Below are 115,343 nucleotides of genomic sequence, written 5' to 3'. Positions count from 1 at the left end.
CAGGCGCAGCGCGATTACTTCGGTGCGCATACGTTTGAACGGAAGGATGAGTTGCGCGGACAGTTCTTTCATGAGAATTGGACGGGACATGGAGGGGATACGAAGTCGGGGACTTATAATGTATAGTGTACTTTTCTTTTGCCTTGATGCAAAAGAAAGGTACCAAAAGAAAAAATCAAGGCTGCACCTGCGGAGCTACTCCGGCTGTATCTCCGGCTAAAGGGCAGGAACTCGCTCCGCTCAAACAGCCTGCCCTTCTTGACGCCGGAGATACAGCCTCCGCTTGACGCTCCTTCGGTGAGGCCGGGAGACCGTTCGGATGTTAGTAGTGGGTGATTGTGTGTTAGGCTGGTCGGTTGAGGTGATGGATAGATAAAGGTAAAAAGTTAAAAATACGACGATGGATAAATTTGCAATGATTATTTTTGGTGCTTCGGGCGACTTGACGAAACGCAAGCTAATGCCCGCATTGTACTCTCTGTATCGGGATAAACGGCTGACAGGGAGCTTTACTGTTCTGGGAATTGGGCGGACTGTCTATTCTGATGAAGATTACCGTTCATATATATCGGGAGAGCTGCAGCAGTTTGTAAAGGCTGAAGAGCAGGATTTGGAGATGATGTCTTCTTTTGTTTCTCATCTGCATTATTTGCCGATGGACCCGGCGAAGGTGGAGGGGTATTCTGAACTGCGGGAGCGGTTGGTGGAACTTACGAAGGAGGTTGATCCCGATAATTTGTTGTTCTATCTGGCTACTCCGCCTTCATTGTATGGGGTGGTACCTTTGCATTTGAAGGCTGCCGGGTTGAATACTCCGCATTCCCGTATTATTGTGGAGAAGCCGTTTGGATACGATCTTGAGTCGGCGCGTGAGTTGAATAAGATTTATTCTTCTGTGTTTGCCGAGCATCAGATTTATCGTATCGATCATTTTCTGGGGAAGGAGACGGCACAGAATGTGCTTGCTTTCCGTTTTGCCAATGGTATATTTGAGCCTTTATGGAATCGCAATTATATAGATTATGTGGAGATTACTGCTGTAGAGAATCTGGGCATTGAGCAGCGCGGAGGTTTTTACGAGACGGCGGGAGCCTTGCGGGATATGGTGCAGAATCATCTTATTCAGCTGGTGGCTCTTACAGCTATGGAACCGCCGGCAGTGTTCAACGCAGATAATTTCCGGAATGAGGTAGTGAAGGTTTATGAGTCATTGACTCCGCTTACGGAGACGGACTTGAATGAACATATCGTTCGCGGACAATATACGGCTTCGGGCAATAAGAAAGGTTATCGTGAAGAAAAGGGCGTAGCTCCCGATTCGCGCACGGAGACTTATATTGCGATGAAGCTAGGTATCAGCAACTGGCGTTGGAGTGGAGTACCGTTCTACATCCGCACCGGTAAGCAGATGCCGACGAAGGTGACGGAGATTGTCGTTCACTTCCGCGAGACGCCCCATCAGATGTTCCGCTGTTCCGGTGGCAACTGTCCGAGGGCCAATAAGTTGATCCTTCGTTTGCAACCCAACGAAGGTATTGTGCTGAAGATCGGAATGAAGGTTCCGGGTGCAGGTTTCGAAGTCCGTCAGGTGACGATGGATTTCAGTTACGCACAGTTGGGCGGTGTGCCGAGCGGCGACGCTTATGCCCGTCTGATTGACGACTGCATTCAGGGCGATCCGACCTTGTTTACTCGAAGTGACGCTGTAGAGGCTTCCTGGAATTTCTTTGATCCGGTCTTACGTTATTGGAAAGAGAATCCGGACGCGCCTTTGTACGGTTATCCGGCAGGTACGTGGGGGCCTCTCGAAAGTGAAGCTATGATGCACGAGCATGGGGCAGACTGGACCAACCCGTGTAAGAATTTAACAAATACAGATCAATATTGCGAACTATGAAACTATCTGTTTTCCCGTCGTCTATGGAAACGGCCCGTTCATTGATATTTCACCTGGTGGATATCATGAATGCTGAACCGGATAAAACGTTCAACATAGCGGTGAGTGGCGGCAGTACTCCCGCGCTGATGTTTGATTTATGGGCAAATGAATACGCTGATATCACTCCTTGGGGGCGTATGAAACTATATTGGGTGGATGAACGCTGTGTTCCTCCCGAAGATTCCGATAGTAATTATGGAATGATGCGTTCCCTGCTTTTGGGGATAGTGCCCATTCCTTACGAAAATGTATTCCGCATTCGCGGAGAAGAGAAGCCGGTAAAAGAGGCTGCCCGCTATTCCGAACTTGTCGACCGGCAGGTACCTAAAAAGAATGGCTGGCCCGAATTTGATATTGTGTTGTTGGGAGCCGGAGAGGACGGGCATACTTCCTCTATCTTCCCCGGACAAGAGGCTTTGCTTTCTTCCGACCAGATTTATGTGACCAGCATTCATCCCCGCAACGGACAGAAACGTATTGCAATGACCGGATTTCCGATTCTTACTGCCCGTCTGGTTATTTTTCTGATTACCGGAAAAGCCAAGGCAGAAGTGGTGGAAGAAATCTGTCACTCGGGAGATACGGGGCCGGCAGCTTATATAGCCCACCATGCGGAGAATGTGGAATTGTTTATGGATGCCGGAGCCGCGATGTATGTCCGGAATGGCTGAGAAGGGAAAAAACAACAGAAGAGAGACAATATAAAGACAAAGTAATAATATATAAGAAGAGAGAGTAACATTAGCGAAGAGAGAAGCTCACGGAGTCGAAACCGGGGGCTTCTTGCCTATGTAACCTATGCGGTCTCTTTTTCTTTCATCAAATAATAGAAGAGTATGAATCCATTTCAAAATTCGTTCGGCGGTCATATCCCACAGGATGTAGCCGGAAAACAGGGAGAGAATGTTATATTTATAGTGTATGGCTTGACTGATTCCCCCGATGCTGCTGATAAGGTAAAAGATGTATGTGCCAATTTCCCGGCGATGATCCGTAGTATGCGCAATCGTTTTCCCGACTTGCAATTCAGTTGCACGATGGGATTCGGAGCTGATGCGTGGACACGGCTTTTCCCCGACAAGGGCAAACCGAAAGAGCTGAGTACTTTCTCCGAAATAAAGGGGGAGAAGTATACCGCTGTTTCTACTCCCGGCGATCTGTTGTTCCATATCCGGGCGAAACAGATGGGGCTGTGTTTTGAGTTTGCTTCCATTCTTGACGAAAAGCTCAAAGGAGCCGTGGTGCCTATTGATGAGACTCACGGATTCCGCTATATGGATGGTAAGGCGATTATCGGCTTTGTGGATGGAACGGAGAATCCGGCTGTCGATGAGAACCCGTATCATTTTGCGGTGATTGGCGAGGAGGATGCGGATTTTGCAGGAGGCAGTTATGTGTTTGTGCAGAAGTATATTCATGATATGGTGGCGTGGAATGCGCTTCCGGTAGAACAACAGGAAAAGGTGATCGGTCGCCATAAGTTCAACGATGTGGAGCTGTCGGATGAAGAGAAGCCGGCGAATGCACATAATGCTGTGACTAATATTGGTGATGATTTGAAGATTGTACGTGCCAATATGCCGTTTGCCAATACCTCGAAAGGGGAGTATGGTACCTATTTTATAGGGTATGCAAGTACGTTCAGCACTACTCGCCGGATGCTGGAGAATATGTTTATCGGTAGTCCGGCAGGCAATACCGACCGTTTGCTCGATTTCAGTACAGCGATAACGGGGACGCTTTTCTTTGCGCCATCGTATGATTTGCTGGGTGAATTGGGAGAGTAAAAAGGGCCTGCGAACCGACTTAAAAGGCGGTGCGAGCGAAACAGATAAAAACATAGTGGGAAATTCGGAAAAGATAATGAGACTTTCCGAATTTCCCACTACGTTTTTTAAAGACAGAGTATTGTTTTTCTTCCTGTTTTATCCCGATCTTAATGAAATAAGGGGTAAAAAGTGAGAGGAGTGAGAGAGGAATTACAACATTCGTATTTTTTTTTGAGAGATATAGAGTAAAGAGTAGGAATGAAAAAAAATATAAAAGTTACGAATCCTCTCTCACTCCTCTCACTTTTACAAGACCAATTTATCTTTTTTACATTCTTTGTATGATTGTCGGGTCATTGGAGGACTTCTTTAAGAAATCATTTCTGATAACGTACGCATCCATCTTTTCTGTATCGAAAGGCTTTAGGAAAGAAGCTATTTCCGCTTTACTCAATGAAGCATCAAGCCATTTCTCTTCATCCTCTTTGGCGAGGATGGCAGGCATCCGGTGCTTGGTGTTATCGATGTAACCGGTGAGCGAATTGGTATCAGTGGTGATAATGGAGAAAGTTTCGTGTTCTTCTCCCGTATCCTTGTCCAGCCAGCGGTCGTAGATACCAGCCATAGAGAAGATGGGTTCATCTTTCAGATATATATAATAAGGTATCTTATTGGCTCCTTCATGCCTCCATTCAAAGTAGCCGGTACTGGGCACTATGCACCGTTTTTTCATGATCGGCTCTCGGAAAGACGGTTTCTCGAAGATGGTGTCTGCACGGGCATTAAGTGTCATCTTTCTTATTTCTGTCGCATCCTCTTCGGTTCTTACCCAAAAGGGGATTAGTCCCCAGTTGAAAACCTGTACTTCATCCGAAGAAGTAATGATGGGATATTTGGGGAAGGTGAACGCATTCACATGATACTGTTCGTCAAGAATACTCTGGTAAATCCCGACTACATCCGATTTGCGTCCGTAACGGGCGGCAACTTTGATGGCTTTGGCTGACATTGAGTTGTGGAAACACATATTATTTGCAATTAATGTTTGTAATGGATCAGTCTGAAAACCCTGTTTGAACTGCATACTGTACGGAAAAGAATATATTTAGGCACGGATTACACGGATTAACACGGTTTTAGTGCTATGATTACGTAAAACAACCGTGTTAATCCGTGTAATCCGTGCCTAATCCTCAATTTATAATTTAGTTCATTTCCGTACAGAAAGAAGCAAACTGAAAACAACCGGGGTTTCGGATTGATCCTTTTTAATTTGATTGTTTGTTTATTTATTACTGATGTATATTATCTATAAACAAACAGAGGCAGGTCTTTGATCGCAGAAAGGAGTATATTAAGAGATAATAGAATATAAAAGTACTTTATATGTAATCAATTTTTATATAATTTTTCTTTGATTTAGTGCTATAGTCCACTATGTTCTATAAATATAGAAATAAAAAAGTGCTTCCTTGTTCGTCCGCCGACGAGGAAGCACTCAACACAAAAACTAAACTAGACTTAACTAAACTATTCTATTCTTGGAATTTCACAATCCCTTTCTGTTCGTTGCAAAGTTACATATAAAACCGATTTCTGACAAACTATAATCGACAAAATTCACTTTTTTGTCGATAAATTTGGCATTCATCAACTTCTTTCGTCCAAAAAAGCCTGGAAAACCTGTTTGTAGCTATCACTAATGGGGATATACGTTTTGTCAAAGACAATACGGCCACGGTCGATCACCCGTATTTTGTCCTTCTGAACAATGAATGAGCGATGTACACGGATGAATCGGCTTGAAGGCAAAAGCTCTTCCATAGCCTTCATGCTCATAAGTGACAAGATAGGTTTGGCATCCTCTTCTGTATAGATTTTGATGTAGTCTTTCAATCCTTCGATATACATGATCTTTTTCAGTTCTACTTGCACCAGCTTGTAGTCACTTTTTACAAAGATACTGTCTATCTCTTCCGGTTTCTGCACCAGTTCAAACCATTGCAGGGCTTTATTTGCCGCTTGCAGGAAATCGACATACGAGATAGGTTTCAGCAGATAATCGAGTGCATTGACGCGATACCCGTCGATTGCATACTGACCGAATGCGGTCGTAAATACGATACGCGTGCGGGGATCTACCATCTTCGAGAACTCCAGTCCGTTAAGTTCCGGCATCTGAATGTCAAGGAAAAGAAGATCGACCTCTTCGCCCGGTAACTCCTTCATTGCCTGCACCGCACTGGAATACTTTCCTGTAAGTTGCAGAAACGGTGTCTTGTTTACATAACTTTCTAATAGGCCAAGAGCCAAGGGCTCATCATCTACAATGGCACAACGTAATATCATAATTCTCTCTATTTTATTGCTTAAATCTGATGTTTCTTATTCAGCATCCAATACTTAATATTTAATACCTGTCTCTCACACGGATACTCAATCTCGATTTGTACTCCTTGCCGTCTTCCGAAATTCCTTTCTGCCAAGTATATTGGCCGGGATAAAGAATCTCCAGTCGTCGGCTCACCTGTTCCAGTCCTATACCCGAACCGCTCTTGTCCGTTATGTTTTTGGGGTGATTGCTGTTACTTATTTCGCAGATCACTTCCGTGTCATTTTCTGCAAGATGGATATGGATGAAACTCCGTTCTGTAGGCGATATACCGTGTTTGAAAGCATTTTCGATCAAGGAGATAAAGATCAGCGGTGCGATAAGCGTCTGACTGTCCGGCTGGATGTCGATCTGCGTTGTCATCTGTACATTGGCGGACAGACGGATGCGCATCAGCTCGATATAGTTGCGGATAAAGTCAGTCTCCTTGCCCAGAGGGACATAAGTCTGCTGATTATCATACAGTACATAACGGAGCAGCTTACTTAGTTCCTGCACAGCCTGTTGTGCTTTGTCCGTATCGAAAGCAATCAATGCATAGATATTGTTCAATGTGTTGAGCAGAAAATGCGGATTCAGTTGGTTCCGCAGATTCTTCAGCTCTGCTTCCGAACGACTCCGTTCTGCCTCCTTGCGGGCTGCTTCCGCTTGCGTCCATCGGGCACTCATACGTATTGCGGCACTCAGTCCGATGGTGAAAACGAGGCTCAGCATATCTCTGACAAAGAACAGCCATCCCGGAGGAACTCCCGACCGGTGCTTGGGAACAAAGGAAGGGTCGAATGTCAGACTCCGCCAAAGATGCAGCATCAGACCGATGGCACACAACAGGAGAATATTGTAGGTAATATACCTCTTGTTCTGGCTCTGGAAAAGATACCGGGGAACCAGCAGGAAATAATTGACGTAGAACACGATCATAAAGGACAGCGGTACGGCAGAATGACGTACGTATGCCATCCAGTTGATGTTTCCGTTTTCGCGCTCTACGAAGAAGAACGGAAAACCGAACATAATCCCCCAGCCGATCACATGTATCAGTGCTTCCAGGGGACGACGTGCGGATGTAAGGGTTTGTTTCATAAAGACAAAGATAGTTTTTTATTCGTATCTGATAGCCTCTATCGGGTCTAAATCTGCAGCTTTCTTTGCAGGATACCATCCGAAGAAGACTCCGGTAACAGTACAGACGGCAAAAGAAAGGAAGACACTCCAAGGCTGGATGAAGATAGGCCAGTGTGCCACACTCTTGACTATCCAGCTGGCACCGCAGCCGATGACGACTCCGATAAGGCCTCCCGTGATGCTGATCAGGATCGCCTCGATGAGGAACTGACTCAGAATATCAACGCCACGTGCGCCGACGGACATACGCAGACCGATTTCGCGGGTACGTTCGGTGACGGATACGTACATGATATTCATGATACCGATACCACCTACCACCAGAGAAATTCCGGCAATGCAGGCGAGCAGGGTTGTCATCAGATCAGTGGTAGAGTTTAGCATCGTGCTCAACTCCTGTTGCGTACGGATGGTGAAATCGTCTTCGTCCGAGGCTTTCAGTTTATGGTTGCGCCGCAGGATTTCCGTGATTTCATCCGTAGCATACTCCGTCATGTCTTCGGTGAGGGCAGAAGCAAAGACACCCTGAAGATAGGTGACGGCAAGTAAGCGTTTCATAACGGTGGTATAAGGAGCCAGTACGATATTGTCCTGGTCCTGTCCCATAGAGTTGTATCCCTTTGCTTTGAGTACGCCTACTACCCGAAACGGTATTTTATTGAAACGGATAATTTTCCCTATCGGGTCGCCTCCATCCGGAAAAAGGTTGTCCACAATCGTCTTACCGATCACGCAGACCTTAGCCGAACTCTGTATGTCGGCTTCTGTAAACATGTCTCCGGTTTCTACGCTCAGCTGGCGGATTTCCAGATACTCCAGTCCGACACCGCTGACAGATGACGGGTAGTTGTTGTTACCCGCAATGAGCTGTCCCGATGAAGAAACGTTGGGGCTGATGGCAGACAGGAAATTGGTCTCATCACGCAAGGCTTCATAATCGGTCAGCTTCAACGTCTGCATGGCCGAAGGGTCTTGCCGGACACCACCCCGTCTGTCGGCTCCCGGATGGATCATGATCATGTTCGATCCCATCTCCGATATCTGTTGCTGGATGCTTCGTTTCGATCCCTGACCGATAGCGAGCATCGTGATGACGGAAGCGACACCGATAATGATACCAAGCATGGTGAGGAAAGCGCGTAGCTTGTTGTTTGCCAATGCCCGGAGAGCTATCTTAAATAAGTTGGTTCCATTCATAAACTATTGTTGCTTATTACTTAATACTTTTATTTTCAATCCTCGTCGCTCTTGGGCAATGCGGCCAGTGCTTCGGCTGCGGACAGAATATGTGAATTGACAGTATCTTCAATGACATGTCCGTCGCGCAGGCGGATATTCCGGCTGCTATATTGCGCGATTTCAGGATTGTGCGTTACGAATATAATGGTACGTCCTTCTGCATGAAGTTTCTGGAACAGGACAAGTATCTCGAAAGATGTACGTGTGTCAAGGTTTCCGGTTGCTTCGTCGGCAAGGATTACCGCAGGATTGTTGACCAGTGCACGGGCGATGGCTACACGCTGCATCTGTCCGCCGGACATCTGGTTGGATTTATGTTCCAGCCGGTCGCCCAGCCCCACAGCCTGCAACGCTTCGATGGCACGCCGGCGACGTTCGGCAGCGCTCACTGATGAATTATACATCAGCGGCAACTCAACGTTTTCTACAGCCGTCGTTTTTGGGAGCAGGTTGTAGCTCTGGAAGACGAAGCCGATTTTCCGGTTTCTCAGTACGGCACGTTGAGGCTTGCTCATCGTACGTACAGAGATGCCATCGAGCAGATATTCTCCGCTGGTAGGAGTGTCCAGGCAGCCCAATGTGTTGAGCAGCGTGGACTTTCCCGAGCCGGAAGTACCCATAATGGTCACATACTCGCCTTCGTTGATGGTGAATGAAACGCCCCGTAACGCATGGACGGTTTCTTCTCCCACCTGAAAGTCTCGTTTGATATTTTGAAGTTCAATTACTTTTTTCATACTCGGCTACTTGTTGCTTTTCTTTTTATTGTTTCCCGGAGGGCCCGGCATGAACGGACTTCTTTCTCCGCTTCCCTGATTTTGCTCAGCCTCTGCATTTTCGCCCGGCATGGCGCCTATGGTAGCTTCCGTTACAACTTTGGTTCCTTCGGCAACGCCGCTGATGATTTCTGTAGAAACACCGTTGCTGATTCCGATTTCTACCGGATGAGCCGTGAAGGTGGTTCCTTCGCGTGTCCATACCTTATGCTCACCTTCGCAGTCTTTCACAATGTCGTTTTTGCCGATCAACGGTTCTTCGGGAGTGAAACGTAATGCTCTGCTGGGAACAGACAATACATCTTTTTTATCGAGAATATAGATTGTGACGTTAGCTGTCAGACGCGGTTTCAGTTTCAAGTCCGGATTCGGAGCAGAGATCACCACTTCGTAAGTGACTACCGTGCTGGTGCTTGAACTTGTACTGCTGCTACTGCTTGCGTCTCCCAGACGAATCTGTGTCACGACTCCGCTGAACACATCGTTCGGATAAGCATCGACAGTAAAGCTGGCGCGTTGGCCTTCTTCGATACCGCCTATATCCGCTTCATCCACGTCTGCCACTACTTGCATTTGAGTCAGGTCGGCTGCAATGGTAAAGAGGGTAGGAGTTTCGAATCCGGAAGCTACCGTCTGTCCGGCTTCTACATCACGGCTGATGACTACCCCGTCAATCGGTGAAGTAATAGTAGCATAAGACAGGTTCCGTTCTGCTTTAGCCAAAGACGCTTTGCTGCTGTCGAAAGCACTCATGGCTTTCTGATAATTATAGAGAGCCTGTTCGTAGTCAGTATCGCTGATCAACGATTTATCGTGCAATCCTTTGCTGCGTTCGTAGTTCTTTTTCTGATACTCGTATTCGGCTTTGGCACCATCGTAAGTTGCCTGTTGAGAAGCCAGTTCACTCTGTAGAGTGATACGGTCCATTTCAGCAATCAGCTGTCCTTTGGTTACTACCGAATTATAATCTACATAAATCTGGTCAATGATACCGGATACCTGCGTACCGACTTCTACTTCTGTCACCGGTTCGATTGTTCCGGTTGCAGTCACCGAATTGGAGATATCGCCTTTACTGACAGTAGCGCTGGCATAAGTCACCTTGTGCTTTGCCGGAGAACCTGTAAAGAACCAGATTCCTCCGCCTGCTACTACGGCAACTGCCACAGCGATCAGGATAATCTTTTTCGTTTTCATTCTATATTTTGTTTTTACTTATTTATATTCTGCTTTTTATAAGGAAGAAGGCTTATAGTGCCAGTTTGTCCCCCTGATAGAATTTGAGCAACTGGGTATTCAGTATCGCCATATATTTAGCTTGGAGCTGCTCCTGTTGTGCTTGCAGCAGGTTGTTCTTTTCCGTTAACAGCTCTACTGTGTTCTTCATACCCAAGTCGAACTGTTCGCTGATCAGGTCGTAGCTGATCTGCGTACTTTTCAGTTTCTCATTCGCTGCCGCATAACGCTGTTGTGCGCTGTTTGCATCCAGCCAAAGTCCTTCGATCGTTTTATACAGCGTTTTCTGTTCGTCAAGTAGCGACAGCAGGCTCGTCTCACGCTGTAATTTAGCTTTCTGTACGGCGCTCTTAGTCTGCCGGTTGTTAAATATAGGAACGCTGACGGAGACACCGATGGAGTTGTTCCATCCGTTCTTTACCTGTTCTCCGAAGGTGAAGTCGCTGCCGCTGGTATGGTTGGTCCCGATTCCGGCACTAAGGCTGATGGTGGGAAGGTAGCCCGCTTTGGCGATGTCGATACCCAGTTCCGATGCTTCCACATTAATCTTGCTCGCTTCAATCTCGGGACGAAGAGTGAGCGCACTCATATATACATCTTTTTTAGCAGGCAACGGCAACAGTACATTCTCGTCGGACAGGACGGGGAGATAGATGTTCATTTCATTCTCCCCATCGAGTTCGAGCAATTGTTTTAGTTGTAATTTGTAGTCCTGAAGAGTGGCTTGCGCTGTTACTAATTGATAACGGTCGGTGCTGACCTGAGCTTCCAACTGTGCAAAATCACTTTTAGCAATGCTTCCGGCATTCAGAAGTTCCTGTCCGCGATCACGCTGCGCAATGGAAACTTGCAGCGTGTTTTCGTTGACCTTGACAGATTCCGCTGCATAAAGAATCTGTATATAAATCTGGGCAATAGATTCCTGAATACTATTCTCTGACGTTTCTACATCCAGATTTGCGACCTGATTGTTCAGCCTTTCCTGCTTGATGGTGTTCAGTCGCTTGCTGCCATTGTAAATGGTCCACGAAGCATTCAGACCGTAATTGCCATTGTAACTGGTCTTGCTGGTTGTCTCGATCACTTCACTGCCGCTGACTGTTTTGCTCGATTCCTGATACGGACGGTTCACCATATTCTGGCTTGTGGAGAATGACAGACTGGGGAACAAGGCAGCTTTTGCCGTCTTCACGTCAATCTGTGTACTTTCCGCATTGACCCGGTTTTTACGGATCGTAATGTTCTGTTGCAACGCATAGTCGATGCACGACTGTAAATCCCATTGAGCGGGGAGATTCACCTCACTCCGGACATTGTCCTGCACAGAAGATTCTTGGGCGGATATACCGGGCAGCAACCCCGCTCCAAGAAATGCTATCACTGTCAATCTTCTTACATTTATCATATTCATATATTTCTATTGATTTACTGGAACGAAGGTACGTACATCTTATATTAGCTGCAAAAGTGATAGACAGATGGCGCTTTTTCGCCGTTAAATGTTTTTTTTCTGTCGATAGGCAGGTTTTCTGAGAAAAAACATACAAATCGCGCAACATTTTGCCTTACTTGTTTGTTTTAATTATAAAAATTGTATATTTGTACTCATTACAAATTATAGAGTCCGCTTATGAAGAATACACTACTTACGATCTGGAACTTTTATCTGGAAGGTTTCCGTAGTATGACATTAGGTCGTACCTTGTGGCTTATTATCTTAGTGAAATTATTCATTATGTTCTTCATTCTCAAAATTTTCTTCTTTCCCGACTTTCTCGGTGACCATCCCACGGATGCCGACAAGGGAACGTATGTGGGAAATGAGCTGATACAGCGTGCCCTTCCGGAGAAAACTACTGATTTTTAACTCTTAAACTACATAAGATTATGATTGAAAGTATTGACACCTCGCTGATCGATTGGTCGAGAGCCCAATTTGCGATGACAGCCATGTACCACTGGATTTTCGTTCCGCTCACCCTCGGACTGGCTGTGGTGATGGGAATAATGGAGACGCTGTATTATAAAACAGGCAATGAATTCTGGAAGCGGACTGCCAAGTTTTGGATGAAACTTTTCGGTATTAACTTCGCCATCGGTGTGGCAACGGGGCTGATTCTGGAGTTTGAGTTTGGTACGAACTGGAGTAATTATTCTTGGTTTGTGGGGGATATTTTCGGTGCGCCGCTTGCTATCGAAGGTATTCTGGCGTTCTTTATGGAAGCTACGTTTATTGCGGTCATGTTCTTCGGATGGGATAAGGTAAGCAAACGCTTTCACCTTGCTTCTACTTGGCTGACAGGCTTGGGAGCTACCATTTCCGCTTGGTGGATTCTCGTTGCGAATGCATGGATGCAACATCCGGTAGGCATGGAGTTCAATCCTGATACGGTGCGTAATGAAATGGTAGATTTCTGGGCGGTGGCAACTTCGCCTGTGGCGGTCAATAAGTTTTTCCATACGGTGTTGTCCGGATGGGTGCTTGGCGGTGTGTTTGTTGTAGGTATCAGCTGTTGGTTCCTGTTGAAGAAACGTAACCGTGAGTTTGCACTTACCAGTATAAAGATCGGTGCTATTTTCGGACTGGTCGCTTCGTTGCTGGCAGTGTGGACGGGCGATGGTTCCGGCTATCAGATTGCACAGACACAACCGATGAAACTGGCGGCTGTAGAAGGACTTTATGAAGGAGGTACCAAGGTAGGTCTGGTGGGAATCGGAATGCTGAATCCCGAAAAAGAGACTTACAATGATGGTAAAGACCCTTTCCTGTTCCGGATTGAGATACCCGGCATGCTTTCGTTCCTTGCCGAACGGGATGTGGATGGTTACGTTCCGGGAATTACGAATATTATCGAAGGTGGCTATCAGCTGAAAGACGGCACGACTGCCCTGTCGGCAGCCGAAAAAATAGAGCGGGGCAAGACCGCTATCGGTGCATTGGCAGCTTATCGTGCGGCAAAGAGTGCAGGACACGAAGAAGATGCCGCGGTTGCCTATAAAGTGTTGCAGGAAAATATGCCATACTTCGGATACGGATATATTAAAGATGTGAATCAGTTGGTTCCGAATGTCCCTCTGAACTTTTACGCTTTCCGTGTAATGGTGATCTTGGGCGGATATTTTATCTTATTCTTTATCGTTGTGCTTTTCTTTGTATATAAGAAAGATCTGAGTAAGATGCGCTGGATGCATTGGATTGCTTTGCTGACTATTCCTTTGGCTTACATCGCCGGACAGGCAGGTTGGGTGGTTGCCGAATGCGGTCGCCAGCCTTGGGCTATCCGTGATATGCTTCCTACGACGGCGGCTATCTCTAAATTGGATGTAGGCTCCGTTCAGGCTACTTTCTTTATCTTCCTGATCTTGTTTACCGTGATGTTGATTGCGGAAATCGGGATTATGGTGAAGGCAATTAAGAAAGGACCGGAAGAAGAGATAAGTAATAGGTAACAGGTATTAAGTAATAAGTATTAATCGTAGCTGCTGGCTGATTTGTCATCGTGGTTGACGTTGTTACTTATTATCTATTACTTATTACTTGATACTATATATTGCTTATTACTTGAGCTAATACTTAATACTTAAAACTTAATACTTACATATTATGTATATATTTCTACAACAATATTGGTGGCTGGTCGTTTCCTTGCTGGGGGCCATACTTGTGTTTTTATTATTTGTGCAGGGAGGAAATTCTTTGTTGTTCTGTTTGGGTAAGACGGAGGAACATCGTAAGATGATGGTGAACTCTACCGGGCGTAAGTGGGAATTTACGTTTACTACGCTGGTAACGTTTGGAGGTGCTTTCTTTGCTTCGTTCCCGTTGTTTTACAGTACCAGTTTCGGTGGGGCTTACTGGCTTTGGATGATTATTCTTTTCAGTTTTGTGTTGCAGGCTGTGAGTTACGAGTTCCAGAGCAAGGCAGGGAATTTGCTGGGTAAAAAGACCTATCAGACTTTCTTGGTAATTAATGGGGTAGTGGGACCTCTGTTGCTGGGTGGAGCAGTCGCTACTTTCTTCACCGGTTCTGATTTCTATATCAATAAGGCGAATATGACGGATACGATTATGCCGGTTATCAGTCATTGGGGAAATGGATGGCACGGACTGGACGCGTTGACTAATATCTGGAATGTTATTCTCGGACTGGCTGTATTCTTTTTGGCACGTGTGTTGGGTTCGCTCTATTTCATTAATAGTATAGCGGATAAGGAACTGACCGATAAATGCCGTCGTGCAGTATTGAATAATACTATTTTCTTCCTTGTATTCTTTTTGGCATTTGTAATCCGTACATTGGTTTCTGACGGTTTTGCTGTCAATCCGGATACGCTGGAGGTTTATATGCAGCCTTATAAATACTTTATCAACTTTATAGAAATGCCGGTAGTTCTGATCATCTTCCTGACAGGTGTAGTATTGGTACTTTTGGGAATCGGTAAGACGGTTCTGAAAAAGACTTTCGACAAAGGAATTTGGTTTGCAGGGATAGGTACGGTGCTGACAGTCTTGGCTTTGTTACTCGTAGCCGGATATAATAACACTGCTTATTATCCTTCATATACGGACTTGCAAAGTTCGCTGACATTGGCTAACAGCTGTTCGAGTGAATTTACGCTGAAGACCATGGCTTATGTCTCTATTCTTGTTCCGTTCGTGATAGCTTACATATTCTATGCATGGCGTAGTATCGACCGTCATAAGATTACGGAGAAGGAGATGGATGAAGGAGGACATTCTTATTGAATATAACTTTTCCTAAATGGAATAACCGATTGAATATTTTATTGGGATTTACCGGAAATTCCCCTTATATAAGGCAATTTCTATGATATGGAGTTGACTTACATGAGGGGAGTTCTTTTAATTATAACATCCTCTGTAATAGCTTTTTTTTATGTAACTCATCTATCGTGTTTCAAGCAGAGATGTCTTTTGGGGTATTGTCAGTACTCTTGGCAAATAATAAATATACTAACAGGAAGATATTCGCTATTGGAACGACTAATACCAATAGCCACAGACCGGATAACGAAATATCACGCAATCTTTTCATACATTGTGCAAGAAAATACCATAATGTTATGAGAATCATAACTGTAGTTATAAACAGAATGATTCCTCCCCAAAAACTTAATGAAGGTGTGGTTCCCGGTTTGTAATCGCCTCCAAAGTGTATAAATAGATCGATCATGGATATTGCCAGACATACAATGAAATTTATAATTGACAGAATCATGGATAGCAGAAACTCTTTTCTATTAATTGTGCCTTTCAGGTTAAACTTTAATTCGAACATATTCGTGAGGTTTATTAGTATAAGATTTAATTTCTTTTTAAGGAATGGTAAGATGGGTTAGAGTATAAAGGCTGTTTCAAAATAAAAAAGAAACAGCCTTTTCCGTATTATTCAAATATATAGTCTTTTACTTATTCACTACATTTTCCGGTGTTCCGGAGATATAAGCCTGTAGATTGCTAATGGCAATATTCATCAGACGTTCACGAGCTTCTGTGCTTGCCCACGCGATATGCGGAGTAATGTAGCAGTTCTTTGCAGTCAGCAACGGATTGTCGGCACGAGGAGGTTCCGAAGAAAGTACATCTACTCCGGCAGCATAAATCTTGCCACTGTTCAGTGCATCTGCAAGGTCTTGTTCGTTAACCAATGGGCCACGACCTGTATTGATCAAGATAGCATTCGGCTTCATTAGAGCAAGGCGGCGTGCATTCACCAATTCATGAGTTTCCGGAGTGAGCGGGCAGTGCAGGCTAATGATATCACACTCGCTGAACAACTGATCCAAATCCATTTTCTTGATTTCCGGCGGCAACTGGAAGTGAGACTTTGAAGTCAAAGCATATACCTGCATGCCGAAGCCGATGGCAACGCGAGCAGTCGTATATCCTGTATTTCCCAATCCGACGAGACCGATTTTTTTGTCTCTCAGCTCTATCAGCGGAGTATCCCAGAAGCAGAAATCCTTGTTGTTTGCCCAGCGGCCTTTATGCACTTCTTCCGAGTGGTGCTGTACTTGCTGGCAGATATTGAGAATATGCGCAAATACCATTTGTGCAACAGAAGCTGTGCTGTATGCGGGGATGTTGGTGACAATGATGCCACGCTCTTTTGCTGCTGCCGTATCCACTACGTTATATCCCGTAGCGAGTACACCGATATATTTCAGCTCGGGCAGAGCAGCCATGTGATCGGCGTTGATGATTACTTTATTCGTCAGAATCACTTCAGCTCCGGCTGCGCGTTCCAATACTTCTTCGGGAGCAGTACGATCATAAATGGTACATTCTCCGAGAGCTTTCAAACCTTCCCATGATAAATCACCGGGATTGGCGGCAAAGCCGTCTAAAACTACTATTTTCATTTCAATTTAACTAGTTATTATAAGTTGCTTATTGTCTTATTTGCATTAGCTATTAGCATATCCTCTCATAAATTAATAGTTCATTCATGTGGTGTAACAGCTAATTTATGGCTTATTTTTTGAATCTTTCTCCCCATAGCTGCTGCATCCGTTCTGCATGCTTTTGTTCCGCAGCATTATTCTGTGGTTGCCAGATTCGTTTTTCTTTCAGTTCGTCCGGTAAGAATTGCTGTTTCACAAAATTACCTTCATAGCTGTGGGCGTACTTATATTCTTGTCCGTATCCCAGTTGCTTCATCAGTTTGGTGGGAGCATTACGCAAATGCAGGGGAACGGGTAAGTTTCCGGTAGAACGCACTAGCTCTAATGCATCGTTGATGGCACTGTATGCCGAGTTGCTTTTAGGACTTGTTGCCAGATAAATGGTTGTTTCTGCCAAAGGGATACGTCCTTCGGGCCAACCGATTTTCATTAGAGTCTCAAAACAGGCATTAGCCAGTAGCAGGGCATTCGGATTGGCCAGTCCTATATCTTCGGCAGCAGAGATTACGAGTCTTCGTGCAATGAAAGCAGGATCTTCACCACCTTCTACCATACGGGCGAGCCAGTAAATAGCGCCATCGGGATCACTGCCGCGAATGGACTTGATAAAAGCAGAAATGATGTCGTAGTGCATTTCTCCATCCTTATCATAAGCCAGCGGATTCTGTTGCAGACGTTCGGTTACCATGTCGTCAGTGATGACTACCGTTTCTTCCGTGTCCGATTCTACTACAAGTTCGAGTATATTGAGCAATTTGCGGGCGTCTCCACCGGAGAAGCGCAGCATTGCTGTCGTTTCTTTGAGTTCGATCTTCCGCTCTTTCAGTACCGTATCGGTAGCGATGGCGCGTTGCAGAAGCTCCAGTAAGTCTTCCTTTTCCAAAGACTTGAGCACATAAAGCTGGCAACGGGAGAGGAGAGGGCGGATTACTTCGAATGACGGGTTCTCGGTCGTTGCGCCGATCAGCGTCACAGTGCCATTTTCCACTGCTCCCAGCAAAGAATCCTGTTGAGACTTGCTGAACCGATGGATTTCATCAATAAACAAAATCGGGCTGGATTGCGAGAAGAAGCGGTTGCTCTTGGCACGTTCTATCACTTCACGTACGTCCTTGACTCCTGAAGTCACGGCACTCAGCGTATAAAACGGAGTTTCCAGCTTATTGGCGATAATCTGAGCCAACGTGGTTTTTCCTACCCCCGGAGGTCCCCAGAGGATAAACGAAGAAATGCGTCCCGCATCAATCATCTTGCGCAGGATAGCCCCCGGTCCAACTAAATGTTTCTGACCGATATAATCATCCAATGTCTTTGGTCGTAACCGTTCTGCTAGAGGTTGCATAGTTTTAGAATACCATTAATACCATGAAACGAATACCGTTCTTATTGATACCCGGGTTGTCACGGTAGGTGAAACGATGTACATATTCAACGTGCAGCAGCTTGAAAATGTTGTAGATACCTATGCTTCCCTCGATATACGGCACTTTGGGGTCCATCACGAAACTGGTGAACTTGCCGTCGCGTGTCGGGAAGCGGAAGAGATCGGGATTGCTGCTCTTGAATGGATTGTTCTTGTCGGTCAATGTTCCCCACAAGGCGCGGACACGGAACATCTCTCTCCATTTCAGATTCTTGATCAGCGGAATGCGGTTGAACAATTTTCCGTTCATGTCATAAGAAAGGGACATGGATGCATAACGGTCGTTCAGGAACTCCATATTGTTGATCAGGGAGAATGTTTCACGTTGAGTGATATATGACAAGTTGGCTTCCGGCAGAATCAATAACGGGAAAGGGACGACATTCCATTCTGCACCTGCTTTTACGCTGCAGTCTATCTTTCCCCACGAAGCGGGAAGCCAGAAGCGTTTCCAGATGCTTGCTTCCGTGCGGTTGAAGTTGTATTCTCCACCCAGTACGCCTTTGAAGCCCATGGCATGAGTCAGTGTAAAGATAGGAGCGTCCAGCGATACCGGAACACGGCGCTGCTTGGAGTTGACAAAAGACTCTCCCGGAGCATAACGCAGCGTCACACTTGCTTCGGAAGTCGTCACATCATGCACACGGGTTTGTGCAGCGTCATTCCGCAGGTATTCCAGTTTGCCGGCAGGCTCGTCGTTTCGATGACGGAGCATAGCTTTTACTCCGAATCCCGTAAGCGTTTCGAGTTCGTAGTTGATGGTGGCATCGCGCATATATGACATCTGGTCTACTGTCGTTGTTTTTATCGAAAGGAAGATGTTGTCTTTGTCCGTAAACAGGAACTTGTCCATCGGAGACATTACGTCATAACTGTATGTAGCAGATATGAAATGTTTGGGGAATTCCCACACCACATAATCCCGTTTGTTGAAAGAGTAAGTCAGCGTTCCGCTATATTTCCACTTCTCATCTTTCAGACCGTAGGCTCCGTATCCGCTCAGGAACCAGTGTTTGTCAAAGTGGGCAGTAGTCATACCACTCAGGCGGAAGCGGGTTCCGTCGATGTAGTTGCTCGAAATCATCGTGTTGATAGGACCGATATCCACTTTACTCTTATGGTCTTTACTACCGGTTTCCACGAAGTTCTCGATCAGTGCTTTCGCACCAAAGATGATATATTTGAATCCCGGGATTTGTTCCAGACGATTGACGAATACATCCATATTGCTTTCCTTCTTGGTCAACGGTACTTGGCGCACACTCGCCCAATATTCGTCACTCTTCGAAAGCATATCGGCTTCTTTGATCACAGGGCCTTTCAGGCGGAACAGCCGCTGCTCTATCGGGTCAAACTTATAATTGCTGTATTTAGTCGTTCGTTCTACCTGTAGTCCTCCCGCTGTTTTGTTGGAGCTCCATGAAAGGTCTACTGTCATGTCGTCATCTGCCAATACCCAGTTTCCGTTAGGAAGTTGCTCGTACTGTTGCACGATGTCCATGCGGTTGACGAAGTTGACGCCACTCTTTTTAGGCAGGTTCATCGTACACTTCTGAACAGCATAGGTCGAATCTTTCAGCACATAAAGATGTCCTGTAAATCCGAAATCCTGTGAGTTCTGCGGTACGAAAGTCAGATGTACGCATTCGCGCTTGTCTACCATCAGCGTATCCATCAGATAGTACTTATAAAAGGAAATGGCATTGTTGCCGATAGGACTTACGAAACGCTGTTGGAGCAGCCGGATGTCATCGTCGTAGATGTTGATATCTGCAAAAACGTCCTTCAGCACAGTCCCCAGCATGTCTCCCGTAGAGAAAAACTCTTCGATACCGTTGGAGTTCTTTCCTTTGATGATGGTCTTTTTGCTTTCAGGGTCTTTCCGGAAGATGGTCTGTGATGCCGTCTCCTGCACGGAGATCGGGAGAATCAGTTTGTTGGTAGTCTCCGATACTTCTACCTGATCTTTGAGGAATGAGTATTTCTTGTAGATACCTCTTTCCAGTTTCTCCGGTGTCAGGTCGTTGATGGACATCTTCATTTTCTCGTACTTGTCGTACTGGTAGTAATCGTTCACTTCGAGCACCTGTGCTTTTTTGTGTTCGATTACCTTCTTCATGAATTCAACTGCCGGATTATTCTTTCGGGAATATTTTTCTTTCTGGGGTTTTACGACTACTTCAGTGAGCATTACATCGTCCGGAGAGAGCTTGACATTGACGGTCTGATTTCCGGAGCCTACTTTGACAGTTTTGCTGACATATCCGATGGAAGAGAAAATAAGCGTTCCACCGTTTCTTCGTGCGTCGAGCTTATATTCTCCGTCAATATTGGTGACAGTACCCATATCTCTCTTGTCTTGATAGTAGACAGAGATATACATTAGTGGTTCATGAGTGACTGAATCAGTTACAACCCCCTTTATTTGCTGCGCAAAAGCATTTGAAACTGCAAATACGACTAAGAGCAGTATTATTATTTTATTATATCGTTGTATCATAACGTTCGTAGTAGGGCTGCAAAGTTAACAAATAACTCTGAGTAAAATAGAGTATATAACTTTTTTTACCCATCGTTTTTTGTTATTTAAGCGAATCAGCCGTTGATTTTTGTTCATTTCTGCGTCATCCTCATCTCGGTGGTGAGTAATTTTCACCTCGGTGGTGAGCTACTTTCACCTCGGTGGTGAGTAGCCTTCACCTCGGTGGTGAGTAGCCTTCATCTCGGTGGTGAGTAGCCTTCATCTCCGAGCTTACAGAATTCGGTCCGTATGTGGAGCCATCATAACTTGTATGTAGAATACTTTAATAGAAGTTTGATTCATCCTTGCATGGGAGATTCGTTCATATCTGTTTAAAAGGGGCAGTCTCCAAAAACTGTTTGAGCTCCATACGAATCAGAAAAGAATATATTTAGGCACGGATTACACGGATTTCACGGTTTTAGTGCTATGATTACGTGAAACAACCGTGTTAATCCGTGTAATCCGTGCCTAATCCTCAATTTATAATTTAGTTCATTTCTGTACGGAAAGAAATAATCTGAAAGCAACCGGTTTTTTCAGATTGGTCTGTTTAAAAAGTAAATTGGCGGCGGCGAAATTCTTTCTTTTCTTTCTTAATAATTCTATTTCTTTAGAATAGAATTATATACTCTTCTCTACTCTTCTCTTCTCTACTGGTTTTGATTGGGTTTTTGCGCCCTATCCATGGGGGTTTCAGAGCTTTTAGTTTTTCAAATCAAGTAATATTTCCCCCATTGTTTTTTACCGAATTTCCTCCCGTTTTTCATTCGCTTTCCGGTAGTATTAGGTATTAAGTATGAATGCGAATCAGCAGTTGAGTCCGGTTCAATAACAAATGAACCGGACTCATTGCCTTCGTTATTTATTTGTTAAAATCTGTACGATTCGTTCGGCTGTTCGACCATCCCAACGTTCGGGAAGTTCGCCTTTTTTCCATTCGCCTTTCATCAGCGTATCCATAGCCCGAGCGAGTGCGGACGGATCTTCACCGACCAGTTCATTCGTTCCTACGCGCCACGTTTCCGGATGTTCGGCATACGTATTGAGCGTAATGCAAGGGATGCCGAGGAACGTAGCTTCTTCGGCTACATTGCCGGAGTCCGTAATGATTCCTTTGGCTTTGTTGATCAGGTATCCGAAGAAAAGATAATTCTGCGGAGGCATGATGTGGAGATTCGGGGCTTCTATGCCGAGGTCTTTGACCGCATTGCGCACATAGGTGTGCATGGGAGCCACGATAGGCATACCGTCCGCTTTTTCGATCATAGTTTCCATCAATTGTCGCAGATTCTCTTTGTTGTTGAGTAGTACGCGTCGGTTGAGGGTGAGCAGGAGGTAATTGCCTTCCTGAAGTCCCAGAACAGAGAACCATACCGGCTTAAGCAGTCGGTTCCGGTTGAAGCGGACAGTGTCTACCAAAATGTTGCCGACGTAATAAACGTTTTCGCTTTCCGTACCCGTCTGATTCAGGTTTCGGTTGGCTACCATGCCGGCGGTAAACAGATAGTCGGATATTCCGTCGGTAATCATACGGTTCACTTCCTTCGGCATCTTCATGTCAAACGAACGTGTACCGGCTACCAGATGAGCTACTTTGATTCCTTGTTTCTTGGCTACGATGGCACAACTCATGGTTGCTGTCAGGTCGTCCACTACCAGAACGACATGTGCCGGATTCTCCGTCAGTTCCTGCTCGAAAGCGATCATGATTCCGGCTGCCAGACTGGTGGGGTTACTGCTCTCCACTCCGAGGTAAACGTCGGGAGCTTTCATGTCGAGATCCGAAAACAGGGAAGCATCCAGACTTGTATCGTCCCGTCTGCCTGTATATACCAAACGGTAGGAAATGCTTTTACCCAGCCCTCTTGCGGCTTCGATAGCGCGCGTGATAGGGGCTATTTTCATGAAATTGGGGCGTGCCCCGGCAACAATTGTTATTTTCATATTGTTTCTATCTAATTCGTGTAGCAAAAGTACATTTTCTTACGGAATTTATTCGTTACTTTGCATACAAAATAACAAATATATGCCCACATTCGTTCAGATTCTTGATTTTATAGGCACATTTGCCTTTGCTATTAGTGGTATCCGGCTAGCTTCGGCAAAGCGTTTCGACTGGTTCGGAGCTTATGTTGTAGGTCTTGCTACCGCTATCGGTGGCGGTACTATCCGTGATGTACTGCTGGATGTGACTCCCGGATGGATGACGAACCCTATCTATTTAATCTGTACAGGACTTGCCTTAATCTGGGTAATCTGCTTTGGCCGCTGGCTGATTCGTTTGAATAATACCTTTTTTATATTCGATACCATCGGACTCGCACTGTTTACGGTAGTCGGTGTGGGCAAAAGTATCGCTTTGGGCTATCCCTTCTGGGTGGCTATCATTATGGGTAGTATCACCGGTGCGGCGGGAGGTGTGATCCGTGATGTCTTCATTAATGAGATACCTCTGATTTTTCGAAAAGAGATTTATGCGATGGCATGTGTAGTAGGCGGCATCGCTTACTGGCTGTGCGATGCCGCAGGTATGGAATCTTATATCTGTCAGCTCGTTGGCGGATCAGCGGTGTTCATCACGCGTATCCTTGCTGTGAAATACCACATTTGCCTTCCTATATTAAAAGGTAGCGAAGAGACTGACAGTGATTCTTAAGGATTTTACTTCTTGTTCTCTGTATCCAGTTCTCCCCGATAACTGATGGACTGGCGATTCTGCATGATGACGTCAATGCTGGCAGTACCGTTCGAGAATACTTTGGCACTGAACTCAAAGAAATCTTCCGGACTTCGGGCGGAGAACTTGATAACTGCATTTCCCTTCTTATCCAAATCCATTGTATATTCTTTGAGGGGGGCATTGAAGATCAGCCCGCTTCCTCCGCCATAAGGAACGCTATAAGCACGTCCGTAGTAGGGCAGGTAAGAGAATACCGAATCATTTCTGATTTCCAGCGAGTATGGAGAACTCAAAGTGATATTACGTCCACGCATGGGCATAGCTGTGTTGACGTCTATCTTGTAGTTTTCTGATACGATCAGCTGTCTGACAGCTTCTTTCTTTTGTTCCTTCTTCTCTTTCTTGGTTTGTGCGGAAAGAGTTGGGATTCCTGCCAGCATAGCCAGCAGTAGCATAAGGATTTGTTTTTTTGTTTTCATATCAGTTATAGTTTAGTGTATATATGTATAACACTCAAATATACTAAAAATAAGGAGTCTCCCTGCTTTCTTTAATGAAAATTAAACAGAAATCCCTAGAACTGTTCCAGAATGGAGATTCGTTTCTCGATAGGGGGATGTGTGGCAAAGAGACCGCTAAAGCCGCTGAGAGCACTTTCTGACTGCTTGCCGGGATTCTGAATGAATAACTGCGCCACATCTCCGCGTTTTACAGCTTCTATATTCGGATCATCTGAAATCTTACGCAGGGCACTGGCCAGTGCCAACGGGTTCTTTGTCATTTCAGCCGACCCGGCATCTGCCATATATTCACGTTTCCGTGAAATGGCGAAACGCATCAGGCTGGCAAAGAAGAAGCCGACAGCAGCGATTACTAAAGCAATCAGCATAATGAGGATGACACCTCCGCCATTTTTCCCATTGCTGCGTATGCGCGTGTGCGTGATAGTATAGAAGGTGATTTGTGCCAGCATCGAGAAGATTCCGACAAATACAATGGAGACAATTAACAGGCGTACGTCCCGGTTGCGGATATGAGTCAGTTCATGGGCGATGACCGCTTCGAGTTCTTCATCGTTCAACTTCTGAATAATCCCCCTTGAGAGGGTGACGGTATAAGTACGGTCGTTGATGCCACTGGCAAAAGCGTTCAGCGAATTGTCGTCAATGATGTTGATTTTAGGAGCCTTCATTCCGTTCGCCATGCAGAGGTTCTCTACCAGATTGTAGACACGTTTGTTCTCCCTGCGGTCGAGCGGCTTTGCACCTGTGGCAGCTTTGATAATGCTTGTATTCATCCAGAAAGCAATCAGGAACCAGATCAGTACGATGCCCATTGTGTAGGGGAGGGCATTGATAAATAAAGGATTGATCATTTCCAGCATCCCTGTCTCCATGCTCTCGTCATGTCCTAGGGCAACCAGCAAGTAGCATGCCAGATAAAGCAGTGCTGCTACCAGGCAAGGAAATAGAAATAACAGAAAGACAGAGCGGCGGTTGTTCCGGCTCTGCTGTGTTTGAATTCCGACGTACTGCATGTTTGCTTCGTTTTTTAGAAACTGATCTTCGGCGCTTGTTCCAGGTTGGCACGTTCGTTGGTACCTAGATCGAACATAATTTCTCTGCGGAATCCTGCCATACCTGCTACGATATTGGACGGGAATGTCTGAACGGCGTTATTATATTCCTTCGTTGCCGAGTTAAAGTAACGGCGTACAGCGGCTAATTTATTCTCCACATCGGATACTTCTTCCTGCAATTGCAGGAAATTCTGGTTAGCTTTCAGGTCGGGATAAGCCTCCAGAGTGATTTTCAATCCCGATAAAGCGGAAGATAACTGATTCTCGGCTGCTATTTTTTCGTCGATCGTTTTAGCGCTGACTGCACCGTTACGTGCCTGAATCACCCGGTCGAGCGTTTCTTTTTCGTGTGAGGCATATCCTTTCACAGTCTCCACTAACTGCGGGATAAGATCGTGACGTTGTTTCAGTTGCACGTCGATGTCTGCAAACGCATTTTCACGGTTGTTTCTCAGTCTCACCAATGAGTTGTACATGGAAGCAAATATGATTCCTAATAATACGATAATTCCTACGATAATAAGTATAGCCATGTCTTTATCTTTTAGTTAATAATACTAGCCAAAAGTAAGTTATTTTGCATTGCCAAGCAAGTAGAAGAGAATAAAAATAGTTCTAAACCACCTAAAAACTATCAAAAAGCACCTGAAAACTATCATTTGACAGTTTCACCCCCTAAGAAATGACGAATTTCCCCCTGTTTGAGTCATAAAATACCTTTAAACTTGCAAATGTCAAGAAAGAAACGAAATATTAACCGTAAAACCCTTAAAGTATGAAAAGTTTAAGTTTCAGAAAAGATTTAATTGGAGTTCAGGAAGAGTTGCTTCGTTTTGCTTATAAATTAACTGCCAATCGTGAAGAAGCAAATGATTTATTGCAAGAAACATCATTAAAGGCCTTGGATAACGAGGAAAAATATGTTCCCGATACAAATTTCAAAGGATGGATGTATACGATCATGCGTAACATCTTTATTAATAACTACCGTAAAATAGTACGTGACCAGACATTCGTAGATCAGACCGACAATCTGTATCACTTGAATCTCCCTCAAGACTCAGGATTTGAAAGTACGGAAGGCGCTTATGACTTGAAAGAGATGCACCGCATCGTCAACGCGCTGCCGAAGGAATATAAAGTACCATTCTCGATGCACGTATCCGGTTTTAAATACCGTGAAATCGCAGAGAAACTGGACCTGCCCCTCGGAACGGTGAAGAGCCGCATATTCTTCACACGCCAACGTTTGCAACAAGAATTGAAAGATTTTGTATAAATTGGGATAACACATCAACCAGACAATTAATGCCGGTAAGGAGCAACGAGTGAAAAACTCGCTTGCTCCTTCGTTTTTGTGACAATATGATATTAAACATATCTTTATAGCCCAACTTATTCGCTGAATGTTTGTTATTATGTCAGAGAACTTTCTATATTTGTATCAACTAGTTAACCTAAGTAATATAAATCTCATCTATTTACGGCAATGAAAAAGGAAATCAAATTTAGTCTCGTTTATCGGGATATGTGGCAGTCGTCCGGCAAGTATCAACCACGTGCCGATCAGTTAGTAAGAATTGCTCCGTTAATTATCGAAATGGGTTGTTTCTCTCGTGTAGAAACCAACGGAGGTGCGTTCGAACAAGTCAATCTGCTGTATGGAGAGAACCCGAACAAAGCCGTCCGGGCTTTCACAAAACCTTTCCACGAAGCGGGCATACAAACTCACATGCTCGACCGTGGTCTGAATGGCCTCCGAATGTATCCCGTACCGGCAGATGTACGCCGGCTGATGTATAAAGTGAAGCATGCGCAAGGAGTGGACATCACCCGTATCTTTTGTGGGCTGAATGAAGTCAGGAATATTATTCCTTCCATCCGTTATGCCCTCGAAGCAGGGATGATTCCGCAGGCAACGTTGTGCATTACGTTCTCACCCGTGCATACCGTAGAATATTATACCGCTATCGCCGAGCGTCTGATAGAAGCCGGAGCACCGGAAATCTGCCTGAAAGACATGGCGGGTGTCGGTCGTCCCGAAATGCTGGGACGTCTGACGAAAGCAATCAAAGAACGGCATCCCGAAATCATCATCCAGTATCACGGACATAGCGGACCGGGGCTCTCCATGGCTTCTATTCTGGAAGTTTGTGAGAATGGCGCGGATATTATCGATGTGGCGATGGAACCTATTTCGTGGGGAAAGGTTCATCCGGATGTTATCTCCGTGCAAGCTATGCTGAAAGATGCAGGATTTCAGGTGCCGGAGATTAATATGAAGGCTTATATGAAAGCCCGTGCCATGACGCAGGAGTTTATCGACGATTTTCTGGGCTATTTTATGGACCCTACCAACAAGCATATGTCTTCTTTGCTCTTGAAATGCGGACTTCCCGGAGGTATGATGGGCTCTATGATGGCCGATCTGAAAGGAGTACATTCCGGCATTAATATGATATTGAGGGGTAAGAACGAACCGGAACTGAGCATTGACGATTTGCTCGTGATGCTGTTTGACGAAGTAGAGTATGTGTGGCCAAAACTTGGTTATCCTCCACTGGTAACTCCGTTCAGCCAATATGTGAAGAATGTGGCATTGATGAATGTGATGTCTCTTATCAAAGGAGAGGAGCGTTGGACGATGATCGACAATCATACCTGGGATATGATTCTGGGTAAAAGCGGGCGTTTGCCCGGTACGCTTGCTCCCGAAATTATCGCATTGGCAAATGAAAAAGGATATGAATTTACGGACGAAGACCCACAGAAGAATTATCCGGACCAGCTGGATGAGTATCGCAAAGAAATGACAGAAAACGGTTGGGACTTTGGAAAGGATGATGAAGAACTCTTTGAGCTGGCAATGCACGACCGTCAATACAGGGATTACAAATCGGGTGTTGCCAAGAAGCGTTTCGAGGACGACTTGCAGCGTGCCAAAGATGCTGCTTTGGCCAAACAGGGATTCTCGGAAGAAGAAGTGAAACGGATGAAGCGTGCGAAAGCCGAACCGGTGACTGCTATGGAAAAAGGCCGGATCATTTGGGAGATTGACGTGGAATCGCCTTCCATGCCACCCGAAGTGGGACATAAATATGAGCCGGATGATGTATTTTGTTATATCGCTACTCCTTGGAATACGTATGATAAGGTGTTGGCAAACTTTAGCGGTCGCGTGATCGAGGTATGTGCCAAGCAGGGGGCACTGGTCAATAAAGGTGAGCCGTTGGCGTATATTGAAAGATGTGAGGAGCCGGCATAGTGCATATATAAAATAACGGATAGAAACAATCCCTTTATTCTGGTTCTGTTTCCTGATGGAATACAGACTGGGATAAAGGGATTGCTTTATTTCTTTTTCTTCCTGGTATTCTTCTTCTCTATGGCTTTTTTCTCCACAGGAGGAAATTTAGGAACCAGGTCCATTAGTCTCAATATCTGTTTTTGTCGTCTCAAAATATATGCCGAAGGCTTTGCTGAGTTAAACCGTATCGGGTTGGGGAGCGTAGCGGCAATCAGTGCGCACTGTCCTTTGCTCAACTTGGCGGCTGTCGTATTGAATTTGTATTTGGCGGCAGCCTGTGCACCGTAAATACCTTTTCCCATTTCAATAGAGTTGAGATATACTTCCATTATTCGTTCTTTCGACCAGAACAACTCTATAAGAAAGGTGAAATAAACCTCGAATCCTTTGCGCACCCAAGATGATTGCGGCCATAGGAACACATTCTTGGCTGTCTGCTGACTGATGGTACTTGCTCCGCGCTTTCGTTTCCGTTTCTCGTTTTCTTTGATCGCTTTCTCGATCTCGATAAAATCAAATCCATTATGTTCGGCAAAACGGTTGTCTTCGGAGGCGATGACCGCCATCGGCAGTTGGGGAGATATCTTATCAAAAGAAACCCACGTGTGTTTCCACGTGGGTTTATCTCCTGACGCAAGCTGCTGTACACTTCGGATGACCATCAACGGGGTGACATACACCGGCATAAACCGATAGACAATCACAGCCAGAATGGTAGATGCAAAGAAGAAAATCAGCAGGTTGCGTGCATAACGCAATATTCTTTTAATGGGAAGCGGCTTGTGCATCTTTAATCATCTGCTCACTTGCGTACATGTAAACTTCTACACGACGATTCTGCTCTCTTCCGGCAGCTGTGTCGTTGCTGGCAACAGGATCACTTTCGCCCATTCCGTCCACACCTTTAATCTGGCTGGATGAAACGCCGCAGCTCAACAAATAACTGGCTACACTCTGTGCACGTTCCTGTGACAAGTTCAGATTCTTCTGACGACTTTGTTCGGCAGTACTGTTTCTCCAGCCCTGATTGTCGGTATATCCATAGATGGATACGTCCATGTCTCTGTTCTGGTTGAGTACGTTGTTGGCGAACTTGCTCAATGCAGACTTGGCAGCAGCACTTAGAGTCGCATTACCGGTAGTGAAAAGAATACCCGAATCGAATGTTACCTTTACTGCCTGCAATCCGTTGTTGTCAGTTATCTGCTCTACTTGTGCGCCTTCAATCTGTTTTGCTTCTGCTGCCGCTTTATCCATCTTCTTTCCGATAAGGGCACCTGTTCCTGCACCTACGGCAGTACCAATAGCCGCACCGATGGCAGCACCCTTGCCTTTACCGATAACACCGCCGAGGATAGCACCTAATGCAGCACCCGAACCACCGCCGATTGCGGCACCTTTGCCCGTATTGTTCATGCTTGCGCAGCCACTGAATATAATGGTTATACTCATGAAGAGAACCATCCATTTCATTTTGTTCATAATGCAATGTTTTTTTAATAGGTTTATAAAATAATACTTTAATAAATTAACAACGCAAAGATACATATTATTTGCCAAGGTCATACTTTTTAGGTTAAAATAACTCCGGATGATCTTTGTATATGTTAAATAACAAACGACATGGCTACCTTGTTGACACGGAAGGCAGATTTAAGCATTTTTTCCTGATCATGGTAAACCATCCCAAGAGAATCATTCCTTTAGCAATCGTTGTGACGCATACTGCCCACCAGATGCCTTCTACTCCCATGCCCATCCGTACAAACAGGATGGCAAGCGGAATACGCATATAATTGCATACGATGCTGACAATGGCAGGAGGTACGGTACGTCCGATGCCATAGAACACTCCCTGCATCGTGATTTCGAGCATCATGAATAGCTGCGAATATCCGTCGATACGCAGAAATACACCGCCGGCTTCATAAGCCGCCTGTTCGGGGACAAAAATTGAAAAGACTTCGTTTCCGTAAAAAATGAACAGCAGTGTGCAGAAAGTACCGAAGATTCCTGTCATCCACAAGGTAGTATGCCATGCTTTCAGCACGCGCTCTATTCGTCCGGCAGCGAAATTCTGTGCAATAAAGGCGCTAAGTGCGGTGGAGAAGCCTTGGGAGGTATTCCAGGTGATAGCTTCTATTTGTCCTCCGGTGGTGAAGGTCATCAGTCCGATGTGTCCGCCCTGTTCGGAGGCGGTGCGGCAGAGGAACATGTTGACAAACGCAAACAACGTGTTCAGGGTAGCTACGGGCAGACCTAATTTCAGAATACGCCGTGTGTACTTCTTCTTCAGGCGGGAGAAGAATGGGAAACCGCCGAGCAGGGCGTCCTTGCGGAAACGTAGTTGGTAGATGAAGATGGCGAAAACAGTAGCTTGCGAAAGCCATGTGGCATAGGCGGCACCGTTTGTACCCAGGCCGAATCCGAAGATAAACAGGGGATCGAGAATGATGTTCATAATCAGTCCTGTACCGCTGATATAAAACGGGATTTTGCTTCGTCCTGCTGCATTATAGATACCGGTAAAGGCGGCAGACAGGAATATGAACGGTAATGCGGTGGAGATAATCCGCAGGTATTCGATAGCATTGACCGTGATGTGCTCTTCGAGTTCGTAAATCCGGATAATGGGACTTGCGAATGTGAAAAGCAATCCGCCCCAGCAGAGCGAAATGATCAGTGCAATCGTGATATTGTGTGAAGCGAACTGACGGGCATCTTCTTGGTTTTGTGCACCGATGGATTGTCCTACGCTGACTTCGGACCCTACCTTATTTAATAAGGAGATAGAACCGGACATCCACGTCAGGATTCCTACAGAACCGATGGCTGCTACGGCTTCACTTCCCAACCGTCCCACCCATGCCATATCCGTAAGGCTGTATGCCATCTGTATAAACGATGTTGCCATGATGGGCATCGCCAGATTGAACAGTTGGCGGTTGATAGGACCATGTGTCAGATTCTTTATCCCTTGCATATTACTTTTTCTATTTAAAAGGAGGCGCAAAGATACATAAAATTACTATCTTCGCACATCAAAATATTCATTAATCAAAGTATACAGATACTATGAAACAAAAAATCTCTTCTTTTTGGGTATTGCTCGTCCTGTTGTTAGCAGGTCTGCAAGCCTCGGCACAAAGTGCGCCAAAACCATTTGATATTGAACAACCTTCTCTTCGTGTTTTTCTTCCGGCACCGGAATTGGCAACTGGGCGTGCGGTGGTAGCTTGCCCGGGTGGGGGATACTCCGGCTTGGCGGTCAATCATGAAGGGTATGACTGGGCACCATATTTCAACAAACAAGGAATTGCATTGATCGTTCTTAAATACCGGATGCCGAAAGGGGACCGCACTCTCCCGATCTCTGATGCCGAAGCCGCCATGAAAATGGTACGCGACAGTGCTGACGTATGGAATCTGAATCCGAATGATATTGGTATCATGGGATCTTCCGCCGGAGGTCATCTGGCTTCGACAATCGCTACACATGCGCCTAAAGAGCTTCGTCCTAATTTCCAGATTCTCTTCTATCCGGTGATTACGATGGATAAATCTTTTACCCACATGGGCTCTCATGACAATCTGTTGGGCAAAGATGCTTCTGAAGAACTGGAAAAAGAATTCTCTAACGAGAAGCAGGTGACAAAGGAAACTCCCCGTGCGTTCATTGTTTATAGTGATGATGATAAAGTCGTTCCTCCTGCCAATGGAGTCAACTATTATCTGGCTCTGAATAAGAAAGGCGTTCCCTCCGTTCTCCACATTTATCCCACAGGCGGACATGGTTGGGGAATCCGTGAAGACTTCCTCTACAAGAGTGAAATGCAGAACGAACTGACCTCTTGGTTGCGTAGCTTCAAAGCTCCCCGCAAAGATGCCGTACGTGTAGCTTGCATCGGCAACAGCATTACGTTCGGAGCAGGAATAAAGAATCGCAGCCGCGATAGTTATCCTTCCGTATTGTCTCGTATGCTGGGCGATGGTTACTGGGTGAAAAACTTCGGAGTAAGTGCCCGCACTATGTTGAACAAAGGAGATCATCCGTATATGAATGAACTTGCCTACAAGAATGCATTAGCTTTCAACCCTAATATTGTTGTTATCAAACTCGGGACAAACGACAGTAAATCATTCAACTGGAAATACAAAGCCGACTTTATGAAAGATGCGCAGACAATGATTGATGCCTTCAAAGCCCTTCCGGCACAACCGAAGATTTATCTCTGCTATCCTTCCAAAGCCTATCTGACAGGTGACGGTATCAACGATGATATTATCTCCAAAGAGATCATCCCGATGATAAGGAAACTTGCCAGGAAAAACAACCTGTCTGTCATAGACCTCCATACTGCTATGGACGGAATGCCCGAACTTTTTCCGGACCGCATTCATCCGAATGAAAAGGGAGCCAAAGTAATGGCAGAAACTGTCCGTCGATCTATCATCTCTTTAAAATAAAAAAGATGTTATTGACTATTGAGCTTTTGACCGGATAATTGTATTAATAATATAGCCTTGATATAGGAAAGGAGAATATAATGGTCAGAACAATTGTTGTTTTCGTTTTTGTAACTTCTGTATGTGTTACTGCTGCCTTTTCCCAAACTGTAGAAAAGGAGAATAAAGTAGACGTGCAAAAGAAAAATAGTTCTACGGAAGTAAGCGGACGTTTATTGCTTGAAACAAAAGACATAGAACCGAAGTTGCCGGATATGGAGGTCAAAAAGAAAGCAGCAGATGATAAGTCCACGCAGTCATACGGCTTGACACCCTCAAACCCTGCATCGGGCTTATCTCCTTATTTTTATGATTTTCCTGCATTGCTGGAAAGTAATCCGACATTGACGGATTTTTATAACTTCCGGCGGTATCCGATGAATGGGCGACTTTCTTTTATTGGGAGTGCGGAACAGAAAACTTATTTGGGATTAGGACAATATATGTCAGTCAATGTCGGAGTGCGCTGGATACCTTCCCAAAGATTTTTCGTTGAGGCAGGAGGTGTCTATAGCCGGCAATACTACTTGGCTTTGCCTATAGCGAGGCAAGATATAGCAGGAATGTATACGAGGATGCAATATACTTTGGCCAGAAATGTCCGTCTAAATGTCTGGGGACAGTACTTTATCTGGGGCAATACGCCTCCTCCGGTTTATAATCCGATATTTCCACATACGGGGATGGGAGCCTCCATATCGGTTGATGTGAAAAAGAATACGGAAGTAAGTGTCGGTGCTGAATATCAGTATGACAAGAATTCAAAGGAATGGAAGATGGAAACGTCAGGCCGCATATCCATTGGCTTTTAACACGGCTGGCTTTTGTCACAGCGTAATTATGTCGTTTCAGCAATTGTAGGCATGTCTCCTGTTTTTTATAGCAAAGGCATTTCAACTCTTGTGACATGTTCTTCTTCGGGCACATCCGGATTACTGTAATAATATTCTATTGATGTTCCGGAAGCCTTATATCCATTTGTCTTTATCCATTCGGCCATCTCGTTATACAGTTGTGCCAATTCATTGTAGTTTCCTCTGTGCAAGCATGAGACTATTCTTCTGGCGGGGATGATGACAGACTTTATGTTTCCGGTCCCTTGTAGAGTTCTCGACGATTTCAATCCGATAATCATTCTTACATGTTCTTCGGTCAGGCTTTCAAAGTCGGGGTACCCGACAAAGGGAATATTGGTGGTCACTTCCCCTTGCTCCTTGAATAAAGTGTCGATTCTTACAAAGTTCTCTCCGATAGCTTGTGGCATTCCTTTCATGTCGGTTTGCACTTCGATAGCCAGAGCAGGCTGCTCCGGTTGCTGTAAAAGCATGATTTCTGATATCTTTGCCATAGATTCTGTTTTTAATGATGATTACTTCCGTATGACCGGTATATATATGTCTGTTAGCAACTCCGATGTTTCTGTAGTAGACGGACGATTCATATATACCTCAAAGCTGGATGTACTTTGAGGATGGTATTTACTTTTCGGGAACCATTCCTCATAAATCATCCTGTACGCTTTGTATAAAGAAGAATAGCTTCCCTTATGCCTGAATATGGCATACCGTCCACCGGGTATCTGCATGATCCCCGGCATCGTTTTCACTTTTGAATCATCGCGAATGGTAATACCCAGATAGAATCTGCACTTATCTGTAGGTGTGATTGACGGATCGTCCATACTAAGGCTGATAAACTTGTCATACCGCTGATCGGCTTCATACTGTCTGGCGTAATGCCGTAGTTTATTCCATAGCAATTGGTATTTTATTTTGTTTTTATACGCTTCTCCTACTTCAATGCAGAATATCTTCATCGGGCTGATCACTTTTATTTCCGGCTCGATATCCGTTGCCGGATTTTTACTGTTCGGTTTATGCTTTTCTCTGTATTGGGAAGTTGATATACCAAAATGTTTCTTAAAAGCTTTAGCAATGCTGGATTTAGTCTGATAACTTGTCTGCTCTATTATTTGTTTCAGTGTATAGTCTGTTGAGATCAGCAAATGTGCAACATGTTCAATGCGCAAACGCTGTATATAGCTGCCGATATTTTCTCCGGTAGCGGCAAGGAACACTCTTCTGAAGTGGTATTTGGACAGCCCGCTCATTGAACTCAGTGTATCAGTATCCAATATCTCCGTCAGATGACAGTTGATGTACACTATTATGTTCTGAATCATCTTGTGATGCAGATAGCTTGTTTCCACCTTTTGCCGCCATCTGTTCAGTGTAGGAAGCCGTTTATTCAGTATATTCCTCAGTTCTTCCGGAGAATAGTCCGTATCTGCATATTCATTATATTTATCTGTATATTTTATCCAGATATCGATCATTTCCCACATGGATATGTCGACAATGTATTTTCCCTCCTTCAGGCAATAATAGCAAAACTCATCACTTCTCGAACCGTCAGAGTTAGTACCTAGATATTCTTCCACATCAAAGCGAAGCGGCATTCCGCAACTTTGGCAATATCTTTTATTTATTTCGGATTCAACCATTTGTCTATTCTTGCTTTGCTTGCAAAAATAAGCTATTTTTCCGGTAAGCAGTTGTCCGGAATAGGCATCTTTTTATTAACAAATGTTCATTTCTGCTATTTCCTAAAGTTGTATCTTTCCTTTGTATGGAAGTATCAGTCAGTTCCCTTCTGTCATCGGTCTGCTGCTAACCGGTTTTATTGCCGATAGGCTGGGGGTGGAGAATATTTTCATCATCGGAGGAGTAGCGATCAGCATTAATATCTCTTATCCGTATATACGAATAAAAGAAGAAAAGTCTCCAATAACCATTGATTATCAGAGACTTTTCTTCTTTTTTAGTGATCCGCCTGGGGCTCGAACCCAGGACCCCAACATTAAAAGTGTTGTGCTCTACCTGCTGAGCTAGCGAATCAATCCTTTGTGCTTTCTTTCGAATTGCGGGTGCAAAGGTAGAACATTTTTTTAGAACTCCAAAGCATTTCAAACATTTTTCTTATCTTTGTGCCATTATCAACAATATACAATCATTAATATATGGCTGACGATAAAAAAATCATCTTCTCAATGGTGGGAGTGAGCAAAGCTTTCCAACCAAATAAAAATGTACTGAAAGACATTTACCTGTCGTTCTTCTATGGAGCGAAGATTGGTATTATTGGTCTGAATGGTTCCGGTAAATCTACCTTATTGAAGATTATCGCAGGTTTGGAGAAATCCTATCAGGGGGAAGTAGTCTTCTCTCCGGGATATTCTGTGGGCTATCTGGCACAGGAACCTTATCTGGACAACACAAAGACCGTAAAAGAAGTAGTAATGGAAGGTGTGCAACCAATTGTTGACGCACTGGCAGAATACGAAGAAATCAATCAGAAATTCGGTTTGCCTGAATATTATGAAGATCAGGACAAGATGGATATTCTTTTCGCCCGTCAGGGAGAGCTGCAGGATATTATCGATGCAACCGATGCGTGGAATCTGGACAGCAAACTGGAACGTGCTATGGATGCACTCCGTTGTCCGCCCGAAGATCAGCCGGTGGAAAATCTTTCCGGAGGTGAACGCCGTCGTGTTGCCCTTTGCCGTTTGCTATTGCAGAAACCGGACATACTGTTGCTTGATGAGCCTACCAACCATTTGGATGCTGAATCTATCGACTGGCTGGAACAGCATCTCCAGCAATACGAAGGTACAGTAATCGCTGTAACCCACGACCGTTACTTCCTGGATCACGTTGCCGGATGGATTCTCGAACTTGACCGTGGTGAAGGTATTCCATGGAAAGGAAACTATTCGTCGTGGCTGGAACAGAAGACCAAGCGGATGGAGATGGAAGAAAAGACTGCCAGCAAGCGCCGCAAAACACTGGAACGTGAGTTGGAATGGGTGCGCATGGCTCCGAAAGCTCGTCAGGCTAAAGGAAAAGCCCGTCTTAATTCATACGACAAGTTGCTGAACGAAGACTTGAAGGAAAAAGAAGAGAAACTGGAAATCTTTATTCCGAACGGTCCCCGTCTGGGTAATAAGGTGATCGAGGCCAAACACGTAGCGAAGGCATACGGTGACAAACTGCTGTTTGACGATCTGAACTTTATGCTTCCTCCTAATGGTATTGTTGGCGTTATCGGTCCTAACGGTGCGGGAAAAACAACCCTTTTCCGTCTGATTATGGGATTGGAAACGGTGGATAAAGGCGAGTTTGAAGTAGGAGAGACCGTAAAGGTATCCTATGTAGACCAGCAACATAAAGACATTGACCCGAACAAGAGCGTCTATCAGGTAATCTCCGGTGGTAACGATTTGATCCGTATGGGCGGACGTGATATCAATGCACGTGCGTACCTGTCCCGTTTCAACTTTGCCGGTGCCGATCAGGAAAAACTTTGTGGTGTTCTTTCCGGTGGTGAAAGAAACCGCCTGCACTTGGCAATCGCTCTGAAAGAAGAAGGTAACGTGTTATTGCTCGATGAGCCGACCAATGACATTGACGTGAACACCCTTCGTGCTTTGGAGGAAGGTTTGGAAGACTTTGCCGGTTGTGCGGTAGTCATCTCTCACGACCGTTGGTTCCTCGACCGTATCTGTACGCATATTTTAGCTTTCGAAGGAGATTCAAATGTATTCTACTTTGAGGGTTCTTATTCAGAGTATGAAGAGAATAAACTGAAACGTCTGGGCAATGAAGAGCCGAAGCGTGTTCGTTACAGAAACTTAATGACTGACTAGTATTTGCTGACAGATTACAAGTTAAATCTCGCTTAATATACGAAAATGAAAGGCTCTGCAAGCATTGCAGGGCCTTTATTGTTTTCGAAAGCAATAAAATGTTTATCTCTCTTAAAAGAATGTAGCATAATTGTCATCTAAGTCTAAATAATATTAATTATCTTTGTGCACAGTTTCAATGAAACAAACAATTAGTATTAACTAATAAATTACATTATGTTGAAGAGAATGCGGTCTTTTTTAGTGGTCGTAATGTTACTGATTACTGCTACGATGAGTGCGCAGGTTACCACAGCAAGTATGAGTGGTAAAGTAACAGCACAAGATGAACCTATTATTGGAGCAACGATCGTTGCTATTCACGAGCCCTCCGGTACCCGCTATGGTACAGTGACCAATGTCAGTGGGCAATTCAATCTGCAAGGTATGCGTACGGGCGGCCCTTACAAAGTCGAAATCACCTATGTTGGCTATCAGTCAGCCATTTACAAGGGCATCCAGTTGTCATTAGGAGAAAACTACGTATTGAATGTTTCTTTGAAAGAAAGTTCAGAGTTGTTGGATGAAGTAGTAGTAACAGCACCAAAAACTATTGAAAAAATAGGTACCGTTACTAATGTAAGTGAACGTCAGATGAACACTTTACCTACTATTAACAGAAGTATAACAGATTTCACAAAGCTCTCTCCTTATGCAGGTGGAAGCAGTTCTTTTGCGGGGCGTGATGGACGTTATAACAATATAACGATTGATGGTGCTTCGTTTAATAATAGTTTCGGATTAAGTTCTAATAATTTACCTGGAGGAGATTCTCAACCCATATCTTTAGATGCAATCGATGAGATTACTGTAAATGTCTCTCCTTACGATGTTAAATATTCCAACTTCACAGGTGCTTCTATTAATGCTGTAACAAAAAGTGGAACAAACTCATTTTCGGGTACTGCATATACCTATCATAAACCAAGAGGATTTGCAGGGAGCTCTATTGACGGTGAGGATATTCTTAAAGCAAAAGAATACAACTCTCATTCATATGGTGTAACTTTTGGAGGTCCAATCATTAAGAATAAGCTTTTCTTCTTCTTGAATGCTGAAATTGAAAATAAGGAAACTCCGGGGGTAACTTGGCTTCCTAATCAAGATCAAAATGGAACAGGGGATAGCGGAAAACGTATCTCACGTACTTGGGTGGGTGATATGCGTACTATCAGTGACTTTGTTAAAACTAAATATGATTATGACCCCGGACAGTATGAGAACTTCAATAATTTCCAAAGTGATAATTGGAAGTTAATGGCTCGTATTGATTGGAATATACATCAGAACCATAAGTTGACAGTGCGTTTTAATTCTGTTTCCTCAGAAGATGACAGAGAAGTAAGCGCTAAGTCCACTATTATAACTAGTACTAATTCTAATCGTTATGGTTTGGATGCCTTTTCTTTTGGTAATTCAAACTATAAGATGAAAAACGTAGTAACATCGATAACAGGCGAGTTAAATAGTCGTTTCTCGAATAATGTTCAGAATAAACTGTTAGCCACATATACTCATATTAGTGATACACGCGAGCAGAAAGGCTCTGATTTTCCTTTTGTCGATATATATAAGGACGGAAAGCAATATATAACTTTAGGTACAGAAGTGTTTACTCCTAATAATCAGGTTATCAATAATGTATTTAGTCTTGTTGATAATGTGAGTATATCATTAGGAAAACATGAATTGCTTGCTGGCGTTTCTTTTGAACGCCAATATTTTAAAAATTCTTATTTGAGAGGCCCTTACGGATATTATCGTTATGATTCAATGGATGATTTTATGCAGGGAAAAGTACCTACCATTTATGGTATTACATATGGGTATAATGGTAATGATGCTCCAGGTTCTGAGTTGACATTCGGAATGGCTGGTGTATATGCCCAAGACGTATGGTCTCTTACTCCTAATTTTCGTTTGACATATGGCTTACGTCTGGATATGCCAATATATATGAATTCATTGGATTCTAACAAGTCAATAGAGGAATTAGCTTTTGTAAATAATACTCATGTCGATATTTCTAAGTGGCCGAAGACACAAGTCTTGTTTTCGCCAAGAGTCGGTTTTAATTGGGATGTAAAAGGTGATCGCTCCGTAATTGTATCAGGAGGTACAGGAATCTTTACTGGATTGTTACCTTTTGTATGGTTCACTAATCAACCAAGTAATTCGGGCTTATACCAAAATATGGTAGAGTATAATACACAAAAAAATCCGGGCTCTTTACCTGCTGACTTTGGTTTTAATCCTAATTATAGAGAAACTCTGCAGAAATATCCCAGTTTATTTCCTTCTACACCTTCAGAGCAAGCACCTGATGTTATAGCATATGTAGATCCTAAGTTTAAGATGCCGCAAGTTTGGCGTAGTAATTTGAATGTGGATATTCAACTGCCGTATGATTTTATGTTATCTGTTGGAGCAATGTATACAAGAGATATTTATAATGTTGCGCAGATCAATATGAATGAGGCTGAGCCTACGGGTGTGTATAATGAACAACCGGATCGTATTTATTGGGCTTCAAAAAAATACGAGTATAATGATTATACTAATGGTAAGAATGTAGTAGTAAAACTTTCTAATGGAGAAGATAAAGGATATCAATATTCTTTTAATGCTATTTTGACAAAGAAATACGATTTTGGTTTTACAGGGTCTATCGGCTATACTTATACAATGGCTAAAGATCTGACTGCAAATCCTGGGTCAGCACCTAATTCAGCATGGCAAAATAATGTGGCAGTAAATTCATTGAATGATCCTGGAGTATCTTATTCTTTATTTTCTACGCCTCATCGTATTATTGCTAATGCTTCTTATGAAATTAATTATGCTAAATGCTTAAAGACAACGTTCTCGTTATTTTATTCAGGATATCATACAGGACGTTATTCCTATACATATTATAATGATATGAATGGTGATGGCAATTATTCGGATTTAATATACGTGCCTAACTCTCAGGATGAAATGACCTTTGTTGATATTACAGATAAAAGTGGTGCTATTACTTATTCTGCTGTAGATCAAGCTAAAGATTTTTGGGATTTTGTGAACAATGATTCTTATCTTAAAGATCGTAAGGGAAAATATGTGGAACGTAATGGATCTTTAACACCTTGGATTAATCGCTTTGATTTTAAAATTGCTCAGGATTTTTATGCAACTTTAGGTGGGCGTAAATATGGAATACAGGTTAGCCTTGATATGCTGAATGTAGGAAATATGATTAATTCAAAATGGGGAGCATATCAATCTTGTGGTCTCAAGAGTTATGACAATGTACAGTTATTAAAAACTGCCAGCAAAGTTGGTGAACCCTTGACTTACCAGATAAATGCTAATTCACGTGAAGCTTTTAAAGAAAGATCATCATGGCAATATACCAATACCATTGGTAGTGCATGGTCTATGCAATTAGGAGTAAAAGTTACTTTCTAATACAAGTTTTAAAGTTAAAAAGAAGGATTTTATTTTAATGGGAGCCGGTTAATTCATAATGAGTTAACCGGCTTTTTTGTTGCCTTACTATATAGTGATATACAGCGTAAAGCTTATAACCTCATCCTCATCACCACCGGATTATGATCACTATACTCCAAATCCGGAGAGAAGTAATCCACCCCTTGAAACTCAGACGAATGGAGGATATAGTCGATTCTCAGCAGATGCTTGAAATATCGGAAAGTGTACATATACCCATGTCCGCAGGTCTGAAAACCATCATTCAGTTTTTCTCCTTTTACCGTTTGATATACATATGAAGAAGGGAGAGAGTTGAAGTCACCACATACCAGGGTGGGATAGGGAGAAGCGGAAATCAATTGATTGATATGTTCAGCTTGTGCGGCACGTTTCTTGAAGTTCTCGTGCAGACCATCGGCAAGGGTGAGAGCGGCACGTTCCGCACGGTCGGTATCGTCCGCACGAAGTTCTTTTTCCAGTTTGCGCTTGTTGCGGCTGACTTCCGTAGTCTGCAGATGATTGTTGAACAGACGGATCGTTTGGCCGTTAATGTCGATATCACACCACAGGCTGCAGTTGTTGGAATTTGGGTAGGTGACGAGCTGCTTCTCCTTGATAGGATAACGGCTGAACACAGCCAGTTGTAAAAGATTCTCCCCGGCAGGAGAAGAAGGAACATAGTAATACGGCCATCCGGAAAGAACGGTGCGAAGGCTGTCAATACCAAATTCATGATTGATCCCAAACTCTTGAAAACAGAAAATGTCTACCCCGAGCTCCTTCATGTAAGCAGCGATTTCCTTGCATGAGAAACCTGTGTGCTCGCGATTAAAGCTGTTAACGTTATAGGTGGCAATAGTCAGTGCTGATTCGGTGCCTCTTTCGTTTTTCTTCAGAGACAAAGATTCAGTATTCGGTTGGGAAGCTGAATCAAAAAGCGGAGACTGGAGAACACGAGTCAGGTATCCCCAGTTTCCCAATATGGCGATGAAAGGAATGAAAACCCAGCATCGCCAGCGGACCGTCCAATAGATCGCAGAGACGACATTAGCCAGCAAAAGTACCGGCAAAATCAATCCGATAAAAGGCATTAGCGTAAAGCTGTCCGGTGAAGCATCTCCGGCAAAGGCTCCGGCTAATGTGAAACCAGCCAAAATACTTGTCAGCAGGATAGACAGATAGTAGAGTAATCTATAGAAGGCTTTCATTTTACGGTAACCATTTATTAATCATATCCTTGAGCTTCGCTTGCGAGATCGGTTTGGCAATGAAGTCATTGCAGCCGACGTCCATAGCAGCTATCTGATCCTGCTGGTAGGCATAAGCACTTTGTGCGATGATGGGCACAGTGGTAGAGAGCTCACGAATAATCTTTGTGGCCTCCAGACCATCGAGATTGGGCATTTTGATGTCCATCAGGATAAGGTCCGGCTTCGCTTCGTCGTATGACATGACGGCTTCCATACCATCCCGGGCACGTATCAGCCTGTACTTCCTTCCAAGAATGGCCTTCAGCAAATCAAAGTTGCTGTCCTCATCTTCTGCTATCAGAATCGTTTGCTGGCTGGGAGAGGCATCAGCGGAACTACCTTCGGAACAGCCTTCCTCTGTATTTCCGGACACGCTGCCGGAAGCATCCTGGACAGACGTTTCAGCGAACGTTCCCATGGCTGCCGTATCACTCGGATTTCCGTTTGCATTCGTCGCATTCCGTTCCTGTTCTTCCCTATCTCCGGATGCTTGATCCGATTCGTAAGGCAGCGTGAAAGTGAAAGTCGTCCCTTTGCCTACCACCGAAGAAACAGAGATTTCGCCACCCAACCGTTCAACGATTGTTTTACAGATAGACAGTCCCAGTCCTGTGCCCTGCGCGTAGTTGTTCAGTTTGGCAAAGCGTTCGAACACACGTTCTATTTTCTCCGGTTCGATGCCCGTACCGGTGTCAGTCACGTGGAAAACAACCTGCTTGTTCACCAGCTTGTATCCGTAGCTGATGCTGCCCGCCTTTGTGAATTTGAACGCGTTGCCTATCAGGTTCGAGAACACCTGGAACACCCGGTTCTTGTCAGTCTCTATCACCAGACCATTTTCGGATGGCTCGTAGATTAGCTTCACCCCTTGTGGAGTACGGAAGACGTGGGCATCGTACACTTCCTTACACAGGCTGTGGATATTTACCGGTGCGCTGGTGAACTCAATAATGCCCGATTCGATTTTCGAAAGATCGAGAATCTCGTTGATCAGTTGCAGCAAACGTTCGTTGTTGGCCTCGACAATCTCGTAGAATGTATGCCGTTCTTCCGTATTTTCACTTTCGGCGATCAGATGCGAGAAGCCGACGATGGCATTCAGTGGAGTACGTATCTCATGACTCATATTGGCGAGGAAAGCAGATTTCAGTTTGTCGGACATTTCAGCTTTCTCCTTGGATGTCTGAAGTTCCCGTTTGATCTTTTCCAGTTCCGTGATGTCCCATTCGATGCTGACAATGATAGGAGAGGATAGTTCGTCCCCGTCCACCCGTATCTTCCGCTTGTCCAGAATGAGCTGGTTTCCGTTTTTGTCTTTTCCTTCCATCGTCCAGTGGAGTCCTTGTCCGGTAGTGGCAACCAGTACATCTTCCTCCCTTTTCTTTTCTGCCACTTCGGGCGGATAGTAGTCGAAGTCATTCTTGCCGATAGCTTCGCCGACGCACAGGTCCCGGTTGTACGATTCCCGGTTGCGGTAGATATATCTGAAATCATTGTTGACCTCCTTGACGACAATTCCGGCGGGAAGATTGTCGATGGTGGTATCCATGATCAGGTTGAGCCGTTTGATTTGCGCTTCATAGTGCAGCCGTTCGGAGATGTCGTGTGAGAACGACCAGTAACTTTCCTCTCCGGAGTCGTTGGTGACATTGTACATGATCCCTTCGTAAGCCAGTATGTTTTTGCTTATCCGCGAGGGGTGATGGGCGATGAAACTTCTGCTTCCTCCGTGAAGAATATCTTTGCAGCGTTCCTGCCAGTCATTCTCCGTTTTCATGTCCCCGGCTATTTCGTAGATTTTCAGTTTGCCGATCTCCTCACTTTCTGGAATGCCATGATTCTGGAGGAACTGGCGGTTGGCGAAGATCAGCGTGCCATCCTCTTTGGCGGCGAAGATACTCTCCTTTGCGTTGTTGATGGCATGTGTCAGCGTGTTGATATCGTTTCTGTGACGCTGTATGTAGGTGATGTTCTGGATGTACCCTTCGATGTTGCAGCTACCGTTCGGCAGCTCTTCGCGCAGATAGGCCTGCAGACGCATGTAGTAGATCTCTCCGGCAACGCGGACGCGGTAGCTGATGCTCTCCTCGTTGGGACCTTCCTCGTTTTTGCGGCACCAGTTGGTGAAGTTCAGGCGGTCTTCTTCGACAATAAGCTGCTGGTAGTTGTCAAGAGAGATACTTCGGGAGGACTCTTCGCACAACACTCCGGTGTAGCCCATATAATAGAATACATTGTCGTATGTGTTGTACATCCACTGTCCGATCTGGGCCACTTTCTGTATCTCCCGTAAGTTCCTGTTGACCTGCTCCAGCTGGCGTTTCACGTTGCTTCGCTGGGTGATGTCCCGATATTGGCAGAGCACGTTGTCATCGTAAGGATACATGATACACTTGAAGTAATAGGTATCATCTTTCAGTTCCAGCTTGTAGTTTTTGCTGATGCTGCGCTGTTCCCGGAGTACGGTTTCGAAGGTGCTGTAGACCTTCTCCCGGGTATGTTCGGGCATTAATTCGAATATATTTTTTCCTAAGAGCCTCTCTTCTTGCAAAAACCATAAATTGCTATGAATATCAATATCAATGCAAATGCCATTTCTATCGACTAATAGCATGGTGTCGGCAGTCAGTTTCAGTATCCTCTGCGCATTATCCGCCTCATGTAATGTTCTGTTCATGCTTGTCCGATTAGATTTATAAGATTCTGTTTCATGCAAAGATAATAAAAGATTTGTTTCTCTGTTCTTATTTTTCCGCGCGTTTTGCTTTTTCCCACGCTCCGCTTCCTTTTTTTCTTTTCAGGTAGCCGATTCCTTTGAGCACATTCACGTTCATGAATAAGAAATAATAGGGAATAAACAGTACTTTATTCTTTATTTGTCTGGTAGAGAGGTAATATCCCCAGTATCCCATTCCGTAGAAAAGAATCTGTAACCCCAGCAGGGTGCCATAAAACAGGGGAGATCCGCCCAGCAGTAAAACGACTATATTCAGCGGCAACAGCACAAACAGCAGGAATGGAGTGACAGACCAGCGCAATACCCGGTGCGACGTGTACTGAAAACTAAGGATTCCGTAACGGAAAGGGTTCAGCAACGGGCGCAGACGCCAGATCGACTGTAATCCTCCGGCAGCGATGCGCACTTTCCGTTTTTCCTCTTCACCCATATTTGCCGATCCGCTTTCGATGGCGTAGGCGTTGGTGCAGTAGGCGATGGTGTATCCTTTCATGGCGATGCGGAGAGAGAGGATGAAGTCGTCGAGCAGCGTATCCGGTTCCATCGGTTCGAAGAGTTCGCGGCGGACGGCAAACAGTTCTCCGGCAGCGCCTACAGCTGAGTAGAGACGGGAGTCGAGCGCTTTCAGTGTCGATTCGTATTTCCAGTAGATGCCTTCGCCTCCGGCGGCTGCTCCGTCCTTCGTCTGTACGGCTATACGCTTTTCTCCTGCCACGCAGCCCACTTTCGGGTTTTGAAAAGCCAGTACGATTTCACGGATTGCCTCGCTGTTGACCATCGTGTTGGCGTCCGTAAAGACGACAAGCGGGGTCCGGACGAGTGTCATTCCTCGTGTCATGGCGGCTGTCTTTCCCTGCCGTTTCGGCTGGAAGTAGACGGTTACTTTTCCGTTCCAGCGGGTTTGGAGACGGTCGTTTGTGCCGTCATCGCTTCCGTCCGTCACCCAGACGATGCGGAGTTTGTCCGCAGGGTAGTCCAGGGCGAGGCTGTTCTCCATCTTTTCGTCCACCACGTCTTCTTCGTTGAAGGCGGTGATGAAGAGGGTTACTTCCGGCAGGTCACTGTCCGGTGGCAGCACCCGTTTCACGGGTTTCACGAAAAGCTCTTTCAGCCTGACGAGCGCGTAGAGGACGATACCGTAGCCCAGATAGGTGTAGAACACCATGAACAGGGCGGACCAGAAGATGATTTCGAGGATGAGGGTTTCGTTCATAGCTATATTCTCGTTTAATAGATGTTTGTTGATTTACTTATTGAAGTCGTTTTTTCAGTGCCTCTTTTTTAGCCGATTCTTTCAGTATGTTTACAAAGTAGAGGGCGTCTGCTTTGTTGGAAGCATCGGAAGGATTGGCCTCATATCGTTTTACGAAATTCTCGGCGTGTTCAAACAGGTATTTCCGACAGTCGATATTGAGCATGATACCGTCTTTGTAGTCAGCATAAGATAGTCCGGTCAATGCATCATTTCCTTCGATGGAAACAATGTCATACATGCTAATTCCCGACAAATTGATAGTGGTAGAAGGATAGTAGAAGAACTTTTCTCCCGGTAAATTTACTGTTAATTTGAAAGAACTTGCGTCTATTTGTGCTATACTAATATGGCTGTTTAAACGATAATAGTTATATTCATAATATTCTTCCTGGCTTGGAAACCATAACGAATCATCCCCATCTTTACCATAATTACTATTTAACCATAATAAAAAGTCGATCCAATTGTTGTCCGTACCATGAACACCTATGCAGATTGCTTTACGTTCTTCTTTGGGTAATTTTAGCAGGTCAGTAATCTGTTGTTTAAAATATGCTGGTGAATCGTTAAACTCCCGTTCTATCAGAGATTTTTGTAAAGTTTCAGACACTTGATACGGATATAGGGTAATTGCTCCTGCTTGTGCGGTCATCGTTTGAATTTCCGGACATTGAAGAGCAGCAGTTACGTATGTCTTATTTCCATTGGGTTCAGCAAGAAATTTGCATCCCCTTCCTGTGAGTTTCTCTACAATAATGTTTTGGGCAATATCAAAATGTTCCAATATTTGTATTGGATCATTAGCATCCTTTGTCATTACATCATGGAGGGCAATGCCTGTTCCATAGTTCAACATCTCTCGTATGTTATCCCATATAAGTCCGGATTTCATATAAAAACGATAATAGTTTGCAGTAAACCCCGGCAGTACGTTTGTTTCAGCATCCATCCATTTTTCTTCAGGGGCAAGAGTGGTAGTAATAGCAAACCGAACTTCATTTCCTGCTCCGTCTGTACATCCCAAAGATTGGTTGGCGGAAATAATAGTAGGGGGAAGATCCCCTTTTTGCAAATGTTTGATGTCAAAATATAATTGGTGTTTCATATTCTGATCAGTGGGAGTTGGAGTAGGATAAGGTATTGAACTTGAGATCGGTTTACCGTTTATTGCAGCCCACGTACGGCAAAAAGCAGCCTGCATGCAGTCGTCTTGTGTTAGCATCAACATCCATGTCTTATTGTATTTTAAATGAGGGATTTCGACATTAATATCTTTGGTCTGTATTTCTTTTTTTGTGTGGATAATGATTTCTGCTGTAACGTTTGCTGTTTCTTTGTCGAAAGGATACATATAGACGGGAGTAGAATCTGTATCTTTTTCGTTATTGTCTTGTCCTGTATTTCTATTCTCATCGTATAGATTCATTTTTCTTATACAGGAAGTATAGGTGAAAAGACAAGCTGTTACTAAGATGATATTTACTATATATTTTGCCATATCCATAATGATTTTGATGAGACCTTATTTGATGAGATTAGAGTCTTTATCTTTGTATGCCGTCTTTTTGATAAAGAGTCCGGTGATTTCTTTCAGTGCTTTGATTACCCGTATCCATATATTATCAATCAGTGATCCTTCAGAATTTAGGGTTCCATTACTTGTAAGCACTCGTGCTTTGCTACTTGTAATAAATACGATTTTTCCATACGGTTTCATAGCTAATGCTAACGAACCGTCTTCTCCGCGGATAATATCTGTACGAAATCCAAACCGACGTCCTATTTCCGTATTAAAACTGAAAGCCATACCTCGCACACAGAGTTCAGGACGCTGGATGGCTTGTAAGCGGAGGTATATATCGCGCAGGCCTTCGTAGCACCATAGTCCGAATCGGGAATGTCTTTCGTCAACCATAAAACTCCATAAACTGAATGTACATGCAACCTTCGGATTCATTAGATATTTTACATGCGTTTCAATGTAATGCGGTGGATATAAAGTATCTGCATCAATACAAATATGATATTTTCCTTTTGCATGGTCCAATCCGCATTGGCGGGCGTATCCCGGACCTTTCTTCGTTTCGTTATAATAGGTAACTCCCAATGATTTTAATACTTCTTCCGTTTTATCCGTTGAATTGTTGTTAACGGCTATTATTTCAATGGGGAAATGGCAATGATTCTCGGAGAGTGACCAGATACAACTTACCAGATGACGTTCCTCATTGTATGCAATGAGTACAACCGATACCAGTGGAGAATCGTTTTGACGTTCTTTGAGTTGTCTTTTGACTTTGCGGATACTATCGTCAGAAATCTCATCAAAAGATTTCCCGTATACTTCCAGATAAGTTTTATACCACTTTACCATATGTTGTTCTGTTATTTAGAAGAATAAGTTAATGATTCGAATAAGTTTTTCCATTGTGGCATCACATTTTCCGGCAGAAAGCGTTTTACGTTTTCCCTGGCTTTGTGTCCCATCTTGATGCGTACATTTTCATTCTCAATCAGATAGCAGATTTTGTCTGCAAGTTCCTTGATATTTTCTTTCTCCACTAGTAGACCGTCTTCATGGTCTTTTATGATATCCGAAGGACCATGCGGACAGTCAAATGAGACACAGGGTATACCACATGACATTGCTTCTGCCAGAACGAGTCCAAAACCTTCGTATCGGGAACTCATGACATAAAAGTCGCTATCCATGTATTTTTGATAGATATCGGAAGTGGGAGGATGAAATAACACGGAATTTTCCAGTGCCAGATTTTTCCGTTTCTCCAATAACATGTTTTTGTCTTCACCCTCTCCATATATATCAAGAATCCACTCAGGGTGTTTCTGATGTACTTTACTCCAGGCATCCAGTAATAAGTCATATCCTTTCTGCTCTACCAGTCTTCCTGCGGTAATAATCCGTTTTTGAGTTTTCTTGTCTGGACTGATTTCTGCAGGATACCGGTGCAGCATATTGGGGATGATTCTTGCCTGCGGTGTTATGTCGGACCAGTCTTTCGCATCGTTGTGAGTCAGTGTTACAAAGGCGGACATATGTTTGATATACTGGTGAAGTTTCTTGTCTCTTCTTTCGAATGCCCGTCTCATCAATAGATTTCCGGCAGGTGGATTGTTTTTTTCAATACTTGTCCTCATGCTATGCGTTTCCAGTATGGTATGCGTTTTTCTTTGAAGTAAATCCATACCAGCCATAGTTGTGAATTCGCAACTAGCTCCGATGACTATGTCGGCTTGAGTTGTATGTACGAAGTTACTGAGTTTTTTAAAAAACTCTTTTTCCATTTTCCACTGCATGAACATGCGTTTGAAAAGCCCATATTGATACTGGCGATAGAATAGTATGCCCCAATCTACATGGGTCACTTTGGGTGATAAAGGGTAAACGATGGAATGTCCCCCTTGCTCCCAAGTAATAATGTATACGTGGTATCCGTAATGTTCTGCCAGATAATTAGCCTTGTCGATAAAGATTCTTTCTACGCCACCAAAAGCCGCTAGTGAGCGATATAAATAGATGATAGTCATTCTTTTCTTCTTTTATTGAGGTGCATATTCCATCAATTCTTCAAATAAACTTTTCCATTGTCGCGAGATTACTTCCATAGTAAAATCTTTGGCCCTGATTTTTGCCTGCCTACCCATTTCTATGCGGATATTCTCGTTCTCAATCAGATAGCAAATTTGCTTGGCCAATTGTTCAATGTTTCCGTTTTCTACCAAGAGCCCGTTTTTTCCATTCGTTATCATGTCCCGCGGACCGCATGGACAGGCAAAGGCAACCGGAGCAATTCCATAAGCCATTGCTTCGCCCAATACCAGAGGTAGCCCTTCGTATCGGCTTGATAAGACAAATATCGAACTCATACAGTATTTTTCGGCTATATTCGATACAGTGTGATGAAGCAGACAATTATTATTTAGTTGTAGTTCATCTATTAGTTTGGTGAACTTCTCTTTCAGGTCGCCTTCTCCATAAATATGTAGTTTCCAGTCCGGATGTCTTTGGGCGACAATGCTCCAGGCGGGGATTAGCATATCAAATCCTTTTTGGGGCGCATATCGCCCTACAGCAATAGCATTATGTGACAGAATATCTGTTTGTTTTCCTTCTACAGGAGTAGAAATAGGATTAGGGATGATGCTGATATTAGTCAGTTCCGGCCAGTCTTTAGCCCCTTCACTTGTAAGTATAATCACTCTGGACAGTTTAGACAGGTTTTTGACAAATCTGTTTGCCCATCTTTTCTTTATCATGTTGACAATCGGGCTTTTACGTTTCAGTGCTTCTGCGCCATAGGCGTAGCGGCTGACGTGAAACTCTCCGATTTTCAGGCTACCGTCTTTCAATTTAGTGATAAAGTTCAGTTCCCGGCGCATGGTTGAGATAGTAATGTCCGGTTTCAGTTCGTTCAATAGATTCGATAGTCGTTGTTTAAACCGATAGTAGCGGAACGGATACTTCAGCACTTTACTTACTATGGATTGAGAGTAGGGCAGGTCGAAAGATACTCCTAAGTCGATATGCTTTACTTTGGGGGATAATGGAAAGTGTGGTGCTTTACCCATTTGTTCGGATGTAATGATGGTGATGTCGTATCCTTCAAAATGTTCTGCAAAATAATTGGCTTTGAATGTAACTATCCGTTCTATTCCGCCAGGTGCCTGTAGTGAGGGCAGGTAATAGGCTATCTTCATGATTTAATAGATTTTAGCAATGATTTGTTTCCGATAAAATTCTCCGGCGTCGGACACTTGTTTTCCGTTGGCGGCTTCGTTTACATATTTTCGTTCCAGCTTTACTTTCCGTTTGGCTCCCATTCGCCACCATTCATATTCTACGTCCACGTGCCCTGCGTCAATTGCCTGATAACCGGACTTGAATAAATCGTAAGCCAGTACAGTAGCCGTAGGTCCTAAGGCAATGAGGAAGAGAGCGGTTTTCTCGAGTTTTTGCGCTTCATTCAGTATTTCTTCGTAGCGGTCAAATGCGTCACGGGGCGGACAAAGAATACGTCTGATGCTTTTTACATTGTCAAAGAGGTCGTTGCCTACCCCCAAACGGCTTTTTTCGCCTTCAATGAATACGACATCCCTGTCTTTCCAGATAGCTTTCATCTGGTGAAACCACCGTGGGCAGTCTTCTTTGGAAGCGAAGTCCATGTAGGGACGGGTGATGAATGTATTGTAGTATAGCCTGTCGGGCAACAGCAAGCGGTCCCACCAGCTGCCATACAGAAAGAAGTGAGTTCTCCAGAATCGGCGTGCTTTGCGGTTATAGCGATAGATGTTTTCGAAAGTATCGGAGATACAAACCAAATGTCCTTCTTCATGGCTTGTCAATACTTCCTTGAGACGCTGAGCCAAGAGTACATTTCCTTTTTGGAATCCTATTTCCTTGTCCGGGTTGGTAAGCAGCATCTCACCATCGCCGAAACGGCTCACGGAACATTGGTCTTCTACGATTATCCGGATGGTCTCATCAATGGAAGCTACCTGCGGAGTTATTTTCTGATGGCATCTGAGAGCCATGTACCAGAAATTGTACCATTCTACAGTAATGCCATAACGCAATTTATAGCGGACAGCATTGATCAGTGGCTGTATATTCATAGTGATATAGTTTCATTCAAAGGTTTCATTAATAACAATTTGCATCTGGGCTTTCCATGAAAGTGATTGCTCTATAGACATCCGTATTTGGAGCGGCGTTGTTTTCAATGATTGATAAAAGCGAATTACTTTTTCGATGTCAAGGGGCGAATCGTCCGGTGCTGCCTTAAGTATGTATGGTTGATGCTCAAAGTCATCATCCGTTTCTGAATAAACAAAAGGAATGCCTCTTGCTGCATATTCACGGTTTTTTAAGGTCTTGATTTTGTCAATACCGCTACGATGGCGAGCCAGACTGCCTATTCCCATGTCCGACTGCTCGAACACGGCATCCAGTTCTTTGCCGTATAAGGCACTATGAAAGATGATATATTTCTCTAACTGATGTTTGGCTACATCTTTTTTATAGCTGTCCACCAGTTCGGGAACCCCGAAGCCTACGATATTGAGATATACTTTATAATCATGAGTGTCCGTATGTGTACGATAGTAATTTGCCATGCCGGCTATAACTCTGTCGAAACCATGCCATGGGTGCATTGTCGCTACGGCAATCAGTTGTAGAGAATGTGCGGTATCATTCTTTGGACCTCTTAAAGGGATTTCGCTGAAATCAATTCCATTTGAGATGCGGATGGTGGGGCGATTCCAAATAATGTCATAGTCCGAAAAAGTGACGATCTTGTCAACATAGCGTGCCAGATGCTGTCGGAAACATTTGTCTATAAATAGGATTCGTTGGTATACGAATGGGAGTCCCTTATATTCTTGGTCGTATGGATATGTCGGGATTTCCATCACTATACGTGCTCCGGTCTTTTTTAGCAGTTTCATCAGCCGTATGCTGAAAGGGCTGGCATTATGGACATAGCGTACATAGATGAAGTCTATGTTTTCTTTCTGTACATAATGTACGATACTGTCAAATTCGATTCTTTTTAGGATTTTTCCTTTGATCCCGAAACCATAGTCGGCGATTATCGATTCATCTACCATACGGCGTTTATGGTTGTCCGTATCGTCTAGCCAACACGTATGCATTTCTAGTCCACATTCTTTGAGGGCTTTTACTTGATAACGTATCTTTTTACTGATTCCGTTGAATGCTTCGAAACCATGGAATATGAGGAATAATCCTTTCATTGTTTGTTCTTTTGTACCAACTTTCTATTTCTTGCAAGAGTCTTCACTTTGCCTGTGATATCATAGGTGTGTGTTACTTGCATATATGTCCCAAAGATAATAAAACTTACGAAACTTTTTGCAATAAGTGTTGCGAAAATATTCATATTTTCCATCATATAATATACAGGCGTGAGGAATGCCGTTATTAGTAGGCTGACAAGGAGTGGAGAAAGAAGTTGTCTGATAAATATCCATGCGTTTCTTTGAAAAGTTACTCGGTACATCATCCAATAGCATTGTACGAAATTGATAGTAAAAGTTATCACGATACATGTTGCTACAGCTGTCAGTGTGCCGAAATAGAATATCCCTGCCAGCATTCCGGTCACATTGAGTACGGACGAAAAGAGTCCGCAGACAAAGAGGCTCCTTGTATCACCTGCTGCCTGAAAAATAGAACCTGAAGAAGAGAGTATGATCTGAATACCGACCGAAAGTGACAGTATCCGGAATACAGGAACCGAAGGCAGCCATTGATCACCGAAAATAATCAGTGTCACTTCTTCCGCCGTAAAGAAAAGCAGTACGCTGAGCGGCAGACCGATGAATGACAGAAAACGGACAATGCGTTCGTAGGATGTTGCCAGCTTTTCCTTGTCATTCTGGAAATCGCTGAAGATGGGGTGCATTACCGGTGTGATGACTTGTGTAATATTCTGCAGAGGGAGCATCATCAAGCGGTAGGACTTTTCATAGTATCCTAGCGCTGACAGGCTCATATATTTACCGATCAGCAGTTTATCCAGATTGCGGCTGAAATAGTTGATCACGTTAAACAAGAACTGATAGGCCGAATAGGAGAATATCTTTCGGAGTACTTTCAGTCCTGACGTGAAACGCAGCCGTTGCGGATAGCGTTGATAGGAAATAACGAATATCAGTATGCTGGAAAGTATAGGATTGATGATCAGCGCATATAAGCCGGCTCCGCAAAGCGCGGCAGTTATTGCTCCGGCGCCTCCGGCTATCTGGATGATAAAGCTTCGGACAGCAATGAACTTGAACTCTTTGTTGCGGTAGAACAAGGCTCCCGGCACGATGTTGGCAGAGGCGAAGAACAGGTTGACGGACAGGAGCTGGCACAACGTCCGTAAGATCCCGCTTCCGTAGTAACCGGCGATCAGCCAGGAAGCGGCAAAAAAGAGTATGCTGATTCCGATGCCTGTCCATACGGTGAATGAGAAGATGTCCGACAGTTCTTCTTTAGTCAATGATTTATGTTGTACGATAGCAGGCGATATTCCCATATCCGTAAAGAGATTGAAAAATGCAATAATGACCGTAGCGATTGCCACTACTCCGAAGTCATCCGGAGAGAGCAACCGCGCAAGAATCCCTGCCACGACGAGTGATATAATGATTCCGCTGTATTTGGCTAGTGCCGTGTAGAATACTCCGGAAAATAACTGATGTTTAATATTGTTTGCCATTGCCTGAATGATCCTTTTCTGGTCTACTTGTGAATGATGGATTTGAATAACAAGACTCCGATGCTTCTTATAGATATGAGTTTTTTGTATCTAAACAGACACCGCCACGCCAGCCGAAGCCGGTACGGGTAAGGGAGCACATGGGCTTGCCAAATGACAGCATTCAGCATTTGCGACAGATATAAATCAATAGTATTCCTGATTTCGTATTCAGAGGTTTGTTGCTTGAATCTGACTATCTCTTGAGCAACAGTGAGATATCCTTTTAAATTTTGGAGTGAAAAATCGCATGTCATAATTGAATTTTTACGTATGCGCCGGTGAAAGAACGATCGTTGGATACAGCTTGTTCTTCGGGCTTGCAGATAAAGTAAGGTCGTGAATAGCTGATCTTCGTGTACAATGTCCGGATAAAAGAGGAGCTGCCGTTCTTCCAGAAAAGCTGTGCGGATAACGTTCAGGCAGGCGGATGGGGTGTACGTTTTGTGCTGCAATTGTATGTTGATAGCTTCGGGACCTGTATAAACCTTGTCTTCTAACTTATCGGTACGTTGGTAATTTAGTGCGGGAGCATTGCGAATATTCTCTTCAAAAAAGCTCTGGGCATCAAAGAAAACGAAATCCAGTTCTTTTTCTTCGCATTTGCTGTAGCACAACTCCATTGCATCTTTTTCCAACAGATCATCACTATCCATGAAATAGATGTATCTTCCGTGGGCATGCGTGATGCCGGCATTGCGTGCCATTGACAATCCCCGGTTGGTTTGCGAATACACCTGTATCCGACTGTCTGCCGCAGCCAGTTCTTCTGCAACTTGCAGACTGTTATCCGTGGAGCCGTCATTGATGATGATGATCTCCAATTCCCGCAGTGTCTGATTCATAATGCTTTCTACTGCCTCCCGAACATATTTTTCGGTGTTATAGACAGGTATGACGACACTGACTTTTATTTCTTTATTTTCCATAAATACTGTGTATGGCTACTCTATTGTTGTTTGTTTTTGAGATCGTTTAAAGAGAGAGGTTGGGCAGGTTTCTGTAAAGCTCCGCATATTCTTTTCCTATTTTTCCGCTGTTCATGTTTTCAATGGCATATGCATAGTTGTCTTCCCCCTTCCTTCGGGCGGACAGTTGACGGGCCGCTTCCAGTGCTCGTATGATATCAAATTTGTTGTCGGGGTGGAAGACGGGGTTGCCCGTATCCTGGAGGATTTCTCCTATATTCCCGATATTGGGACCTATGACCACTTTGTGAAAAAGGAAGGCGAGAGGTATACTGGCAGAGTTCAGAATATCTTTTCGTTGAATGAATATTACATCCGAAGCGGCCATGTAGTAAGGCAGGTCGCAGTTGTCTATAGGTTCGTCGCTGGCTCCGGCGTGCATTCTGGTTCCGGTGTGCATTCTGCGCAGGCGGTTGAGCAAGGGTATAAGCAGGTAATATCCTGTCCGGGATGTCCAGCGTTTGAAGAAGTTGCTGCCATACCTGTTGAATCTCGAAAACGGGTACAGTCGCGGAGCAAGCAGGAACTTCTTTGCTTCATCCCATTTTCGGAACGCTCCGGTCACCATCCGCCTCTCTTCACGATTCCGGAACTTTCCGAACGACGTGACGATAAACGCCTCCTGCGGCAGATTAAGATACTGGCGCGCACGTTCCATACTGATGTCCTCCTTGTACGTGTATTGATAAATAGGATGAGGAATGATGACATTCCGGCTGTCCGCATGTCTGGCTGCAAATTCGTCGCGACTGTAACGTCCCATGTGCACCACCACATCGCTTTGTTCTTCGATGATGTCATAAGCACGGCCGGTCACCTCGTCCGCATCATGCGGACGGACATTGTGGCGCGTATACACGAACCGGGCCCCACGGGACCGGAAAAAAGCGATACGCTCTTCCAGGCGGCAAATCCTGTCCGGATCGTCACAACTCCCTTCCGTCACCTCTTCGGGCCATTGGAAGTGGATGATGTCGTAAGGTGTATCCGAGTTCCAGAACTCATTTGTGGAACATCGTACGTCAATCCCCGTCGTCCTGATAGCATCGCATAAAATGGGGACAAAAAGATTGTCCGTATCTCCATTCTCTCTGAAAACGATTAATGCTTTTACCGGTGGATTGCCTATTTCATTGTCGTTCATGCTTGATTCTTTGTTTTTGGTGGGCTTTTGCCATATACAAAGGTAATAAAAGATATGATACTTTTCATCTTTTTTGCTTTTTTTCGGTGTTGTGCCTTCATTCTTTGTGTGTCCGTTTTATCTCTCTGTTTCTCTATTAGTTATCAAACGTATTCATATCTATGAGAAACAGACTCCTGTCGAAGGGGATATGCTGCTTATAGAGGTACTTCTGATAGTGGTAGCATATCGTTATGAAACTTTGTACGCTGCATTTGGTCACTTCGTTTTCGTACCGGCTCAGGGTGGAAATACTGAGATTGGTTACATCTGCCGCCTCTTCAAGGTTCAGATTACATAGATGGCGCAAATGGATGATTCGTTCTATTTGTGCATGACAGTTCTCTTCAATACGCAGCCGGTCGTTAATTTCTTCCTTGGTCGCTCTTTCGTATCCTTTCATAATTTCTTTCTTTTTACTAATTATGCCGCAAAGTTCATAGAAAAATGTCAAACATCGTTTGCAGTTCTGCAAGTAGTTTTTCAAAAAAGTATTCAGACCTTTGCAGAACGAATTCGGGACATCCTGAATCACAGTCAATTAATTATAAGATATGAAGAAAGATCAGTATTTTAATTTAGAGGTAAATTTTTTGAGTAATGACAATATTGTCAGGATGATGATGGAACTTGACGCTGCGCAATCGCTCGGAATCTATATGATGCTTCTTACGCATTTGCGTAAAGCGGACAATTATGAAGCATCCTGTTGTCCGCTTTGTATGGGGGCTTTTGCGCGGATGTATGACTTGGATGCCGATGTGTTGCAAAGGGTTCTCCGTGAGTTCGACCTTTTTGTGCTTGATGAAGAACGGCAGATGTTCCGTTCGCCTTATCTGGACAGGGTGATGGCAAAGCTCGAAGAAAGACGGATGATTAATGTGGCAAACGGCAAAAAAGGAGGTCGTCCGAAACGCATGGAAAGCACACCGGAAACACCGATGGATAAAGGCGGAAAACCGAATCAAAACCAGAAGAGTAGAGAAGAGGAGAGAAGAGTTACTACTGTTGTCAAAGACAACAACAGTAGTAACGAAGAAAAGACAGAGAAAGAGCACTCTGCCGCCGCCGCTTCTGACGGACTTCAGATTGTTACTCCACCGGAGGATAGGGGACAGTTGCCCCTGCAGCCGGTTCTTCCGTGGGAGATGCTGGTGGATCAGATGGCCGAATCGGAAAGTTACATGGAGTCGATGGCTATGCACTCCTGTATGGGCAAACTTTTCGTGGAACGGCAGGAGGAGGTGATCGCTGCCTTTAAAGAGCATATCCGACGCTTTGGCAGGGAAGATGGCTTGCTGTTTTTGAGGGATGTGAAACTGTATTTCGGCAATTACCTCTCTCCGGGCGGACGTCCGGCCCAGGAGCTGAAGAAAAGGCTGCTCGGCAGTTGCCGGCAATCGGCTGAGGAAGAACTGTATCGCTTTGAACAACTCATTGGCGGGCAACGGACGTATCTTGGGCATCCGATTCCGAAGGATGCGCCTCCAAGACCGGACAGGTCTGCCGTGTGGGATGAAGTGCATTGGAAGTGGGGAAATTAGCTCCGGATTTCTCCGACATCCGGCTACGTGAGCGTTGCCTTTCGGCTCGCTGCTCGTTCATGCTCGGCTCGCTGCTCGTTCATGCTCGGCTCGCTGCTCGTTCATGCTCGGCTCGCTGCTCGTTCATGTTCAGCTCGCTGCCCATTGATGCTCAGCTTTCCGCCTGCATTGGGAACTGATAGAAAAATTATTAATACAAACTTAAAATCTCCTTTTCGGAAGGGGAGAATAAAAACAAGAAATATGAGAAATTTTGCTAATTATCATGTCGATGTCCGCAGACATACCAGCGGTGTCGTTAAAACCATCTGCGAGCAATGCCTCCCGACGAGGCACAACAAGCGTGACCGTTCGCTGCGGGTCAATATCGACACAGGGCATTGCCATTGCTACCATTGCGGAGCCGACTTCTACGTCCCCGACGATGCCGAAGAGCGTGAGAAAGCCGAGCGACAGGCTGCCCGTAAACGTCGTGCGGCATCTGCCGTTCCCCAGCACTTCCGCCGTCCGGTGTTCGACGCTTCGAAGACGACGCTTTCCGAAGCTACGGAGCGTTGGCTGGTAGAGACGCGTTGTATTCCGCAGTCCGTCATCGCCGGTCTGCGCATCACGGAGCAGGAAGAGTTCATGTCGCAATCCGGAGCGAAAGAGCGGTGCGTCTGTTTCAACTATTTTGAGGACGGGAAACTCGTCAACACCAAATTCCGTAGCGGTGCCAAAAATTTCAAGATGGTGCAGGGAGCCGAACTGATTCCCTACAATATCGATTCCGTGCTGGGACAGGACACCTGTATCATCCACGAAGGCGAACTGGATGCCGCTTCCTCCCTTGCCGCCGGATTCAAAAGCGTGATCTCCGTACCTGCCGGAGCAAATGCGAACCTTTCGTGGCTCGACCGCTTCATGGAGTCGCACTTCGAGAATCTGAAAGACATCATCATAGCCGTTGACGCCGACTCTGCCGGGCTCAAACTGCGTGACGAACTGGTCAACCGTCTGGGTGCCGAACGCTGCCGTGTGGCCGTCTACGGACCGGGCTGCAAGGATGCCAATGAACATCTTGTCAAATATGGGATCGACAGCCTTCGTATCGCCATCGAGCAGGCGGAAGAAATCCCTCTTGAAGGCATCTTCACTGCCGCCGATCTGCACGAAGACCTGCGGGCATTGTTCGACAACGGCTTCGGTCCCGGTGCGGAGACGGGCTGGGAGGAGATGGATAAGATTTGTACGTACGAACGTAGGCGGCTGGTCATCGTTACGGGCATACCGGGGGCCGGAAAATCGGAATGGCTGGACGAACTGGTGTTGCGCCTCTGTATGCGCCATCAGTGGAAGATCGCGTTTTTCAGTCCGGAGAATAATCCTATCGTCTACCATCTCCGCAAGCTGGTCGAGAAACTGACCGGACGCCGTTTTCAAAATGGTTGCGGCATGACGGAAGGGCTTCTGCTCCGTTCGGAAGAGTTTCTTGCCGAAAACGTCTGTCACATCGCCCTCAAAGGCAGCGCCACTCCGGAACGGGTGCTTGCCAAAGCCCGTGAGCTTGTCCTACGTCGGGGATGCCGCATCTTCGTCTTCGACCCGGTCAACCGTTTCGAGCATACCCCCGCGCCGGGGCAATCGGAAACGCAGTATCTTTCCAATTTTCTGAATCTGTTTACGGAGTTTGCCACGCAATATAACTGTCTGGTGATTCTTGTGGCGCACCCCCGAAAGATGAACCGCAATCCGGTGACGAACCATACTCCGCGTCCGGAAATGTACGACGTAAACGGGTCTGCCGATTTCTTCAACAAGGCGGATTATGGCTTGGTAGTGGAGCGTGACAAGGAGGTCGGAGTGACACGTGTCTATGTCGAAAAAGTGAAGTTCAAACACCTCGGAGCGGGTGGTGTGGCTACTTTTGTCTACGATCCCGTCAGCGGACGTTACCTCCCCTGCGAAGAGTCCCAAGACCCGTCCGTCCCACCGGAACAACGGGTCAGAAACACTGTCAGTGACAGCTCGTGCTGGTTGCCGGAGAAGGAGCTGTTTGAAGGGGCTGACTAAAAAGTCGGCCCCATACTTATCTTCAAGGTTCCTGCAGCACCTCTACGATCAGTCGTACTTGTGCGGGTGTGTAGTGTCTGCTTCGGGGATTCATGCCGGTGGATAGCAGGCGTTCTTTTAGTCCGGGTGCGGCTTCGATCCATTCGTTGAAGCGGTCTACTGCGCTTTGTTGCTGGACGTTGGGGATATATAGCATGGCGAGTTCTCCTTTTCCGTAGCTGCGGTATTGGAAGGATTTTTCTTCTTCCTGTTTTTGCAGGGTATCTGTATTTGCTTTCATTTTTGATTTAATTGTAGGGTGTTGCAATGGGTATAAAGTTACTGTTTTTTACTGGATTTAGCAAATTTGTTGCTCATGAAAGTGTCGCTTTTATGTTTGTATTGTTTAGCTGTTATTCACGTTGTCTGCTTATCTTTTTTTTGGGGGGGGGTATTCGGGGTCAGTCCGAAAACCCTGTTTGAGCTCCATACTATACCGAAAAGAATATATTTAGGCACGGATTACACGGATTAACACGGTTGTTTTACGTAATCATAGCACTAAAACCGTGAAATCCGTGTAATCCGTGCCTAATCCTCAATTTATAATTTAGTTCATTTCCGTACAAAAAATAATCTGAAAACAACCGGGTTTTCGAACTGATCCGGTATTCGGGGTTGGTTGGGAGCTTTTCAGCTTTTATCTGCTTTATGGTTACTTTGTATTCGCTTTTAGTATGCTTTCAATCAGTTTCTGATTCACTTTATTCTGCTTTTATCCGTCTTAATCCGTTTTATCCCGTCATAGTCCGGCGCAATCCGTCATAATCCGGGAAGTCGCCGGTGCGCTGCCGTATCTTTGTTTCACCAACAGAAAGGGAGAATGTCCTTCTTTTCTTTAATACAAATTCAGTATGGCAACAGTGTCTGTGGTGCGCTATCAGCGCAGAAAAAAGATTGGTGATGACAAATCGCCGATGGTGTATGTGCTCAAACCCAAGCCGGGGGAATCGAAACTTTATTCTATCGGGTCGCTGGCGCGTGAGATCGAGTCGATCGGTTCGCTTTCGGTGGAGGATGTGGAGCACGTGATGCAATCCTTTGTCCGCTCGATGAAGAAGGTGCTCGTAGCGGGGAATAAGGTGAAGGTTGACGGCTTGGGGATTTTCTATACCACGCTTACTTGTCCCGGCGTGGAACAGGAAAAGGACTGTACGGTGAGGAATATTACTCGTGTCAACCTTCGTTTCAAGGTCGATAATTCTCTGCGGCTTGCCAACGACAGCACGGCCACCACACGTGGCGGGGACAATAACATGGTCTTCGAACTCATCTCCAAGAATGCGCCGGCTTCGGGAGGCAACGGGGATGGCGGAGGCTCCGGTAGTGGCGGCGGCAGCGGCTCCGGTGGCGATGGAGGGGAAGAGGAAGCTCCCGATCCTACCGTTTAGTCCGGTAAGTATATCAGCATCATTAATGCGTGATACCTGTAAATGAATAACCTGTAAAAATAAAAAGTTATGATTGACAAGATTTTGGAGATTGCATTGGAAATCCTGCTTTTCTTCCGCAGGAAGAGAAAAGGAAAACGAACGAAAGGGCAGGTCGATGAGGAAGATTGACCTGATTGTGATCCACTGTTCCGCCTCTAGGGCGGACAGGGATTTCACGGAAACAGACCTTGAAGTGTGTCACCGCCGGCGGGGATTTAACGGGATCGGCTACCACTTTTATATCCGGAAAAATGGCGACATCAAGACTACCCGCCCCATTGAACGGATAGGAGCTCATGCGAAAGGATTCAACCGGACAAGTATCGGCATTTGCTATGAGGGCGGACTTGACTGTCACGGGCGGCCTGCCGACACCCGTACCGAATGGCAGGTACACTCGATGCATGTGCTTGTGCTTACGTTGCTGCGTGACTATCCCGGTTGCCGGGTGTGCGGGCATCGTGATCTGAGTCCTGATCTGAACGGGAACGGGGAGATCGAACCGGAGGAATGGGTGAAGGCTTGTCCGTGCTTTGATGCGGAGGAGGAGTGGGCTTGACGAAGGCCTTATTCTTCTCCGTGCTCAGTATGAATAAACTTTTTGTTTGCTCCTTTCAGTCGGAACATATTGGCTATCATTGCCAGTGCCAGTGCCGGAATTTGCAGGATTGCTTTTCCTAATTTCCGGTCCAGCAACTTTCCCGGCACAGGTATGATCATGGCGGCAACTTGGGCGGCTGACAGTATCCACCATTTGATGGCCGTATACCATTCGTTTCCTCCGCTTTGCAGACTCATTAGTAAGCCGGTTGCGGTAAAGAGTAAAGTGAAACCGAAAACTCCCGCCAGTTGTATCAGACGGGGAGGCAGCATCCATTGAAGAATCTTGTCGCAGTAGTCGATATTTCCCTGAATCAGTGCTTTCGGGAAATCGGGCAAGGAAGCCCGCAATGCACCGTATTGTGCTGCAATCCATCGTTTACGCTGATTTTTGATACCTTCTTTTTTCTGTGTCTTTTCATCGTATACGGGCAGTTGTTCCAGATACTCGATATGAATGCGTTGTTTTAGCAGCAGGGCTTCCAGCTCCTTGTCTTCGCCCGATGTTTGCAGATGTCCTACATTTCGGCGGAACCAATGAACGTCGAATGCCATTCCGGAACCGGCTAATCCGGCTGACAATCCTATCGCGTTGTGCCCGCTGCGGAAGAATCCGTTGTTTATTTCTTCGCTGATCGCATCCAGAACAGCGATGTCTGTATTCATGTTTTTTCCTGTGCGGTGGGCTTGTACAGCATGCAGGCCGGAGTCAAAAGCACGGTTGATTTCTGCGAGGAAATTGGGTGTCGTTACATTGTCGGCATCCATGACCACTATTACGTCATAAGATTCGTTGGCAGTGACGTTCATGGCCAGCGTAAGGGCTTTGGCTTTGGAACTGTTGGTATAGCCGGCTACTTGCAAACAGATGGGGAGTGCTTGTAGGGCAGCATTCGTGTCCGGCTGCATCTGATCGGAGATGACAAGAACGTCGTACATTTCTTTGGGGTATTCCTGCTTGAGGAAACTACGGATAGTGGAGACGATCACCCTGTCTTCCTTGTATGCAGGGAAGAGTACAAGAAAACGACGCTGGATACGTGCTTCGGAAAGTTTTCGCGGACGATAGAATTTGGAAGCAATGGCGTAGAACAGCAGATAACCGACACAAAGTGCCAGGAGAATAAAGAGAATCCAGTCAATAAAGGTATACATGGTCTTTCATTTTTAGGGGTTATCGGATAGGAGAGGTGACAGAAAAGCTTCTGACAACACCTTTCCATACTGTGGCAAATAAATCGAAACGACCTTTCAGGGCAAACTGAAGACTGTTTTTTCCGGCAGCTATGGTAGATTGATAAAGAATGGAGAGCAGCCGCTGGGCACCTTTCCGGTTGCGGCGGGTGTAGAGCAAACGGTTGCGCGTCATGTAGAAGGTACGTAGCTTGCTGAACTGTCCGGTGCTCTGGCTTTCTTTGTGGAAGACGGTGCAACGAGGCTCATACCATAGTTCGTAACCGGCATTTGTCATCTGTGTACACCAGTCCATTTCTTCATAATACAGGAAGAATATTTCCGGCATTTCTCCTACTTTCTCAATGACTTCACGTTTTACCATGAGTGCCGCCCCATGCAGGTAGGGGGTCGTGTGCGGGGTGTCGAACGTGCCGTCGTCCGGACAGCCGAAACCTGTCATTTCGTTGCGTATAGTGATTGCCGACAGGGGGGTGAATCCGGCAAACTGTATGTTTTGCGGAGGAAAGGCAAAGCGTATCTTCGGAGAGACGGCTCCGATGTTTTTCTGACTTTCCAGCCGCTCTGTCAGGTAGTGGAATCCGTCTGATTCAACATAAGTGTCATTGTTTATCAGAAAGATATAGGCTCCTTTGGCTACTCTGATTCCCAGATTGTTTCCGCCGGAGAAGCCTAGGTTCGACTCGCTCCGCAGGGTGACTATATCGGAATATAGCTCTTTGATTTTAGTCGCTTCGTCTTCGCGCGAAGCATTGTCTACGACGATGATTTCATAGCTCACGGAATGTACATGTGTTTGCAGCGATTCTATTAATTCGCAAGTGTCTTTAAAGCCGTTGTAGCAAACTGTGATAAAGGAGACTTGAGGTTCGTTCATCATAATCTATTGTTCGTTTTTCAGTTCTGTTTCTTTACTTTGCTGCATCCGCTTGTCAATGTACGGTCCTGCGAAGCAGAGGGCAAAGGCTGTGTATATGGGGATGGAGTTGGGATATTGCATCACGTCGTTGGCATAGGCTGCCAGATAGAATCCGGCAGCGGTACAGAGCCAGGCAGTAAGTAAGCCTCGCAGGCGTTTGTTCATGATCTTGAACATCAGTATCCATCCGCACCATGCAAAAAGGACTCCGTGAACAGCCAGGTAGAGAACTAGACCGATGATTCCGGTTTCTACCCATACTGAGACTAACCAGGAATCCGGTGGATAGGGCATACGTTCTTTGGGATAGAAACGGTCGCCTTTGGACAACCCTATCCCATATCCGAAAGGCTTGTGAATCATCAATTCTCTCATTTTCTTTCGATTGTCTACACGTAATTGATAGGAAGCGTCTTGGCTAGGATGAAATGCAGAACGCATCTTGCGGATATATTGATTGTCATCTCCTATATTGGTACATACGAAAAACAAGAATAACAAGGCAAGAACTGAAATACCTGTAATACATGCTTTGCGATTGCGTGAAAGAATAATGAAACTCCCTAAAGCACCGATAGGCAGAGCTATCGCAGCCCGTGTTCCAGAAATTCCCATTCCGTAAATGGCGGCAATAATGACAAGTATAAAATAGATTTTCAGCCATACGCCTTTTATATAAAAAAGTGAAATTCCAAAAAGTGAAATACCCATAGCCATGTGTACGCCGAAGTTCGCTGCATCACTGAAGAATGAGAAATAACGAATACCGGACCAAATAATATGAGTTTTTGCTCCTCCCAAAACGTATAAAAAATACTGCTCACGTTCATTAAAACCACAGTTTTTCTGCCAATATCCTTTGGCTGCTGCCAAGAGGATGAAAAGAGACCATATGATTAGAAGCCACTGAATCCCCTTGATGTTACGGATTGCTAACGGTACGATGACAGCACATACAATAGGATATATGAGATAATGGGTGATGGAGATATTCCATGCTGCCTGAACATTGTTCGGATTAGCTATCTCTAATATGCAATAAACTCCCCATATCAGAAAAAGCATAAGCATACCATTACGACTTTCCGACCAGTCAATTTTTTCATGCATTCCGTACGCAAAGAGCAAAACAACGGCAAACAATGTACACATTAATGTTGCTACTCCCAATGGTATGTCTGTCACTGCATAAGCTGCTGCCAGCAGGAATTGGAGAATGAAAAGTGTATAGAAACTTTGCTTTGAATATTTGATAATCAATAAGAGAATAACTGTCATTAAAGGCAATGAACTAATCGTCAGAAAGAAAGGAAGGGAAGTACGAAAGAACATTTTGTATAATATATACAATCCTCCTGCCAATAGTAAATGTACCCATCCTTTATTGGCAAAATAGTTACCGGCTACTGTTAAGTATTGACTGTATTTTCCTTTATCATTCGTCATCTTCATCTCCTGATGTTGCCGGCTGCTTCTTTCTTTTTGTGAACGTAAATATACTTTCTGTCAATGCTAATTGTGACAGTCGGTATACTATTTTCCTCCAAAGTGTATATGGTGGAAGCATACCAGTGTAGTCTTCAACCACATTGCGGGATGCGTGTGTCAAGTAAACATAAAGTGGAGTTTTACCTACTTGTTGACTTAGCTTTTCTGACAAAAGCTTATCGGTCTCTTTCCAACCACGGTCAGCACGGGCTACGAGTATATTTAGATTAGCTTCTTGTAGTAATTCCAGCGATATGCTAGCTTCCCGCAGATTGGGATATTCAACGATGAGAATGTCTTCTTCCTCTGATGTGTATAGATCGGTAATGCTTTTGGCCAGGTTGTATTCTCGTGAATCAATTCTGAAGTCTGACTTCCATGTTATTACTTTTGTTTTAAGTCCGATACTGTTCCAGTATTTTTTTAGGGCTTCGATCACATAACTTTTGCCTTCCCCGCCTTCTGTGCTAATGAAATTGATAATGTAGGGCAATCCTTCTTTCTTTTGCTGACAGAAACGAAGGATACTATTGCTTAACTGTTTTGTAGCTACACTTTTTGATTCTTCAACATAATTGTGATACTCTAAAATAGAGTCTTTTGGAAAGGCGCCTAACATCGGAAGTCCAATCAAACGACGTGTACGAATAGAATCGCGTAGAGTACGGTCTAATAATTCAAGAATTAAGAAGAACCCCAAAATAAATAGGAAGGTACCGGCACACGCTGCCATCACCATTTTTTTTAAAGGAGTGGGCATGGCACTGATCGGATATGCCGGAGCATTTAATACTTTTAATGCAGCGGAGGTCATTTCCAGATTTTTTCTACGCATGAGGGCATCATTATAGCTTTTCAATACAGACAAGTAATTTTGCTCTATAAAAGTTATGTTACGCTCTTGACGTTTGATAGTGGAACCTACTGGTGCAAACTGTCTGTATTTCTCGTTGAGGTCTATACGGCTTTGCTGTATAATTTGTAAGTCTGATTTGGCTTTTTCGTATTGCATGGTTACTTCAAGCCACTGTTCTATGATGTTCTCTTTAGCTATTCCTTCTTTGGTATATTTGTTCTCTACATATTTATTTGAAAGCTCGGAAAGCTCCTTGCGTGTTTGATTTAAGCGATTCTTATATTCCTGTAATGAGGCTTCTTGATTCTGATGATCACTTGAAATTGTTTCCATTTCTGAGATTTTTCCTGTAAGCGAAGCGGCTTCATTTAGTTTATCCAAGAACTGAAGATTGTTGATTACATGTTTGGCATTGCTGCCCATTTGCTTTTCTAGTTCGTTTAACATTGCTTTGGCGCTGTTGTATGCAATCAATACGTTTTGTTCACGTAACTCAAACTCTTTGTTGATGGCAGCGATTTCTTTGGTCTCATCGTAATAATTAATAACACGTTTTTCTACGTTATATTGCGTTAGTGAGTCTTCTTTAAGCCGAAGTTCCTTTCCGATGCGTTGAAGTTCGCTTTTAAAATATTCGATAACTTTATCTGTTTCACCATAGCGGATTGCACTGTATTCGTTTACAAATTCTTTGGTCAGGATGTCGATGGTATTATAGGCGATACCCGGATCACTTGCCGTATAACTTATTTCAATCAGATCGCTGGCACCTTTACGCGCTACTCTGATTGCTTTGAGATCATTATAAGAGTAATAGGGCAAATTATAATAGAATACTCCATAGAGATAGTTCGCCTGGGTCGGTCTCAAGTAGTTGAAAAAGTTGGCTACCGTTTTATCTTCGCTGTTTTTATCTATTAATGACAGTATTTCTTTCCCGTTCGGACTGTTCTTTAGGTGTTCGTATATTCTGTTGTAATTGCTGGCTTTGATGAATTCATTGTCTTCTTTTGGATTACCTTTGATCAGACTTCGGGCATATAATCGCATAGATACCCGTTTGAGTGTACTTTCAGCCTTGATAATGTTCATTAGGTTATCCATAGCGTTCTGAGTTGTCGCCCAATCCACTTTGTTATTTCCACCTTCTAGATTGTAGCCGGAAGCAGCACCAGTGTAGAGGGTTGCCTCTACGTTATATGTTTTGCCTATCATGCGTTTCCCAAAATAGTAAACAGCAAATGTTATAATGGCTGTTCCAATAAGTAACCACCAACGGATACGATATAGGAATCTGCTGATATAAAGGATGTATTCCATAGATGTATGTTTATTTGTTTCTTAAAATGGGAGTGTGGGTGACTAATTCAAGTATCATTAAACTCTTGCTTAGCTCGAATTTGCTGTTTTCGAATTTCTCTTGTGCGTCTGATTGGCGAGATTTTTCAGATGATAAAGTTCCCGAATCAATAGCTCCATTCGAGAAATCCTTTTCAGCTATACTATATTGTACATTAGCAAGCATGAGGGCTTCGGCATTAAGTTTAAGAATGTTTAATTGGGAGGTCGCAGTTGCGTATAGAAGGATAATTTCCTTTTTCATTTCCTCAAACTTAACTTCTCTTTCAAGTTGGGCGGTACGTACATTCAGTTTTTGGCGTTTTACCCGCGCTGTCAAGTCAAAGAGACCGTCCAAAGGAATGTTGACTCCTGCACCTACTGTATATCCGTTCTGTGCCTGTGTTGCATAGGTCAGGTAAGGTGCAATCGCTACATCTGTATAAGTAGACTCGTTGCCGAACATACCATACTGGTAGCTGCCCCGTAAACTGAAAAAGCCTAAGAAGGCACGCTTCTCTTTTGCCAGAAGCTTCCGTTCAATTTGTTCTTTTACTGTAGCTAATTCATAGGTCGGAGCGCTTTTTGCGTTCTCGAAAAGAAGATCCAGCGGTGGGAGTGTAATGCTGGAATAATCACTTGGTTGAAGTTTCGAATAGTCGCTTACCTCCTGCGCAGCTACGCTTCCGATGGAGGCAAACAAACATAGTAATCCTCCGAAGAGGCATTTTTTCTGTTTCATAAATTAACCCTATTATCTGCTTTTGCTGTGTTATAGCAAGCGCAAATATAAGGATTAATTTCATTTATTGATACACTATGCGGTCAATTTTGCAATTTTTCCCGTAAATAGTGTGCAAATGCTGTTTTTAGAATGCTTCCGTCATGTTGAAATAGAACAAATTCTGCTTGTTCACCATATCTCTTCCGAAGTCAAGACGGACGTTCATACGAGGCTGAACTTCAATACGTAAGCCAAGTCCCAGATTAGGAAGTACGCCTTCAATCTTGCCCGGAGTAGGACCCATGAATCCGCATCCTCCCCACGCTACATATCCTACATGGCTCAACATCTTCTTCACCCAATTACTTTTATCTGTATTGATCATCTGGCGGTATTCTGCCATCACCACATGTGAGGACTTGTCGCGAAACTGTCCCATATAGTAACCGCGAAGATCGAAGGGGGTACCGCTGAGTGCGTATTTGGTCAACGGAACATCGCCGAATACATTCTTTGTCTGCACCGTCCATGCCAAGACTCTGCGTCGTCCGAGGGTCTTGTATTGGCGGTAGTCTATCTCCAGACGGTAGAAGTTATCGTCGCTTCCGAAGGCTTTGTTGTACATCATTCCACGAAAATCCAGGTAGGTCCCCCGATAAGCATTGGCGGGAATGTCACGGGTGTCATACGTCAGCAGGAAACCGACTCCGGAACTGAGATTGGAGTAGCCGTGCTCCGTGCCACCGGCAGCAATGTACGATGGTTGCTCTATCATCCCTGCGGCAGGTTTAGTGATCTTGTCATAATTGAAGTCGATCTGCGGACCGGCAAAGAAGTTACTTTTCCCCAAACGGAACAGGAACCAAGGATTCACCTGGACACCGCTATAACGGTATTCGCTGGTGTCTTCACCGCGCGGATAGTCCTTGTTGGTGCTGTATCCGATGCCGTAGAAGTTTTCCAGTGTGTTCTTATAAGCAAAGACGCCGAAAATACGGAAACGGTCGCCTTTAAAGAAAAGCTGTGGCTTGGTGAACAGGTTCAGACCTCCTTCGAACATCAGGGCGATAGCCATCGGAACAACCGAACGCTGCTGGGTAGTGTCACTCGGGTTCATACGGAAAGTCATCAAGGCGCTACCGCCGATCAGAAATCCGAAATCCGGAGTATAGCTGGGACCACCTAATATATTGTAGTGTAAATTACGTTTCGCTACCCGCTGACGTCGCAATTCTTTTTTGGAAAGGGTGGGAGTGGAGTCTGTCGGGGCAATCTCCCCATCTGTTGAATAAGATTCTTCATGAGCCGTAACAACTTCGTTGTTTGTCAGACTTACTTCACTATTTGTAGAAACGACTTCGTTGACAGAAGTTGTAGTCATTTGCAGTTCATCGCTTTTTACTGCCGTGTCAGCTGTTTGGGCCAACGAAATATTGATGAATAGAAACATCATCAATATACCTATTGTATATCTCTTCATATTCTTTCTTGAAATCCGCTGCAAAGGAAACTATTTTATTTCGATTAGTTTTCATTCTCATAGATAATAAATCTAAAAAAGAATCGTATTTTTGCCAATTAATAGTATGTAAAACGGAATTGCATACGGATTACTATTAGCATACAGGCAAAGTTAATTAATAAACGATCTATAATGAATAAACGAATTTTATCAGTTTTTGTTTGCTGTGCCCTTTACTATTCTGCACAGGCACAGGACGCGAAAGGCGGCATCAGCGCTGACATGATGCAGCAAATCAAACAGAGTTATCAAGGCACTTCTACCGACAAGGCTATCCGGAACGCCATCAGCAACAACGACATCCGTAAGCTTGCCCTGAATCAGGACAACATGAAGGGGATGGACACGCATTTTTCTGTCAAAGTGAACTCCAAGGGTATCACCGACCAGAAATCGTCCGGACGTTGCTGGCTCTTCACCGGTCTGAACGTAATGCGTGCCAAAGCCATCGACAAATATAATCTGGGTTCTTTCGAATTCTCGCAAACCTATCCTTTCTTTTTCGATCAGCTGGAAAAGGCTAATCTGTTCCTGCAAGGCATCATCGATACCAGCGACAAGCCGATGAACGATAAAATGGTGGAATGGCTGTTCCGCAATCCGTTGAGCGACGGCGGTACATTCACCGGAGTGGCGGACATCGTAAGCAAATACGGTCTCGTCCCCAAAGACGTGATGCCCGAAACGAACAGCAGCGAAAACACCGTCCGCATGGCGAGTCTGATCGCTCTGAAACTTCGCGAACAGGGTTTGCAGCTCCGTGACATGGCATCGAAAAACGCCAAGCCTGCCGCCATGGAGAAAGCAAAAACAGAAATGTTGAGTACCATCTACCGCATGCTTGTCCTGAACTTGGGTGTACCTCCCACAGAATTCACATGGACGCAATACAACGCCAAAGGCGAACCTGTAGAAACCGCTACTTACACTCCGCTTTCTTTCCTGAAGAAATACGGTGACGAGAACCTGATAGACAACTACGTAATGCTGATGAACGACCCCAGCCGCGAGTACTACAAATGTTATGAAATAGACTACGACCGCCACCGCTACGACGGCAAGAACTGGACATATGTCAACCTCCCTATAGAGGACATCAAAGAAATGGCGATCGCCTCTCTGAAAGACAGCACCATGATGTACTACTCCTGCGACGTAGGCAAGTTCCTGAACTCTGACCGTGGTCTGCTCGACGTCAAAAACTATGATTACGACTCACTGATGGGCACTACCTTCGGCATGGACAAGAAGCAACGCATCCAAAGCTTCGCCAGCAGCTCCAGCCACGCCATGACCCTCATGGCAGTCGATCTGGACAAAAACGGAAAACCGGCCAAATGGATGGTTGAAAATAGTTGGGGTGCCGGAGCCGGCTATCAGGGACATCTCATCATGACCGACGAATGGTTCAACGAATATACCTTCCGTCTCGTTGTGGAAACAAAATACGTGACTCCGAAAGCACTCGAAGTCTTGAAACAAAAACCGATCCGCCTGCCGGCATGGGATCCAATGTTTGCCGGCGAAGAATAACCAACCGACAAACACGCTGCACAGACTTGTACGCCGCAAGGTCTTCCAGCCTGCTTTATTGAAGAACGTGTGCGAACACAAAAGGAATTACGGATATTTTTCCGTAATTCCTTTCTTTTTTCCTCCCGAATCACATTATTATTTATTACTTTTGCGGCAAATTTTATGAAACCATTATTTTATATAGCATGGCAAATGTAATAAAGTTACGTAAAGGCCTTGACATAAACCTGAAAGGTAAAGCTGCTGAGACGTACACAACAGTGAAAGAGCCGGGATTTTACGCACTCGTACCCGATGATTTTCCTGGAGTGACACCGAAAGTGGTAGTGAAAGAGCAGGAGTATGTGATGGCTGGTGGACCCTTGTTTATTGACAAGTATCATCCTGAAGTGAAATTTGTTTCGCCCGTAAGTGGCGTAGTGACGAGCGTTGAACGTGGTGCTCGCCGCAAGGTATTGAACATCGTGGTGGAAGCTGCAGCTGAGCAGGACTACGAGGAATTTGGTAAGAAGAACGTATCCTCCATGGATGCGGAGGCAGTGAAGTCCGCTTTGTTGGAAGCAGGTCTGTTTGCGTTTATCAAGCAACGTCCGTATGACATCATTGCAGACCCGACAGTGACACCGAAAGGCATCTTCGTTTCCGCATTCGATACCAATCCGCTGGCTCCCGACTTCGAATTCGCATTGAAAGGCGAAGAAGCGAACTTCCAGACAGGACTTGATGCCCTCGCCAAACTGGCAAAAACTTACTTGAGTATCAGCGTGAAACAGAAAGCTGCTGCACTGACACAGGCTAAGAACGTTACCATCACCGCTTTTGACGGACCGAACCCTGCCGGCAACGTAGGTGTTCAGATCAACCACCTCGACCCCGTTTCAAAGGGCGAAACAGTGTGGACAATCGATCCGCAAGCCGTTATCTTCATCGGTCGCCTCTTCAATACAGGTCGTGTGAACTTCACTCGTACAGTAGCCGTGACAGGTTCCGAAGTGTTGAAACCTGCTTACTGCAAACTTCAGGTAGGTGCATTGCTGACCAACGTATTTGCCGGAAACGTAACAAAAGATAGAGATTTGCGCTACATCAGCGGTAACGTGCTGAGCGGCAAACAAGTTTCTCCGAACGGATTCCTGGGCGCTTTCCATAGCCAGCTGACTGTAATCCCCGAAGGTGACGACATCCACGAAATGCTCGGATGGATCATGCCACGCTTCAACCAGTTCAGTGCCAATCATTCATATTTCAGTTGGTTGATGGGCAAAAAGGAATACACGCTGGATGCACGTATCAAAGGTGGCGAACGTCACATGATCATGTCTGGCGAATATGACAAAGTGTTCCCGATGGATATCCTGCCCGAATACCTGATTAAAGCAATCATCGCCGGTGACATCGACCGCATGGAAGCGCTGGGTATCTACGAAGTGGCTCCCGAAGACTTCGCACTCTGCGAATTCGTCTGCTCTTCGAAGATGGAACTGCAACGCATCGTCCGTGCCGGACTCGATATGCTGCGTGCTGAAATGGCATAATCCGCATGGCAAATTGTAAATTGTAAATCGTAAAATAGTAAATATATTAATGAAAGCGTTAAGAAATTATCTCGATAAGATAAAGCCGAACTTTGAAGAGGGCGGTAAATTCCACGCATTCCAGTCGGTGTTCGACGGCTTCGAAACATTCCTGTTCGTGCCCAGCAAGACTGCGAAAACGGGAACGCACATACACGACGCGATCGACAGCAAGCGTATTATGTCGATTGTGGTTATTTCGTTAGTACCGGCGTTGCTGTTCGGTATGTACAACGTAGGTTACCAGCATTTCACCCATACAGGTGCTACTGGCAGCTTCATCGAAATGTTTATCTACGGATTCCTGGCTGTATTGCCTAAAATAATCGTATCTTATGTAGTAGGTCTGGGAATTGAGTTCGTTGTAGCTCAATGGAAGAAGGAAGAAATCCAGGAAGGATTCCTCGTTTCCGGTATTCTGATCCCGATGATTGTTCCGGTAGACTGTCCGCTGTGGATTCTTGCCGTAGCTACTGCATTCTCTGTAATTTTTGCAAAAGAAGTATTCGGTGGTACAGGTATGAATGTGTTCAACGTAGCGTTGATCACCCGTGCATTCCTGTTCTTCGCTTATCCTACTAAGATGTCCGGTGATGCTGTTTGGGTATCCGGTGACACGATTTTCGGTATGGGACAGGCAGTAGACGGTCTGACTGTTGCTACTCCGTTGGGACAGGCAGCTACTTCGGGTTCGGTTCCTCCGTTCAGCATGGATATGATCACAGGTCTGATTCCCGGTTCTATCGGTGAAACCAGTGTGATCGCTATCTTGATCGGTGCCGTTATCCTGTTGTGGACAGGCGTTGCAAGCTGGAAAACAATGATTTCCGTATTCGTTGGTGGTGCATTCATGGCTTGGGTATTCAATGCTATCGGCATGGAAAACAATACAATGGCTCAGATGCCTTGGTACGAACACCTTGTACTGGGTGGTTTCTGCTTCGGTGCTGTGTTCATGGCTACCGACCCCGTGACGTCCGCACGTACGGAAAGAGGTAAATACATCTTCGGATTCCTCATCGGTGTGATGGCTATCGTTATCCGCGTGCTGAACCCGGGTTATCCTGAAGGTATGATGCTCGCCATCCTGTTGATGAACATCTTCGCTCCGCTGATTGACTACTGTGTAGTACAGAGCAACATCAGCCGCCGCGAAAAACGCGCTGTTAAGTCTAACCAATAATACCGAATGAAAATGAATACAAATAGTAATAGTTATACTATCATTTATGCTTCGGTAATGGTTGTTATCGTTGCATTCCTGCTGGCATTCGTTAGTTCTTCACTGAAAGCTACACAAGACAAGAATGTGCAGTTGGACACTAAAAAGCAGATTCTTGCCGCATTGAACGTTAAGAATGTGGAAGATGCTGATGCTGAGTATCAGAAATATGTAAAAGGTGATATGCTGATGAACGTAGACGGCACACTGGCTGAAAATACAGACGAGTTTGCTACTAACTACGAGAAAGAAGCCAAAGAACACCAACGTCTGCACGTATTCGTATGTGATGTGGACGGCCAGACTAAATATGTGTTTCCAGTTTACGGTGCCGGTCTTTGGGGCGGTATCTGGGGATATGTTGCCCTGAATGAGGACAAAGACACTGTTTACGGTGTTTACTTCTCACACGCAAGTGAAACTCCGGGGTTGGGTGCGGAAATCGCTACTGAACATTTCCAAAATGAATTTGTGGGCAAAAAGACACTCGAGAATGGTGCTGTTGCCTTGGGTGTTGTAAAGAACGGCAAGGTAGAGAAACCTGATTACCAGGTAGACGGTATCTCTGGTGGTACAATCACTTCGGTGGGTGTGGACGCCATGCTGAAAGCTTGCCTGAATAGTTACATAAGTTTTTTAACTAAATAATAAAGGAGGAGGATAAAGAATATGGGACAACTGTTTTCAAAGAAGAATAAAGAAGTATTCTCTGCTCCGTTGGGAATCGATAATCCGGTAACCGTACAGGTGCTTGGTATCTGTTCTGCACTTGCTGTTACTGCCAAACTGGAGCCTGCTATCGTGATGGGGCTTTCCGTAACGGTTATTACGGCTTTCTCTAACGTGGTTATTTCACTGTTGCGTAAGACGATTCCAAACCGTATCCGTATCATCGTTCAGTTGGTAGTGGTAGCGGCTTTGGTTACCATCGTAAGTGAAATTCTGAAAGCGTTTGCATATGATGTAAGCGTACAGCTCTCGGTATATGTAGGTTTGATTATTACCAACTGTATCCTGATGGGACGTCTGGAAGCATTTGCCATGCAGAACGGTCCTTGGGAATCATTCCTTGACGGTGTTGGTAATGGTTTGGGTTATGCCAAAATTCTGGTGATCGTAGCATTCTTCCGCGAACTGCTTGGTTCGGGAACTCTGCTTGGCTTCAATATCTTGAACTACGAGCCTATCCAGAACATCGGTTATGTGAACAACGGTCTGATGTTGATGCCGCCGATGGCATTGATCATCGTAGCTTGCATTATATGGTATCAGCGTGCACGTCACAAAGAGCTGCAAGAAGAAAGTAATTAATATAAATGAAGAATGGAGAATGATGAATGAAGAATTGTCTGTGCAGTATCTGCTGTCGGGGCATTCGTTTACATCATTCCTGATTTATTAGTATGTGTAACACTCTTAAGTTCTTCATTCTTAATTCTTAATTAAAATATATGGAACATTTATTAAGTTTATTCGTCCGCTCCATCTTTGTGGACAATATGATATTCGCATTCTTCTTGGGTATGTGCTCATACTTGGCTGTATCAAAGAATGTGAAGACTGCTGTAGGACTGGGTATCGCGGTAACTTTTGTGTTACTGGTTACACTTCCGGTGAACTATTTATTGCAAACGAGAGTGCTGGCTGCCAACGCTATTATCGAAGGCGTTGACCTCAGCTTCCTGAGTTTTATTCTTTTCATTGCCGTTATTGCCGGTATCGTGCAATTGGTAGAGATGGTGGTAGAACGTTTCAGCCCGTCGCTGTACGCTTCACTGGGTATCTTCCTGCCGTTGATTGCCGTAAACTGTGCTATCATGGGTGCTTCTTTGTTTATGCAACAACGCATCAACCTGGGTGCAAGCGATCCGAAATACATCGGTGATGTATGGGATGCTCTTTCTTATGCACTCGGTTCGGGTATCGGTTGGCTGCTGGCTATCGTTGGTCTGGCTGCTATCCGCGAGAAGATGGCTTACTCTGATGTGCCTGCTCCGCTGAAAGGACTGGGTATTACATTTATCACTGTAGGTCTGATGGCAATCGCATTTATGTGTTTCTCTGGTTTGAACATCTAAAAAGAAAGGAATAAGACAATGGATATGAATTTAATATTATCAAGCATTGGGGTATTCCTTGTGGTTATTCTGTTGCTTGTTGTTATCTTGCTGGTTGCCAAGAAATTTCTGGTGCCTTCAGGAAACGTGAAACTAACGATCAATGGCGAAACAGGACTGGAAGTAGAGTCCGGTTCTACATTGCTTAATACGCTGGCTGTAAACGGAGTATTCCTGTCATCCGCTTGTGGTGGTAAGGGCTCTTGCGGACAGTGCAAATGTCAGGTACTCGAAGGTGGCGGCGAAATCCTGCCTTCTGAAGTTCCTCACTTCAGCCGTAAGCAGCAGCAAGACCACTGGCGTCTGGGCTGTCAGGTGAAAGTGAAAAGTGACATGGCTATCAAGATCGACGAGTCGGTACTTGGCGTGAAAGAGTGGGAGTGCGAAGTTATCTCCAACAAGAATGTGGCTACATTTATCAAAGAGTTTATCGTGGCATTGCCTAAGGGTGAACACATGGACTTTATCCCAGGTTCTTACGCACAGATCAAGATACCTAAATTCTCAATGGATTACGATAAGGACATTGACAAGAGCCTGATCGGTGACGAATATCTGCCTGCATGGGAGAAATTCGGCTTGATGGGCTTGAAATGTAAGAACGAAGAGGAAACAATCCGCGCTTACTCTATGGCCAACTACCCTGCTGAAGGTGACCGTATCATGCTGACTGTACGTATCGCTACTCCTCCGTTCAAACCGAAAGAACAAGGTCCCGGATTTATGGATGTAATGCCGGGTATCGCTTCTTCTTATATCTTCACGCTGAAACCGGGTGATAAGGTTATGATGAGCGGTCCTTACGGAGACTTCCATCCGATTCTCGACTCTAACAAGGAAATGATGTGGATCGGTGGTGGTGCCGGTATGGCTCCGTTGCGTGCGCAGATCATGCACTTGACAAAGACACTGCATATCACTGACCGTAAGATGTCTTACTTCTACGGTGCCCGTGCACTGAACGAAGTGTTCTATCTGGAAGACTTCCTGCAAATCGAAAAGGATTTCCCGAACTTCACATTCCATCTGGCACTTGACCGTCCGGACCCTGCTGCTGATGCTGCTGGTGTGAAATATACTCCGGGCTTCGTACACAACGTAATTTATGAAACTTACCTGAAGAATCACGAAGCTCCCGAAGATATCGAATACTACATGTGTGGTCCTGGCCCGATGTCGAAAGCTGTTGAGAAGATGCTCGATGATCTCGGCGTTCCGGCTCAGAACCTGATGTTCGACAACTTCGGCGGATAACAGAGAGAGATTACTCCAAGACCTGTTTCCAGAATAACATGACATCAGTCTATGAAAAGACTGAAATGAAACTTTTGGAATATATGGCGGGAAATTTGAAAAAGACGATCGTTCTTTTCAGATTTCCCGCCTTCTTTTATAGATGTCGTCTGACCGATTTTATTGCTTCAGTACTTCTTATCAGTTGCCTCGGTGCTTAGTAGCAGTTGCCTCGGTGCTTAGTAGCAGTCACCTCGGTGCTTAATGGCAGTTGCCTCGGTGCTTAATGGCAGTCACCTCGGTGCTTAATGGCAGTAGTCACGGGGCTCAGCATTGTTCGGCTCGGTGCCCGGCAGTCGTCAATTCGGTGCTCAGTAATCCAATAATTTGGCTACATCTTCTATTGAAGAACCTTTTTTTGTATCTTTGTCCCCATGTTAGAGAAAAATGAAATCATACAGTCCGCTCTTCAGAATCTGAAGATTGAATCTTTGAACCCGATGCAGGAAGCTGCACTCGAACAGGGAACGGGTAAGAAAGATGTTATCCTGTTGTCACCGACAGGTTCGGGTAAGACATTGGCATATCTTTTGCCTCTGCTGCTTACACTCAAACCGAATAACGATAGTGTGCAGGTACTGATCCTGGTCCCTTCCCGTGAGCTGGCTTTACAGATAGATACCGTATTCCGGAGTATGAGAACTTCGTGGAAGACTTGTTGCTGCTACGGTGGTCATCCCATTGCCGAAGAAAAGAAAAGCATCGCCGGAAATCACCCTGCTATTATAATAGGTACTCCGGGACGTATTACCGATCATCTGGCCAAAGGAAACTTTGATCCCGAAACCATCGGAACCTTGATTATCGATGAATTTGACAAGTCACTGGAGTTCGGCTTCCATGATGAAATGGCGGAGATTATTGCCCAGCTTCCCGGTTTGAAAAAGCGTGTATTGCTTTCGGCTACTGATGCCGAAGAAATCCCCCGGTTCACAGGGCTGAACCGGACGGTCAAACTGGATTTCCTTCCGGAAACTTCTCACGAGCAAGAGACCCGGTTGAAACTGATGAAGGTGCTTTCTCCTTCCAAAGATAAGATTGATACGCTTTATAATCTGCTTTGTACATTAGGAAGCAGTTCCAGTATTGTGTTCTGTAACCATCGGGATGCAGTGGACCGGGTACATAAGTTGCTGGAAGATAGGAAACTGTCTGCCGAACGTTTTCATGGCGGTATGGAACAGCCGGACCGTGAACGGGCGTTATATAAATTCCGTAACGGTAGCTGCCATGTACTGATCTCTACCGACTTGGCTGCCCGCGGACTTGATATCCCGGAAATAGAGCATATCATCCACTATCATCTGCCGGTGAACGAGGAAGCATTTACACATCGTAACGGACGTACGGCACGCTGGGACGCAACGGGTACATCTTACCTTATTCTTCATGCTGAAGAGAAACTTCCGGAATATATTCCTCAAGACATGGAAACAATGGAGTTGCCCGAAAATCCTGCCCGTCCTCCCAAATCCGTTTGGACTACTATATATATAGGTAAGGGGAAAAAGGAGAAGCTGAGCCGGATGGATATTGCCGGGTTCCTCTATAAGAAAGGTAATCTGACCCGCGAAGATGTAGGGGCGATTGATGTGAAAGAGCATTATGCTTTTGTAGCCGTTCGCCGGGCTAAAGTAAAACAGCTTCTGAACCTCATTCAAGGTGAGAAAATCAAGGGGATGAAGACTATTATCGAAGAAGCCAAGTAGGAGATTTTTCTTTTATTTTTCACTGTGTTTCTTTATAAATATTCATTTAGCAAGCATTTTTCTTTCACTCTATAAGTGATTATTCCCGTCAGGTTATATTTTCACCTTTTATCCCTTACTTGACATGTATAGATAACAATATGGTGTATATATGTTGTATAAACCAATAAAAAGAAAGAGAAATCTGCTTTAAAACAGTATTTTTATAAGGAAAGATTTGTGCACCGGAAATAAATTCGTAAATTCGCAAGGTCAAAAGACATAAACTAACGAAATGTTAAACCAAAAACAAACTTCAAATGAAAAAGCATAATTTCAATGCAGGACCTTCCATTCTTCCGCGTGAGGTGATAGAGGATACAGCGAAGGCTATTTTAGATTTCAACGGCTCTGGTCTCTCTCTGATGGAAATCAGTCACCGCGCCAAAGACTTCCAACCTGTGGTTGACGAAGCAGAGGCATTATTCAAGGAATTACTCAATATCCCCGAAGGTTATTCGGTACTGTTCCTGGGCGGTGGTGCTAGTATGGAGTTCTGCATGGTACCTTTCAACTTCCTTGAAAAAAAGGCTGCTTATCTGAATACAGGTGTGTGGGCAAAGAAAGCAATGAAAGAAGCTAAGGGGTTTGGTGAAGTTGTAGAAGTTGCTTCTTCCGCTGAAGCTACATATACTTACATCCCGAAAGATTACACAATTCCTGCTGACGCAGATTATTTTCACATAACCACAAATAACACGATTTACGGTACAGAATTGAAAAAAGACCTTGACTCTCCGGTTCCAATGGTTGCCGATATGTCTTCTGATATTTTCTCACGTCCGATCGATGTTTCTAAATATATCTGTATTTATGGTGGTGCGCAGAAAAATCTGGCTCCTGCCGGTGTTACATTCGTTATCGTGAAGAATGATGCAGTAGGTAAAGTGTCCCGTTACATCCCGTCAATGCTGAACTATCAGACTCATATTGACAACGGTTCTATGTTCAACACTCCTCCGGTAGTGCCTATCTATGCTGCATTGCTGAACTTGCGCTGGATCAAAGCACAGGGTGGTGTGAAAGAAATGGAACGTCGTGCTATCGAAAAGGCTGATATGCTGTACGCTGAAATCGACCGTAACAAAATGTTTGTAGGTACTGCTGCCAAGGAAGACCGTTCACGCATGAACATCTGCTTCGTAATGGCTCCCGAATACAAAGACCTGGAAGCTGACTTCATGAAGTTCGCTACAGAAAAAGGTATGGTAGGTATCAAAGGACACCGTTCAGTGGGTGGTTTCCGTGCTTCTTGCTACAATGCTCTGCCGAAAGAAAGCGTACAGGCTTTGATCGACTGCATGCAGGAATTTGAAAAACTTCATTAATAATATAAACAGAGTCACCACAGATTGCACGGATTTACACTGAAATCTTATTGAATATAGTGTGTAGACCGGTGAAATCTGTGGTGAATCTTTTTTCAAAAGATACAGATTAATTATGAAAGTACTTGTAGCTACTGAAAAACCGTTTGCCAAAGTTGCTGTAGACGGTATCCGTAAAGAAATCGAAGCAGCCGGATATGAGCTTGCTTTGCTGGAGAAATATACCGATAAGGCACAGTTGCTGGACGCAGTGAAAGATGCTAACGCTATCATTATCCGTAGTGATATTATTGATGCAGAAGTGCTGGATGCTGCCAAAGAATTGAAGATTGTAGTTCGTGCAGGTGCAGGATACGATAATGTAGACCTGGCTGCTGCCACTGCTCACAATGTTTGTGTAATGAATACTCCGGGACAGAACTCGAATGCAGTTGCCGAACTGGCTTTAGGGATGATGGTATACGCCGTTCGTAACTTCTATAACGGTACTTCCGGTACAGAATTGATGGGTAAGAAACTGGGTATCCATGCGTACGGAAATGTGGGTCGTAACGTTGCCCGTATAGCTAAAGGCTTCGGAATGGAAGTATATGCTTACGATGCTTTCTGCCCGAAAGAAGTGATCGAGAAAGATGGTGTGAAAGCTCTTGATTCGGCAGAAGAACTGTACAAGACTTGTCAGGTAGTGTCTCTTCATATTCCGGCAACTGCTGAGACGAAGAACTCTATCAATTACGCTTTGCTGAAAGACATGCCGAAAGGTGCTATGCTGGTGAACACTGCCCGTAAGGAAGTGATCAACGAAGCCGAGCTGATCAAATTGATGGAAGAACGTGCTGACTTCAAGTATATGACAGATATCATGCCTGCTGCTAACGCTGAATTTGCAGAGAAGTTTGCCGGACGTTATTTCTCTACTCCGAAGAAGATGGGTGCACAGACTGCCGAAGCAAATATCAATGCCGGTATTGCTGCTGCTCAACAGATTGTCGGTTTCCTGAAAGACGGCTGCGAGAAGTTCAGAGTAAACAAGTAAGTTATATTCTGAATAAAAACACTCTGTTACAGAATGTCTTTTTTAGAAATAAGTAGTATATTTGAGCCACAGATTTTCATGAAGTCTGTGGCTTTTAATTTATATATATAAAATACTAATATCATGGCAATAATTAAACCTTTCAAGGGCGTTCGTCCGCCGCAAGACCTGGTTGAACAGGTTGCTTCACGTCCTTACGATGTGTTAAATTCAGAAGAAGCACGTGCAGAAGCAGAAGGAAACGAAAAGTCTCTTTATCATATCATTAAGCCCGAAATAGATTTTCCTGTTGGCACGGATGAGCACGATGAGTGTGTTTATAAGAAAGCTGCCGAGAACTTCCAGTTGTTTCAGGATAAAGGCTGGTTAGTGCAGGATGCTAAGGAAAACTATTACATCTACGCCCAGACCATGAACGGGAAAACTCAGTACGGGCTGGTAGTAGGCGCTTATGTTCCTGATTACATGAACGGCATCATCAAGAAGCACGAACTCACCCGTCGTGATAAGGAAGAAGACCGTATGAAGCATGTCCGTGTGAACAATGCGAATATCGAACCGGTATTCTTTGCTTATCCCGATAATGCGAAACTGGATACAATCATTCGGAAATATACCGCCGAGAAGCCTGTTTATGACTTCATTGCTCCGGGTGACGGCTTCGGGCACACTTTCTGGATTGTTGACCAGGACGAAGATATTGCTTCGATAACTGCTGAATTTGCTAAAATGCCGGCTCTTTATATTGCCGACGGACATCACCGTTCCGCTGCTGCCGCTTTGGTGGGGGCTGAGAAAGCAAAGCAGAATGCGAATCATCGCGGTGATGAGGAGTATAACTACTTCATGGCTGTATGTTTTCCTGCCAATCAGCTGACTATCATCGATTATAACCGTGTAGTAAAAGACCTCAACGGACTGACTCCCGAACAGTTTCTTGCAGCATTGGACAAGAACTTTGTTGTAGAGGAAAAGGGAACTGAAATTTACAAACCGTCCGGTTTACACAATTTCTCGCTCTATCTGGGTGACAAGTGGTATAGTCTGACTGCAAAGGCAGGCACGTACAATGACAATGATCCTATCGGTGTACTTGATGTTACTATTTCTTCAAATCTGATTTTAGACGAGATTTTGGGAATAAAAGACCTCCGTTCCGATAAGCGTATCGACTTTGTTGGTGGTATCCGTGGTCTGGGAGAATTGAAGAAACGTGTCGACAGTGGAGAGATGAAAGTAGCTTTGGCACTTTATCCTGTATCCATGAAGCAACTGATGGACATTGCTGACACCGGTAATATTATGCCGCCCAAAACGACTTGGTTCGAACCGAAACTTCGTTCGGGACTAGTAATTCATAAATTGGATTAAAGTATATACTTTATAAAAATCGAGCGGTCAATCTCTCACAATCAACAAGATGTTTGTGAGAAGTTGACCGCTTGTTTGTGTTGAAATAACCGCTCGATTGCCTCTGAATGGCCGTTCGAATCTGCCTGAAAACCTGCCCGATTGAATCAAATGAGGCAGTCGTTTCGGTGAGATACTCTAATATTTTCGGGCAGCAGATGGAATTTCATCAAGAAAGCCGTATCTTTGCGGCATGACTGCTGAAGATACTTATAAAACTATCGTCGAACCTTCCGAAGGTATTTATACAGAAAAGCGAAGCAAGTTTATTGCCATCGCCTTGCCTGTGCGTACCCTTGATGAGATAAAAGCGCATCTTGAAACGTATCAGAAGAAGTATTATGATGCCCGGCACGTATGCTATGCTTATATGTTGGGTGCGGCGCGAAAGGATTTCCGCGCCAATGATAATGGTGAACCTTCGGGAACGGCGGGAAAGCCCATCCTCGGGCAAATAAACTCTAATGAGCTGACTGACATTCTGATTATTGTAGTCCGTTATTTTGGAGGGATCAAGTTGGGTACGAGCGGACTGATTGTTGCCTATAAAGCAGCCGCTGCCGAAGCAATTTCCGCCGCTACCATTATAGAAAAAACGGTGGATGAGGAAGTGACTGTGATGTTTGAATACCCTTTTATGAACGACATTATGCGTATTGTAAAGGAGGAAGAACCGGAAATTCTCAGTCAGTCGTACGATATGGATTGTAGCATGACGTTGCGTATCCGTCGTTCCATGATGCCCAAACTGCGTGCACGATTGGAGAAAGTAGAGACTGCACGGATTCTTGAAGAAGAGTAATCCATTGCAGCTTGTCAGGCAGAATGAATGTAATAAAGAAAAGTAAGAATATATGGCATTTGAAGCAACAAAAAGAGAATGGTGTGAACTCTATACTTTCTTTCGTCTATTGGCGGAAGGAAAAGTAGCGTTGGGCACGGCTAAGGCGAAGAAGGGAGAGATCAGCTGGCCTGTCGCAATGATTCAACGGGAAGAACATGACGGAACACGCTGTTATTATATAGAAAAAGAGAGTGTCCGCATCAAAGGCGAAAATAGTGAGAAGTCCGTTCCCCGGGAAGATTTCGGGATTGTGGCAGAGTTAATCTTACAGGCCGTCAAATCTTCTTCGGAAGAGGAGGTCACTTCTCCCGATGGCGTGGAAGAGTTTCTGGATGAGGTCGCTATTTTCGATTTGGAAGCAAAGACGGAAGATCGTACCGATTTTTATATTGCTTTCTGGCATCCGGAGGCACCGTTGAGCGGGTTCAGCGTCCGTTCGCGGCTGGGGGCTATGAACCCGTTGTTGGACGGAGGCCGCACAGCCAACTTGAAACTGGAGCAGAGCGGAGTCAAATTTGCGACTCCTACCGTAAATAAGATTAATGCGTTGCCGGAAGCTCCTAATGAAGTGGCAGAGCGAATGTTGCTGATTGAACGCTTGGGCGGGGTACTCAAATATTCGGACGTGGCAGATCGGGTATTCCGTAGCAATCTTTTGATGATTGATTTACATTTCCCCCGTGTGCTGACTGAAATGGTACGCATCATGCATTTGGATGATATTACCCGTATCAGCGAATTGACGGAAGTAATCAAACAGATGAACCCGTTGAAGATAAAAGATGAGCTGGTAAACAAACATGGTTTTTATGAGTTTAAAATAAAGCAGTTCTTGATGGCGTTAGCATTGGGCATGCGTCCGGCGAAGATATATACAGGACAGGATTCGGCTGTTGAAGGTATCTTGTTGATGGATGGGAGCGGAGAAGTACTTTGCTATCATAAGTCAGAAAGACCGGTGATGGAGGATTTTCTGTTTCTGAATACCCGTTTGGAGAAAGGCTCTCTGGATAAGGACAAATACGGTTTTCTGGAAAGAGAAAACGGAACGTATTACTTCAAACTGAATGCCAAGATCGGGCTCGTAAAACGATAATTGCAAGTGGTGAACGAGTTGTAAGTATAGTAAATATAGTATATGAAAACGAATGAAGTTTTAGAGAACATCAAAGCGCGTCGTAGTGTACGGGCTTATACTGACCGGCAGGTTTCGGAAGAAGACTTGCAGGCTATTTTGGAAGCTGCCACTTTTGCCCCCAGTGGGATGCACTTGGAGACGTGGCATTTTACTGCCATTCAGAATGCAGATAAACTGTCTGAATTGAATGAACGGATTAAAGGAGCTTTCGCTAAAAGTGACGAGCCGAAATTACAGGAGCGCGGTCACAGCAAAACGTATTGCTGTTATTATCATGCCCCGACTTTAGTGATCGTATCCAATGAACCGACGCAATGGTGGGCCGGTATGGACTGTGCCTGTGCTATTGAGAATATGTTTTTGGCTGCCCATTCTCTGGGGATCGGTTCTTGCTGGATCAATCAGTTAGGAACAACTTGCGATGATCCCGAAGTCCGTGAATTGATAACTTCGCTGGGTGTACCGAAAGACCATAAAGTATATGGCTGTGTAGCTTTGGGATATGCCGATCCTAAAATCTCAATGAGGGAGAAGGCGGTCAAGGCTGGAACAGTGACTGTTGTCAGATAGGACCCAGCTATGTTTCCGGCAAACATGGAATGAAGGCAGTATGATAACCGGAAGATTCCGGCATCGTTTCTTATGTTCATTTAGCTCGGTGCTTATCGGAATACTTCGGTGCCTGCAAAGGTAAGCCCGGAGCTCAGCAGATGCGAGCCCCGGGCTTATTTTTTCCTGTGTACAGATTTCCTCTGGAAGTTTATTCTTATTCGAACCTTCCGTAGCGGGTCGGCAATAACTTCCGGTCTCCCAACGTATTGTCTACGCGGGCCACGTTCACCCAGAATTTATTATCACGTACGCTTTCTATCGGATACGTAGCTTTTTCGCGTGTATAAGAATGTTCCCAATTATCATTCACAATCTCATATTCGGGATGCGGGGCATTGATTAATACATTGTCATTCTTGTCTGCTTCTCCATCTTTCACTTCTTGGATTTCTTTCCAGATATTCAGCATGACATCCACGAAATTATCCAGCTCTGCTAAACTTTCGCTTTCGGTCGGCTCAATCATCAGCGTACCGTGAACAGGGAAGGAGAGAGTCGGTGCATGATAGCCATAATCCATCAGGCGTTTGGCAATATCATTCTCAGAGATTCCCGTTTCTTCATGTACTTTGCGGCATTCCAGAATCATTTCGTGTCCAACGAAACCGGTAGCTCCCCGATAAACAATACCGTAAGTATCTTTCAGACAGGCAGCCAGATAGTTGGCATTGAGAATGGCGATTTTAGTTGCCTGAGTCAGCCCTTCTGCTCCCATCATCCGGATATAACCGTACGTGATAGGCAAGATACCCGCACTACCGAACGGAGCTGCGGAAACTTGGTTTTGTGTATTGCCGAAGATCGAGTGTCCCGGTAAGAACGGCACCAGATGCTCTGCTACACAGATAGGACCTACACCCGGACCGCCACCACCATGCGGTGAAGCAAACGTCTTATGTAAGTTCAAGTGACAAACATCTGCACCGATGAATCCCGGATTGGTCAATCCTACTTGTGCATTCATGTTGGCCCCGTCCATATATACTTGTGCGCCGCAGGCATGGATAATCTCACAGATTTCTTTTATTTCCGTTTCGAAGATACCGTGTGTTGACGGATAGGTAATCATCAATGCTGCCAGTTCTTCTTTGTTTTCCAAGGCTTTGGCACGCAGGTCGTTCATATCCACATTTCCTTGCTCATCGCATGCGCAGGTGACGGTCTCAAATCCGGCTTGTATGGCAGATGCCGGATTTGTGCCGTGTGCCGAAGCCGGAATCAATATCTTATTGCGGTGTCCCTGACCGATACTTTCAAGATATGCACGAATAACGCGCAGGCCGGCATATTCTCCCGCAGCACCCGAATTTGGCTGCAGGCTGACACCTGTAAATCCGGTGATAACCTTCAGATCCTCACTCAGATTGCCGATCAGTTCACGATATCCTTCTGCCTGATCTTCCGGTACTAACGGGTGCATGCTCATAAATTCCGGACGACTCAAAGGCAGCATTTCAGCGGCTGCATTGAGCTTCATAGTGCACGATCCGAGAGAAATCATAGACTGTGCCAATGAAATATCTTTCCGGTCCAGACGTTTGATGTAACGCATCATTTCCGTTTCCGTATGGTATTTGGAGAATACTTCATGCGTGAGAAAAGAGGTGGTACGTTTCAGCGTTTTGTCGATGTTGCTCTTTTCCGGTACATCTTCTACCTTCTGGTAATCCTTGCCGGCAGCGATGGCGAAGATGGAAAGCAGCACATTCGTAGCTGCTACATCTGTTGTCTCGTCAATGCTGAAGCCTACATCTCCATTCTCATAATAGCGCAGGTTTACTTCCTTGCTCAATGCAATCGTGCGAATCTGTTGGGCTGAAACGTGTTCCGGCAGTTCGAAACGTAGTGTGTCGAAATACTGTGTATTGACTTGGGTATATCCGAATTTCTTTAATTGCTTGTCAAGGAAAACGGTGATGCTGTGGATGCGCGAAGCAATCGTTTTGATTCCTTCCTGTCCGTGATATACGGCGTAGAAGCCGGCCATTGTTGCGAGTAATGCCTGAGCCGTACAAATATTGGAAGTCGCTTTTTCCCGTTTGATGTGCTGTTCGCGTGTCTGCAGGGCCATTCGGTAGCAGAGTTTGCCATATTTATCTTTGGACCATCCGATGATTCGTCCCGGCATATTCCGCTTGTACTCGTCACGTGTGGCGAAGTAACCAGCCGAAGGACCACCGTAAAACATCGGTGTACCCAGGCGTTGTGTGGTACCGAATACAATATCCGCTCCCCATTCTCCCGGAGGAGTCAGCAGGGCAAGGCTCAGAATATCGGCGGCAACGGCAACTTTACAGTCCGCGTCATGTGCTTTCTTCGTAAAGTCGGCATAGTTTTCTACATTTCCGCTGGAATTAGGATATTGAAGAATGCAGGCGAAGATTTCCGGTGAGGGTTCAAATTCTTTGTATCTGCCTACGCGCAATTCAATTCCTTGTGGAATGGCACGTGTAGTCATTACTGCTAAAGTCTGCGGGAAAATGTTTTCGTCTACAAAGACTACATTGGCACCTGCTTTCTGCTGAGTGCGTGAACGAAGTGCGTACATCATGGTTACGGCTTCGGCAGCGGCAGTCGCTTCATCCAGCAGCGAACAGTTGGCAAGCGGCATAGCGGTGAGATCACAGACGGCGGTCTGGAAATTCATCAATGCTTCCAGTCTTCCCTGTGATACTTCCGTCTGATAAGGCGTGTAGGAAGTATACCACACGGGATTTTCGAATACATTCCGTTGGATAACGGCAGGAGTAATTGTATTATACCACCCCAATCCGATGTACGTAGTATACAGTTTGTTTTTACTTGCCAGTCCGGCAATGTGTTTCCCAAATTCGTATTCCGTCAACGGACTAGCCAGTGCCAGTGGTTCCTTCAGGCGGATGTTGGCAGGAATGGTTTTGTTGATCAGTTCATCCAGTGAGTCTACGCCTATTTTACGAAGCATCACGGCTGTGTCTTGTTCATTGATGCCGATGTGACGGCTAGCTAACAAATCTGTTTTCATAATTTTTGATTTATAAGTATCAGGTATTAAGTATTAGGTATTACCCATGCGGATATGAATATCATAAAGCTACGGTTATCATCAGCTACGGTTAATACCTAATACCTAATACTTAATACCTGAATTACTATCTGAAAAATGGGTTCTCTGCTTTTTCCATTCCGATGGTCGTAGGTGCACCGTGTCCGGGGTAGACGACTGTCTCGTTAGGAAGTACGAATAGACGGCTGCAAATGTGATCGATCAGTTCGTCGAAGTTGCCTCCTGACAGGTCGGCGCGACCGATACTGCCTTGAAACAATACGTCACCGGAGAACATGCAGTTGTCTTCTTTACAATAATACACGAGGCTGCCGGGTGAGTGTCCGGGAACATGGATTGCTTCCAGCTTGGTGTGTCCGAAGGTGATAATATCTCCGTCGTGCAGATATTTTCCCAATGGAACCGGCTTTTCCTGTAATTGGAAGCCGAACATGCGGCTTTGTTTCGGAGCTTCATCAATCCAGAACTCATCCGCTTTGTTGGCTTCTGCCGACAGACCGAATTCTTTCAGCATAAATGGATTGCCGAAGATGTGATCCAGATGTAAATGAGTATTCAGCAGATGCTTTACATTCAATTCATTGGTGAGGATGAACTTCTTTAGTGCTTGTTTTTCCTCTTCATAGAAGCAGCCCGGATCAATGACCACCGCTTCTTTTGTGTCATCCCATAAAACGTAGCAATTTACGGGAAACATATTAAATTCAAATCTCTTTATTTTCATGGTTTTGATAACTCCTGATTCCTATATTTGTGAATATACTACCTTTTTGGTTTCAAAGAACTCTTCCTCAAAGTCTTCGCTCAGGCTGTGAATGACTGTTTTATGCTTGAACGGCATTGTTTCGTGCTCCAGTTCGCCTCCTTTGAGACAGATCAGTCCGTTAGGCAGAGCATTCTGCTGCTTGGGAGAAATGTTCTTTTTGATAATCTTGATCAGATCCGCCAAAGGCATTACGGCACGACTTACCACAAAGTCGAACAGTTGTTTTTCCTCTTCTGCACGGGCATGGCGGAAGGTGACGTTTTTCAGTCCGATGGCATTTGCCACTTCTGTTGCCACGCGTACTTTCTTACCGATGCTGTCTACCAGATGAAACTTGGTGTCGGGGAAAAGAATTGCGAGCGGAATGCCGGGAAAGCCTCCTCCTGTACCCAGATCCATGATGCTGGTTCCGGGACGGAATTGAATCACTTTGGCGATGCCTAATGAATGGAGCACATGATGCTCGTATAAATTCTCGATGTCTTTGCGGGAGATGACGTTGATTTTCGCATTCCAGTCGATGTAGAGGTCGTATAGAGCAGCAAACTGTTGGCGCTGCTCTTCCGTCAGATCCGGAAAATATTTCAGTATGATTTCCACTTTAAGTATTTTGAATGGTGAATTTAGAATTATAAGTGAAATGAATATCCTCTTGCATCACACGCGGCAATAACAATAGGATATTCATTGGTGTTCAATCTTTTAATAACTGTTTAATCTTTCAAATCTCCGAGAATAGGGTTGCTGCCCAGCAGGTGTTCCATCATGGCGTATGGAATCGTGACTTTGACAGGACCCATCGAATACGGTGTGATATCGTATATATTATAGTAGAAGGTGATACCTTCCTTGCTCAGATAAAAGTTTTCTGTCGGTGTGATGTCTCCGGTCGAGGCATATCCCATGTCTTCCAGTGCCTCGTGTGTTGTCACTTTGTTGTCGGCCATCAGCTGGTTCCATATCAGGTCTGTCAGGGCTTCCTGATAGTCGCCTACAAAAATATCGTCGAGGCGAAGCGGACGCATCAGGGTAAGGTCCATATTTAGGAAAGTTGACATGTACATGCCATGTGCACCTCCGGTATATTCGTTATAGTCAACGCGGTATACAAGCAGGTCTTTCTCATATAGTTGCACATGACTTTCGATACTCTTGTAGTAGGAATACCATGCGCCTACCACTGCATCGCTCTCTTTATTCTTTTCGTCTTCGGCATACATAGGCTCCTGGTCGTGGCGGTACTCGTCAATATAGCTCTGAGCGTATTGCTTCACTACTGCTTCCGGTTTTTCACCGATATATTTGTCTCCGAAGCATACGGAGATGAAGTATGCATTCAGACTATCTTTCAGCATATCATCCGATGACTTGACAGGATAGGCGAAGTTGACGATAATATTGCATGCCGGTTTGGCTGTATCATTAAAGAGGTGTGCCGTCTCGTTTACCTGTATACTATCGAATTGTAATGCTCCTGTATTTTTGTTCATCTTGTCATGACAAGAAAACAAAAAGCCGCTTACCGAAAGTATAACCGCAAGCAGGCTGACATATTGTTTTTTCATACCCGTTTTTTCTATAAATTCAACATTAATCATATCTATCACTATCGACAAATATAAATGAAATAACCGAATACTACGAATAAAAAAGGAAAAATATTCAGCTAGTTTTTTGGGTAATGCATATAGGGGATGCCATTGTTAATGATTCTTTTTTTCTTGCTTTTGTCACATATGTTACAGTTTTAATCGATGCACTGCACTTATTTTTGCAGAAAAAATAGATTATGGAACAGTTACATGCACATGAAGTTCTTCACATGATGGAGGGAAATAGTTATACTGAAGCAACTCTGAGAGCTGCAATCGTGGAGAAGTTTGGCGAACATCAGCGTTTTTATGCTTGTTCGGCAGATAATATGGAAGTAGACGAACTGATAGAGTTTCTCAAAAGAAAAGGGAAATTCATGCCAGCCGGTGAAGAGTTTACGGTGGATATCAGTAAGGTTTGCAGCCATTGATTCTTGGCGGGTGGTGTGGATAGCCAAGCGGTATAGTAGTCAATAGGGATAATTGGACGAAGAAACGACGGGAGATACTTGTTCTAAAAGTATCTCCCGTCGTTTCTTCAGGGTGTGAGGGGGGATGAAAAGGGCTTGTTAGTTGTAGGTTGCCCCTGTTGTTTTTCTTAGCTAAGGAAATTTCATAGGTAGGGAAATCCCTACTTGCAAATAGGAAGAAGTCTTTGCAAAGAGAGTTTTCTCATGCTACATTTGTAGTATAAAACTACTAAACTATACTTAATATGAAAAAGAATCAGTACCTTATGTCTTTGTTGCTGGTGATACTGCTCAGCAGTTGCTATACCAGCAGAATTAATTATGAAAAATTGAGTCGTATTCAACTCGGAATGTCTTCTGGAGGGGTGATAGCTATTTTGGGTAAGCCAACTTATCGAAGTTTTGATGAAAAGGAAGAGGTCTTAGAGTTTTGCTATGGATTAAATATCGCAAAGATTTGGTTTGTTGATGATAAAGTAACTAAAATGAAGAATTATTATGACTATGATTGTAATAAAATTCGGATCGTAGAGGATAAGAAAGAAGACGATAAATCCTCAAAGAAAGATAAAAAAGAAGATACAAGTTCCAGAATACGTGTAACGACGGATGGAAAGCATATAATACAGACCGGTTCCATCATAGTCACTCCGGATGGAAAACATGAAACAGTGGTAAGTGATCTGGGTGGAATCATTATAACAGGGTCCGGGAACATATACATGTTCATTAATACTTGCAGTTAATAGTTAATTCACCATACCTTTATCAATTCCGAATTTCTCATCCGTCTGGCATTCACCGGCAGGTTCTACATGTACCAAAATATCATAGACATTGTCTATAGAGCTTTTTATACTTTTTTCCACAGAATCGGCTATCTGATGTGCCTGTGTGATTGTTATTTGCGGGTTTACCTCTATGTCGAGGGTAATCATATAAAGATTCCCGATCATTCTTGACCTTACCCGGTGTGGATTACTCGCACCGGGTACTTGCTCCACCGCTTCGAATATCTTATTATATACATTGACATCTTTGACTCCATCCATCAATTCTACATTCGAATCGATGAAAATACTGATCGAAGATTTTATAATAAAGAGACTGATGATTAGTCCTGTGATAGAGTCGAGTATAGGCAGTTTGAATATGAACGTGAATATAAGTCCCAGCAACACACCGGAGGAGATGATCACGTCATTACGCATATTGATCGCATTGGCTGTCAGCATGGAACTGTCTATTTTCTTTCCCTGTTTGTATTGATATGAAGCCAGCAGGAGTTTGCCGATGATAGAAAATATAGTGACGTATATAGCAATGGCCGACGGAATTTCTTTACTCTCGTCAGTGAAGATGCTTCCAATGGATGATATCAACATTTGCACACCCGCGTAAAAAATCACAAGCGACAGAATCTTAGTTGCAATCCCTTCGGCCTTTTCATAACCGAATACATACTTCTTGGAAGGCGGCTGATTGATAATGCGTGCTGTGAAAATCATGACAATGGAGATGATTACGTCCGTTGCCGAATCGATGCCGTCGCCCAGCACGGCAAGACTGCCGGCAAATAAGCCTATGATGATTTTTGATGCGGAAAGTATGGCGTTCCCGATAGTACTTATCCAAGAAGTTCTGATTAATATCTGCTCCCTTTTTGCTTTCATGTGATTAAGCCTTTGACATACCGGTTAATATGTAGCTGCCTTTCAAGTTGTTTTCTTTCATATAACTGACCACTTCTACCCGACAGGCCGACATTAAAGCGTATCCCGTTAAGTTCCTGTTTATAGCTTTGATGAACGAATACTCTGTATCGTTGTGGATGAAAGATATACGATGATATTCCATAACATAATGTGTTTAATAAGGACTAATATGTGGTCAAATATACGGATAATATCAGTAGTATGGATGAAAAAGGAGAATTATTTAATTTGATCATATTGCTGGAATAGTACATTTTTATTTTTATCTTTGTCTCCCGAAATGAAAAGACTAGCCTACATAACAGCAGTGATTCTTTCTCTCCTGATTATCTATTCAGGGGCAGGAGTGTCTATTGTCCATTACTGCTGTTCCCGTTGTGAGGCAGTGCAAGGCTGTTGTGCCAATGGCTGTCCCAAGTGTAAGAAGTCTCATACGTGCGATTCAAAGAAAGACTGTAGAGAAAAGGGCTGTACAGCCACTATCTATAAGCTCGATTTGATGAAGCATGTTTCCGCACTGACAGTTTCTGTTCCAGTGGTAACGCTTTTCTGTGAACAATCTTGTCAGTTATTTGCTTTTGCCTCCATAGATCAAACGGCAGACTATTCCAGTCTTCCCTTTCCACCACCTCCCTGTCCGAGGCAGAAGTTGGCGTTACATTCTGTTCTCCTGATTTAGCGTTATTTCATTTTTTTGTGTCCGATGGAACTTTGTTTTCAGCCATTGCAGGTTATGAAAGCAAAGGGAATGAATGCAATTTAGTTGCAAGAGAAATGAATTAATTTTGTATCTCAACAATAAGTTTAAGAAAGAATGAAATATATGATAATGGGCCTGTTCTCATTACTTGCGGTTACAACCTATGCGCAAGTACGGGGGGCGGTCAAAGATAATACCGGAGAACCCATTCCGGGTGCTAATGTATTCTGGATGAATACGGGTCAGGGAGTAACAACGAAAGAAGATGGTAGTTTTTCTATCTCCAAACCTTCGAAAAGTCACATGCTGGTGGTCAGTTTTATCGGTTTTCAGAATGATACGATTCATGTCAGCAAGAAGAATCAGGAGCTGGATATCATCCTTCGGGATGGTGTAGAGCTGAATGAAGTGAATGTGGTCAGCCGCAGAATGGGAACGATGAAGTTGCGGAGCAGTGTGATGAATGAAGAGATGATAAGCAGTGCCGAATTGAGTAGAGCTGCCTGTTGCAATCTTGGAGAAAGCTTTGTGACCAACCCTTCGGTGGACGTGAGTTATTCGGATGCTGCAACGGGAGCCAAACAGATTAAACTGCTCGGATTGTCCGGAACTTATGTGCAGATGCTGACAGAGAATATCCCGAACTATCGTGGCGCGGCTTCCCCTTATGGACTGGGATATGTTCCCGGTCCGTGGATGCAGAGCATACAGGTTTCCAAAGGAATCTCTTCTGTGAAGAATGGCTACGAAGCTATCACAGGACAAATCAATGTCGAGTTTAAAAAGCCGCAGTTGCCGGAAGCCGACTGGGTATCCGCCAATCTTTTCGCAAGCAGTACCAGTCGGTATGAGGCGAATGCAGATGCCACCCTGAAGTTGTCCAAACGCTGGAGCACCTCTCTGCTGGCACATTATGAGAACGAGACCAAAGCACACGACGGCAATGATGACGGCTTCGTAGATATTCCCCGGGTAGAGCAATATAATGTCTGGAACCGATGGGCATATATGGGAGATCACTATGTTTTTCAAGCAGGTTTCAAGGCATTGTCCGAAAGCCGGAACAGCGGACAGGCACATCATGCAGGTATGCAGTCCGATGATCTCTATAAGGTAGGAATCGATACCGAGCGTTATGAGCTTTTTACTAAGAATGCTTATATATTCAATAAGGAGAAGAATACGAATCTGGCATTGATTCTTTCTGCCAGCTGGCACAATCAGGATGCGATGTACGGACGAAAACTCTACAATGTAGACCAGACGAATGCGTATGCTTCTTTGATGTTTGAAACGGAATTTAATAAGCTGAACAGTTTCTCGGCAGGATTGAGTTTCAACTATGACGCCTATGACCAGCATTATCGGCTGGAGAATAAAACGGAATTGCCGCTTATAAAGGCATTTGCCAAAGAAGCGGTTCCCGGAGCCTATGTGCAATATACGTTGAATCTGAATGACCAGTGGATGCTGATGGCAGGTCTGCGCGGCGATTATAGCAGTGAGCACGGCTTCTTTGTGACCCCGCGTGCGCATCTGAAATACAATCCGAATGAGTATGTACACTTCCGCCTGTCTGCCGGAAAAGGTTACCGTACGAATCATGTACTGGCAGAGAACAATTACCTGCTTTCCAGCAGCCGAAAGGTTGAAATAGCGAACGGGCTGGATATGGAAGAAGCATGGAACTATGGCGCCAGCGTATCTACATATATACCCATATTAGGCAAGACGCTGAATATCAATGCCGAGTACTATTACACCAACTTTCTGAAACAAGTAGTAGTAGATATGGACAGCAATCCTCACGAAGTCGCTTTTTACAATCTCGATGGGCGTTCCTATTCGCATGTGTTCCAAGTAGAGGCAAGCTATCCTTTTTTCAAAGGATTTACTTTGACAGGGGCTTACCGTCTGACGGATGCTCAGACAACCTACAAAGGTCAGCGGATGGAGAAACCACTGACCAGTAAATACAAGGGATTGCTGACCGCTTCGTACCAGACACCACTCGGAATATGGCAGTTTGATGCTACGCTCCAACTCAATGGCGGAGGAAGAATGCCTGCTCCTTATGAATTGGCGGACGGTCAGTTGTCCTGGGAGCGCCGCTACGGCAGTTTCGAACAATTGAGCGCTCAAATAACCCGCTATTTCCGTCGTTGGTCCATCTACGTAGGAGGGGAGAACCTGACCAACTTCAAACAGAAGAACCCGATCATTGACGCTGCGAATCCGTGGGGAGGTAACTTTGACTCTACGATGATATGGGGACCTGTGCACGGAGCAAAAGCGTATATCGGAATACGTTTCAATCTGGCAAGAAACAGTGATTAAAGTGATAAAAACAGAAATGAATAATGACTATTAAAAGAATAAGAAAAATGAAAACAAGAAGATGGATGGTCACTTTCGTGGTGGCTCTTTTGAGTGTGACAGCTGTACTGGCAAAAGACATTCGTGTCGTAGTATTCAAAGTCTCTCAGATGCATTGCGAGAACTGCGAGAAGAAAGTGAAAAACAATATGCGCTTTGAAAAAGGTGTGAAAGAACTTTCTACCGAGCTGAAGGACAAAACGGTGTCTATCACCTACGATGCCGAGAAGACGGACGTGAAGAAGTTGCAGGCAGGATTCAAGAAGTTCAATTACGAGGCGGAGTTTGTGAAAGAAACCAAACAGGAAGGCAAGAAAGACGGCAAACAAGAATCTCAAAAAGAAGAAAAGAAAGCCGATAAGAAGTAATCGAACAAATACCCATATTGGCTTGTTTTATAACTACTAATCATTAAAGAGTAAGAATTATATGGGTAATATAGCAAAAAAGGCGTTTCCCGTGCTCAATATGCATTGTGCGGGATGCGCTAACAATGTAGAAAAAACAGTGAAAAAGTTGTCGGGAGTCGTTGATGCTTCCGTCAACTTTGCTTCAAATACATTGACGATTTCTTATGAGGACGACAAGCTGACTCCCGGAGAAATTCGTGCAGCGGTACTTGCTGCCGGTTATGACTTGATTGTAGAAGAAGCGAATAAAGAAGAACGTCGGGAGGAGGAGCAGCATAAGCGTTATCTCCGCCTGAAACGGAAAGTGATCGGTGCGTGGATATTTGTCGTACCGCTCCTTATCTTTTCTATGGTATTGATGCACATGCCATATTCTAACGAGATACAGATGGTGCTCACCATTCCGGTAATGGTACTCTTCGGAGGCAGTTTCTTTACGGGAGCATGGAAGCAGGCCAAGGTCGGGCGTAGTAATATGGATACGCTGGTCGCGTTAAGTACCTCGATAGCCTTCCTTTTCAGTTTATTCAATACCTTCTTTCCGCAGTTCTGGACAGATCGCGGATTGGAACCACACGTCTATTACGAAGCTTCCGCAGTGATCATTGCTTTCGTTCTGACCGGAAAAATGATGGAGGAACGTGCCAAAGGAAATACTTCGGACGCAATTCGCAGGCTGATGGGAATGCAGCCCAAAGTGGCGCGTGTGTTGCGTGGCGGGATAGAGGGGGAGATACAAATAGACCTCTTGCAGGTAGGCGATAGGGTTGTAGTCCGTCCCGGCGAACAGATTCCGGTGGATGGCCAGCTTTCGGAAGGAGAATCGTATGTGGATGAAAGTATGATTAGCGGTGAGCCGATTCCGGTAGAGAAGAAAAAGGGCGACAAAGTCCTTGCCGGGACAATCAATCAGCGCGGGTCATTTATCATTCGTGCCTCCCAGGTGGGAAGTGATACAGTGCTTGCGCGCATCATTCACATGGTGCAGGAAGCACAAGGCAGCAAAGCTCCTGTGCAGCGTATTGTCGACCGTATTACTGGGATTTTTGTCCCTGTCGTGCTCGGAATCGCCATCCTGACATTTATATTGTGGGTTGCCATCGGTGGCAGTGAGTATATTTCTTACGGTATTCTTTCTGCTGTATCTGTTCTGGTCATAGCCTGTCCCTGTGCTTTGGGGCTTGCCACTCCTACTGCATTAATGGTAGGAATCGGTAAGGCTGCCGGACAGCATATTCTGATCAAAGATGCCGTTGCTCTGGAACAGATGCGTAAGGTCAATGTAGTGGTGCTGGATAAAACCGGGACATTGACTGAAGGGCATCCTACCGCTACCGGATGGTTGTGGGCACAGCCGCAGGAAGAACATTTCAAGAATGTACTTCTGGCTGCCGAACTAAAATCGGAGCATCCGTTGGCAGGTGCGATTGTAACTGTACTTCAGGATGAGGAAAAGATAACTCCCGCTCCTTTGAGCAGCTTTGAAAGTATCACAGGAAAAGGGATAAAGGTGTCTTATCAGGGCAATACTTACTGGGTAGGAAGCCACAAACTTCTGAAAGATTTCAGTGCTACGGTCAGTGATGTCATGGCGGATATGCTGGTACATTACGAATCGGATGGGAACGGAATTATATACTTTGGACGTGAGAACGAGCTTCTGGCTATTATTGCAGTTTCCGACCCGATAAAGGCAACTTCTGCTGAAGCGGTGAAAGAACTGAAACGACAAGGTATTGACATCTGTATGCTCACCGGTGACGGACAGCGGACGGCTTTGGCGGTCTCTTCCCGTCTGGGCATTGAGCGTTTTGTGGCAGATGCCTTGCCGGATGACAAAGCCGAATTTGTGCGTGAACTGCAAATGCAAGGAAAGAAAGTAGCCATGGTGGGCGACGGTATCAATGACTCGCAGGCTCTTGCATTGGCTGACGTCAGCATTGCGATGGGGAAGGGAACGGACATCGCCATGGATGTCGCTATGGTGACATTGATGACTTCCGATTTGTTGTTACTCCCCAAAGCCTTTGAACTGTCCAGACAGACTGTACGACTGATCCATCAGAATCTTTTCTGGGCATTCATCTACAATCTGATCGGTATTCCTATCGCTGCCGGAGTCTTATTTCCTGTCAACGGATTGTTGCTGAATCCGATGCTGGCAAGTGCTGCTATGGCATTCTCCAGTGTGAGTGTAGTGCTCAATTCGTTGAGTTTGGGAAGAAGGAAGATTTAAGCAGAGAGCATATAAAGCGCTCCTTTATGATTTTAAATTAGGCACGGATTACACGGATTAACACGGTTTTTAATAGTTTGTTTAATCTCTTAAAACCGTGTTAATCCGTGTAATCCGTGCCTAATATTATTATGTTGACCGATGTTTAGAAGTAGCTTTTATTACCAGACTCAACTGTTTCTAAACTCCAGAGGAGACATTCCCACATGCCGTCTGAAGAATTTGCAGAAGAAAGAGGGATTAGGAAAATTCAACGAATAAGCTATCTCCTGAATCGTCATATCCGTGCCTTTTAGTTGCGCTTTGGCATCGATAATGACGATATAGGCTATGGTATCCAGCACGCTTTTTCCCGTCACTTGCTTGACGGTGGTGCTCAGATGCTGAAGAGAGATTCCCAGCTGATCGGCATAGAACTGTGCACAGCGCTGATCCTTGTAGTGTTCAGTAATTAATTGAATCAACTTCCGGCAAATCTCCTTCTTACGGTTTGAATGATTGTTTCCCGTATAATTCCGGTACATCAGCTGGACACTTGTCAGAATAGTCTGAAGCGACAGGTCTGCCAATTTGGAATCCATTTTGAAAGACTCGTCACAACTGGCATGAGATAATAAGGCAAAATATTCCTTCAGATAGTCGGCGATATTTTCGGAAAGAGGGATGATAGGCTGTTCTATCAGTTTGGGATAGGCGCTTCCGATTGTCGTCAACAGATTGATATGCCCGATACATTTGGCGGAGAAACCGGCAAAGCAGAGACTTACCTTTTCCGCTTTCTCGCGGAACTGAATGATGGTGCCGGGCAATAAAGTGATCAGGTCATTCGGGTGAACCTCATATTCCAGCAGGTTGATGGAGACTTTCATAGTACCTTCCGTACAGACTGCGAAAATGCACGCCTGTAACCGGCACGATTGTTTGTAGATGTTCAGAATATCTTCAGTTACTTTGGTCCATGCTAACACCTCCAGGGGCAAATCTACTTGTGGAACTTCCATTTTCATAAGAGTGTTTGTTATCTTTGGTTTAAAGTGCTTGTTATATTCGGTCTACAAATGTACGATTTTTCTTTTTATTTCTTACTTTTGTCCTCATGAAAACTGTATTAGTCGATTGGAATTTGATTCCGTACTCCGAAGCATGGCAGCGGCAGACGGAATGGTTTGATGCCGTTGTCCGTGCAAAAGCGCAGGGAGAAACGTACGAAAATCGTATTATAATGTGCGAACATCCGCATGTCTATACTTTGGGGCGTAGCGGAAAGGAAAATAATATGCTGTTGAATGACGAGCAGTTGAAAGCCATTCAGGCTATTCTTTATCATATAGATCGGGGAGGGGACATCACTTATCATGGTCCCGGACAGTTAGTTTGTTATCCGATATTGAATCTGGAGGAGTTTCAGCTGGGATTGAAGGAATATGTGCACCTGCTCGAAGAGGCTGTGATACGTGTCTGTGCTTCCTATGGCATTGAAGCGGGGCGGCTTGAGAAGGCGACAGGTGTATGGCTGGAGGGAAACACCCCCCGTGCCCGTAAGATTTGCGCGATCGGAGTGAGGAGCAGCCACTACGTCACTATGCACGGTCTGGCTCTGAATGTGAATACGGATTTACGCTATTTCAGCTATATTCATCCCTGTGGATTTATAGATAAAGGCGTCACTTCCCTTCGTCAAGAGTTGAAGCACGAAGTGCCTGTGGACGAAGTGAAGCAACGCCTTGAATGCGAGCTTAGGAAACTGCTTGAAAGAGCTTAGAACACTATTCCAACACTGAGTTGCCACGTACGGTGCATAAAGCAGTCGCTGTCTGCCAGTGCGTACGAGAAGTCTGCACGGATTGGCCAGAAGTTGATTCCGCATCCCAGTGTACCGTAGTTGCCTGTACCTTTGTCATTGTCTCCGAAATGGTATCCTGCGCGGACTACACCGTATTTCAAGAAGTTGTATTCAGCTCCGATACCGGCTTGAAGATGGCGGTATTCGGATGGCAGCAGATAGTTCAAGTCGAGTGCTACTTGCAGGCGGTTTTCCATGCTGAACGGAAGATCGACCGCTCCACCCAGTCCGAGTCGGGCAGGCAGCTTCTGACCGTCCAGTTTACCGCCTAAGTTGGCGGCCTGAAAGCCGATAGTCCATGAGGCCATTTCATCCAGAATAGCCATGCTGCGATGATAGCTGGCACCGAAATCCATAGATACCGATCCTTTGCTGTCCGCGTCCTTATAGGCTTTTGCCTGTAGATATCTGAGCGTTAATGATACCGACAGGTTCTTGGCTATATTTCTGAAATAGGCAGCCTCCAGATTCCAGGCACGGGCATGGTCTTTCGGACCATCCTCCCAATGAAAATCAGCATCTTTATAATGACGGAATCCTACGGTAAATCCATGTTTCCCTTCCCGTCCGATGCGGTAGAAGAGGGAAGCGCTGTGCATACCATAGTCCTTATTTATGTCAGCGTATGAGTAGCTGGCACCCATTACATCCTGTGAGAAAGCGATGGTGGAAGCGTTATGAAAGATAGCCGTACTTCCGTTGTCAGTGATAGCTAATCCTGTGCCGGCCATACCTGCCGATTGGGCATCCGGAGTAATCTCCAGAAAAGAGGCGTTTGCCACTCCTTGTGCTCCCAGAAAAGCAGGCAACAAACACGAGGCGAGAAGGAAATGTTTTACTCGTTTCATAATCATTTGTTTTAAGGGTGAGACATCCGGACGACACGTATGCCTGTCCACGATTTGTTATTGTTGAGCATTTGGCTGAGAGGCTCTTCGCTGAGGACAACCTTGCCCAGAGTAGAAGAAGCATGGAGCAAATGCAACTTTCCGTTTACAAAGTTAGCTATCCCTACATGAGCTATATCCAGTCCCGGAAGCTTCGTGGTGATAGCAATCACGTCTCCGTCCATGATCCACGGGAGTCCCGTGTCGGGCAGTTTGTTTTTAGGCAGCCAGTGCACCTTCTTTCCGGACAATGCTTTCTCATATTCAGCCATCCGTTTGACGTTTTCCGGCGAATCTGCCAGATGCTTGTATTGCTTGGGATGGGTGGACATATAAGAGAGGGATAGCTTGGTGGTCTGTGCGCTGTTTCGGGCGGTGACATCTTCCAGAAGTCCCTGGCGGACACCGTTCTCAATCCAGTCGGAGGTATAGTGAAGCCGCGAAGTATAGCCGTCTATGATGCCGTCCCGGTAACGTATCTTTTGCAGGTTATCGGCAAAAGAAGAACCCAATGCCTGTGCCAGCGTATATTCTACAAAGGTGAGGCAATCTACTGTTTGGGGGGCGATGACTAACGTCTCTTCTGTTCCCTGATCCAGCGTGTTGGCTACATACTTTGTGCCCAGATACGATTTTCCGATTCTTAGCATCGGCTCCGCATCTTGGGGAAATACGGCACCGTCACGCAGCCACTTTTCCAGTTCCTGCGTCCACTGTTGCTTGTATTTGAAGTTGTCCCGATATCCCCAGCCATGTCCTCCTGTAGGGTAGACATGAAGTGATGCGGGAACATTGTTCTTCTGTAGGGCGAGATAATAATTCACCCCGTTGGAAGGAGGCACAGCGCCGTCATCGGAGGAGAGAACGATAAATGCCTGCGGAGTATCAGATGTCACTTGCAGTTCGTTGGAGAAGTGTCGTATCTGCTCCGTTGTCGGGCTTTTGCCCAGAAGCTCATTTCTCGAACCTCCATGAGTATTTTGCAGCATGGTAACTACCGGATAGAGCAGAATCTGAAAATCCGGACGGGTTTCCGCACTGTAATGGGTAGCGAGGGTAGAGGCCAGGTGACCTCCCGCAGATGCTCCCATAATTCCTATTTTACGAGGGTTGATGTTCCATTCTCCGGCATGTTCACGTACGATGCGAATTGCTCTTTCTGCATCCGACAAGGGCACTTCGCAATGACCGTTCGGCATCCGGTATTTCAGTACAATGTAAGTGATGCCTTGTCCGCAGAACCAAGGTGCCATGTCATGTCCTTCATGATCCATCGCAAGGCGGCTGTAGCCGCCTCCGGGACACATGATGACCGCCATTCCGTTCGGCTGTGGGGCACGGTAAACGGTTATGGTGGGGGCTGTGACATTGCTGAGCCTATGGGGTGACACTTCCTTTTCACCACCGGTCAGTCCGTTGGAGTTGGGAGCACCGTTGGGCCACAAAGGCAGCTCGACAGGCTGTTGTGCAAATGTCATTGCAGTCATAAGTGATACTATAACAGATAATAGTTTCCTCATATTATTTTACTTTCATGGAAGCCTTGATAAAGTAGAGGATCAATAAAGCGTAAGCTCCTAATGCTAACACTTCCGACCAAGTATTGTTCAGCCATGTTTCGTTGACCAGATTGACGCCGCCGAAACGCATTGCCGCACTGACTACGCCCATCAGAGCGCCTCCCGCAATGAAGCCGGATGCCAGCAGTGTTCCCTTTTCACCTCGTTCCGTATTGAGCGCTGTATCTTTGCTGCGGCTCGTAACGTACCAGTTGACGGCACCACCCACTACCAACGGCACGTTCAGTTCCAATGGAATAAACATACCCAGTGCGAATGCCAGTGCGGGAATTTTGAAGAATGTCAGTACAATGGCCAGTACAGCACCGATACCGTACAGCAACCAAGGTGCGCCTACACCGCTCATCAACGGCTCTATCACGGCAGCCATCGCATTGGCCTGCGGTGCAGCCAGTGCGCCACTGGTGAATCCGTATGTCTTGTTCAGGATAATCATGACACCGCCTACTGTAGCTGCTGAAACGATTGTTCCCAAGAATTTCCATGTTTCCTGTTTGGCAGGTGTGCTACCCAGCCAATAACCAATTTTCAGGTCAGTGATGAAACCGCCTGCCATTGAAAGTGCCGTACATACCACACCACCCATAACGAGCGCGGCAACCATGCCCGAAGGACCTTTCAGTCCGACAGCCACCATCACTACGGAAGCCAGAATCAGTGTCATCAGCGTCATTCCCGATACCGGATTGGTTCCTACGATGGCGATCGCATTGGCGGCTACGGTAGTAAACAGGAACGAAATACCTGCTACGAGTGCAATCGCTACCAGTGTATGTACTATATTTCCCTGCATGATGTCGAAGTAGAAGAACAGTACAATCAGAATCAGCGTAATGATAGAACCGATAGCGATGATTTTCATTGAAAGGTCGCGCTGTGTACGCATGATATTTTTTTCTACGTTGCCCTTGCCACCCATTTCTTTGGCAGCCAGTCCGACAGCGCTCTTGATGATTCCCCATGAGCGGATGATACCGATGACACCTGCCATGGCAATACCGCCGATACCGATGCTTTTGGCATAATACTTGAAGATTTCTTCGGGGCTCATCATGCCTACCGTAGAGGTGATCTCAGGATTCCATGCGTTCAATACGCTGTCTCCCCAGATGGCAGACATTCCGGGAATGATGATCCACCACACTGCCAGTGATCCGGCACAGATGATGGAAGCATATTTCAGTCCGACGATGTAGCCCAGGCCGAGTACGGCAGCTCCTGTATTTACTTTAAATACCAGTTTCGCTTTCTCTGCCAGCATTTCTCCGGCGCCGCATACACGGGTAGTGAAGTTCTCGTTCCACCAGCCGAAAGTGGCTACGATGAAGTCATACAATCCACCGATCATTCCTGCCATCAGTAACGGTTTAGCCTGACTGCCGCCTTTTTCACCGGATACCAGTACCTGCGTTGTAGCAGTCGCTTCCGGGAAAGGATATTTGCCGTGCATATCGCTGACGAAGTATTTACGGAAAGGAATCAGGAACAGGATACCCAATACACCACCCAGCAATGAACTGATAAATACCTGCATAAAGCTGACCGTCATTTCGGGATATTTGACTTGAAGGATATAGAGGGCGGGAAGGGTGAAGATGGCTCCGGCTACGATGACACCGGAACATGCCCCGATGGACTGGATAATTACATTTTCTCCTAACGCATTTTTTCTTTTAGCTGCTCCAGAGACTCCTACGGCGATGATGGCGATTGGAATAGCTGCCTCGAACACTTGTCCCACTTTCAGCCCCAAATAGGCGGCTGCTGCCGAGAAAAGGATTGCCATGGCGATACCCCACGTTACTGACCAAAAATTTACTTCCGGATAATTCTTGGAAGGACTCATCAGGGGATTGTACACTTCCCCCGGTTTTAACTCTCTGAACGCGTTTTCAGGTAGTCCGGTGAATTTGTCTTCTTCTTGTTTCATATTATATTTTTAGTAGTTTATGCTTTAAGACTTCAAAGTAAACAAAAAAAAAGGAGAACCAAAAGATTCTCCTTTACGTTTTATGGTCTATTTTTTCTTACTTCTCATCTTTCGGGGTCATATCGCCTTCAATATAGAGTCGTACCATCTCTGTTTTTGCATTGGTACGCAGGGTTATTGATTTTTTGAAGTGTCCCGGATATTTGCCTGTTCCGTTGTAAGTTACTTTGATTGTACCTTTCTTTCCCGGCTGGATCGGTTCTTTGGTATATTCCGGCACTGTACATCCGCAAGATGCTACTGCCTGATGAATTACTAAAGGAGCGTCACCGATATTAGTGAAGGTGAATACGCAGCTTACTACCGGACTGTTTTCAGAGAATTTTCCAAAATCGTGTGTTGTTTTGTCAAACTTGATATCAGCGTTAGTCTGGGCAAAAGCGAAACTTACTCCTACCACTAACAAGGTCATTAAAAAAAGTATCTTTTTCATTCTTCCTTCTTTTTATTGATTACGAATGACAAAGGTAATGCTTTTTCCGGAAAGTATCCCGTTGGCAGAGTTAATTTAATCGAAAAAAGGGAATAAAATACTTCGGCTTGTCGTTGAGCTCCCGGCTTGGTAACCTTGACCGCCGAGCTTAATAAACCTGACCAGCGAGGTGAGAATGATTAAGCACCGAAGTGGGCAGGGTTAAGCACCGAGGCGAATCGAACTGAGTACCGGGACGAATAACTCTGTTTGCCCGATTAATTTCTTTCCGAATGGTTTTGAATGAAGAATTGGCTGCGCTATCACGCTGCAAAGTAATTCTTCATTCTTCATTTCAAATCGGAAATGAACTAAATTATAAATTGAGGATTAGGCACGGATTACACGGATTTCACGGTTTTAGTGCTATGATTACGTAAAAAACAACCGTGTTCATCCGCGTAATCCGTGCCTAAATATATTCTTTTCCGATTCGAAAGCAAATCGGCGGCGGCGAAATTCTTTCTTTTCTTTCTTAATAATTCTATTTCTTTAGAATAGAATTCTCTACTCTTCTCTTCTCTACTGGTTTTGATTGGGTTTTTGCGCCCTATTCATGGGCGTTTCAGAGCTTAGGTTTTTTTATTAAGCCATTTTTTCCGCCATGTTTTTCATCTGATTTTCTCCAGCCGAATGAACTAAATGAAGACTATTTCTTTAATCCGAATCCCAGCATCATCCCGTCGTAGTTTTCAGCAAGTGAGCTTACTGTTTTCAGTGCGGTGCTGTTTGTCTTGCTGCCGAGGAATGTCATTAATTTGAGTAGTTTGTCGGAGTTGAACAGCAGGTCCATAGAGTTGGAGGTGCAGTTCACTTTCGCGTGCAGGTTCAGGAGTTTCAGGTATTTCAAGTCTACCTGTTTGGTGGAAGCGTTATATGAATAGGTACCACTCAGTTTCTTTTTTCCAACAGTGCTTGTAAAGGTACTGTCGGCGTTGAAAGTGAAACTCATTTGTCCTTCTTTGATGCCCACTTTGGTTAGTTGTTCGTTCAACTTGTTTTCTGCCATCGTAGCGGCTGCGGCTCCTCCTGCTTTCATCAGCAGATTGTCCGATTCAAATTCTACTGCCGATCCGCTGTAAGTCCATGTGCCTGTCATGTCTATCGTTTCGGGTGTTCCGGTGATGGCGTTTACTACTTTGGAAATGTTGTCTTTATTGAGCAAATCTTTTAATGATTGTGCCTGACTGTTGCTTGCTGTCAATGAGAATATTGCAATCCATGCAATAAATAAAATGTTCTTTTTCATTTGCGTTTACTTATTTTTATAGAGTTCTTTACTGATGTTTTCTATATAGTCGAGGATTTCGGTACGCCCTGTGCGGTCTTCCGAGGAAGAGACGAAATAAGGAGGGAGTTCTTCCCATTGCTTGCCCAGTTCGCGCAGATAAGCGTTGATATTCATTTTCAGACGTCCGCCTTTCAGCTTGTCTGCTTTGGTGAAGATGATAGAGAAAGGGATGCCGTTTTCGCCTAACCATTCCATAAATTCCAGATCTATTTTCTGAGGCTCCAGACGACTGTCTATCAGTACAAACAGGTTTGTCATCTGTTCCCGTTCGAGGATATAGTCTTCGATGATGGTACGTATCTGGTCTTTGCCTTTTTGTCCGCGTCTGGCGTAGCCGTATCCGGGAAGATCGACCAGATACCAGCTTTGGTTAATCAGGAAGTGATTGATGAGCATTGTTTTACCCGGTGTGGCTGAGGTCATTGCCAGTCCTTTGCGGGCGGTCAGCATATTGATAAGGCTCGACTTTCCTACATTCGAACGACCAATGAAGGCGTATTCGGGAAATACTCCTGTCGGACATTTCCTTACGTCCGTGTTGCTAATCACAAATTCTGCACTTGTTATTTCCATTTTATTGTCATTTATTTCTTTGTTTTTCTACTTCTAATAAACTCTCTTGTCATTTCTAATAAACTATTGCGTCGTTTATAATAAACTCTATCATTATTTATTATAAACGTTGGAACACCTGTTTTTAAGGGGTTTTTACCGCTTTCTCTTTTCCGGACAGCAACATGATCCCCGCAAAGGTAAGGCTTCCGTTTAACATTAGCAATTCATAGCCAAATTTATATCCGGTTTCTTTGCTGATCCACCAGTCCAGAGCGTAGCAGAGCACCGGAGAGGCGATGGCGATGAGCGGGACCAGCCGGTCGTTTGTCTGCCGGCGGGTGAATAATCCGAAGGCGAACATGCCCAGTAAAGGTCCGTATGTGTAGGATGCGATGATGTAGATCGCGTCAATCACGCTTTTGTTGTTCAGCATTTCCACCAGACAGATGAAGAAAGCCAGCAGGACGGAGAGGAGCAGATGCACTCTCTTTCTTTTGCGGCGGGCCACTTCTTCCGTGTCCTTCTCTGTGTTTAGCAGGTCTATGCATACGCTGGTGGTCATGGCAGTCAGGGCGGAATCCGAATTGCTGAAAGCTGCGGCGATGATGCCGATCGTAAAAAGAATCAGTACCGAATGTCCCAGATATCCTTGTGTGGCAAACATGGGAAGGATATCATCATTCATAGCCGGCAGTTCCAGTTGCATTTGCCCGGCTAAGGCAAGCAGCAGGATGCCCAGACACAAAAACAGGAAATTCAGCGGGATGAATGAGAATCCGTAGCAGTACATATTCTTTTTGGCCTCGCGCAGGTTGCGGCAGGAGAGGTTCTTTTGCATCATATCTTGGTCGAGTCCGGTCATTACGATCACGATAAAGATTCCGCTAAAGAATTGTTTGAAGAAGTTTTGGCGGGAAATCCAGTCGTCGAATACGAAAATCCGGCTATGTTCGCTGTTGCGGATGGTTTGTACGATGCCGTCAAAGCCTGTATCCAGCTTCTGTATCGTGAAGTAGATAATAAAAAGCAGGGCTGCGATCAGGCAGAACGTTTGCAGGGTATCTGTCCATACAATCGTTTTGATTCCACTTTTGTGGGTGTATATCCATACGAGGGTTACGGAGCCGACAGCAATCACCCAGAAAGGAATATGCATCTCCTGAAACACATGAGTGTGCAGGATCAGACAGACGAGATACAGTTTGGCTGCTGTTCCCAGCATACGGGAGAGCAGGAAGAAGAAAGAACCGGTGCGGTAAGTGTGTACGCCGATACGTGTGCCGAGATATCCGTAGATGCTTGTCAGGTTTAGCTTGTAGTATAGCGGCAGCAATACATGTGCTACGATCATGTAGCCGAAAAAGAAGCCGAGCACCGTTTGCATGTACGTCATGTCCATTCCCCGTACCATGCCCGGTACGGATACGAACGTCACGCCGGAAATAGAAGCGCCAATCATGCCAAAAGAGACTACATACCAAGGTGATTTGTTTTCTCCTTTAAAGAACGCTGCATTTGATCCGCCTTTGTGTCCGGTGATGTGGGCTATCAACAATAACCCTGCAAAATAGCATACAATAGTGACAAGTATCATCATATCGGCTGCAAAGGTAACACTTTCTTTGTAATTTCGGGAGTGGCTTTCTAAGGCAAATTCTTATAATAGTAAGGATACAGTTCCTTTTTATATATCAAATAGCACTATTTATCGACAAATTCCATTTGATATAGGTATAAAAAAACAATAATCCGTATCTTTGCACCCGAAACAGATCGAATTTCATTTGTAGTCTATATGAACCAACAATATCCTTCCGTCCTGCTCGAAAAAGCAGTAGGCGAATTTTCCAAACTTCCGGGCATCGGGCGTAAGACGGCGATGCGGCTTGTATTGCATCTGCTCCGGCAGGATACAGCTACTGTGGAGGCATTCGGCAACTCCATTATTACGCTGAAACGTGAAGTGAAGTACTGTAGAGTATGCCATAATATATCGGATACTGAAACTTGCCAGATTTGTGCCAATCCGCAGCGTGATGCTTCCACTGTCTGCGTGGTAGAGAACATCCGCGATGTGATGGCGGTAGAGGCTACCCAGCAGTATCGGGGACTTTATCACGTACTGGGCGGAGTGATCTCTCCGATGGACGGGGTAGGACCGAGTGACCTGCAAATTGAGAGTCTGGTACAGCGGGTATCCGAAGGCGGGATCAAAGAGGTTATCCTCGCTTTGAGCACTACGATGGAAGGAGATACCACCAACTTCTATATCTACCGTAAACTGGAGAAGATGGGAGTCAGACTGAGCGTAATCGCACGTGGCATATCCGTTGGCGACGAACTGGAATATGCCGACGAAATCACTCTGGGACGTAGTATTGTCAACCGGACTCTTTTTACCGGAACCGTATAACCTGAATTAATTATTTGAACGAATATCGTAACTAACATGGAAGAACAGATAAAACGCGCAGTGAGAAACTTGAATATCAGTTATGTTTTCTTTTGGGTGCTTCCCGCATTCTTGCTCGGGGCAGGGGAGTTCGACCTCCTTCCTGTGGGAGCTTTGGTTGACAATGTGCAGGCTACCTATTATTTTGAGACTATTGGCATTCTGCTGACCGCTTTATGCGTGCCGCTTGCATTGAAACTATTCAGTCTGGTACTGAAAAAGAAAATAGACCACATGACCATTCCTCTTGCATTAAAACGTTATGTGCAGTGGAGCATGGTACGCCTCGGATTGCTCGAAGCGGCTATCATCCTCAACGTATTGTGCTATTATCTGACTCTCAGCAACACCGGAAACCTCTGTATGCTGATCGGCCTGACCGCTTCCCTTTTCTGTCTGCCCAGCGAGAAAAGGCTTCGTAACGAACTTCATATCAATAAAGAGTAAGCCGGTATGAAGCAGTCTTTTTTGAACAACGACCGCATCTATCTCCGGGCGGTAGAACCGGAAGATCTGGATATCATGTATGAGATGGAGAACGATCCTTCCATGTGGGACATCAGTAATTTTACAGTCCCTTATTCCCGCTACGTATTGCGGCAATATATAGAAGGTTCACAGTGCGACGTGTTTGCCGACAAGCAGTTACGGCTGATGATAATAAGCAGGTCTGATCACCGTGTGCTGGGGACGATTGATATCACTGACTTTGTACCTCTTCATGCTCGTGGTGAGGTAGGAATTGCCGTTTCTAAGGCTGACCGTCAGCAGGGATATGCTTCGGATGCATTGCAGTTGCTGTGTGAATATGCCTTTGATTTCTTGTCGCTGACTCAGCTTTATGCTCATGTGGCTACGGACAATGAAATCTGCATGAAGCTGTTTACTTCATGTGGCTTCGTTCAATGCGGACTATTAAAGAACTGGTTGCAAGTCGGGGGGTGTTACAAAGATGCTGCTATTTTCCAGTATCTGAATCCGAAGAAACATTAATTGAAAGTCGGTACTCGTGGAAAGCGGGACCAGGCTTCATACTTGCTGCCCAGCTTTTCCAAGGCTTCTTTCCACATATCCTTGGTGTCACTGTTCATCAGGTAGTCCTTATCTTCTTTAGAGACGAGCCATGTGTTCTCTTTGAGTTCGTCATTCAGTTGTTCGCCTTCCCAGCCGCAGTATCCCAGGAAGAAGCGGATGTGCTGATCTACTTTATTGCCTTGCAGGATGTATTTCTTTATCTCATCAAAGTCTCCGTTCAGATACAGACCCTTGCTGACGGGTATTGCACCGGAGATATTTGCCAAGGTATGAAGGTAGAACAGGGTATCTGTGGCAACGGGACCACCTTTGTATAAGGGTATGTCATCGATATACTTGAACTCTTTGATAATGTCATTGACGAATATCGGTAATGGCTTGTTGATAATCAGCCCCATCGTGCCTTCATCAGTATGATCGATAAGCAGAATTACGGACCTGCCGAATGTGGCATCACGAAGGAAAGGCTCGGAGATGAGAATCTTTCCTCGTGATGGCAATACATTATTTGATTGAATTTTAAATATGTCAGAGTCTATATCCATGCCATCAGATTGATATTCGTGCCACTAATATAAGAAAATAAATGGAATAATAGCCATACTTTCCCATTTTTTTTGTTTTAAGAGCAGCTTTTATGAATCTGTCACCTGATGTGAATATGAATATCCGGGAAAATCTGTCATTCGGCTGTCAGCCAATCGGGTGATGTTGGGCAAACAATTTCATCCTTTCGTCAAGCTGAGCGTACTGATGATCCTTAATAAAAGAGGTACATGCGCGCAATCCTTCTTGATGGCTTCCGGTGGTGACCAGTGAAATGGCGCTCACTCCGTAGTACATCAGTTCTTTGGCTAGTTCTCCGCTTGTCATTCCAGGATAGCCGATAGTAAAGTAGAATCCGTCGGCAATCGGATCACCCAAATCGTTGTCATATACCAGGTAAAATCCGTGACGGAGGAAAATTTCCTTTAACCTTTGCGCCCTGTCGCCATATACTTTTACTTCGTTGAGGAAGTTGTATTGACCTTCATTGGCAGCTTTCAGCATGGCAGCCATAGCAAACTGTGCCGAATGGCTTGTTCCGGAAGAAAGCGCATAGAGTACGCGGTGGATAAAGACCGTACCGAATGTTCCCCCGCCATAACGTTTGGTCAGTCCGGGATAACTGCGGTGATACAACTTATCGGAGATGCAGCTCACACCGATACGTTGCCCAGCATAGCTGAAGGCTTTGGAACCGGAAATCAGCAATACGTAATTATCTGTGTAGTGAGCTACTGAAGGTTGGAACGGAGCTTGATAAGGAGTGCTCAGGTCCTGACGGAAATCCATCGCAAAGTATGCCAGATCTTCCAGCACGATTACGTCATATCGGGTAGCAAGTTCACCGATAATGCGCAGCTCTTCGTCTTTCAGGCAAATCCAGCTCGGATTATTGGGATTCGAATAAATAATAGCCGATATATTTCCTTTTTCCAGATAGCTTTCCAGCTTTTCTTTCAGTTTGTCGCCACGGTAGTCGTACACATCGAATGTTTCATACTTTTGTCCCATCACTACCAGCTGCTGTTTCTGCACCGGAAATCCCGGATCGATAAACAGGATCGTGTCTTTTTTTTCGTCACACTGGCTACAAGTCAGGAATGAAGCGAATGTTCCCTGCATAGAACCGGTGACGGGCACACAACCTTCCGGACTTAAATCTACATTGATAAATGCCCTGATAAAGTTGGACGCTTCTTTTTTCAGTTCCGGCAGTCCGTTGATGTCGGGATACAGACTTGCAATTCCGTTCTGCAATGCTTCGATTTCCGCTTTCACTCCCACAGCGGAAGCCGGCAGCCCCGGAACACCCATTTCCATTTTGATAAATTCAACGCCTGATGTTGCTTCCGCTTTCGAAGCGATAGCTTTCACTTCACGGATAGTAGCCTTTGAAAAGTCGACAATTTGAAACTCATTGATCGTTTCGTCAATCACATTTCGTTCGATTGGTGTATTTTTCATTCTATTTTCTATTTATTGTAATGCTTGCAAATGTACATGATAATTCTTAATAAATACACTTTTTCAGAAAAAAGATACTCATCCTATTGTAGGTTTCAAAAAAATGTCTACCTTTGCATCCGCAATCGAGAGAGATGCGGATTATTAAAAGAAATTTTGGTGCGTTAGTTCAGTTGGTTAGAATACATGCCTGTCACGCATGGGGTCACGGGTTCGAGTCCCGTACGCACCGCTTTCTTATGAAACAGAATAAAGAAAAGTCCTGAAGTACAATACTTTAGGACTTTTCTTTTTATCCAATACCCCCACCCAAAAGCAGCGGAATAGCGTAGTTGGCACTGGCTTATCTGTTGGACTTTCCGGGGAAAAATTCAACGATTAAGATTTGTTTTCGCTGATTCTCAATATTTTGCATAGTCTGATTTGGAACAATACGATTTAACTTTGTACCACTAAAAATGCAAGAAGTATGGGAATTGAAAAAAGACGTAGTACACTCTGTGTGTTGTTTTACATCAAGCGGCAGAAGCTGCTGAAAAACGGGGAGGCTCCCGTCTGTATGCGTATCACCGTTGATAAGCGGAAAGCGGAGATTGTGATCAAGCGCAGTGTGCCGGTAGAAAACGAGGAGCGTATAACAGATCGTAATGTAGCCTTTGAAATGCATTGTGGATTGAACCTGGTGAACGCGATGGTGCACGGAAGAGATAAAAAGGTAGGAAGCTATGCGCTTTTTCCGGCTCTTCTGTTTGAAAACAGGCAGATAAAAGTGAGGCAGGAGGCGGTGATCAATATCATAGAAGAGGCAATAAGAAATGATTATAATATCTGCCTTATGAAAGTGAACCGGCACACGAATGAAGTGGTAGGAGAAGGGGAAATGGTGCTGATACATGAATGATAATGAAACCGGATTGAAAAAATAATCTTTATTCATTAGTACAAGAATAGGATTAAAATAAAATCATTAATAAAAAATAGATTGTGTATGACATAGAAAAGGACTTGAAAAATAATGAAATCATTGAGCTGATGAAATGGAAAAAAAACGGATTCCACAAAGATAAAACGGGCTATGTATGAATGAGCATGCTATTTCCATTCAACTTGGTCGTGACTTAAACTAGATGGATTGCATAGTTTGCGGTATGGATAAAAGTGAGACAGGTCAGAGTGAAGTAATGCTGAACATGAAAAATAATCGCTCATTAATAAATGTTTTATGCAGATTTGTGCCGACAAGCGAAATTTTTTATCTATTTTTGTATGTCTATTTTTGAATGCTATGATACAGGTAATACAATTAAAAGGAAAAGACAAACATTTATATCAGCTTTTGGCGCCTCTAGTAATGGATCCGGATGTAATACGTGCAAATAATAACTATCCGTTCAAAACAAACGAGGATTTCGTTTGGTACATTGCGATTGACAATAGAGAAGTGGTGGGTTTCGTTCCGATTGAACAAAAAAGCGGAAAGAAGGCTGTCATTAATAATTATTATGTAGCTGCAGTGGACGAGCAAAG

General features: G+C 44.8%; 98 protein-coding genes, 2 tRNA genes and 2 pseudogenes (2 of these 102 running past the window's edge). 45 read left to right on the top strand and 57 right to left on the bottom strand.

All coding sequences use genetic code 11. From position 1 onward, the window contains the following. The 5 genes from gnd to K6V30_RS18080 form a co-directional block, all read left to right on the top strand. A protein-coding gene (gene gnd, locus K6V30_RS18100; protein WP_055270053.1) for a decarboxylating NADP(+)-dependent phosphogluconate dehydrogenase crosses the window boundary here: on the top strand, positions 1–126 show its 3' end. The gene continues 1,350 nt to the left of window position 1, outside the view; only the last 126 of its 1,476 coding nucleotides appear in the window; the start codon falls outside the window, past its left edge; its stop codon occupies positions 124–126. 20 nt (positions 127–146) lie between these two features. After that, positions 147–287 (top strand): hypothetical protein, encoded by a 141-nt coding sequence (locus tag K6V30_RS18095; protein ID WP_168166581.1) that lies wholly within the window; start codon positions 147–149, stop codon positions 285–287. Between the two features lie 113 nt (positions 288–400). Then, positions 401–1,897, top strand: coding sequence for a glucose-6-phosphate dehydrogenase (zwf, locus tag K6V30_RS18090; RefSeq protein WP_055270051.1), 1,497 nt, complete (start codon positions 401–403; stop codon positions 1,895–1,897). Next, a complete protein-coding gene (gene pgl / locus K6V30_RS18085) occupies positions 1,894–2,610 on the top strand; it encodes a 6-phosphogluconolactonase (RefSeq protein WP_022301948.1) in 717 nt (238 codons plus the stop codon). The genes zwf and pgl overlap by 4 nt, the downstream gene beginning before the upstream one ends. A 165-nt stretch (positions 2,611–2,775) precedes the next feature. Beyond that, positions 2,776–3,726, top strand: a complete 951-nt coding sequence (locus K6V30_RS18080) for a Dyp-type peroxidase (protein WP_022301088.1) — start codon at positions 2,776–2,778, stop codon at positions 3,724–3,726. 310 nt (positions 3,727–4,036) lie between these two features. On the opposite strand, the gene K6V30_RS18075 is transcribed toward K6V30_RS18080, so the two are convergent. From K6V30_RS18075 to K6V30_RS18045, 7 genes are all read right to left on the bottom strand, one after another. After that, entirely contained in the window at positions 4,037–4,735 is a 699-nt protein-coding gene (locus tag K6V30_RS18075; protein ID WP_022301087.1) for an SOS response-associated peptidase, read from the bottom strand. A gap of 623 nt (positions 4,736–5,358) precedes the next feature. Beyond that, a complete protein-coding gene (locus tag K6V30_RS18070) occupies positions 5,359–6,057 on the bottom strand; it encodes a LytR/AlgR family response regulator transcription factor (RefSeq protein ID WP_010537778.1) in 699 nt (232 codons plus the stop codon). A gap of 61 nt (positions 6,058–6,118) precedes the next feature. Next, the gene (locus K6V30_RS18065) at positions 6,119–7,183 is read right to left on the bottom strand and encodes a sensor histidine kinase (protein WP_010537779.1); all 1,065 of its coding nucleotides are present in this window, start codon (positions 7,181–7,183) and stop codon (positions 6,119–6,121) included. A gap of 18 nt (positions 7,184–7,201) precedes the next feature. Further along, on the bottom strand, positions 7,202–8,422 hold the full coding sequence (locus tag K6V30_RS18060) for an ABC transporter permease (protein WP_010537780.1): 1,221 nt from the start codon (positions 8,420–8,422) through the stop codon (positions 7,202–7,204). A 35-nt stretch (positions 8,423–8,457) separates the two neighbouring features. Further along, on the bottom strand, positions 8,458–9,201 hold the full coding sequence (locus tag K6V30_RS18055) for an ABC transporter ATP-binding protein (protein WP_010537781.1): 744 nt from the start codon (positions 9,199–9,201) through the stop codon (positions 8,458–8,460). 6 nt (positions 9,202–9,207) lie between these two features. Next, positions 9,208–10,437, bottom strand: coding sequence for an efflux RND transporter periplasmic adaptor subunit (locus tag K6V30_RS18050; protein ID WP_022301053.1), 1,230 nt, complete (start codon positions 10,435–10,437; stop codon positions 9,208–9,210). Between the two features lie 52 nt (positions 10,438–10,489). Then, complete coding sequence (locus K6V30_RS18045; protein WP_010537783.1) at positions 10,490–11,887, bottom strand: TolC family protein; 1,398 nt, start codon at positions 11,885–11,887, stop codon at positions 10,490–10,492. Between the two features lie 219 nt (positions 11,888–12,106). Here K6V30_RS18045 and K6V30_RS18040 point away from each other — a divergent pair, with 219 nt between their 5' ends. From K6V30_RS18040 to cydB, 3 genes are all read left to right on the top strand, one after another. Continuing rightward, on the top strand, positions 12,107–12,343 hold the full coding sequence (locus K6V30_RS18040) for a DUF4492 domain-containing protein (protein WP_010537784.1): 237 nt from the start codon (positions 12,107–12,109) through the stop codon (positions 12,341–12,343). Positions 12,344–12,363: 20 nt separating this feature from the next. Then, positions 12,364–13,926, top strand: coding sequence for a cytochrome ubiquinol oxidase subunit I (locus K6V30_RS18035; RefSeq protein ID WP_022301052.1), 1,563 nt, complete (start codon positions 12,364–12,366; stop codon positions 13,924–13,926). Between the two features lie 154 nt (positions 13,927–14,080). Further along, positions 14,081–15,223: a cytochrome d ubiquinol oxidase subunit II gene (gene cydB, locus K6V30_RS18030; protein WP_022301051.1), complete on the top strand. Its 1,143-nt coding sequence runs from the start codon at positions 14,081–14,083 to the stop codon at positions 15,221–15,223. Positions 15,224–15,395: 172 nt separating this feature from the next. On the opposite strand, the gene K6V30_RS18025 is transcribed toward cydB, so the two are convergent. From K6V30_RS18025 to wecB, 5 genes are all read right to left on the bottom strand, one after another. After that, positions 15,396–15,776, bottom strand: coding sequence for a DUF805 domain-containing protein (locus K6V30_RS18025; protein ID WP_022301050.1), 381 nt, complete (start codon positions 15,774–15,776; stop codon positions 15,396–15,398). A gap of 127 nt (positions 15,777–15,903) precedes the next feature. Beyond that, entirely contained in the window at positions 15,904–16,860 is a 957-nt protein-coding gene (locus K6V30_RS18020) for a D-2-hydroxyacid dehydrogenase (protein WP_010537788.1), read from the bottom strand. A 112-nt stretch (positions 16,861–16,972) separates the two neighbouring features. Next, the gene (locus K6V30_RS18015) at positions 16,973–18,244 is read right to left on the bottom strand and encodes a replication-associated recombination protein A (protein WP_022301049.1); all 1,272 of its coding nucleotides are present in this window, start codon (positions 18,242–18,244) and stop codon (positions 16,973–16,975) included. A gap of 4 nt (positions 18,245–18,248) precedes the next feature. Continuing rightward, a complete protein-coding gene (locus K6V30_RS18010) occupies positions 18,249–20,825 on the bottom strand; it encodes a DUF5686 and carboxypeptidase-like regulatory domain-containing protein (RefSeq protein WP_022301048.1) in 2,577 nt (858 codons plus the stop codon). Between the two features lie 882 nt (positions 20,826–21,707). Further along, positions 21,708–22,793: a non-hydrolyzing UDP-N-acetylglucosamine 2-epimerase gene (wecB, locus tag K6V30_RS18005; protein ID WP_010537791.1), complete on the bottom strand. Its 1,086-nt coding sequence runs from the start codon at positions 22,791–22,793 to the stop codon at positions 21,708–21,710. A gap of 82 nt (positions 22,794–22,875) precedes the next feature. On the opposite strand from wecB, the gene K6V30_RS18000 reads away from it, so the two are divergent. After that, the gene (locus K6V30_RS18000; RefSeq protein ID WP_055270049.1) at positions 22,876–23,505 is read left to right on the top strand and encodes a trimeric intracellular cation channel family protein; all 630 of its coding nucleotides are present in this window, start codon (positions 22,876–22,878) and stop codon (positions 23,503–23,505) included. 5 nt (positions 23,506–23,510) lie between these two features. Here the strand turns inward: K6V30_RS18000 and K6V30_RS17995 are convergent, their stop codons facing one another. The 3 genes from K6V30_RS17995 to K6V30_RS17985 form a co-directional block, all read right to left on the bottom strand. Continuing rightward, complete coding sequence (locus K6V30_RS17995) at positions 23,511–24,008, bottom strand: DUF4251 domain-containing protein (protein WP_022301535.1); 498 nt, start codon at positions 24,006–24,008, stop codon at positions 23,511–23,513. A gap of 95 nt (positions 24,009–24,103) precedes the next feature. Continuing rightward, the gene (locus tag K6V30_RS17990; protein ID WP_022301536.1) at positions 24,104–25,066 is read right to left on the bottom strand and encodes a M48 family metallopeptidase; all 963 of its coding nucleotides are present in this window, start codon (positions 25,064–25,066) and stop codon (positions 24,104–24,106) included. A gap of 14 nt (positions 25,067–25,080) precedes the next feature. Then, complete coding sequence (locus K6V30_RS17985) at positions 25,081–25,641, bottom strand: LemA family protein (protein ID WP_010537795.1); 561 nt, start codon at positions 25,639–25,641, stop codon at positions 25,081–25,083. A gap of 242 nt (positions 25,642–25,883) precedes the next feature. On the opposite strand from K6V30_RS17985, the gene K6V30_RS17980 reads away from it, so the two are divergent. Next, complete coding sequence (locus K6V30_RS17980; protein ID WP_008763441.1) at positions 25,884–26,387, top strand: RNA polymerase sigma factor; 504 nt, start codon at positions 25,884–25,886, stop codon at positions 26,385–26,387. A gap of 210 nt (positions 26,388–26,597) precedes the next feature. Then, entirely contained in the window at positions 26,598–28,373 is a 1,776-nt protein-coding gene (locus tag K6V30_RS17975) for an oxaloacetate decarboxylase (protein ID WP_010537796.1), read from the top strand. Between the two features lie 86 nt (positions 28,374–28,459). On the opposite strand, the gene mtgA is transcribed toward K6V30_RS17975, so the two are convergent. The 3 genes from mtgA to K6V30_RS17960 all read right to left on the bottom strand — a co-directional run bounded on the left by mtgA (position 28,460) and on the right by K6V30_RS17960 (position 31,398). Further along, the gene (gene mtgA, locus K6V30_RS17970; protein ID WP_029425522.1) at positions 28,460–29,203 is read right to left on the bottom strand and encodes a monofunctional biosynthetic peptidoglycan transglycosylase; all 744 of its coding nucleotides are present in this window, start codon (positions 29,201–29,203) and stop codon (positions 28,460–28,462) included. Further along, positions 29,181–29,897 (bottom strand): YiaD family glycine zipper/OmpA-like lipoprotein, encoded by a 717-nt coding sequence (locus K6V30_RS17965; protein WP_010537798.1) that lies wholly within the window; start codon positions 29,895–29,897, stop codon positions 29,181–29,183. Before K6V30_RS17965 ends, mtgA begins: the two co-directional genes overlap by 23 nt. 145 nt (positions 29,898–30,042) lie before the next feature. Next, complete coding sequence (locus K6V30_RS17960; protein ID WP_022300914.1) at positions 30,043–31,398, bottom strand: MATE family efflux transporter; 1,356 nt, start codon at positions 31,396–31,398, stop codon at positions 30,043–30,045. Between the two features lie 92 nt (positions 31,399–31,490). Here K6V30_RS17960 and K6V30_RS17955 point away from each other — a divergent pair, with 92 nt between their 5' ends. Together K6V30_RS17955 and K6V30_RS17950 are read left to right on the top strand one after the other, a co-directional pair. Then, a complete protein-coding gene (locus tag K6V30_RS17955; protein ID WP_022300915.1) occupies positions 31,491–32,882 on the top strand; it encodes a GDSL-type esterase/lipase family protein in 1,392 nt (463 codons plus the stop codon). Between the two features lie 80 nt (positions 32,883–32,962). Further along, positions 32,963–33,733, top strand: a complete 771-nt coding sequence (locus tag K6V30_RS17950) for a hypothetical protein (RefSeq protein ID WP_055270046.1) — start codon at positions 32,963–32,965, stop codon at positions 33,731–33,733. A gap of 65 nt (positions 33,734–33,798) precedes the next feature. On the opposite strand, the gene K6V30_RS17945 is transcribed toward K6V30_RS17950, so the two are convergent. The 3 genes from K6V30_RS17945 to K6V30_RS17935 form a co-directional block, all read right to left on the bottom strand. After that, positions 33,799–34,269 carry a GyrI-like domain-containing protein gene (locus tag K6V30_RS17945; protein ID WP_010537802.1) on the bottom strand — a complete coding sequence of 157 codons (471 nt, stop codon included), beginning with the start codon at positions 34,267–34,269 and terminating at the stop codon, positions 33,799–33,801. A gap of 21 nt (positions 34,270–34,290) precedes the next feature. Further along, the gene (locus K6V30_RS17940; RefSeq protein WP_029425523.1) at positions 34,291–35,424 is read right to left on the bottom strand and encodes a GyrI-like domain-containing protein; all 1,134 of its coding nucleotides are present in this window, start codon (positions 35,422–35,424) and stop codon (positions 34,291–34,293) included. A 321-nt stretch (positions 35,425–35,745) separates the two neighbouring features. Continuing rightward, positions 35,746–35,818, bottom strand: a tRNA-Lys gene (locus K6V30_RS17935). A 122-nt stretch (positions 35,819–35,940) separates the two neighbouring features. Between K6V30_RS17935 and ettA the strand changes: the two genes are divergently transcribed. Continuing rightward, on the top strand, positions 35,941–37,629 hold the full coding sequence (ettA, locus tag K6V30_RS17930) for an energy-dependent translational throttle protein EttA (RefSeq protein ID WP_010537804.1): 1,689 nt from the start codon (positions 35,941–35,943) through the stop codon (positions 37,627–37,629). 216 nt (positions 37,630–37,845) lie between these two features. Beyond that, positions 37,846–41,118 (top strand): TonB-dependent receptor, encoded by a 3,273-nt coding sequence (locus tag K6V30_RS17925; RefSeq protein ID WP_008765900.1) that lies wholly within the window; start codon positions 37,846–37,848, stop codon positions 41,116–41,118. A 113-nt stretch (positions 41,119–41,231) separates the two neighbouring features. Here the strand turns inward: K6V30_RS17925 and K6V30_RS17920 are convergent, their stop codons facing one another. The 13 genes from K6V30_RS17920 to K6V30_RS17860 all read right to left on the bottom strand — a co-directional run bounded on the left by K6V30_RS17920 (position 41,232) and on the right by K6V30_RS17860 (position 57,226). Beyond that, positions 41,232–42,350, bottom strand: a complete 1,119-nt coding sequence (locus K6V30_RS17920) for an endonuclease/exonuclease/phosphatase family protein (protein ID WP_055270044.1) — start codon at positions 42,348–42,350, stop codon at positions 41,232–41,234. Between the two features lies 1 nt (position 42,351). After that, the gene (locus K6V30_RS17915) at positions 42,352–45,069 is read right to left on the bottom strand and encodes a hybrid sensor histidine kinase/response regulator (RefSeq protein ID WP_055270042.1); all 2,718 of its coding nucleotides are present in this window, start codon (positions 45,067–45,069) and stop codon (positions 42,352–42,354) included. Between the two features lie 67 nt (positions 45,070–45,136). Next, a complete protein-coding gene (locus tag K6V30_RS17910) occupies positions 45,137–46,342 on the bottom strand; it encodes a glycosyltransferase family 2 protein (protein ID WP_055270040.1) in 1,206 nt (401 codons plus the stop codon). A gap of 37 nt (positions 46,343–46,379) precedes the next feature. Continuing rightward, positions 46,380–47,882 carry a hypothetical protein gene (locus tag K6V30_RS17905; protein WP_055270082.1) on the bottom strand — a complete coding sequence of 501 codons (1,503 nt, stop codon included), beginning with the start codon at positions 47,880–47,882 and terminating at the stop codon, positions 46,380–46,382. A 24-nt stretch (positions 47,883–47,906) separates the two neighbouring features. Beyond that, the gene (locus K6V30_RS17900; protein ID WP_055270038.1) at positions 47,907–48,758 is read right to left on the bottom strand and encodes a glycosyltransferase family 2 protein; all 852 of its coding nucleotides are present in this window, start codon (positions 48,756–48,758) and stop codon (positions 47,907–47,909) included. Positions 48,759–48,769: 11 nt separating this feature from the next. Then, on the bottom strand, positions 48,770–49,933 hold the full coding sequence (locus K6V30_RS25495; protein WP_055270036.1) for a glycosyltransferase family 4 protein: 1,164 nt from the start codon (positions 49,931–49,933) through the stop codon (positions 48,770–48,772). Positions 49,934–49,945: 12 nt separating this feature from the next. Further along, positions 49,946–51,103 carry a glycosyltransferase family 4 protein gene (locus tag K6V30_RS17890; RefSeq protein ID WP_008763459.1) on the bottom strand — a complete coding sequence of 386 codons (1,158 nt, stop codon included), beginning with the start codon at positions 51,101–51,103 and terminating at the stop codon, positions 49,946–49,948. A gap of 3 nt (positions 51,104–51,106) precedes the next feature. Next, positions 51,107–52,018: an SP_1767 family glycosyltransferase gene (locus K6V30_RS17885; protein WP_055270034.1), complete on the bottom strand. Its 912-nt coding sequence runs from the start codon at positions 52,016–52,018 to the stop codon at positions 51,107–51,109. Positions 52,019–52,030: 12 nt separating this feature from the next. Continuing rightward, positions 52,031–53,161, bottom strand: coding sequence for a glycosyltransferase family protein (locus K6V30_RS17880; protein ID WP_008765892.1), 1,131 nt, complete (start codon positions 53,159–53,161; stop codon positions 52,031–52,033). Continuing rightward, the gene (locus K6V30_RS17875; RefSeq protein ID WP_055270032.1) at positions 53,158–54,633 is read right to left on the bottom strand and encodes a lipopolysaccharide biosynthesis protein; all 1,476 of its coding nucleotides are present in this window, start codon (positions 54,631–54,633) and stop codon (positions 53,158–53,160) included. Before K6V30_RS17875 ends, K6V30_RS17880 begins: the two co-directional genes overlap by 4 nt. Before the next feature lie 23 nt (positions 54,634–54,656). Next, positions 54,657–55,601 carry a glycosyltransferase family 2 protein gene (locus K6V30_RS17870; RefSeq protein WP_055270030.1) on the bottom strand — a complete coding sequence of 315 codons (945 nt, stop codon included), beginning with the start codon at positions 55,599–55,601 and terminating at the stop codon, positions 54,657–54,659. A 46-nt stretch (positions 55,602–55,647) separates the two neighbouring features. Beyond that, positions 55,648–56,784, bottom strand: a complete 1,137-nt coding sequence (locus K6V30_RS17865) for a glycosyltransferase family protein (protein WP_055270028.1) — start codon at positions 56,782–56,784, stop codon at positions 55,648–55,650. A 136-nt stretch (positions 56,785–56,920) separates the two neighbouring features. Beyond that, the gene (locus K6V30_RS17860) at positions 56,921–57,226 is read right to left on the bottom strand and encodes a helix-turn-helix domain-containing protein (protein WP_224207176.1); all 306 of its coding nucleotides are present in this window, start codon (positions 57,224–57,226) and stop codon (positions 56,921–56,923) included. A gap of 151 nt (positions 57,227–57,377) precedes the next feature. Here K6V30_RS17860 and K6V30_RS17855 point away from each other — a divergent pair, with 151 nt between their 5' ends. Both K6V30_RS17855 and K6V30_RS17850 read left to right on the top strand, forming a co-directional pair. After that, positions 57,378–58,367 carry a DUF4373 domain-containing protein gene (locus K6V30_RS17855; RefSeq protein ID WP_055270026.1) on the top strand — a complete coding sequence of 330 codons (990 nt, stop codon included), beginning with the start codon at positions 57,378–57,380 and terminating at the stop codon, positions 58,365–58,367. A gap of 243 nt (positions 58,368–58,610) precedes the next feature. After that, a complete protein-coding gene (locus K6V30_RS17850) occupies positions 58,611–60,419 on the top strand; it encodes a bifunctional DNA primase/helicase (RefSeq protein WP_055270024.1) in 1,809 nt (602 codons plus the stop codon). Between the two features lie 22 nt (positions 60,420–60,441). Here the strand turns inward: K6V30_RS17850 and K6V30_RS17845 are convergent, their stop codons facing one another. Beyond that, positions 60,442–60,699, bottom strand: a complete 258-nt coding sequence (locus K6V30_RS17845; RefSeq protein ID WP_008765886.1) for a DUF4248 domain-containing protein — start codon at positions 60,697–60,699, stop codon at positions 60,442–60,444. Between the two features lie 613 nt (positions 60,700–61,312). Here K6V30_RS17845 and K6V30_RS17840 point away from each other — a divergent pair. Together K6V30_RS17840 and K6V30_RS17835 are read left to right on the top strand one after the other, a co-directional pair. Next, a complete protein-coding gene (locus K6V30_RS17840) occupies positions 61,313–61,849 on the top strand; it encodes an HU family DNA-binding protein (protein WP_010537820.1) in 537 nt (178 codons plus the stop codon). Positions 61,850–62,006: 157 nt separating this feature from the next. Next, entirely contained in the window at positions 62,007–62,450 is a 444-nt protein-coding gene (locus tag K6V30_RS17835; protein ID WP_008763470.1) for an N-acetylmuramoyl-L-alanine amidase, read from the top strand. An 8-nt stretch (positions 62,451–62,458) separates the two neighbouring features. On the opposite strand, the gene K6V30_RS17830 is transcribed toward K6V30_RS17835, so the two are convergent. The 6 genes from K6V30_RS17830 to K6V30_RS17805 form a co-directional block, all read right to left on the bottom strand. After that, positions 62,459–63,646: a glycosyltransferase family 2 protein gene (locus K6V30_RS17830; RefSeq protein WP_055270022.1), complete on the bottom strand. Its 1,188-nt coding sequence runs from the start codon at positions 63,644–63,646 to the stop codon at positions 62,459–62,461. A gap of 19 nt (positions 63,647–63,665) precedes the next feature. Continuing rightward, on the bottom strand, positions 63,666–64,565 hold the full coding sequence (locus K6V30_RS17825; protein WP_055270020.1) for a glycosyltransferase family 2 protein: 900 nt from the start codon (positions 64,563–64,565) through the stop codon (positions 63,666–63,668). Between the two features lie 3 nt (positions 64,566–64,568). Continuing rightward, entirely contained in the window at positions 64,569–66,056 is a 1,488-nt protein-coding gene (locus K6V30_RS17820; protein ID WP_172680465.1) for an O-antigen ligase family protein, read from the bottom strand. After that, the gene (locus K6V30_RS17815; protein ID WP_055270018.1) at positions 66,040–68,268 is read right to left on the bottom strand and encodes a GumC family protein; all 2,229 of its coding nucleotides are present in this window, start codon (positions 68,266–68,268) and stop codon (positions 66,040–66,042) included. Before K6V30_RS17815 ends, K6V30_RS17820 begins: the two co-directional genes overlap by 17 nt. 10 nt (positions 68,269–68,278) lie before the next feature. Continuing rightward, complete coding sequence (locus K6V30_RS17810; RefSeq protein WP_010537826.1) at positions 68,279–69,028, bottom strand: TolC family protein; 750 nt, start codon at positions 69,026–69,028, stop codon at positions 68,279–68,281. Between the two features lie 127 nt (positions 69,029–69,155). Continuing rightward, positions 69,156–70,490 carry a BamA/TamA family outer membrane protein gene (locus tag K6V30_RS17805; protein WP_055270016.1) on the bottom strand — a complete coding sequence of 445 codons (1,335 nt, stop codon included), beginning with the start codon at positions 70,488–70,490 and terminating at the stop codon, positions 69,156–69,158. Positions 70,491–70,664: 174 nt separating this feature from the next. On the opposite strand from K6V30_RS17805, the gene K6V30_RS17800 reads away from it, so the two are divergent. The 14 genes and pseudogenes from K6V30_RS17800 to K6V30_RS17735 all read left to right on the top strand — a co-directional run bounded on the left by K6V30_RS17800 (position 70,665) and on the right by K6V30_RS17735 (position 86,348). Further along, positions 70,665–72,065 carry a C1 family peptidase gene (locus K6V30_RS17800; RefSeq protein ID WP_055270014.1) on the top strand — a complete coding sequence of 467 codons (1,401 nt, stop codon included), beginning with the start codon at positions 70,665–70,667 and terminating at the stop codon, positions 72,063–72,065. 67 nt (positions 72,066–72,132) lie between these two features. Beyond that, positions 72,133–73,603: pseudogene (locus K6V30_RS17795) on the top strand (Na(+)-translocating NADH-quinone reductase subunit A). A gap of 49 nt (positions 73,604–73,652) precedes the next feature. Beyond that, the gene (locus tag K6V30_RS17790) at positions 73,653–74,825 is read left to right on the top strand and encodes an NADH:ubiquinone reductase (Na(+)-transporting) subunit B (protein WP_010537830.1); all 1,173 of its coding nucleotides are present in this window, start codon (positions 73,653–73,655) and stop codon (positions 74,823–74,825) included. Positions 74,826–74,837: 12 nt separating this feature from the next. Then, positions 74,838–75,512: a Na(+)-translocating NADH-quinone reductase subunit C gene (locus K6V30_RS17785; protein WP_055270078.1), complete on the top strand. Its 675-nt coding sequence runs from the start codon at positions 74,838–74,840 to the stop codon at positions 75,510–75,512. Positions 75,513–75,533: 21 nt separating this feature from the next. After that, positions 75,534–76,175, top strand: coding sequence for an NADH:ubiquinone reductase (Na(+)-transporting) subunit D (locus tag K6V30_RS17780; RefSeq protein WP_010537832.1), 642 nt, complete (start codon positions 75,534–75,536; stop codon positions 76,173–76,175). Positions 76,176–76,315: 140 nt separating this feature from the next. Continuing rightward, positions 76,316–76,942, top strand: a complete 627-nt coding sequence (nqrE, locus tag K6V30_RS17775; RefSeq protein WP_010537833.1) for an NADH:ubiquinone reductase (Na(+)-transporting) subunit E — start codon at positions 76,316–76,318, stop codon at positions 76,940–76,942. Between the two features lie 18 nt (positions 76,943–76,960). Continuing rightward, the gene (gene nqrF / locus K6V30_RS17770) at positions 76,961–78,235 is read left to right on the top strand and encodes an NADH:ubiquinone reductase (Na(+)-transporting) subunit F (protein WP_055270012.1); all 1,275 of its coding nucleotides are present in this window, start codon (positions 76,961–76,963) and stop codon (positions 78,233–78,235) included. Between the two features lie 413 nt (positions 78,236–78,648). Next, positions 78,649–79,983 (top strand): DEAD/DEAH box helicase, encoded by a 1,335-nt coding sequence (locus tag K6V30_RS17765; protein WP_055270010.1) that lies wholly within the window; start codon positions 78,649–78,651, stop codon positions 79,981–79,983. Between the two features lie 299 nt (positions 79,984–80,282). Beyond that, entirely contained in the window at positions 80,283–81,350 is a 1,068-nt protein-coding gene (serC, locus tag K6V30_RS17760; protein WP_010537836.1) for a 3-phosphoserine/phosphohydroxythreonine transaminase, read from the top strand. A gap of 115 nt (positions 81,351–81,465) precedes the next feature. Further along, positions 81,466–82,386 (top strand): NAD(P)-dependent oxidoreductase, encoded by a 921-nt coding sequence (locus K6V30_RS17755; protein ID WP_010537837.1) that lies wholly within the window; start codon positions 81,466–81,468, stop codon positions 82,384–82,386. A 123-nt stretch (positions 82,387–82,509) separates the two neighbouring features. Then, positions 82,510–83,757: a DUF1015 domain-containing protein gene (locus tag K6V30_RS17750; RefSeq protein ID WP_010537838.1), complete on the top strand. Its 1,248-nt coding sequence runs from the start codon at positions 82,510–82,512 to the stop codon at positions 83,755–83,757. A gap of 232 nt (positions 83,758–83,989) precedes the next feature. Next, positions 83,990–84,598, top strand: a complete 609-nt coding sequence (locus K6V30_RS17745; RefSeq protein ID WP_010537839.1) for an IMPACT family protein — start codon at positions 83,990–83,992, stop codon at positions 84,596–84,598. A 52-nt stretch (positions 84,599–84,650) separates the two neighbouring features. Further along, a complete protein-coding gene (locus tag K6V30_RS17740; protein ID WP_010537840.1) occupies positions 84,651–85,736 on the top strand; it encodes an HpaII family restriction endonuclease in 1,086 nt (361 codons plus the stop codon). A 42-nt stretch (positions 85,737–85,778) separates the two neighbouring features. Then, positions 85,779–86,348, top strand: coding sequence for a nitroreductase family protein (locus K6V30_RS17735; RefSeq protein ID WP_010537841.1), 570 nt, complete (start codon positions 85,779–85,781; stop codon positions 86,346–86,348). A 196-nt stretch (positions 86,349–86,544) separates the two neighbouring features. Here the strand turns inward: K6V30_RS17735 and gcvP are convergent, their stop codons facing one another. From gcvP to K6V30_RS17715, 4 genes are all read right to left on the bottom strand, one after another. After that, a complete protein-coding gene (gcvP, locus tag K6V30_RS17730) occupies positions 86,545–89,394 on the bottom strand; it encodes an aminomethyl-transferring glycine dehydrogenase (protein WP_070612440.1) in 2,850 nt (949 codons plus the stop codon). A gap of 127 nt (positions 89,395–89,521) precedes the next feature. Next, entirely contained in the window at positions 89,522–90,160 is a 639-nt protein-coding gene (locus K6V30_RS17725; RefSeq protein ID WP_029425528.1) for an MBL fold metallo-hydrolase, read from the bottom strand. Positions 90,161–90,181: 21 nt separating this feature from the next. Next, the gene (gene rsmG, locus K6V30_RS17720; protein WP_010537844.1) at positions 90,182–90,802 is read right to left on the bottom strand and encodes a 16S rRNA (guanine(527)-N(7))-methyltransferase RsmG; all 621 of its coding nucleotides are present in this window, start codon (positions 90,800–90,802) and stop codon (positions 90,182–90,184) included. Between the two features lie 113 nt (positions 90,803–90,915). After that, the gene (locus tag K6V30_RS17715; RefSeq protein ID WP_055270004.1) at positions 90,916–91,767 is read right to left on the bottom strand and encodes a DUF3298 and DUF4163 domain-containing protein; all 852 of its coding nucleotides are present in this window, start codon (positions 91,765–91,767) and stop codon (positions 90,916–90,918) included. A 224-nt stretch (positions 91,768–91,991) separates the two neighbouring features. Here K6V30_RS17715 and K6V30_RS17710 point away from each other — a divergent pair, with 224 nt between their 5' ends. Next, the gene (locus K6V30_RS17710) at positions 91,992–92,225 is read left to right on the top strand and encodes a YecH family metal-binding protein (protein ID WP_010537846.1); all 234 of its coding nucleotides are present in this window, start codon (positions 91,992–91,994) and stop codon (positions 92,223–92,225) included. Positions 92,226–92,509: 284 nt separating this feature from the next. Further along, a complete protein-coding gene (locus K6V30_RS17705; protein ID WP_081030865.1) occupies positions 92,510–93,010 on the top strand; it encodes a hypothetical protein in 501 nt (166 codons plus the stop codon). A gap of 3 nt (positions 93,011–93,013) precedes the next feature. On the opposite strand, the gene K6V30_RS17700 is transcribed toward K6V30_RS17705, so the two are convergent. After that, positions 93,014–93,937 (bottom strand): cation diffusion facilitator family transporter, encoded by a 924-nt coding sequence (locus K6V30_RS17700; RefSeq protein WP_010537849.1) that lies wholly within the window; start codon positions 93,935–93,937, stop codon positions 93,014–93,016. 4 nt (positions 93,938–93,941) lie between these two features. Continuing rightward, a complete protein-coding gene (locus K6V30_RS17695; protein WP_055270000.1) occupies positions 93,942–94,121 on the bottom strand; it encodes a hypothetical protein in 180 nt (59 codons plus the stop codon). Positions 94,122–94,793: 672 nt separating this feature from the next. Between K6V30_RS17695 and K6V30_RS17685 the strand changes: the two genes are divergently transcribed. The 3 genes from K6V30_RS17685 (at position 94,794) to K6V30_RS17675 (ending at position 99,701) form a co-directional block, all read left to right on the top strand. Next, on the top strand, positions 94,794–97,016 hold the full coding sequence (locus K6V30_RS17685; protein ID WP_055269995.1) for a TonB-dependent receptor: 2,223 nt from the start codon (positions 94,794–94,796) through the stop codon (positions 97,014–97,016). A 47-nt stretch (positions 97,017–97,063) separates the two neighbouring features. Continuing rightward, entirely contained in the window at positions 97,064–97,423 is a 360-nt protein-coding gene (locus K6V30_RS17680) for a heavy-metal-associated domain-containing protein (protein WP_055270076.1), read from the top strand. Between the two features lie 61 nt (positions 97,424–97,484). Continuing rightward, positions 97,485–99,701, top strand: a complete 2,217-nt coding sequence (locus K6V30_RS17675) for a heavy metal translocating P-type ATPase (RefSeq protein ID WP_055269993.1) — start codon at positions 97,485–97,487, stop codon at positions 99,699–99,701. Between the two features lie 170 nt (positions 99,702–99,871). Here the strand turns inward: K6V30_RS17675 and K6V30_RS17670 are convergent, their stop codons facing one another. Continuing rightward, positions 99,872–100,708: a helix-turn-helix domain-containing protein gene (locus K6V30_RS17670; RefSeq protein WP_010537853.1), complete on the bottom strand. Its 837-nt coding sequence runs from the start codon at positions 100,706–100,708 to the stop codon at positions 99,872–99,874. 89 nt (positions 100,709–100,797) lie between these two features. Here K6V30_RS17670 and lipB point away from each other — a divergent pair, with 89 nt between their 5' ends. Next, on the top strand, positions 100,798–101,463 hold the full coding sequence (gene lipB, locus K6V30_RS17665; RefSeq protein WP_029425531.1) for a lipoyl(octanoyl) transferase LipB: 666 nt from the start codon (positions 100,798–100,800) through the stop codon (positions 101,461–101,463). On the opposite strand, the gene K6V30_RS17660 is transcribed toward lipB, so the two are convergent. The 7 genes from K6V30_RS17660 to K6V30_RS17630 all read right to left on the bottom strand — a co-directional run bounded on the left by K6V30_RS17660 (position 101,460) and on the right by K6V30_RS17630 (position 109,916). Further along, positions 101,460–102,392 carry a PorV/PorQ family protein gene (locus K6V30_RS17660; RefSeq protein ID WP_022301601.1) on the bottom strand — a complete coding sequence of 311 codons (933 nt, stop codon included), beginning with the start codon at positions 102,390–102,392 and terminating at the stop codon, positions 101,460–101,462. The genes lipB and K6V30_RS17660 overlap by 4 nt on opposite strands. A gap of 11 nt (positions 102,393–102,403) precedes the next feature. After that, positions 102,404–103,951, bottom strand: coding sequence for an N-acetylmuramoyl-L-alanine amidase-like domain-containing protein (locus K6V30_RS17655; RefSeq protein WP_055269991.1), 1,548 nt, complete (start codon positions 103,949–103,951; stop codon positions 102,404–102,406). A gap of 1 nt (position 103,952) precedes the next feature. After that, a complete protein-coding gene (locus K6V30_RS17650) occupies positions 103,953–105,941 on the bottom strand; it encodes an OPT family oligopeptide transporter (protein WP_010537857.1) in 1,989 nt (662 codons plus the stop codon). A gap of 97 nt (positions 105,942–106,038) precedes the next feature. After that, on the bottom strand, positions 106,039–106,434 hold the full coding sequence (locus K6V30_RS17645; protein ID WP_008763504.1) for a DUF1573 domain-containing protein: 396 nt from the start codon (positions 106,432–106,434) through the stop codon (positions 106,039–106,041). A gap of 688 nt (positions 106,435–107,122) precedes the next feature. After that, the gene (locus tag K6V30_RS17640) at positions 107,123–107,722 is read right to left on the bottom strand and encodes a DUF4923 family protein (RefSeq protein ID WP_010537859.1); all 600 of its coding nucleotides are present in this window, start codon (positions 107,720–107,722) and stop codon (positions 107,123–107,125) included. Between the two features lie 6 nt (positions 107,723–107,728). Beyond that, positions 107,729–108,337, bottom strand: a complete 609-nt coding sequence (gene yihA, locus K6V30_RS17635) for a ribosome biogenesis GTP-binding protein YihA/YsxC (RefSeq protein ID WP_010537860.1) — start codon at positions 108,335–108,337, stop codon at positions 107,729–107,731. A 124-nt stretch (positions 108,338–108,461) separates the two neighbouring features. Further along, a complete protein-coding gene (locus K6V30_RS17630; RefSeq protein ID WP_010537861.1) occupies positions 108,462–109,916 on the bottom strand; it encodes a sodium:solute symporter in 1,455 nt (484 codons plus the stop codon). 198 nt (positions 109,917–110,114) lie between these two features. Here K6V30_RS17630 and recR point away from each other — a divergent pair, with 198 nt between their 5' ends. The 3 genes from recR to K6V30_RS17615 are packed head-to-tail and all read left to right on the top strand — an operon-like array spanning position 110,115 to position 111,764. After that, entirely contained in the window at positions 110,115–110,732 is a 618-nt protein-coding gene (gene recR, locus K6V30_RS17625) for a recombination mediator RecR (protein WP_055269989.1), read from the top strand. A gap of 36 nt (positions 110,733–110,768) precedes the next feature. Continuing rightward, the gene (locus K6V30_RS17620) at positions 110,769–111,218 is read left to right on the top strand and encodes a hypothetical protein (protein WP_055269987.1); all 450 of its coding nucleotides are present in this window, start codon (positions 110,769–110,771) and stop codon (positions 111,216–111,218) included. 6 nt (positions 111,219–111,224) lie between these two features. Continuing rightward, positions 111,225–111,764, top strand: a complete 540-nt coding sequence (locus tag K6V30_RS17615; protein ID WP_055269985.1) for a GNAT family N-acetyltransferase — start codon at positions 111,225–111,227, stop codon at positions 111,762–111,764. Here the strand turns inward: K6V30_RS17615 and K6V30_RS17610 are convergent. Continuing rightward, complete coding sequence (locus K6V30_RS17610) at positions 111,761–112,351, bottom strand: YqgE/AlgH family protein (RefSeq protein ID WP_055269983.1); 591 nt, start codon at positions 112,349–112,351, stop codon at positions 111,761–111,763. The genes K6V30_RS17615 and K6V30_RS17610 overlap by 4 nt on opposite strands. 148 nt (positions 112,352–112,499) lie before the next feature. After that, a complete protein-coding gene (locus tag K6V30_RS17605; protein WP_055269981.1) occupies positions 112,500–113,816 on the bottom strand; it encodes an aminotransferase class I/II-fold pyridoxal phosphate-dependent enzyme in 1,317 nt (438 codons plus the stop codon). A gap of 158 nt (positions 113,817–113,974) precedes the next feature. Between K6V30_RS17605 and K6V30_RS17600 the strand changes: the two genes are divergently transcribed. The 3 genes and pseudogenes from K6V30_RS17600 to K6V30_RS17590 form a co-directional block, all read left to right on the top strand. Next, positions 113,975–114,048: transfer RNA gene (locus K6V30_RS17600), tRNA-Asp, on the top strand. A 237-nt stretch (positions 114,049–114,285) separates the two neighbouring features. Beyond that, positions 114,286–114,438 (top strand): annotated as a pseudogene (locus K6V30_RS17595) (Arm DNA-binding domain-containing protein); the annotation flags it as partial. Between the two features lie 663 nt (positions 114,439–115,101). After that, on the top strand, positions 115,102–115,343 hold the 5' portion of the coding sequence (locus tag K6V30_RS17590; RefSeq protein ID WP_029425534.1) for a hypothetical protein. The gene runs 166 nt beyond the window's last position; only the first 242 of its 408 coding nucleotides appear in the window; it begins with the start codon at positions 115,102–115,104; its stop codon lies beyond the right edge, outside the window.

The sequence above is a fragment of the Bacteroides faecis genome (assembly GCF_020091505.1).
GTDB lineage: Bacteria > Bacteroidota > Bacteroidia > Bacteroidales > Bacteroidaceae > Bacteroides > Bacteroides faecis.
The sequence above is the reverse complement of the archived record's forward strand: the minus strand, read 5'-3'. Positions and strand labels throughout refer to the sequence as shown.

Coding starts and splice junctions, on each gene's coding strand:
- K6V30_RS17675 (WP_055269993.1), top strand. CDS start 97,485: ATGGGTAATATAGCAAAAAAGGCGTTTCCCGTGCTCAATATGCATTGT.
- K6V30_RS17765 (WP_055270010.1), top strand. CDS start 78,649: ATGTTAGAGAAAAATGAAATCATACAGTCCGCTCTTCAGAATCTGAAG.
- K6V30_RS18035 (WP_022301052.1), top strand. CDS start 12,364: ATGATTGAAAGTATTGACACCTCGCTGATCGATTGGTCGAGAGCCCAA.
- K6V30_RS17870 (WP_055270030.1), bottom strand. CDS start 55,601: ATGGAAAATAAAGAAATAAAAGTCAGTGTCGTCATACCTGTCTATAAC.
- K6V30_RS18050 (WP_022301053.1), bottom strand. CDS start 10,437: ATGAAAACGAAAAAGATTATCCTGATCGCTGTGGCAGTTGCCGTAGTA.
- K6V30_RS17925 (WP_008765900.1), top strand. CDS start 37,846: ATGTTGAAGAGAATGCGGTCTTTTTTAGTGGTCGTAATGTTACTGATT.
- K6V30_RS17995 (WP_022301535.1), bottom strand. CDS start 24,008: ATGAAAACAAAAAAACAAATCCTTATGCTACTGCTGGCTATGCTGGCA.
- K6V30_RS17840 (WP_010537820.1), top strand. CDS start 61,313: ATGGCAACAGTGTCTGTGGTGCGCTATCAGCGCAGAAAAAAGATTGGT.
- K6V30_RS18070 (WP_010537778.1), bottom strand. CDS start 6,057: ATGATATTACGTTGTGCCATTGTAGATGATGAGCCCTTGGCTCTTGGC.
- K6V30_RS17835 (WP_008763470.1), top strand. CDS start 62,007: ATGAGGAAGATTGACCTGATTGTGATCCACTGTTCCGCCTCTAGGGCG.
- K6V30_RS17755 (WP_010537837.1), top strand. CDS start 81,466: ATGAAAGTACTTGTAGCTACTGAAAAACCGTTTGCCAAAGTTGCTGTA.
- pgl (WP_022301948.1), top strand. CDS start 1,894: ATGAAACTATCTGTTTTCCCGTCGTCTATGGAAACGGCCCGTTCATTG.
- K6V30_RS17695 (WP_055270000.1), bottom strand. CDS start 94,121: ATGGAATATCATCGTATATCTTTCATCCACAACGATACAGAGTATTCG.
- K6V30_RS17945 (WP_010537802.1), bottom strand. CDS start 34,269: ATGGCAAAGATATCAGAAATCATGCTTTTACAGCAACCGGAGCAGCCT.
- K6V30_RS17985 (WP_010537795.1), bottom strand. CDS start 25,641: ATGGCTATACTTATTATCGTAGGAATTATCGTATTATTAGGAATCATA.
- wecB (WP_010537791.1), bottom strand. CDS start 22,793: ATGAAAATAACAATTGTTGCCGGGGCACGCCCCAATTTCATGAAAATA.
- K6V30_RS18055 (WP_010537781.1), bottom strand. CDS start 9,201: ATGAAAAAAGTAATTGAACTTCAAAATATCAAACGAGACTTTCAGGTG.
- K6V30_RS17685 (WP_055269995.1), top strand. CDS start 94,794: ATGAAATATATGATAATGGGCCTGTTCTCATTACTTGCGGTTACAACC.
- K6V30_RS17800 (WP_055270014.1), top strand. CDS start 70,665: ATGAATAAACGAATTTTATCAGTTTTTGTTTGCTGTGCCCTTTACTAT.
- K6V30_RS17750 (WP_010537838.1), top strand. CDS start 82,510: ATGGCAATAATTAAACCTTTCAAGGGCGTTCGTCCGCCGCAAGACCTG.
- K6V30_RS17680 (WP_055270076.1), top strand. CDS start 97,064: ATGAAAACAAGAAGATGGATGGTCACTTTCGTGGTGGCTCTTTTGAGT.
- K6V30_RS17705 (WP_081030865.1), top strand. CDS start 92,510: ATGAAAAAGAATCAGTACCTTATGTCTTTGTTGCTGGTGATACTGCTC.
- K6V30_RS17780 (WP_010537832.1), top strand. CDS start 75,534: ATGGGACAACTGTTTTCAAAGAAGAATAAAGAAGTATTCTCTGCTCCG.
- K6V30_RS18025 (WP_022301050.1), bottom strand. CDS start 15,776: ATGTTCGAATTAAAGTTTAACCTGAAAGGCACAATTAATAGAAAAGAG.
- K6V30_RS18015 (WP_022301049.1), bottom strand. CDS start 18,244: ATGCAACCTCTAGCAGAACGGTTACGACCAAAGACATTGGATGATTAT.
- K6V30_RS17940 (WP_029425523.1), bottom strand. CDS start 35,424: ATGGTTGAATCCGAAATAAATAAAAGATATTGCCAAAGTTGCGGAATG.
- K6V30_RS17725 (WP_029425528.1), bottom strand. CDS start 90,160: ATGAAAATAAAGAGATTTGAATTTAATATGTTTCCCGTAAATTGCTAC.
- K6V30_RS17990 (WP_022301536.1), bottom strand. CDS start 25,066: ATGCAGTACGTCGGAATTCAAACACAGCAGAGCCGGAACAACCGCCGC.
- K6V30_RS18040 (WP_010537784.1), top strand. CDS start 12,107: ATGAAGAATACACTACTTACGATCTGGAACTTTTATCTGGAAGGTTTC.
- K6V30_RS17860 (WP_224207176.1), bottom strand. CDS start 57,226: ATGAAAGGATACGAAAGAGCGACCAAGGAAGAAATTAACGACCGGCTG.
- K6V30_RS17615 (WP_055269985.1), top strand. CDS start 111,225: ATGAAGCAGTCTTTTTTGAACAACGACCGCATCTATCTCCGGGCGGTA.
- K6V30_RS17900 (WP_055270038.1), bottom strand. CDS start 48,758: ATGGTAAAGTGGTATAAAACTTATCTGGAAGTATACGGGAAATCTTTT.
- K6V30_RS18045 (WP_010537783.1), bottom strand. CDS start 11,887: ATGAATATGATAAATGTAAGAAGATTGACAGTGATAGCATTTCTTGGA.
- K6V30_RS17960 (WP_022300914.1), bottom strand. CDS start 31,398: ATGCAAGGGATAAAGAATCTGACACATGGTCCTATCAACCGCCAACTG.
- K6V30_RS17890 (WP_008763459.1), bottom strand. CDS start 51,103: ATGAAGATAGCCTATTACCTGCCCTCACTACAGGCACCTGGCGGAATA.
- K6V30_RS17875 (WP_055270032.1), bottom strand. CDS start 54,633: ATGGCAAACAATATTAAACATCAGTTATTTTCCGGAGTATTCTACACG.
- K6V30_RS17815 (WP_055270018.1), bottom strand. CDS start 68,268: ATGGAATACATCCTTTATATCAGCAGATTCCTATATCGTATCCGTTGG.
- K6V30_RS17640 (WP_010537859.1), bottom strand. CDS start 107,722: ATGAAAAAGAACATTTTATTTATTGCATGGATTGCAATATTCTCATTG.
- serC (WP_010537836.1), top strand. CDS start 80,283: ATGAAAAAGCATAATTTCAATGCAGGACCTTCCATTCTTCCGCGTGAG.
- K6V30_RS17700 (WP_010537849.1), bottom strand. CDS start 93,937: ATGAAAGCAAAAAGGGAGCAGATATTAATCAGAACTTCTTGGATAAGT.
- lipB (WP_029425531.1), top strand. CDS start 100,798: ATGAAAACTGTATTAGTCGATTGGAATTTGATTCCGTACTCCGAAGCA.
- K6V30_RS17965 (WP_010537798.1), bottom strand. CDS start 29,897: ATGAACAAAATGAAATGGATGGTTCTCTTCATGAGTATAACCATTATA.
- K6V30_RS17735 (WP_010537841.1), top strand. CDS start 85,779: ATGAAAACGAATGAAGTTTTAGAGAACATCAAAGCGCGTCGTAGTGTA.
- K6V30_RS18080 (WP_022301088.1), top strand. CDS start 2,776: ATGAATCCATTTCAAAATTCGTTCGGCGGTCATATCCCACAGGATGTA.
- K6V30_RS17975 (WP_010537796.1), top strand. CDS start 26,598: ATGAAAAAGGAAATCAAATTTAGTCTCGTTTATCGGGATATGTGGCAG.
- nqrE (WP_010537833.1), top strand. CDS start 76,316: ATGGAACATTTATTAAGTTTATTCGTCCGCTCCATCTTTGTGGACAAT.
- K6V30_RS17825 (WP_055270020.1), bottom strand. CDS start 64,565: ATGATGAACGAACCTCAAGTCTCCTTTATCACAGTTTGCTACAACGGC.
- K6V30_RS17785 (WP_055270078.1), top strand. CDS start 74,838: ATGAATACAAATAGTAATAGTTATACTATCATTTATGCTTCGGTAATG.
- K6V30_RS17630 (WP_010537861.1), bottom strand. CDS start 109,916: ATGATGATACTTGTCACTATTGTATGCTATTTTGCAGGGTTATTGTTG.
- K6V30_RS17810 (WP_010537826.1), bottom strand. CDS start 69,028: ATGAAACAGAAAAAATGCCTCTTCGGAGGATTACTATGTTTGTTTGCC.
- K6V30_RS17610 (WP_055269983.1), bottom strand. CDS start 112,351: ATGGATATAGACTCTGACATATTTAAAATTCAATCAAATAATGTATTG.
- K6V30_RS17620 (WP_055269987.1), top strand. CDS start 110,769: ATGGAAGAACAGATAAAACGCGCAGTGAGAAACTTGAATATCAGTTAT.
- K6V30_RS17670 (WP_010537853.1), bottom strand. CDS start 100,708: ATGAAAATGGAAGTTCCACAAGTAGATTTGCCCCTGGAGGTGTTAGCA.
- K6V30_RS17645 (WP_008763504.1), bottom strand. CDS start 106,434: ATGAAAAAGATACTTTTTTTAATGACCTTGTTAGTGGTAGGAGTAAGT.
- K6V30_RS18020 (WP_010537788.1), bottom strand. CDS start 16,860: ATGAAAATAGTAGTTTTAGACGGCTTTGCCGCCAATCCCGGTGATTTA.
- zwf (WP_055270051.1), top strand. CDS start 401: ATGGATAAATTTGCAATGATTATTTTTGGTGCTTCGGGCGACTTGACG.
- K6V30_RS17880 (WP_008765892.1), bottom strand. CDS start 53,161: ATGAAAGGATTATTCCTCATATTCCATGGTTTCGAAGCATTCAACGGA.
- K6V30_RS17845 (WP_008765886.1), bottom strand. CDS start 60,699: ATGAAAGCAAATACAGATACCCTGCAAAAACAGGAAGAAGAAAAATCC.
- K6V30_RS17710 (WP_010537846.1), top strand. CDS start 91,992: ATGGAACAGTTACATGCACATGAAGTTCTTCACATGATGGAGGGAAAT.
- K6V30_RS18095 (WP_168166581.1), top strand. CDS start 147: ATGCAAAAGAAAGGTACCAAAAGAAAAAATCAAGGCTGCACCTGCGGA.
- K6V30_RS18065 (WP_010537779.1), bottom strand. CDS start 7,183: ATGAAACAAACCCTTACATCCGCACGTCGTCCCCTGGAAGCACTGATA.
- K6V30_RS17910 (WP_055270040.1), bottom strand. CDS start 46,342: ATGAACGAAACCCTCATCCTCGAAATCATCTTCTGGTCCGCCCTGTTC.
- K6V30_RS17915 (WP_055270042.1), bottom strand. CDS start 45,069: ATGAACAGAACATTACATGAGGCGGATAATGCGCAGAGGATACTGAAA.
- K6V30_RS18000 (WP_055270049.1), top strand. CDS start 22,876: ATGCCCACATTCGTTCAGATTCTTGATTTTATAGGCACATTTGCCTTT.
- nqrF (WP_055270012.1), top strand. CDS start 76,961: ATGGATATGAATTTAATATTATCAAGCATTGGGGTATTCCTTGTGGTT.
- K6V30_RS17885 (WP_055270034.1), bottom strand. CDS start 52,018: ATGAATATACAGCCACTGATCAATGCTGTCCGCTATAAATTGCGTTAT.
- K6V30_RS17805 (WP_055270016.1), bottom strand. CDS start 70,490: ATGAAGAGATATACAATAGGTATATTGATGATGTTTCTATTCATCAAT.
- ettA (WP_010537804.1), top strand. CDS start 35,941: ATGGCTGACGATAAAAAAATCATCTTCTCAATGGTGGGAGTGAGCAAA.
- K6V30_RS17715 (WP_055270004.1), bottom strand. CDS start 91,767: ATGAAAAAACAATATGTCAGCCTGCTTGCGGTTATACTTTCGGTAAGC.
- mtgA (WP_029425522.1), bottom strand. CDS start 29,203: ATGCACAAGCCGCTTCCCATTAAAAGAATATTGCGTTATGCACGCAAC.
- K6V30_RS17740 (WP_010537840.1), top strand. CDS start 84,651: ATGGCATTTGAAGCAACAAAAAGAGAATGGTGTGAACTCTATACTTTC.
- recR (WP_055269989.1), top strand. CDS start 110,115: ATGAACCAACAATATCCTTCCGTCCTGCTCGAAAAAGCAGTAGGCGAA.
- K6V30_RS17830 (WP_055270022.1), bottom strand. CDS start 63,646: ATGTATACCTTTATTGACTGGATTCTCTTTATTCTCCTGGCACTTTGT.
- K6V30_RS17655 (WP_055269991.1), bottom strand. CDS start 103,951: ATGAGGAAACTATTATCTGTTATAGTATCACTTATGACTGCAATGACA.
- K6V30_RS17855 (WP_055270026.1), top strand. CDS start 57,378: ATGAAGAAAGATCAGTATTTTAATTTAGAGGTAAATTTTTTGAGTAAT.
- K6V30_RS17955 (WP_022300915.1), top strand. CDS start 31,491: ATGAAACAAAAAATCTCTTCTTTTTGGGTATTGCTCGTCCTGTTGTTA.
- K6V30_RS17790 (WP_010537830.1), top strand. CDS start 73,653: ATGAAAGCGTTAAGAAATTATCTCGATAAGATAAAGCCGAACTTTGAA.
- K6V30_RS17980 (WP_008763441.1), top strand. CDS start 25,884: ATGAAAAGTTTAAGTTTCAGAAAAGATTTAATTGGAGTTCAGGAAGAG.
- K6V30_RS17905 (WP_055270082.1), bottom strand. CDS start 47,882: ATGGCAAAATATATAGTAAATATCATCTTAGTAACAGCTTGTCTTTTC.
- K6V30_RS17820 (WP_172680465.1), bottom strand. CDS start 66,056: ATGAAGATGACGAATGATAAAGGAAAATACAGTCAATACTTAACAGTA.
- K6V30_RS17950 (WP_055270046.1), top strand. CDS start 32,963: ATGGTCAGAACAATTGTTGTTTTCGTTTTTGTAACTTCTGTATGTGTT.
- K6V30_RS18060 (WP_010537780.1), bottom strand. CDS start 8,422: ATGAATGGAACCAACTTATTTAAGATAGCTCTCCGGGCATTGGCAAAC.
- K6V30_RS17920 (WP_055270044.1), bottom strand. CDS start 42,350: ATGAAAGCCTTCTATAGATTACTCTACTATCTGTCTATCCTGCTGACA.
- K6V30_RS17660 (WP_022301601.1), bottom strand. CDS start 102,392: ATGAAACGAGTAAAACATTTCCTTCTCGCCTCGTGTTTGTTGCCTGCT.
- K6V30_RS18075 (WP_022301087.1), bottom strand. CDS start 4,735: ATGTGTTTCCACAACTCAATGTCAGCCAAAGCCATCAAAGTTGCCGCC.
- K6V30_RS17605 (WP_055269981.1), bottom strand. CDS start 113,816: ATGAAAAATACACCAATCGAACGAAATGTGATTGACGAAACGATCAAT.
- K6V30_RS17650 (WP_010537857.1), bottom strand. CDS start 105,941: ATGAAACAAGAAGAAGACAAATTCACCGGACTACCTGAAAACGCGTTC.
- cydB (WP_022301051.1), top strand. CDS start 14,081: ATGTATATATTTCTACAACAATATTGGTGGCTGGTCGTTTCCTTGCTG.
- K6V30_RS17865 (WP_055270028.1), bottom strand. CDS start 56,784: ATGAACGACAATGAAATAGGCAATCCACCGGTAAAAGCATTAATCGTT.
- yihA (WP_010537860.1), bottom strand. CDS start 108,337: ATGGAAATAACAAGTGCAGAATTTGTGATTAGCAACACGGACGTAAGG.
- gcvP (WP_070612440.1), bottom strand. CDS start 89,394: ATGAAAACAGATTTGTTAGCTAGCCGTCACATCGGCATCAATGAACAA.
- K6V30_RS25495 (WP_055270036.1), bottom strand. CDS start 49,933: ATGACTATCATCTATTTATATCGCTCACTAGCGGCTTTTGGTGGCGTA.
- K6V30_RS17850 (WP_055270024.1), top strand. CDS start 58,611: ATGAGAAATTTTGCTAATTATCATGTCGATGTCCGCAGACATACCAGC.
- K6V30_RS17745 (WP_010537839.1), top strand. CDS start 83,990: ATGACTGCTGAAGATACTTATAAAACTATCGTCGAACCTTCCGAAGGT.
- K6V30_RS18010 (WP_022301048.1), bottom strand. CDS start 20,825: ATGATACAACGATATAATAAAATAATAATACTGCTCTTAGTCGTATTT.